This window comes from Hahnella aquatica (SeqCode) (genome assembly GCF_965194505.1).
Lineage (GTDB): Bacteria > Pseudomonadota > Gammaproteobacteria > Burkholderiales > Burkholderiaceae_A > Hahnella > Hahnella aquatica.
The window spans coordinates 559196-665616 of record NZ_OZ239144.1; the positions used below are offsets into that span (position 1 = coordinate 559196).

General features: G+C 59.0%; 123 protein-coding genes, 2 tRNA genes and 1 pseudogene (1 of these 126 cut by a window edge). 78 read left to right on the forward strand and 48 right to left on the reverse strand.

Annotated elements, in window-relative coordinates; translation table 11 throughout:
* Positions 1-257: 257 nt before the first annotated feature.
* The 3 genes from AC8GDA_RS02815 to AC8GDA_RS02825 are packed head-to-tail and all read right to left on the reverse strand — an operon-like array spanning position 258 to position 1823.
* A complete protein-coding gene (locus AC8GDA_RS02815) occupies positions 258-608 on the reverse strand; it encodes a DUF6488 family protein (protein ID WP_506556790.1) in 351 nt (116 codons plus the stop codon).
* A gap of 18 nt (positions 609-626) precedes the next feature.
* A complete protein-coding gene (locus tag AC8GDA_RS02820) occupies positions 627-1412 on the reverse strand; it encodes a HupE/UreJ family protein (protein WP_506556791.1) in 786 nt (261 codons plus the stop codon).
* Between the two features lie 60 nt (positions 1413-1472).
* A complete protein-coding gene (locus AC8GDA_RS02825; RefSeq protein ID WP_506556792.1) occupies positions 1473-1823 on the reverse strand; it encodes a hypothetical protein in 351 nt (116 codons plus the stop codon).
* Between the two features lie 402 nt (positions 1824-2225).
* Here AC8GDA_RS02825 and AC8GDA_RS02830 point away from each other — a divergent pair, with 402 nt between their 5' ends.
* The 4 genes from AC8GDA_RS02830 to AC8GDA_RS02845 all read left to right on the forward strand — a co-directional run bounded on the left by AC8GDA_RS02830 (position 2226) and on the right by AC8GDA_RS02845 (position 3687).
* Positions 2226-2516 (forward strand): nucleotidyltransferase family protein, encoded by a 291-nt coding sequence (locus AC8GDA_RS02830; RefSeq protein ID WP_506556793.1) that lies wholly within the window; start codon positions 2226-2228, stop codon positions 2514-2516.
* A 192-nt stretch (positions 2517-2708) separates the two neighbouring features.
* Positions 2709-2909, forward strand: a complete 201-nt coding sequence (locus tag AC8GDA_RS02835) for a DUF2283 domain-containing protein (RefSeq protein WP_506556794.1) — start codon at positions 2709-2711, stop codon at positions 2907-2909.
* 70 nt (positions 2910-2979) lie between these two features.
* Complete coding sequence (locus AC8GDA_RS02840) at positions 2980-3186, forward strand: type II toxin-antitoxin system HicB family antitoxin (RefSeq protein ID WP_506556795.1); 207 nt, start codon at positions 2980-2982, stop codon at positions 3184-3186.
* A gap of 276 nt (positions 3187-3462) precedes the next feature.
* Positions 3463-3687 carry a DUF433 domain-containing protein gene (locus AC8GDA_RS02845; RefSeq protein ID WP_506557185.1) on the forward strand — a complete coding sequence of 75 codons (225 nt, stop codon included), beginning with the start codon at positions 3463-3465 and terminating at the stop codon, positions 3685-3687.
* Between the two features lie 136 nt (positions 3688-3823).
* Here the strand turns inward: AC8GDA_RS02845 and AC8GDA_RS02850 are convergent, their stop codons facing one another.
* Positions 3824-4045 carry a DUF433 domain-containing protein gene (locus AC8GDA_RS02850; RefSeq protein ID WP_506556796.1) on the reverse strand — a complete coding sequence of 74 codons (222 nt, stop codon included), beginning with the start codon at positions 4043-4045 and terminating at the stop codon, positions 3824-3826.
* Positions 4046-4264: 219 nt separating this feature from the next.
* Here AC8GDA_RS02850 and AC8GDA_RS02855 point away from each other — a divergent pair, with 219 nt between their 5' ends.
* Both AC8GDA_RS02855 and AC8GDA_RS02860 read left to right on the forward strand, forming a co-directional pair.
* Entirely contained in the window at positions 4265-4543 is a 279-nt protein-coding gene (locus tag AC8GDA_RS02855) for a type II toxin-antitoxin system RelE/ParE family toxin (RefSeq protein WP_506556797.1), read from the forward strand.
* A 55-nt stretch (positions 4544-4598) separates the two neighbouring features.
* Positions 4599-4853, forward strand: coding sequence for a HigA family addiction module antitoxin (locus tag AC8GDA_RS02860; RefSeq protein ID WP_506556798.1), 255 nt, complete (start codon positions 4599-4601; stop codon positions 4851-4853).
* Between the two features lie 123 nt (positions 4854-4976).
* Here AC8GDA_RS02860 and AC8GDA_RS02865 read toward each other — a convergent pair whose 3' ends face one another.
* From AC8GDA_RS02865 to AC8GDA_RS02905, 9 genes are all read right to left on the reverse strand, one after another.
* The gene (locus AC8GDA_RS02865) at positions 4977-5939 is read right to left on the reverse strand and encodes a sulfite exporter TauE/SafE family protein (RefSeq protein ID WP_506556799.1); all 963 of its coding nucleotides are present in this window, start codon (positions 5937-5939) and stop codon (positions 4977-4979) included.
* Positions 5936-7237 carry a sulfate adenylyltransferase subunit 1 gene (locus tag AC8GDA_RS02870; RefSeq protein ID WP_506556800.1) on the reverse strand — a complete coding sequence of 434 codons (1302 nt, stop codon included), beginning with the start codon at positions 7235-7237 and terminating at the stop codon, positions 5936-5938. Before AC8GDA_RS02870 ends, AC8GDA_RS02865 begins: the two co-directional genes overlap by 4 nt.
* Entirely contained in the window at positions 7237-8160 is a 924-nt protein-coding gene (cysD, locus tag AC8GDA_RS02875) for a sulfate adenylyltransferase subunit CysD (protein ID WP_506556801.1), read from the reverse strand. The genes AC8GDA_RS02870 and cysD overlap by 1 nt, the downstream gene beginning before the upstream one ends.
* Positions 8144-8851: a phosphoadenylyl-sulfate reductase gene (locus AC8GDA_RS02880; protein ID WP_506556802.1), complete on the reverse strand. Its 708-nt coding sequence runs from the start codon at positions 8849-8851 to the stop codon at positions 8144-8146. Before AC8GDA_RS02880 ends, cysD begins: the two co-directional genes overlap by 17 nt.
* A complete protein-coding gene (locus AC8GDA_RS02885) occupies positions 8844-9455 on the reverse strand; it encodes a sirohydrochlorin chelatase (RefSeq protein ID WP_506556803.1) in 612 nt (203 codons plus the stop codon). The genes AC8GDA_RS02880 and AC8GDA_RS02885 overlap by 8 nt, the downstream gene beginning before the upstream one ends.
* Positions 9448-10317, reverse strand: a complete 870-nt coding sequence (cobA, locus tag AC8GDA_RS02890) for a uroporphyrinogen-III C-methyltransferase (RefSeq protein ID WP_506556804.1) — start codon at positions 10315-10317, stop codon at positions 9448-9450. The genes AC8GDA_RS02885 and cobA overlap by 8 nt, the downstream gene beginning before the upstream one ends.
* Positions 10314-10823 (reverse strand): DUF934 domain-containing protein, encoded by a 510-nt coding sequence (locus tag AC8GDA_RS02895; RefSeq protein ID WP_506556805.1) that lies wholly within the window; start codon positions 10821-10823, stop codon positions 10314-10316. The genes cobA and AC8GDA_RS02895 overlap by 4 nt, the downstream gene beginning before the upstream one ends.
* A complete protein-coding gene (locus AC8GDA_RS02900; protein ID WP_506556806.1) occupies positions 10820-12508 on the reverse strand; it encodes a nitrite/sulfite reductase in 1689 nt (562 codons plus the stop codon). Before AC8GDA_RS02900 ends, AC8GDA_RS02895 begins: the two co-directional genes overlap by 4 nt.
* 104 nt (positions 12509-12612) lie before the next feature.
* Positions 12613-13389 carry a ferredoxin--NADP reductase gene (locus AC8GDA_RS02905; RefSeq protein ID WP_506556807.1) on the reverse strand — a complete coding sequence of 259 codons (777 nt, stop codon included), beginning with the start codon at positions 13387-13389 and terminating at the stop codon, positions 12613-12615.
* Positions 13390-13551: 162 nt separating this feature from the next.
* Between AC8GDA_RS02905 and AC8GDA_RS02910 the strand changes: the two genes are divergently transcribed.
* On the forward strand, positions 13552-14529 hold the full coding sequence (locus AC8GDA_RS02910) for a sulfurtransferase (protein ID WP_506556808.1): 978 nt from the start codon (positions 13552-13554) through the stop codon (positions 14527-14529).
* 60 nt (positions 14530-14589) lie between these two features.
* On the opposite strand, the gene AC8GDA_RS02915 is transcribed toward AC8GDA_RS02910, so the two are convergent.
* Together AC8GDA_RS02915 and AC8GDA_RS02920 are read right to left on the reverse strand one after the other, a co-directional pair.
* A complete protein-coding gene (locus tag AC8GDA_RS02915; RefSeq protein WP_506556809.1) occupies positions 14590-15225 on the reverse strand; it encodes a DUF1109 domain-containing protein in 636 nt (211 codons plus the stop codon).
* Between the two features lie 5 nt (positions 15226-15230).
* Positions 15231-15806, reverse strand: a complete 576-nt coding sequence (locus AC8GDA_RS02920) for a sigma-70 family RNA polymerase sigma factor (protein ID WP_506556810.1) — start codon at positions 15804-15806, stop codon at positions 15231-15233.
* Positions 15807-15929: 123 nt separating this feature from the next.
* Here AC8GDA_RS02920 and AC8GDA_RS02925 point away from each other — a divergent pair, with 123 nt between their 5' ends.
* The 3 genes from AC8GDA_RS02925 to AC8GDA_RS02935 are packed head-to-tail and all read left to right on the forward strand — an operon-like array spanning position 15930 to position 17467.
* The gene (locus tag AC8GDA_RS02925; RefSeq protein WP_506556811.1) at positions 15930-16331 is read left to right on the forward strand and encodes a thioredoxin family protein; all 402 of its coding nucleotides are present in this window, start codon (positions 15930-15932) and stop codon (positions 16329-16331) included.
* Positions 16332-16362: 31 nt separating this feature from the next.
* The gene (locus AC8GDA_RS02930; RefSeq protein WP_506556812.1) at positions 16363-16740 is read left to right on the forward strand and encodes a DoxX family protein; all 378 of its coding nucleotides are present in this window, start codon (positions 16363-16365) and stop codon (positions 16738-16740) included.
* Position 16741: 1 nt separating this feature from the next.
* A complete protein-coding gene (locus tag AC8GDA_RS02935; RefSeq protein WP_506556813.1) occupies positions 16742-17467 on the forward strand; it encodes a cytochrome c biogenesis CcdA family protein in 726 nt (241 codons plus the stop codon).
* A gap of 37 nt (positions 17468-17504) precedes the next feature.
* Here AC8GDA_RS02935 and AC8GDA_RS02940 read toward each other — a convergent pair whose 3' ends face one another.
* The gene (locus tag AC8GDA_RS02940) at positions 17505-17948 is read right to left on the reverse strand and encodes a DsrE family protein (RefSeq protein WP_506556814.1); all 444 of its coding nucleotides are present in this window, start codon (positions 17946-17948) and stop codon (positions 17505-17507) included.
* A gap of 137 nt (positions 17949-18085) precedes the next feature.
* Complete coding sequence (locus AC8GDA_RS02945; RefSeq protein ID WP_506556815.1) at positions 18086-18622, reverse strand: peroxiredoxin-like family protein; 537 nt, start codon at positions 18620-18622, stop codon at positions 18086-18088.
* Between the two features lie 87 nt (positions 18623-18709).
* Between AC8GDA_RS02945 and AC8GDA_RS02950 the strand changes: the two genes are divergently transcribed.
* Positions 18710-19531 (forward strand): cupin domain-containing protein, encoded by an 822-nt coding sequence (locus AC8GDA_RS02950; protein WP_506556816.1) that lies wholly within the window; start codon positions 18710-18712, stop codon positions 19529-19531.
* 16 nt (positions 19532-19547) lie between these two features.
* Here AC8GDA_RS02950 and AC8GDA_RS02955 read toward each other — a convergent pair whose 3' ends face one another.
* Genes AC8GDA_RS02955 through AC8GDA_RS02965 form a run of 3 tightly spaced genes read right to left on the reverse strand, consistent with a single transcriptional unit; the run spans position 19548 to position 21274 of the window.
* Complete coding sequence (locus tag AC8GDA_RS02955) at positions 19548-20330, reverse strand: acetolactate decarboxylase (RefSeq protein ID WP_506556817.1); 783 nt, start codon at positions 20328-20330, stop codon at positions 19548-19550.
* Entirely contained in the window at positions 20327-20953 is a 627-nt protein-coding gene (locus AC8GDA_RS02960) for a class I SAM-dependent methyltransferase (protein ID WP_506556818.1), read from the reverse strand. Before AC8GDA_RS02960 ends, AC8GDA_RS02955 begins: the two co-directional genes overlap by 4 nt.
* A gap of 39 nt (positions 20954-20992) precedes the next feature.
* Complete coding sequence (locus tag AC8GDA_RS02965; RefSeq protein WP_506556819.1) at positions 20993-21274, reverse strand: hypothetical protein; 282 nt, start codon at positions 21272-21274, stop codon at positions 20993-20995.
* A 229-nt stretch (positions 21275-21503) separates the two neighbouring features.
* Between AC8GDA_RS02965 and AC8GDA_RS02970 the strand changes: the two genes are divergently transcribed.
* Genes AC8GDA_RS02970 through AC8GDA_RS02990 form a run of 5 tightly spaced genes read left to right on the forward strand, consistent with a single transcriptional unit; the run spans position 21504 to position 27690 of the window.
* A complete protein-coding gene (locus AC8GDA_RS02970; protein ID WP_506556820.1) occupies positions 21504-22175 on the forward strand; it encodes an ArsR/SmtB family transcription factor in 672 nt (223 codons plus the stop codon).
* Positions 22172-23125 (forward strand): AAA family ATPase, encoded by a 954-nt coding sequence (locus AC8GDA_RS02975; RefSeq protein ID WP_506556821.1) that lies wholly within the window; start codon positions 22172-22174, stop codon positions 23123-23125. The genes AC8GDA_RS02970 and AC8GDA_RS02975 overlap by 4 nt, the downstream gene beginning before the upstream one ends.
* A gap of 7 nt (positions 23126-23132) precedes the next feature.
* Positions 23133-24056 (forward strand): DUF58 domain-containing protein, encoded by a 924-nt coding sequence (locus tag AC8GDA_RS02980; RefSeq protein WP_506556822.1) that lies wholly within the window; start codon positions 23133-23135, stop codon positions 24054-24056.
* On the forward strand, positions 24053-26476 hold the full coding sequence (locus tag AC8GDA_RS02985) for a VWA domain-containing protein (protein ID WP_506556823.1): 2424 nt from the start codon (positions 24053-24055) through the stop codon (positions 26474-26476). The genes AC8GDA_RS02980 and AC8GDA_RS02985 overlap by 4 nt, the downstream gene beginning before the upstream one ends.
* Before the next feature lie 35 nt (positions 26477-26511).
* A complete protein-coding gene (locus tag AC8GDA_RS02990) occupies positions 26512-27690 on the forward strand; it encodes a hypothetical protein (protein WP_506556824.1) in 1179 nt (392 codons plus the stop codon).
* 72 nt (positions 27691-27762) lie between these two features.
* Here the strand turns inward: AC8GDA_RS02990 and AC8GDA_RS02995 are convergent, their stop codons facing one another.
* The 4 genes from AC8GDA_RS02995 to AC8GDA_RS03010 all read right to left on the reverse strand — a co-directional run bounded on the left by AC8GDA_RS02995 (position 27763) and on the right by AC8GDA_RS03010 (position 29949).
* A complete protein-coding gene (locus AC8GDA_RS02995; RefSeq protein ID WP_506556825.1) occupies positions 27763-28188 on the reverse strand; it encodes a PAS domain-containing protein in 426 nt (141 codons plus the stop codon).
* A gap of 14 nt (positions 28189-28202) precedes the next feature.
* A complete protein-coding gene (locus AC8GDA_RS03000) occupies positions 28203-28838 on the reverse strand; it encodes a trimeric intracellular cation channel family protein (RefSeq protein WP_506556826.1) in 636 nt (211 codons plus the stop codon).
* Between the two features lie 439 nt (positions 28839-29277).
* Positions 29278-29436, reverse strand: coding sequence for a hypothetical protein (locus AC8GDA_RS03005; protein ID WP_506556827.1), 159 nt, complete (start codon positions 29434-29436; stop codon positions 29278-29280).
* A 72-nt stretch (positions 29437-29508) separates the two neighbouring features.
* A complete protein-coding gene (locus tag AC8GDA_RS03010) occupies positions 29509-29949 on the reverse strand; it encodes a DUF6641 family protein (RefSeq protein ID WP_506556828.1) in 441 nt (146 codons plus the stop codon).
* Between the two features lie 72 nt (positions 29950-30021).
* Here AC8GDA_RS03010 and AC8GDA_RS03015 point away from each other — a divergent pair, with 72 nt between their 5' ends.
* The gene (locus AC8GDA_RS03015; RefSeq protein ID WP_506556829.1) at positions 30022-30462 is read left to right on the forward strand and encodes a hypothetical protein; all 441 of its coding nucleotides are present in this window, start codon (positions 30022-30024) and stop codon (positions 30460-30462) included.
* 390 nt (positions 30463-30852) lie between these two features.
* Here the strand turns inward: AC8GDA_RS03015 and AC8GDA_RS03020 are convergent, their stop codons facing one another.
* Positions 30853-31062, reverse strand: a complete 210-nt coding sequence (locus AC8GDA_RS03020; protein WP_506556830.1) for a hypothetical protein — start codon at positions 31060-31062, stop codon at positions 30853-30855.
* Complete coding sequence (locus AC8GDA_RS03025; protein ID WP_506556831.1) at positions 31059-31523, reverse strand: hypothetical protein; 465 nt, start codon at positions 31521-31523, stop codon at positions 31059-31061. The genes AC8GDA_RS03020 and AC8GDA_RS03025 overlap by 4 nt, the downstream gene beginning before the upstream one ends.
* 134 nt (positions 31524-31657) lie before the next feature.
* Between AC8GDA_RS03025 and AC8GDA_RS03030 the strand changes: the two genes are divergently transcribed.
* The 6 genes and pseudogenes from AC8GDA_RS03030 to AC8GDA_RS03055 all read left to right on the forward strand — a co-directional run.
* Positions 31658-31939 (forward strand): type II toxin-antitoxin system RelE/ParE family toxin, encoded by a 282-nt coding sequence (locus tag AC8GDA_RS03030; RefSeq protein ID WP_506556832.1) that lies wholly within the window; start codon positions 31658-31660, stop codon positions 31937-31939.
* Positions 31940-31953: 14 nt separating this feature from the next.
* Positions 31954-32253, forward strand: coding sequence for a HigA family addiction module antitoxin (locus tag AC8GDA_RS03035; protein WP_506556833.1), 300 nt, complete (start codon positions 31954-31956; stop codon positions 32251-32253).
* Between the two features lie 142 nt (positions 32254-32395).
* Positions 32396-32662, forward strand: a complete 267-nt coding sequence (locus AC8GDA_RS03040; RefSeq protein ID WP_506556834.1) for a nucleotidyltransferase family protein — start codon at positions 32396-32398, stop codon at positions 32660-32662.
* A 168-nt stretch (positions 32663-32830) separates the two neighbouring features.
* A complete protein-coding gene (locus AC8GDA_RS03045) occupies positions 32831-33139 on the forward strand; it encodes a type II toxin-antitoxin system RelE/ParE family toxin (protein ID WP_506556835.1) in 309 nt (102 codons plus the stop codon).
* Entirely contained in the window at positions 33136-33486 is a 351-nt protein-coding gene (locus AC8GDA_RS03050) for an addiction module antidote protein (RefSeq protein WP_506556836.1), read from the forward strand. The genes AC8GDA_RS03045 and AC8GDA_RS03050 overlap by 4 nt, the downstream gene beginning before the upstream one ends.
* A gap of 141 nt (positions 33487-33627) precedes the next feature.
* Positions 33628-33801: pseudogene (locus AC8GDA_RS03055) on the forward strand (transposase); the annotation flags it as partial.
* Here AC8GDA_RS03055 and AC8GDA_RS03060 read toward each other — a convergent pair.
* Both AC8GDA_RS03060 and AC8GDA_RS03065 read right to left on the reverse strand, forming a co-directional pair.
* The gene (locus tag AC8GDA_RS03060) at positions 33785-34309 is read right to left on the reverse strand and encodes a hypothetical protein (protein ID WP_506556837.1); all 525 of its coding nucleotides are present in this window, start codon (positions 34307-34309) and stop codon (positions 33785-33787) included. The pseudogene AC8GDA_RS03055 and the gene AC8GDA_RS03060 sit on opposite strands and share 17 nt — an antisense overlap.
* Before the next feature lie 692 nt (positions 34310-35001).
* Positions 35002-35076: transfer RNA gene (locus tag AC8GDA_RS03065), tRNA-Val, on the reverse strand.
* A gap of 39 nt (positions 35077-35115) precedes the next feature.
* Here AC8GDA_RS03065 and gltX point away from each other — a divergent pair.
* From gltX to AC8GDA_RS03150, 17 genes are read left to right on the forward strand one after another with little or no spacing between them, the layout of a single operon-like run.
* The gene (gltX, locus tag AC8GDA_RS03070) at positions 35116-36516 is read left to right on the forward strand and encodes a glutamate--tRNA ligase (RefSeq protein WP_506556838.1); all 1401 of its coding nucleotides are present in this window, start codon (positions 35116-35118) and stop codon (positions 36514-36516) included.
* A 31-nt stretch (positions 36517-36547) separates the two neighbouring features.
* Positions 36548-37648, forward strand: a complete 1101-nt coding sequence (gene aroC / locus AC8GDA_RS03075) for a chorismate synthase (protein ID WP_506556839.1) — start codon at positions 36548-36550, stop codon at positions 37646-37648.
* Positions 37645-38784: an MFS transporter gene (locus tag AC8GDA_RS03080; RefSeq protein ID WP_506556840.1), complete on the forward strand. Its 1140-nt coding sequence runs from the start codon at positions 37645-37647 to the stop codon at positions 38782-38784. Before aroC ends, AC8GDA_RS03080 begins: the two co-directional genes overlap by 4 nt.
* Before the next feature lie 27 nt (positions 38785-38811).
* Positions 38812-40209, forward strand: coding sequence for a 3-isopropylmalate dehydratase large subunit (leuC, locus tag AC8GDA_RS03085; RefSeq protein ID WP_506556841.1), 1398 nt, complete (start codon positions 38812-38814; stop codon positions 40207-40209).
* 1 nt (position 40210) lies between these two features.
* Positions 40211-40873, forward strand: a complete 663-nt coding sequence (leuD, locus tag AC8GDA_RS03090; RefSeq protein ID WP_506556842.1) for a 3-isopropylmalate dehydratase small subunit — start codon at positions 40211-40213, stop codon at positions 40871-40873.
* 2 nt (positions 40874-40875) lie between these two features.
* Positions 40876-41958 (forward strand): 3-isopropylmalate dehydrogenase, encoded by a 1083-nt coding sequence (gene leuB / locus AC8GDA_RS03095; protein ID WP_506556843.1) that lies wholly within the window; start codon positions 40876-40878, stop codon positions 41956-41958.
* Positions 41959-41960: 2 nt separating this feature from the next.
* A complete protein-coding gene (gene asd, locus AC8GDA_RS03100) occupies positions 41961-43082 on the forward strand; it encodes an aspartate-semialdehyde dehydrogenase (RefSeq protein WP_506556844.1) in 1122 nt (373 codons plus the stop codon).
* 21 nt (positions 43083-43103) lie between these two features.
* Complete coding sequence (gene truA / locus AC8GDA_RS03105) at positions 43104-43874, forward strand: tRNA pseudouridine(38-40) synthase TruA (RefSeq protein WP_506556845.1); 771 nt, start codon at positions 43104-43106, stop codon at positions 43872-43874.
* Positions 43871-44542 (forward strand): phosphoribosylanthranilate isomerase, encoded by a 672-nt coding sequence (locus AC8GDA_RS03110; protein WP_506556846.1) that lies wholly within the window; start codon positions 43871-43873, stop codon positions 44540-44542. The genes truA and AC8GDA_RS03110 overlap by 4 nt, the downstream gene beginning before the upstream one ends.
* A complete protein-coding gene (gene trpB, locus AC8GDA_RS03115) occupies positions 44539-45750 on the forward strand; it encodes a tryptophan synthase subunit beta (protein ID WP_506556847.1) in 1212 nt (403 codons plus the stop codon). Before AC8GDA_RS03110 ends, trpB begins: the two co-directional genes overlap by 4 nt.
* Before the next feature lie 2 nt (positions 45751-45752).
* Entirely contained in the window at positions 45753-46580 is an 828-nt protein-coding gene (gene trpA, locus AC8GDA_RS03120) for a tryptophan synthase subunit alpha (protein ID WP_506556848.1), read from the forward strand.
* The gene (accD, locus tag AC8GDA_RS03125) at positions 46577-47437 is read left to right on the forward strand and encodes an acetyl-CoA carboxylase, carboxyltransferase subunit beta (RefSeq protein ID WP_506556849.1); all 861 of its coding nucleotides are present in this window, start codon (positions 46577-46579) and stop codon (positions 47435-47437) included. The genes trpA and accD overlap by 4 nt, the downstream gene beginning before the upstream one ends.
* A gap of 11 nt (positions 47438-47448) precedes the next feature.
* Positions 47449-48858 carry a bifunctional folylpolyglutamate synthase/dihydrofolate synthase gene (locus AC8GDA_RS03130; protein WP_506556850.1) on the forward strand — a complete coding sequence of 470 codons (1410 nt, stop codon included), beginning with the start codon at positions 47449-47451 and terminating at the stop codon, positions 48856-48858.
* Positions 48848-49465 carry an SPOR domain-containing protein gene (locus AC8GDA_RS03135; RefSeq protein WP_506556851.1) on the forward strand — a complete coding sequence of 206 codons (618 nt, stop codon included), beginning with the start codon at positions 48848-48850 and terminating at the stop codon, positions 49463-49465. Before AC8GDA_RS03130 ends, AC8GDA_RS03135 begins: the two co-directional genes overlap by 11 nt.
* Positions 49458-49973 (forward strand): CvpA family protein, encoded by a 516-nt coding sequence (locus AC8GDA_RS03140; protein ID WP_506556852.1) that lies wholly within the window; start codon positions 49458-49460, stop codon positions 49971-49973. Before AC8GDA_RS03135 ends, AC8GDA_RS03140 begins: the two co-directional genes overlap by 8 nt.
* 2 nt (positions 49974-49975) lie before the next feature.
* Positions 49976-51433: an amidophosphoribosyltransferase gene (gene purF, locus AC8GDA_RS03145; protein ID WP_506556853.1), complete on the forward strand. Its 1458-nt coding sequence runs from the start codon at positions 49976-49978 to the stop codon at positions 51431-51433.
* On the forward strand, positions 51426-52661 hold the full coding sequence (locus tag AC8GDA_RS03150; protein WP_506556854.1) for an O-succinylhomoserine sulfhydrylase: 1236 nt from the start codon (positions 51426-51428) through the stop codon (positions 52659-52661). Before purF ends, AC8GDA_RS03150 begins: the two co-directional genes overlap by 8 nt.
* A gap of 6 nt (positions 52662-52667) precedes the next feature.
* On the opposite strand, the gene AC8GDA_RS03155 is transcribed toward AC8GDA_RS03150, so the two are convergent.
* From AC8GDA_RS03155 to lexA, 5 genes are all read right to left on the reverse strand, one after another.
* Positions 52668-53213, reverse strand: a complete 546-nt coding sequence (locus AC8GDA_RS03155) for an NlpC/P60 family protein (RefSeq protein ID WP_506556855.1) — start codon at positions 53211-53213, stop codon at positions 52668-52670.
* Between the two features lie 128 nt (positions 53214-53341).
* Positions 53342-56572, reverse strand: a complete 3231-nt coding sequence (locus tag AC8GDA_RS03160; protein ID WP_506556856.1) for an error-prone DNA polymerase — start codon at positions 56570-56572, stop codon at positions 53342-53344.
* A 14-nt stretch (positions 56573-56586) separates the two neighbouring features.
* Complete coding sequence (locus tag AC8GDA_RS03165; RefSeq protein WP_506556857.1) at positions 56587-57891, reverse strand: Y-family DNA polymerase; 1305 nt, start codon at positions 57889-57891, stop codon at positions 56587-56589.
* A complete protein-coding gene (gene imuA / locus AC8GDA_RS03170) occupies positions 57806-58555 on the reverse strand; it encodes a translesion DNA synthesis-associated protein ImuA (RefSeq protein WP_506556858.1) in 750 nt (249 codons plus the stop codon). The genes AC8GDA_RS03165 and imuA overlap by 86 nt, the downstream gene beginning before the upstream one ends.
* Positions 58556-59266, reverse strand: coding sequence for a transcriptional repressor LexA (gene lexA, locus AC8GDA_RS03175; RefSeq protein WP_506556859.1), 711 nt, complete (start codon positions 59264-59266; stop codon positions 58556-58558). It lies immediately after the preceding gene.
* Between the two features lie 62 nt (positions 59267-59328).
* Here lexA and AC8GDA_RS03180 point away from each other — a divergent pair, with 62 nt between their 5' ends.
* Positions 59329-60321 (forward strand): SLAC1 anion channel family protein, encoded by a 993-nt coding sequence (locus AC8GDA_RS03180; protein WP_506556860.1) that lies wholly within the window; start codon positions 59329-59331, stop codon positions 60319-60321.
* Between the two features lie 6 nt (positions 60322-60327).
* On the opposite strand, the gene AC8GDA_RS03185 is transcribed toward AC8GDA_RS03180, so the two are convergent.
* Positions 60328-61992, reverse strand: a complete 1665-nt coding sequence (locus AC8GDA_RS03185; RefSeq protein WP_506556861.1) for an electron transfer flavoprotein-ubiquinone oxidoreductase — start codon at positions 61990-61992, stop codon at positions 60328-60330.
* Between the two features lie 45 nt (positions 61993-62037).
* Between AC8GDA_RS03185 and AC8GDA_RS03190 the strand changes: the two genes are divergently transcribed.
* The 6 genes from AC8GDA_RS03190 (at position 62038) to AC8GDA_RS03215 (ending at position 67655) form a co-directional block, all read left to right on the forward strand.
* Positions 62038-62736: a CoA transferase subunit A gene (locus AC8GDA_RS03190; protein WP_506556862.1), complete on the forward strand. Its 699-nt coding sequence runs from the start codon at positions 62038-62040 to the stop codon at positions 62734-62736.
* A gap of 26 nt (positions 62737-62762) precedes the next feature.
* Entirely contained in the window at positions 62763-63404 is a 642-nt protein-coding gene (locus AC8GDA_RS03195) for a 3-oxoacid CoA-transferase subunit B (RefSeq protein ID WP_506556863.1), read from the forward strand.
* A gap of 70 nt (positions 63405-63474) precedes the next feature.
* Positions 63475-65127 (forward strand): CTP synthase, encoded by a 1653-nt coding sequence (gene pyrG / locus AC8GDA_RS03200; RefSeq protein WP_506556864.1) that lies wholly within the window; start codon positions 63475-63477, stop codon positions 65125-65127.
* Positions 65124-65978: a 3-deoxy-8-phosphooctulonate synthase gene (gene kdsA, locus AC8GDA_RS03205; RefSeq protein ID WP_506556865.1), complete on the forward strand. Its 855-nt coding sequence runs from the start codon at positions 65124-65126 to the stop codon at positions 65976-65978. Before pyrG ends, kdsA begins: the two co-directional genes overlap by 4 nt.
* Positions 65979-65993: 15 nt before the next feature.
* Positions 65994-67286, forward strand: coding sequence for a phosphopyruvate hydratase (gene eno, locus AC8GDA_RS03210; protein WP_506556866.1), 1293 nt, complete (start codon positions 65994-65996; stop codon positions 67284-67286).
* 6 nt (positions 67287-67292) lie between these two features.
* Positions 67293-67655: a septum formation initiator family protein gene (locus AC8GDA_RS03215; RefSeq protein ID WP_506556867.1), complete on the forward strand. Its 363-nt coding sequence runs from the start codon at positions 67293-67295 to the stop codon at positions 67653-67655.
* Here the strand turns inward: AC8GDA_RS03215 and hslO are convergent.
* Positions 67597-68547, reverse strand: coding sequence for an Hsp33 family molecular chaperone HslO (hslO, locus tag AC8GDA_RS03220; RefSeq protein WP_506556868.1), 951 nt, complete (start codon positions 68545-68547; stop codon positions 67597-67599). The two genes, AC8GDA_RS03215 and hslO, sit on opposite strands and share 59 nt — an antisense overlap.
* The gene (locus AC8GDA_RS03225) at positions 68544-69071 is read right to left on the reverse strand and encodes a gamma carbonic anhydrase family protein (RefSeq protein WP_506556869.1); all 528 of its coding nucleotides are present in this window, start codon (positions 69069-69071) and stop codon (positions 68544-68546) included. Before AC8GDA_RS03225 ends, hslO begins: the two co-directional genes overlap by 4 nt.
* A gap of 47 nt (positions 69072-69118) precedes the next feature.
* Between AC8GDA_RS03225 and AC8GDA_RS03230 the strand changes: the two genes are divergently transcribed.
* Genes AC8GDA_RS03230 through AC8GDA_RS03250 form a run of 5 tightly spaced genes read left to right on the forward strand, consistent with a single transcriptional unit; the run spans position 69119 to position 73979 of the window.
* Positions 69119-69967, forward strand: coding sequence for a PHP domain-containing protein (locus AC8GDA_RS03230; protein WP_506556870.1), 849 nt, complete (start codon positions 69119-69121; stop codon positions 69965-69967).
* A gap of 15 nt (positions 69968-69982) precedes the next feature.
* Positions 69983-71185 carry a tryptophan--tRNA ligase gene (locus AC8GDA_RS03235; protein WP_506556871.1) on the forward strand — a complete coding sequence of 401 codons (1203 nt, stop codon included), beginning with the start codon at positions 69983-69985 and terminating at the stop codon, positions 71183-71185.
* Positions 71186-71206: 21 nt separating this feature from the next.
* On the forward strand, positions 71207-72091 hold the full coding sequence (dapA, locus tag AC8GDA_RS03240) for a 4-hydroxy-tetrahydrodipicolinate synthase (RefSeq protein WP_506556872.1): 885 nt from the start codon (positions 71207-71209) through the stop codon (positions 72089-72091).
* Positions 72088-73194: an NlpB/DapX family lipoprotein gene (gene bamC / locus AC8GDA_RS03245; protein ID WP_506556873.1), complete on the forward strand. Its 1107-nt coding sequence runs from the start codon at positions 72088-72090 to the stop codon at positions 73192-73194. Before dapA ends, bamC begins: the two co-directional genes overlap by 4 nt.
* Before the next feature lie 5 nt (positions 73195-73199).
* Positions 73200-73979 carry an MBL fold metallo-hydrolase gene (locus tag AC8GDA_RS03250; protein ID WP_506556874.1) on the forward strand — a complete coding sequence of 260 codons (780 nt, stop codon included), beginning with the start codon at positions 73200-73202 and terminating at the stop codon, positions 73977-73979.
* A 71-nt stretch (positions 73980-74050) separates the two neighbouring features.
* Here AC8GDA_RS03250 and AC8GDA_RS03255 read toward each other — a convergent pair whose 3' ends face one another.
* From AC8GDA_RS03255 to AC8GDA_RS03270, 4 genes are all read right to left on the reverse strand, one after another.
* Entirely contained in the window at positions 74051-74257 is a 207-nt protein-coding gene (locus AC8GDA_RS03255) for a hypothetical protein (protein WP_506556875.1), read from the reverse strand.
* A gap of 78 nt (positions 74258-74335) precedes the next feature.
* Positions 74336-75544 (reverse strand): JmjC domain-containing protein, encoded by a 1209-nt coding sequence (locus AC8GDA_RS03260; RefSeq protein WP_506556876.1) that lies wholly within the window; start codon positions 75542-75544, stop codon positions 74336-74338.
* On the reverse strand, positions 75541-77973 hold the full coding sequence (gene mutS, locus AC8GDA_RS03265; protein WP_506556877.1) for a DNA mismatch repair protein MutS: 2433 nt from the start codon (positions 77971-77973) through the stop codon (positions 75541-75543). The genes AC8GDA_RS03260 and mutS overlap by 4 nt, the downstream gene beginning before the upstream one ends.
* Positions 77970-78776 (reverse strand): inositol monophosphatase family protein, encoded by an 807-nt coding sequence (locus AC8GDA_RS03270; RefSeq protein ID WP_506556878.1) that lies wholly within the window; start codon positions 78774-78776, stop codon positions 77970-77972. Before AC8GDA_RS03270 ends, mutS begins: the two co-directional genes overlap by 4 nt.
* Positions 78777-78864: 88 nt before the next feature.
* Here AC8GDA_RS03270 and AC8GDA_RS03275 point away from each other — a divergent pair, with 88 nt between their 5' ends.
* Together AC8GDA_RS03275 and cysE are read left to right on the forward strand one after the other, a co-directional pair.
* Positions 78865-79641 carry an RNA methyltransferase gene (locus AC8GDA_RS03275; RefSeq protein ID WP_506556879.1) on the forward strand — a complete coding sequence of 259 codons (777 nt, stop codon included), beginning with the start codon at positions 78865-78867 and terminating at the stop codon, positions 79639-79641.
* A gap of 12 nt (positions 79642-79653) precedes the next feature.
* On the forward strand, positions 79654-80388 hold the full coding sequence (gene cysE, locus AC8GDA_RS03280) for a serine O-acetyltransferase (RefSeq protein ID WP_506556880.1): 735 nt from the start codon (positions 79654-79656) through the stop codon (positions 80386-80388).
* Here cysE and AC8GDA_RS03285 read toward each other — a convergent pair.
* Genes AC8GDA_RS03285 through AC8GDA_RS03295 form a run of 3 tightly spaced genes read right to left on the reverse strand, consistent with a single transcriptional unit; the run spans position 80326 to position 82275 of the window.
* A complete protein-coding gene (locus AC8GDA_RS03285; protein ID WP_506556881.1) occupies positions 80326-81102 on the reverse strand; it encodes a UDP-2,3-diacylglucosamine diphosphatase in 777 nt (258 codons plus the stop codon). The two genes, cysE and AC8GDA_RS03285, sit on opposite strands and share 63 nt — an antisense overlap.
* Before the next feature lie 25 nt (positions 81103-81127).
* Entirely contained in the window at positions 81128-81622 is a 495-nt protein-coding gene (locus tag AC8GDA_RS03290; protein ID WP_506556882.1) for a peptidylprolyl isomerase, read from the reverse strand.
* Positions 81623-81636: 14 nt separating this feature from the next.
* On the reverse strand, positions 81637-82275 hold the full coding sequence (locus AC8GDA_RS03295; protein WP_506556883.1) for a tetratricopeptide repeat protein: 639 nt from the start codon (positions 82273-82275) through the stop codon (positions 81637-81639).
* 98 nt (positions 82276-82373) lie between these two features.
* On the opposite strand from AC8GDA_RS03295, the gene cysS reads away from it, so the two are divergent.
* From cysS to AC8GDA_RS03335, 8 genes are all read left to right on the forward strand, one after another.
* A complete protein-coding gene (cysS, locus tag AC8GDA_RS03300) occupies positions 82374-83792 on the forward strand; it encodes a cysteine--tRNA ligase (protein ID WP_506556884.1) in 1419 nt (472 codons plus the stop codon).
* A gap of 12 nt (positions 83793-83804) precedes the next feature.
* Complete coding sequence (locus tag AC8GDA_RS03305) at positions 83805-84767, forward strand: acetyl-CoA carboxylase carboxyltransferase subunit alpha (protein WP_506556885.1); 963 nt, start codon at positions 83805-83807, stop codon at positions 84765-84767.
* A gap of 67 nt (positions 84768-84834) precedes the next feature.
* Positions 84835-85764, forward strand: a complete 930-nt coding sequence (gene tilS / locus AC8GDA_RS03310; protein ID WP_506556886.1) for a tRNA lysidine(34) synthetase TilS — start codon at positions 84835-84837, stop codon at positions 85762-85764.
* A gap of 2 nt (positions 85765-85766) precedes the next feature.
* Positions 85767-87023, forward strand: coding sequence for an aspartate kinase (locus tag AC8GDA_RS03315; RefSeq protein ID WP_506556887.1), 1257 nt, complete (start codon positions 85767-85769; stop codon positions 87021-87023).
* A gap of 34 nt (positions 87024-87057) precedes the next feature.
* Positions 87058-87148: transfer RNA gene (locus AC8GDA_RS03320), tRNA-Ser, on the forward strand.
* 301 nt (positions 87149-87449) lie between these two features.
* Complete coding sequence (locus AC8GDA_RS03325) at positions 87450-88124, forward strand: hypothetical protein (RefSeq protein WP_506556888.1); 675 nt, start codon at positions 87450-87452, stop codon at positions 88122-88124.
* A gap of 135 nt (positions 88125-88259) precedes the next feature.
* Complete coding sequence (locus tag AC8GDA_RS03330) at positions 88260-89969, forward strand: hypothetical protein (protein ID WP_506556889.1); 1710 nt, start codon at positions 88260-88262, stop codon at positions 89967-89969.
* A gap of 163 nt (positions 89970-90132) precedes the next feature.
* Positions 90133-90990 carry a 4Fe-4S binding protein gene (locus AC8GDA_RS03335; protein WP_506556890.1) on the forward strand — a complete coding sequence of 286 codons (858 nt, stop codon included), beginning with the start codon at positions 90133-90135 and terminating at the stop codon, positions 90988-90990.
* A 51-nt stretch (positions 90991-91041) separates the two neighbouring features.
* Here AC8GDA_RS03335 and AC8GDA_RS03340 read toward each other — a convergent pair whose 3' ends face one another.
* Positions 91042-91860, reverse strand: a complete 819-nt coding sequence (locus AC8GDA_RS03340) for a DNA-methyltransferase (protein ID WP_506556891.1) — start codon at positions 91858-91860, stop codon at positions 91042-91044.
* Positions 91832-92842 (reverse strand): TRM11 family SAM-dependent methyltransferase, encoded by a 1011-nt coding sequence (locus AC8GDA_RS03345; RefSeq protein ID WP_506556892.1) that lies wholly within the window; start codon positions 92840-92842, stop codon positions 91832-91834. The genes AC8GDA_RS03340 and AC8GDA_RS03345 overlap by 29 nt, the downstream gene beginning before the upstream one ends.
* A gap of 741 nt (positions 92843-93583) precedes the next feature.
* On the opposite strand from AC8GDA_RS03345, the gene AC8GDA_RS03350 reads away from it, so the two are divergent.
* From AC8GDA_RS03350 to AC8GDA_RS03375, 6 genes are all read left to right on the forward strand, one after another.
* Entirely contained in the window at positions 93584-94858 is a 1275-nt protein-coding gene (locus tag AC8GDA_RS03350; RefSeq protein ID WP_506556893.1) for an AmpG family muropeptide MFS transporter, read from the forward strand.
* A 157-nt stretch (positions 94859-95015) separates the two neighbouring features.
* Positions 95016-95600, forward strand: a complete 585-nt coding sequence (locus AC8GDA_RS03355; RefSeq protein ID WP_506556894.1) for a hypothetical protein — start codon at positions 95016-95018, stop codon at positions 95598-95600.
* A gap of 157 nt (positions 95601-95757) precedes the next feature.
* Complete coding sequence (locus AC8GDA_RS03360; RefSeq protein WP_506556895.1) at positions 95758-96201, forward strand: hypothetical protein; 444 nt, start codon at positions 95758-95760, stop codon at positions 96199-96201.
* 11 nt (positions 96202-96212) lie between these two features.
* Positions 96213-96506 carry a DUF4236 domain-containing protein gene (locus AC8GDA_RS03365; protein ID WP_506556896.1) on the forward strand — a complete coding sequence of 98 codons (294 nt, stop codon included), beginning with the start codon at positions 96213-96215 and terminating at the stop codon, positions 96504-96506.
* Entirely contained in the window at positions 96503-96952 is a 450-nt protein-coding gene (locus AC8GDA_RS03370; RefSeq protein WP_506556897.1) for a surface-adhesin E family protein, read from the forward strand. Before AC8GDA_RS03365 ends, AC8GDA_RS03370 begins: the two co-directional genes overlap by 4 nt.
* Before the next feature lie 82 nt (positions 96953-97034).
* A complete protein-coding gene (locus tag AC8GDA_RS03375) occupies positions 97035-97193 on the forward strand; it encodes a hypothetical protein (RefSeq protein ID WP_506556898.1) in 159 nt (52 codons plus the stop codon).
* 97 nt (positions 97194-97290) lie between these two features.
* Here AC8GDA_RS03375 and AC8GDA_RS03380 read toward each other — a convergent pair whose 3' ends face one another.
* Genes AC8GDA_RS03380 through AC8GDA_RS03390 form a run of 3 tightly spaced genes read right to left on the reverse strand, consistent with a single transcriptional unit; the run spans position 97291 to position 99502 of the window.
* Complete coding sequence (locus AC8GDA_RS03380; RefSeq protein WP_506556899.1) at positions 97291-97701, reverse strand: hypothetical protein; 411 nt, start codon at positions 97699-97701, stop codon at positions 97291-97293.
* Positions 97698-99056 carry a recombinase family protein gene (locus AC8GDA_RS03385; protein ID WP_506556900.1) on the reverse strand — a complete coding sequence of 453 codons (1359 nt, stop codon included), beginning with the start codon at positions 99054-99056 and terminating at the stop codon, positions 97698-97700. The genes AC8GDA_RS03380 and AC8GDA_RS03385 overlap by 4 nt, the downstream gene beginning before the upstream one ends.
* Positions 99056-99502, reverse strand: coding sequence for a DUF2924 domain-containing protein (locus AC8GDA_RS03390; RefSeq protein WP_506556901.1), 447 nt, complete (start codon positions 99500-99502; stop codon positions 99056-99058). The genes AC8GDA_RS03385 and AC8GDA_RS03390 overlap by 1 nt, the downstream gene beginning before the upstream one ends.
* A gap of 290 nt (positions 99503-99792) precedes the next feature.
* On the opposite strand from AC8GDA_RS03390, the gene AC8GDA_RS03395 reads away from it, so the two are divergent.
* The 10 genes from AC8GDA_RS03395 to AC8GDA_RS03440 all read left to right on the forward strand — a co-directional run.
* Positions 99793-100074 carry a helix-turn-helix domain-containing protein gene (locus AC8GDA_RS03395; protein ID WP_506556902.1) on the forward strand — a complete coding sequence of 94 codons (282 nt, stop codon included), beginning with the start codon at positions 99793-99795 and terminating at the stop codon, positions 100072-100074.
* An 8-nt stretch (positions 100075-100082) separates the two neighbouring features.
* Complete coding sequence (locus tag AC8GDA_RS03400) at positions 100083-100898, forward strand: ImmA/IrrE family metallo-endopeptidase (RefSeq protein ID WP_506556903.1); 816 nt, start codon at positions 100083-100085, stop codon at positions 100896-100898.
* Positions 100899-100983: 85 nt separating this feature from the next.
* Positions 100984-101562: a hypothetical protein gene (locus AC8GDA_RS03405; RefSeq protein ID WP_506556904.1), complete on the forward strand. Its 579-nt coding sequence runs from the start codon at positions 100984-100986 to the stop codon at positions 101560-101562.
* 81 nt (positions 101563-101643) lie between these two features.
* On the forward strand, positions 101644-102057 hold the full coding sequence (locus tag AC8GDA_RS03410) for a hypothetical protein (protein ID WP_506556905.1): 414 nt from the start codon (positions 101644-101646) through the stop codon (positions 102055-102057).
* A 12-nt stretch (positions 102058-102069) separates the two neighbouring features.
* On the forward strand, positions 102070-102594 hold the full coding sequence (locus AC8GDA_RS03415) for a hypothetical protein (protein WP_506556906.1): 525 nt from the start codon (positions 102070-102072) through the stop codon (positions 102592-102594).
* Positions 102594-103379, forward strand: a complete 786-nt coding sequence (locus AC8GDA_RS03420; RefSeq protein WP_506556907.1) for an ATP-binding protein — start codon at positions 102594-102596, stop codon at positions 103377-103379. The genes AC8GDA_RS03415 and AC8GDA_RS03420 overlap by 1 nt, the downstream gene beginning before the upstream one ends.
* Before the next feature lie 21 nt (positions 103380-103400).
* The gene (locus tag AC8GDA_RS03425; protein WP_506556908.1) at positions 103401-103916 is read left to right on the forward strand and encodes a DUF669 domain-containing protein; all 516 of its coding nucleotides are present in this window, start codon (positions 103401-103403) and stop codon (positions 103914-103916) included.
* 15 nt (positions 103917-103931) lie between these two features.
* Positions 103932-104318, forward strand: a complete 387-nt coding sequence (locus AC8GDA_RS03430) for a hypothetical protein (RefSeq protein WP_506556909.1) — start codon at positions 103932-103934, stop codon at positions 104316-104318.
* Positions 104311-105282, forward strand: a complete 972-nt coding sequence (locus AC8GDA_RS03435) for a PD-(D/E)XK nuclease family protein (RefSeq protein WP_506556910.1) — start codon at positions 104311-104313, stop codon at positions 105280-105282. The genes AC8GDA_RS03430 and AC8GDA_RS03435 overlap by 8 nt, the downstream gene beginning before the upstream one ends.
* Positions 105279-106421, forward strand: the 5' portion of a protein-coding gene (locus tag AC8GDA_RS03440) for a DEAD/DEAH box helicase (protein ID WP_506556911.1). Its footprint extends 435 nt past the window's final position; 1143 of the gene's 1578 nt are visible here — the first part of the coding sequence; its start codon is at positions 105279-105281; the stop codon falls past the right edge of the window. Before AC8GDA_RS03435 ends, AC8GDA_RS03440 begins: the two co-directional genes overlap by 4 nt.

Sequence of the window (106421 nt, forward strand, 5' to 3'; positions counted from 1 at the left end):
AGTCATCACATACGTTGTGCTTGTTGCACTCTTTGTGCTGATCTTTGGGGGGCTGTCGCTCTTGAGCCTTTTCCTTGATAACGTGAAACTCTGATCGCGCGGGCATCCGCTCGAGGGATGATTAAGGAACGCCATCGCCTGTTGCTCAGGCCAGCCGTAATCAGAACCTTGTGACGATTCAAGCCATGTAGAGCTCCCAGCCGGAGCCTAAAAGGCCCCGGCCTGTGAGGTTGAGACGTTACTTGGTCATTTGGAGATCACTGACCAGTATGATTTGCAGCAATAAAATTGCCCACCGGGGTGAAAAACATAAAAAGACCGGTCTTGGCTTTGTCCGTCGCTGCTGAGTTCTTGTAAGTCACTCGCCATTCCTTCCCCTTTTTACCGTCAATCATTGATATGGACTCATGTTTGACGGCAGACCAACTTGCCTCGAGCTTTCCGCCCTTGACAAGGCCCTCCTTGCGTTGATCGGCACACCTGATCACGACGGCCTCTGCTGCGGGCTTCGAGCCATGGAAATGACATCCATCGCCAGGGCCCGCTAGGGCGGGATTGGCGAGGGTGGCGGCAATCGACAAACCAATGGTTATGAATAATTTTTTCATGATGAATCCTTTGAATGATTAAAGTGAATTACGGCTCTTGTCGGTGGTGTTTTCGATGTCCATGTCCTCATGGATATGGCGGTGCTCCTCAAAGGGAAAGCGGAAGGTTTCACCGTTGACATCGTGCTGATAACCATGCAGCTGGGCAAAGAGCAGGTAGACACCGGCTGCGATCAAGCCAAGGTTTGCCGTGTAACTGAACCTCGCAAAGGAATCCCTTTTGCGCCAGATTGAAAGCACACCGACCATCACGACTAGCGCAGCGATCTGTCCTAACTCCACCCCTACATTGAAGCTCAGAATTCGCATCAGCATCTGCCAGGAGTCGTCTCCAAGCGGGAGTTGCTGCAGCCGGGTGGATAAGCCGAAACCATGAAGAAGCCCGAAGATAAAGACCATCTTCACTAGGTTCGGCGAGGGCATATTGAAATGCTTCTGAAACCCTCCGTTATTATCAAAGCCCTTGTAAATCACGCTGATTGCGATGATTGCGTCAACAAGCCAGTAGTTCCAGATGATCTTGAAGAACGTGGCAAAGATCAACGTAATACAGTGGCCGATCGTGAAGATCGTGACAAACTTCACAACATCTCGGAAGGTGGTTAGGAAGAACACCACCCCGAACAGAAAGAGCAGGTGGTCGTATCCAGTCAGCATGTGACTTGCACCCAAGCCAACGTACTGAAGGTAACCCCCGTCAAGCATACGCTGCTTGTCCTCTTCGCTGATGCCGTGTGCGAGCGCAACCAGAGGGAAAGCGACAAGCAAAAATAGCCCCAATTTCTGGGGAAGGCTGAATTTCATAAAGACTCCTTTGAAAACGAATAAACGTCGCTCCTTCTCAAAGGAGCGACTACTCCGAGATCAAAGAAGTATCTGCGGCGGGCGCAACAATCCCTCGAGGAAGATGTCTGGTGGTTGCGCAATGAGCAGCACCGGCTGCTTGTGGCTCGCAAATCCGTTCAGTTTTGCGCCCTCACCGTCGAGCAGGCCGACTGATTGAAAGCTGTCCCCACTGTGGGCATGTGTTCCCGCAGCATCATAGTGCCCGACATGCACTGCGAAATCGTCGTGATGGTGATGGTCCAGCATCAATTCGTGTGCTGTGGCCACGTGAAGCGTGTTGTGAGCGGAAACCCCCAAGCCTGCTGCTGATCCAATGACCAGCTGCAAGCAGACAAGAACGAGCACAAAGGGATTTTTTGAACAGATCACGACCGTAGTTTAGCTCGGCACAGTGCTGAGAGAACAAGCACTCCCCGCGCCAACTTCGTGTTCCCGAAGATTTGGAGTGGTGGACGGCACAGGGTTCGAACCTGTGACCCCTGCCGTGTGAAGACGCCAGCCAGTTTTTATTCTCAATAAAAATCAATGGCTTATAAGAATTCTGAGCCGCTGTAGTTAAAAAGTAATTAACTCACGGGCACGGGTTCTGCTCAGAACCAGGGTCTGCTCACAAGCAGGGCCTGCTCATGAAGTGTCCGGAAACAGGACAGAAAAAGAGCAGAGCCTGTTCTGGGACACACGAGATCGGTTCCATTCTGGGCTCCGATCATCTTGCTCAAAAGTAGCGTAGACGCTTTAATAGGGAACTAGACACCATTAACGAACGTCGTGATGAGACCCTCCGAGGCATTGGCTGCGCACCGAAATGAGATTCGTGAGATTGTTCGATCCCATCGAACGCTAAACGCACGGGTTTTTGGATCTGTGCTGAACGAATCAGACACAGAGGAGAGTGACCTCGACATCCTCGTCGACACCACGGAGGAAACCACTCTGTTTGATTTAGGTGCCATCCGTTTCAAGCTTCGTCACTTGTTGGGTGTCCGAGTTGATGTACTCACGCCCGATGGGCTTCCTGACAAATTCCGCCAAGCAGTAATTGCTGAGGCACGTCCGGTATGAGTCGCCACTGGCTCAGAGTTGCGGACGACTTGGAGGTTGACGCAATGGGCGACATCTCGTCCTAAACGAAACTCACAAGGTTCGCAGGTTGAAACTCATATCCGACATTTCCGTGACGGAGGAGGGACAGTTGGTGGTGATGGTGATTACCGTCGTAGCAACCAGTAAGTTTGAAGAGTATGGAGTTTCACCATGAAGACTGAATACGATCGGCATGCAGACGCCATTTACATCCGTTTGCTTGCGGCCACTGTGGTTGAGAGCAATGAGGTCCGTCCCGGCGTGGTGTTGGACGTTGATGCCGATGGCAAAGTACTTGGCATTGAAATGTTGGATGTAAGCGAGCGCACCCATAACCCCCGAGAATTGGCCATGGAGTTGATGGGTGAGTGATCGGCTCAGAGATGCTCATCACTCGGCGTCCTATGAGTATTCCGGGTTAGGGCCTGATGAGGGAGAACCTATGAAATACGCAGTTGTTATGGAGCGTGCGGAACATAATTTTTCGGCATTCGTTCCAGATCTGCCCGGGTGCATTGCCACCGCGGGCTCTATCATCGAGCTTGAGCAGGAGATTAAGAAGGCCATATCCTTCCATATCGACGGACTCAGGGAGGATGGAATGACAGTGCCTGAGCCGAATTGTTCAGTTGAATACGTCGAAGTCTAGATCTGGTTAACGATCTGTCTCGTCGCGACTTTTTTCAGATCCCATATCTCCGACACTTGAGGGTCGAGGCAGTGATTACCGCGGCTGAGGAGGGTGGATTTATCGCTCACGATCCGAGGACAGGGACGACCACTAAAGGTGAGAGCGTCGAGGAGGCCTCTGCGAACCTGCTTGAGGATGTTCAACTATTTCTTGAGACGTCTCCAGAAAAAAACACTTGAGGCCTTAGTGGACCAAATGCCCAGCTTTGATCGCATCACCCAGGAGCCGGGCAAGATGGGCGGGCGGGCGTGTATTCGACGCTTGCGTGTGACCGTAAGCATGATCGTTGGCCAGATTGGCGCGGGTCGCACAAGCGCTGAGATACTTGCCGACTACCCTTACTTAGAGGCTGAGGATTTGAGCCAGGCCTTGAGATATGCAGCTTGTCGAGCCGGTGAGGTTGAGATTACGTCAGGGGAATTTTCACGCAGATTGGTATCGGACGTAACGAAAACCTGAAAGCCTCCGGCCTCAGCCATCGCCAGCAGTTCACCATTTCTAAGCGTTGACCACCCAAGCTCGTAGGCTGTTGAGACCTCATGGCCAGATAAAAACTCTCTGAGAGGCACAGGCGTGCCTTGGTCAAACAGAACCTTCACGCAGCAGTGAACGAGTGCTTGGCCGCGAACTCCAGAACTGCCCTTGCCTGGGCAAGCCTTACACCCGGAAAGAGCTCGGTGAATTCCTTTACCGACACACCATCCTCAAGATTCTCTAACAGCGCTGCAAGGGGTACCCGAGAGCCAACAAAAACCCAAGCGCCACTGACTCTATCTGCAGAGCTTTCGACTTCGGGGCAATTTGACCAATCAATCATTCAAAGATGCTAGCACCTGAAAGTCGCTTCGTCATGCCTTCGTCTTCAAACGCACGCTGAAGTACGCGGCTTACACCCAACACTTCCTGCAAAAATCAATTTTTTGACCGCAGGTACCGCAGTCGCGTCGGAGCTTTGCGAGAGGAAAATGATGAGACACTTCTAAGTGGTGCAATCTTATAGATTGCATAAAGTACGTGCGCACACTACACTTTATGAGTGATCAAACATTTTCAGCACAAAGGCCTTGAGCGCTTCTTTCGCCGTGGCGAAACCAAGGGTATCCAGGCGCAGCATCAACAGAGGATTCAACGGATCTTGGATTTACTCGACGATGCCAGCAAACCGCCAGAGTTAGCAATTCCTGGCATGTTCTTGCACCCGCTCAAGGGTCACAGGAAAGGCCAATGGGCTATGACTGTCTCGGGAAACTGGCGCATCACATTCGCTTTCGATGGTGAAGATGTCATCGTCGTCAACCTAGAGGACTATCACTAATATGGCTACTCAATCACTACGTAATCCCAATCGTCGGCCAACTCATCCTGGTGCCGTGCTGCGTGAAGATGTCCTGCCTGCGCTCAAGATGACCCAGAAAGACTTTGCCGATTGGATCGGTGTGTCCCGCCTTAGCGTCTCTGAACTCGTAAATGAAAAACGCACGGTGACACCGGACATGGCCATGCGTTTAGGTAAGGCACTAGGTAACGGACCGCAGATTTGGTTGCGTATGCAACAAACTTTGGACCTCTGGGACTTGGACCAGCGCGACACCTATCGCTCCATCAAGACGCTGGAACTTGTCTAGACACGGCATTTGTTCAGGGTTCTCCAGGACCGCACCTGCATGATACTTTTTAAGCCACTCAAGGGTTGGTTTTCGTAGATCTATGACAGGTACCTTGTTTAAACTCCGCAAACAGGGCGAGGTTCAAAAGATCAGGTTCCACAGACTCAGCGCGACGATCAGTCCACCAACCCCAGCCATCAAGACCCGAGGCCGGACAAATCGGCAGACTATTGCGGCCAGGGGCGCAGCAAGAAGACCCCCGGCCACCAGACCGGCGATAGTAAGCCAAGGGCTGCTCGTAATCACCAGCGAGAAACTTGCTGCTGTGACCAGGGTGAGGAAAAACTCTGCCAAGTTCACCGATCCGATGGTTGTCCGAGGGTCGTGTCCAGCGCCTATGAGACTAGTAGTGACCACGGGACCCCAGCCCCCCCCGCCGGAGGAGTCGACAAAGCCGCCGACAAAGGCAAGCTTCCCAACATGTCGCATCGCCTGCTGAATGACGAGCTGACCCCAGATCGCCCGGCAGAAAATGTAGATGCCCATGATCATTAGATAGACCACGATTACCTGCCTCAGCCATTCTGAGTCAAGCTGGGTGACGACCAGCACCCCCAGTAGCGAACCCAGCGTACCAGGCAAGAGCAGTCGCACGAAGAGGATCCATCGCACATTCCCAAATCGGATATGAGAAATGCCAGACAGCCCGGTCGTAAAGACCTCAGCAATGTGCACACTGGCACTGGCCACGGCTGGACTCGCACCGGTGCTCAAGAGAAAACTGGTTGCCGAGAGGCCGTAGGCCATTCCGAGCGCACCATCAATTAGCTGCGCCGCAAATCCGACTGCAACCGCTACCCAAAAGGTCTCGCTCTGGAGGCTCTCGGTGAGTACCGTGCCAGACTCATCGCCATTGGCAATCATGAAGCGGATGGCCAGATACAGCGTGATGCCCAGCAGCATGAGGCCCGTGAACCAGACTGCCCAGACCAGCCGGGGATGGGTCTGCTCTTCCCGCACGAAACGATCGAGCGGCGGCAGGCCCGCAGCCTGATGCGCTCGGTTGAGCTGAGTCACGGAGAGGTCAGGATCGCGAATTTTCACTCGCGAATCATCCCCGCGGCGACCGTCTGATTAGAGGCCTCATCAATCAAAATGAAGGCCCCCGTGCTGGGCTGTAGGCGATACTCATCGGGCAAGACGGGAGAGGCGAGTCGGACCGATACCCGACCGATCTCGTTCACCGAGAGCACCTGCGCATCGACTCGGCCAAGGGCCTCTAAGTCGAGACGGTCTATGACCTCTAACCGTGCCAGCGTCTCCCGTGTGGCCTGCCTCAGCAGATAACGCCGGTCAGCAGAGAGCGGGTGAACATCTAGCCAAGCAAGGTCTGCCTCTAGTTGACGCCTTGGGGAAGGTGCTTGGTCACTCGGGACGAGAACATCTCCCCGCGCGAGATCTAGGTCTCGATCGAGTGAGACCAAGACCGATTGGCCTGCAAAAGCCTGCTGTCGGACCTCGCCAGCGACCACGATCTGGCTGACCTGAGCCGACTGTCCAGAGGGAAAGAGCGAGACCGTCTCGCCGACCTCAAGCCGACCAGACTCCAGCCGACCCGCATAGGCCCGTTGGTCTGACCGGGTGTGGCCATCCCATCGGAGAACAAGCTGAATGGGCAGTCTGAGGGGCGACCCAGGATGCACAACCTGCTCGAGAGACTCGAGTAAGGACAGAAGGGTCGGCCCCCGATACCAGGCCATCTGGTCTGAGGGCGTCACCACGTTATCCCCCTTCAAGGCAGAGATCGGGATGTAATGTGTCGCCTGAGGCTCGAGCCGACTGAGCAGGTCCCGATGCGCCCGAACAATTCGGTCGAAGGTCTGCTGATCGAAATCAACGAGGTCCATCTTATTGACCGCGACAACGAGATGGCGAATCCCCAGCAGATTAGCCAGTGCAGTATGCCGACGGGTCTGCAGCAGGAGGGAGTCGCCCTCGACCTGGGAGGCATCAATGAGGATGATGACTGCATCAGCGGTCGAGGCGCCCGTCACCATGTTCCGGGTGTACTGCTCATGGCCGGGGCAGTCGGCGATGATGAATTTTTTTCGGGCCGTTGAAAAGTAACGGTAGGCGACATCGATGGTGATACCCTGCTCCCGCTCAGACTCGAGGCCATCGGTCAGGAAGGAAAGGTCAATCTCGCCCTCGCTGACTCGCTTGTTTCTCGCAGACGAGAGGGCGAGAAGTTGGTCAGAGAGAATGGCCCGGGAGTCGAAGAGCAGGCGCCCGATGAGCGTACTTTTCCCATCATCGACACTCCCCGCCGTGATAAACCGGATCAGTCCGGTGGACTGGGGACCGGCATCGGTCCCCATGGGTGGCTGAAACATTGGCTTCATCAGAAATAGCCCTCTTTCTTGCGCCTTTCCATAGAGGCCTCGTTGGTCTGATCGTCCAGCCTCGTGGCCCCTCGCTCACTCAACTCTGCAGACGCCGTCTCTGCAAGAATCTCGACCGGACTATTCGCCACGCTCTCGACCGGGCATGTGCAGGTGATGTCCCCAACGGTTCTAAAGCGGACCGACAGGCTCTCGACATGGTCGCCCTCTCGGGGTGGCGTCAGGTGGGTGACAGGCTGCAGCAGACTGCCCCGACGAACGACCGAACGAATGTGGGCGAAATAGATCCTGGGCAGTGCCAGCTGCTCACGCTCTATGTATTGCCAGATGTCGAACTCTGTCCAGTTTGAAATCGGGAAGACTCGCATGTGTTCGCCCTTGGCCACACGTGCGTTGTAGAGGCTCCAGAGTTCTGGTCGCTGACTCTTCGGATTCCACTGACCAAACTCATCTCGAAACGAAAAAATCCGCTCCTTGGCCCGAGCTTTTTCCTCATCTCGGCGGGCGCCCCCCAGCAGTGCATCGAACTGAAATTCTTCTATGGCCTCGAGCAGTGTGATCGATTGGGCGGCGTTCCGAGAGTCGTGCTCGCCTCTCAGCCGCACCGTGCCCCGACCTATTGACTCCTCAACAGATCGAACAATCAGCCGCTCACCGAGTTCCTCGGTTCGACGATCTCGGCATTCAATGACCTCCGGAAAATTGTGGCCCGTATCAATGTGCAGGAGCGGGAAGGGAAAGCCTGTCGGACGGAAGGCCTTTTCTGCGATCCGAAGCATGACAAGACTGTCTTTCCCACCAGAAAAAAGCAGCGCCGGTCGGGCCGAGCAGGCAGCGACCTCTCGCATGATGTAGATGGCCTCGCTCTCCAGGGCATCTAGGTGGGCTGCCTGTAGGCCGCTTTGACTAACTCTGTCTGACATGTAAACCGCACTCCTTCTTCTCATCGTTTTCCCACCACCAGCGACCCGCTCGAATGTCCTCACCCGGCCCGATGGCCCGTGTGCAGGGCGCACAGCCGATGCTCGGATAGCCCCGCCCGTGCAGCGGATTGGTCGGGATGCCGTAGGCTCGCAGATAGGCCCAGACATCGTCTTCGGTCCATGCTGCAAGGGGGTTGGCCTTCACAAGTCCCCAGGTTGAATCCATCTCAAGCTCAACGACCTCTGAGCGGCCAACGGACTGTCCTCGACGAAGGCCGGTGATCCAGGCCGTCCTGCCTTGGAGCGCCCGACGCAGGGGTTCTAACTTTCGAATGTCGCAGCAGCTCAAGCGCTGGGACCGACTCTCGAAGAAGCCATTGATGCCATTGACTCGAACGTAGTCCTCCACCTCGACCTGATTGGGGAAGTAGACCTGAATGCGACGCTGAAAATGGACCTCGGTCTCGGCGAGCAAGGCATGGGTCTCGGGATGAAGTCGGCCTGTGTCCAGAGTAAAGACTTCAACTGTGAGGCCAGACCTCGAAATGAGGTCGAGCAGTACCTGGTCCTCTGCCCCGAGACTGGTTGAGAAGGCTGGGGCCGGACCGGCTGCGACCGCCTCCCGGAGAATGTCGAGAGATCGGTCCAATCTGACCCGGAGTGAGTCTAAAATCTCAGGGAAATCAGGCATGTTTTTTCTCGATGAATCGATCCGGCAGAGCAGAGGTAATCCCCCTCAGGCGCTGAAGAAGCAGGGCTCGTGCAGAGGACTGGGCGCAGCCAAGAACAACTGCATCCTCGAGTAGATCCAGAAAGACCTGCTCTAACTCGACGAGCCCTTCCTCGAGCACCTTTAGCTTTTCAAGGCATGCAATCGGCTCTCCAGACGGCGAACGCCAGGCAGTGCCTTGATGCTGACTACGAGTAGCCCGCTCAAGAATCGCACCCCGAATCTCTGGATCCTCCATAAGGACTGGCGCCGCTGTGAACTGAATCGTGGGCCGGCGCAGACCCAGCGCCTCGAGGCGTTCTGGAAGATCCTGCTGGACATGAAATCCCGCTGCGAGTAACAGCGGCTCAACCTGAAACTGGTCAACCCCTTGCTCTGCGAGTGTCTCCACGACTTCCTCCAGACTTGGGGATGCATGCTCGAAGAAGGCCAGCTTGGCTGGACCAAAGGGCCAGCGTTGCAGGGCCTCTGTTTCGAGCTGATCGAAGGGCAGTCTCCAGTCGGCAGACTTCGAGCCGTGGGCCAACAAAATGAGTGCTCGGACGGGATTGGGATGCTTAGGCATGAAGTCCTCCAGAAGTGTCAGCCACAACCCATACCGGTGCGTTCATCCTCGATGCATCGACCTCCGATGCACCAACGCTCACCAGGTCGGCCTGCAACGCGGGGCTGACCATCTCACCCACCACATCACCCAGAATCAGGCAGACAGGTCCAGAGAGAGGCCTGGGGGTCGCGACTGCCAACTCCTGGAGCGTGAGCCGCTCTCTCTCACCAGTACCGCCTGCATTCTCGACAAGCGCCACTGGACGCTCTGGAGGCAGGCCGGCCGCCAAGAGCTGACGAGCAATGGCCTGGCGATGGTGCCCTCCCATGTAGATGACCGCGGTATCGGCTGCCAAGGCCGCAGCAACCCAGTTGCGACCGGGATCGGTTCCACGCCCAGTTGCGGGCGTGAGAAAGACGATCGAGCGGGCGAGACCTCTTGCCGAGAGGCTGATGCCCAAGGTGGCAGCCGATGCGCTGGCGGCGGTAACACCCGGCAGAATTTCAAAAGGTATTCCCGCACGGCGCACAGCCTCGACCTCCTCGGTCAGTCGACCAAAGATCGAGGGGTCGCCACCCTTGAGTCGAACCACCCGACGGCCCCGTGCAGCATGGTTGACCAGTTGACGCCCGATGAAGGCTTGTTCGGTCGATGGGCGGCCCGAGCGCTTGCCCACAAAAATCCATTCCGCTTCCGGTGAGGCCTCTCTAAATCCAGTCTCGTCGAGGAGAGCATCAAACAAGACGACGTCTGCGGTCTCGAGCGCCCGCCAGGCCGCCCGCGTGACCTGATCAGTACCTCCTGGCCCTGCGCCCACAAACTGGACCATCCCAAGCGCTGGTGCATCCGTCAAGGACTTGCGACCAGTGGTCGGCCTCATGATGTCTCTCCGGTCGGTGAATCGACGGCCTGTGACTGTTGAGCGCTGCCAATGAGGCCCGGTCGTCCGTCGGCTGCGGTCTGGTAATGCCCGCCGAAGGGCTTCAAAAGTTGGGCTGCCTGCTCTCGAACAAGGGCCTCCACCGAGGCTGGATCTCGGCCGGCGACGTGCGCAACATCAAAGCCCGAACGCCTGAGAAAGTAAAAGAGGTCAGGATGAATGGTTCCGACCGCATGCAGACGGATCGGAAGACCGCGCTCTCGAATTCGGGCTGCAAGCGTGAATCCGCGACCGTCTGTTGGCTTGTCGAATCGAATGTTGACTTCCCCCTCGCCCATGGTCTGTGCGAGCTGCTCTCGATGGTCCCGACTCGGATCAAGCGTTAGTGAGACGGGCTTGATGCCGAGGGGATTTCCGGTTTGAAGGCAGATGGCGAAAGAAGCAGAGCCTGGGGCCTCTGCTGCTGTCTCTGCCTGGGTCTGCGGCAGTGAGGGAAGAGCGCTCATGCGACGATCTCCTCGGCAGGCCTTCGTCTCACGGTGTTTGCGGCCTCGACGAAGGGCTCATGACCGAGCCGGATGAGCGCCTCTCGAAACGACTCACCCGGCTCGCGTGACTCCAGGTACTGGTCGAGAACCGCCTCGATCGCATCGGCGATTTCGTCCTCGGAAAAGGCCTTCCCTACAATCTTTCCGAGGGCAGCTGGTGCACCATGGCCAGAGTGCCCCCCCAACAGCAGTTGATAGAAGGCAGCTCCATCCTTATCAACGCCCAGAATACCCAAGTGGCCGATGTGATGGTGACCGCAGCTGTTGATGCAGCCAGAGATGCGCAGGTCAATCGGCCCAAGGTCCTCCTGCTCCTCGATCTGGCGGTAGCGTGCGGCGATCTCCTCTGCGATGGGAATCGACCGAGCATTGGCCAAGGAGCAGAAGTCCCCACCCGGGCAGCAGACCATGTCCCCGATCAGCCCACCCACGGGCATTGCTAGCTTGAGTTCGTCGAGGGCATTGAAAAGGCTAGAGAGGTCTTGCTCCCGAACGGCCGGAAGCACGAGGTCCTGAGTATGCGTCACCCGGAGGAAACCCTGGCTAAATTGATCTGCCAAGTCGGCGAGCCGGTCCATTTCATGGCTAAAGAGGTCGCCCGGAGCGCGCCCGACTCCCTTAATGCTGATAAGAATAGCTGCCATGCCCTCAACTCGATGGGGCAGGCGATTGCGAGTTACCCACCGAGTGAAGCGGTCAGGATCAATCGGCTCGCTGCTGACCGTCTCCTTGGGTGTCCTTTCTGCAGCCGACCAGTCAGGGTCGATGAAGGAAGCCTCGACTCGCGCAAGGTCAGATGCTGTCAGCCGATCGGGTCCACCTCTCAGGCCCCCGAACTCTACCTCGACAAGACGCTCGAAGGCCTCCAGACCCACAGACCGAACCAGAATCTTGATACGTGCCTTCGTGAGATTGTCTCGACGGCCGAGCTCGTTGTAGACCCTCATGACCGCGTGGGTGTAGGAGAGAAGATCACGCCACTCCAGTCGTTCCCGGATGACCGGACCCAAGATGGGAGTCCGGCCCAGGCCGCCGCCCACCCGCACCCGGAATATTGCCTCTGGATGGGCCTCGACCACCTCGAACGCAAGGTCGTGGACCTGCACCAGGGCCCTGTCCTCTACCGTACCGGTAAAGGCGACCTTGAATTTTCTCGGCAGAAAACTGAGCTCTGGATGAAAGCTACTCCACTGGCGAAGCATCTCGGCATAGGGCCGCGGATCCAGAATCTCATCGGGAGCAATGCCAGCCAGTGCATCGCTCGTGATATTGCGCAGGCAGTTCCCGCTCGATTGAATGCCATGGAGCCCGACCTCCGCCAGGTCTGCCAAAGCCTGGGGAACATCCTCTACCGCAATCCAGTTGAGCTGGAGGTTCTGCCGAGTGGTGAGGTGACCATAGCCCCTGTCGTAGTCTCGGGCCACCTTGGCGAGACACCTCAGTTGGGGGCTGCGAAGCATGCCGTAGGCGATGGCGATGCGCAGCATGGGCGCATGCCGCTGGAGATAGAGGCCATTTTGAAGCCTCAGCGGCCGAAACTCGTCATCGCTCAGATGCCCTGACTGATGCCGAGCGAGTTGTCCCTTGAACTGCAGGGCCCGCTCCCGAAGGCGGGCGGTATCAAATGGTGTTGGCTGGTACACAAGACACTCCTCTAGGAAGGTCACCAGCCTAACGGTGCTCTACATCATTGAGAAATAACTCTTCGCACTTTGCTTATGTGGGAAAGAAATATGAGGTCCCTTTCCTAGCGTTCGACAAATGCCCGCTCAATCACATAGTCGCCCGGCTGGCCCAGACCAGCCGACACTTGAAAGCCTCGGGCATCGAGCATTTCTGCCGTCTCCCTGAGCATGGCGGGGCTTCCGCAGATCATGCCCCGATCGACTGCCGGGTCCAGCGGGGGGAGGCCGATGTCCTCAAAGAGATTGCCGGTCTCGATGGCAGTGGTGAGTCGCCCTGTGTGTGTGAAGGCTTCTCGGCTGACGGTCGGGTAGTAGATGAGCTGTTGACTCACCATCTCACCCAAAAACTCATGCCGAGGCAACACCTCGCGAAGGTAGTCGGCATACGCTAACTCGCTCACAGTCCGAACGCCATGAATGAGCACCACCTTCTCGAACCGTTCGTAGGTGTCTGGGTCTCGGATGATGCTCATGAAAGGGGCCAGGCCAGTGCCAGTGGAGAAGAGATAGAGGTGCTTACCGGGGCGCAGGTCATCGATGACCAGCGTACCCGTAGCCTTCTCGCCGACATGGATGTCGTCCCCCACCTGAATGTGCTGAAGGCGAGAGGTGAGCGGACCACTCGGCACTTTGATGGAGAGAAACTCTAGTTCTTCCTCGTAGTTTGGGCTCACCACACTGTAGGCCCGCAACAGCGGCTTGTCTTCTACCTCGAGGCCAATCATCACAAAGTGACCGTTGCGAAAACGGAAACTCTGGTCGCGGGTGGTCTTGAAGGAAAAGAGAGTGTCGTTCCAGTGGGTGACAGAGGTCACCGCCTCGATGCGAGTCTTGGCCATGATTGATATTGAGGATAGGAAATGAGCCCGGATTGTCTCAGCTTGCTAGAGCGTGCTCATTGATTAGGACTAAACAAATAGTCATGAGCTTATTCGGTTTTTTCGCTTGTAACGGGATGGCCTCTGTTTCATTCTTTGCTGCTCACCAACATGGAGCGAAACATGACAATCACTTTTTATAAGAGGGCTAAGCAGCTGTTCCGAGCTGTAGCCGTTGTACTGGGCCTTGTCTCAGCAACCCAAGCTTCGGCGTTTGGACCAATCATCACGCCCCAGGACCTTCAGAGCTTGGTTGCCCAAGGAAATGTGCGCATCCTTGATATTCGAGAGCCCAAAGGAACCCCTGATGCACCCAACTTTGATGCTGGACACATCCCAGGTTCTGTATCTACCCCTTACTCAAGCTTTCGGGGGGATAAATCAAATCCCGGTCGGCCCGTTGCTGAGGCGAAGCTAGCCGCGCTCTTGGGGGCTGTCGGGGTTACACCTGACACCAAGCTGGTTGTGACAAATCGCGGCACCGATGCAACCGACTTTGGAGCAGCGGCCCGTGTCTATTGGACTCTCAAGGTTGCAGGCCTTCGCAACGTTGCGATCCTTGATGGTGGATTAAAGGGCTGGACCGCTGCGGGTCAGGCGCTGAGCACAGAGAAGCCATCGGGTAAGCCCACCACGCTTAGTCTGAAGTACGACGAGGCTGCGATTGTGACCATCGATGAGTTAACCCAAGGAATCAGCTCAACAGATTCAAGAATCAAACTCCTCGATGCAAGACCTGCGAGTTTTTTTAAGGGTGAGGTGCGTCATGATGCTGCCAATCGGTACGGTACCCTGCCTGGCGCTCAGAACGTTGGTCATGACCAGTGGTTCTTACCAAAGACGGGAATCTTAAAGCCCAGAGGCGAGATTGAAGATCTAGCGAAGCGGGCCGGACTTATCTCCGATCAGGAGACGGTTTCTTTCTGCAACACCGGACATTGGGCAGCCACCAACTGGTTCATTCTTTCAGAGGTTTTAGGCCAGAAAGGGGTGAAGATGTATCCAGAGTCGGTCGTGGCGTGGTCAAAGACTGACCTTCCTCTGGACAACGAACCTGGTCGTGTTGGAACGCTGTGGCGGGACCTCAAAAGGATTTTTTAATCAAAAACGATCGTAAATTAATCCCCAGTTCCGCGTACTCTGGAACTGGGGCTCGGTTGTTTACCAACGCAACGCCATTGGCGCAATCAGGCGCCCAATAAGCCCGGTTAGGAATATCCCAAGCGTGTACCAGATGGCGACAAAGGTGGGCGAAGATTCTGGGCAGGCCAAGGCGTAACCCAATGCACCGAGCCCTCCGGCCAAGAACCCGCTGGCCCAGCCAGCCTGCTCGAGTCGGGTAGGTGCAAGTGTTCTGAGCGCGATGAGTATGCCAAGCAGGGCTGGCAAGGAGAACGCCAAGAGTGTCCACGAGCATGATTTCCATGTTTGACCAAACACAGCCGCACTTTTCTCGTTGCCGGGTACAAGCGCAAAAGATACAAGCCCAATAAGAAGCATTGCTACTACAACGGCCAAAAGCAGCTTGCTTGGACGATCAAGCCTTGAGACCGGTTTGGCGAGAGCAGCGGTTAGAAGTCCCGCAGCAATTGCCAGGGCGAAGGCATAGCCAAGCTTGACCCAGGTGATAAGCAGCGTGAAGCTCTCAGCAGACAAAAGACCAATAAGACTTGCCGACAACAAAACACTGGCCAGAAACCCGGCCGCCGAGACTGGGATGAGTCGGCTGGGCACGGAAGACGCTGGCGCAGGGCCCGCCCCACGGGATAAAACCGAAATCAGCTGGTTTGTGTCCATCGTAATTACTCCTTCACCAATTCAGAGAGCCGCTTGAGCCCTCGGTGCACCAAAACCTTGATCGAGGATTCCGACAGACCGGTGCGGTTTGACGCCTCTGCAATCGATAATCCTTCAAGTTTTGTAAGTTCAATGGCCTGCCGCTGGGAAACTGGAAGCGCCTGTAAGAGCAGGGAAAGATCGCGAGAGGCGTGCACGTCAGCTTGCTCCCCCGCCATAGGCAATACATCGAGATCGTCCACATCATCGTGCAGATTTTCCCTGCGACCGCGGCGGCGCCACAGATCCACGAGCTTGTACCTTGCAATGGCCAGAAGCCAAGCGGTAACCGGGTAGTTCGCATCGTAGGTTCCTCGCTGCAAGTGCACTGCAAGTAATGTCTCCTGTACCAGATCCTCTGCATCGTTGGCCAAAAAGGGCATGCGCCTTCGAAAATATGCCCGGAGCTGTCCCGCCATTAAGAGAAGAGACTCCGCATAGGCCTGTTCGTCACCAGACTGCGCTGCAAGCCAGAGCGGCTTGAGACGGATTTCGATGCTGTGGGGTGCTCTCTCTTGGGTCATTTCGCTTGGAGGTGCCATTTGGTTACACGCTAGCCGAAATTAAAAAATGTCGATCCCCCTGTAACCAAAACGTGAGCCACAGCGAATTCATGGCTGGTGGCTGAATGCCAGCCCTTTCTGAACCCTTACGTGGAGAACGACATGAATCAGCATAATCTTAAGATCAGTATCAAGGCGGGCCTTGTGGCCGGCCTCCTCGCCATGACCACATGGGTACATGCCCTGGAACTCAAGCCATACAGCGCGTCGGCGCTGGGCGCAATGCAGCAGGGAGGAAAGCCGGTGGTTGTTCATTTCCATGCGGACTGGTGCTCCACCTGCGTTGCTCAGGCCAAATCACTCGAAACCCTGAAGTCTGACCCCCAGCTGAAGGCCATGACAGTGCTCATTGCCGACTACGACAAGGAAAAGGAACTTCGCAAGAGTATGAATATTCGCTCGCAGTCGGTCATGGTGGTCTTCAAAGGCCCTCAGGAGGTCACCCGTCTGGCAGGGCAGTCTCAGGCGACTGACATCAAAGCTGCGTTTCTCAAAGCGCTGTAAGCAAGTCGTTGCCACCACTTAGGAGTTGCGTATGAAAACCAAGGTACTGTCGATACTGCTGGCACTGATCTTCCTGGCCTCTGGCCTTGCGAAGCTCGCGAGCTTGGAATTTGAGCTTGTGGCCTTCGAGAGATGGGGTTATCCGATTTGGTTCATGTATTTGATCGGGGTCGTTGAAGTGGCTGGCGGAGTGGGCCTCATCATCCAGCGCTTCTCGGCTGCTGCTGCCGCGGCACTGGCACTCATGATGATTGGGGGGATTGGAACGCACGTGATGCATTCCGAATGGGGCATGCTGGCAGCAGCAAGTCTCATCTTTCTAATGTCTACCGTTCGCGCCTACCTCGGCTGGGAGGATCTGCGCGTGCTCATTAGCGGCCTGATCAAAACCAAGGAATCCAGCCAGTAGCATGCCGAGTCCCACCGAACTTGGTCTGGCATGGGTGGCTGGTAGCCTCACCACGCTCAATCCATGCGTTTTCCCGCTGCTCCCGGTCGTTCTTGGCGGTGCGTTACAGGCCAGTCGGTGGGCGCCAATTGCCATGGGCGCTGGCATGGTGGCCATGTTTGCGATGCTTGGCCTACTGATTGGCGTCGCGGGGGAGGCGCTCGGCATTGATACCGACCTCATTCGAATTTTGGGAGCCTGGCTGCTGATTGGATTTGGCTTGGTGATGCTGATACCCATGCTGAACACAGCCTTCACCCGACTGATGTCACCGTTGGCAAGTGGTGCTTACTCAGCCACCACCCGGGTCGACAGCGGCTCGCTATTGGGAGCCTTTGCAACCGGCAGTCTGTTGGGAATGGTCTGGAGCCCATGCTCGGGACCTATGCTTGCGAGTGCGCTCACAATGGTTGCGACCGAAGGAGGTGCTGCACGCGGTACTCTGATACTGGGCATGTTCGGACTCGGAGCAGCTTCGATACTTGTTGCTGCAGCCTATGCCTCGCGCAGCGGATTTGGGCAAGTACGTGGCTGGGTGCTGACGCACATGGAGAAAGTGAAGAAAGGGTTCGGTCTTTTTGTTCTGTTGCTCGGAATCGCAATCATGACCGGCGGTGATAAGTGGCTAGAGGCAAAACTGGTGGGTGTATTGCCTGAAGGGTGGATCAACCTTACGACGCGCTTCTGATAGGCGCCTCGGAGGCTGATCTTTTTGGTCCGCTCCCCTAGGGCTTCAAATACGCAAAGCCTTCACGAATCTGTAATTGAGTTACGCGGGCCACACCTGAAGGCGTGAATTCTGCTTCAAGACTGAACTGATCACGCTTGAGATTTCTGTTCTTGAGAGTAATCTCGCAGACTTCGAACCGCACGCCTCGAGCCTTGAGAGCAGAGACCAAAGCTCCGTAGTCAACGTTGGGATTCTTAGGGTCCTTCGCGCCATCAAAGAGGAAGTCGACTCCTTCTGCGTGTGTAACCACCACGACCTTGGTGCTAGGAGCGGTATCTAGATGGTTGCGGATGTTCCTCAGTGCTTTGGTGGCCTGAACGGCTGCGTTATCGATGTGATAGACCGCCTTTTCGCTGTCTGCTGCAGAGACACCGAGGCCAGAGAGGCCCAGGCAGAGGGACAGCGCCAGACTGCTTAGCCAACGATTGCTTGTCTTCATTTCGCTACTCCTGTGATGAATGTGAACTTCTTCTTGGTTCAGATCTTCGGCCCATATTCGGGAACAATCAAGGCCGAGTCTAGAGTCTCCCGGCGACCGATGGTTATAAGGAAAACTCATTAACAAGTAACCAGCGGTCAGACTTCTCCGGTGTACTCGCCGCGAGCAGGGTAGTTCTTGTCGATCGCAAAATCGATTGCTGCCAGCAACTCATCAAAATGCGGTCGAGCAAATGGCATGGTCTGCACGGCGCCGTAGTAGAGCGTGCCGTCAGGGCGAACAAGGAAGACACCGGGTTCAGAGAACAGTGCGGGCTCTTCAATTCCGATCGAGGTCGTTCCCCGAGACGTCGAAAGGTAGAGGCCCCAGGCTCTCGCGTCCGATAGCGCCAGACCGTACCCAAACGGAAGATCAGGCGAATTCACCTTTTTCGCCATTTCCTGTGCGCGAGCTTCTTCATCACTGCTGATGGCGATGACTCGGACCCCCCGCTTTTCGAACTCTGGCTGAAGGCTGCCCAACTCAAGCAGGTACTTTGCGCAGATGGGGCAATGTAAGCCACGGTAAAAGGAGATCAACGTGAATTGGGTGGGTGAATCCACCGAGAGATCGAAGTCACCGTGTGCAAGCGTGGGGACTTTTAGTGCTGGAACGGCATGACGGGGTATCAACATTTGAATGACTCCTAGTAGGGATGAGATTCGGATTATCGAGTACGATTGGGACCACAAAGTCTACTTAACACAACAAATCGTCTAAAAATGGATCGACTCACGCCCATCCTCGAACGTTTCCCGCCCAAGGTCCGCCTTTTGTTCTCAGGAGATACCCAAGGCGCCGTTTCCATGGAGAAGACCCCGATACTGGGCCATCTGCACTGGATTGAGGCGGGTCGAGTACACCTGGAGGACGGCAATCAAGAATGCGTGAAGATTGATGCGCCGAGCATTGTGTTCTCGCCGCATGGCGAGCCTCACAGACTCATCCCACATCCACAGGCCCGAATCGTCTCGGCCGAGTTTGATTTCGGCCAGCGTTACCAGAACCCACTCACGCTCATCGATCCCAAGATCTTGACCATTCCAATCGCTGAGGGCTCCGCCTTGAGATCAGCGAGCAGCCTCATTCTCGAGGAGGCCTTCGCGGATCGATGTGGGAGGGGATTCGCGACCAGCCAACTTCTCCAGTACTTTTTACTCGTCCTCTTTCGTCATCTCATCGCGACTGGAGCGCTGCCGATGGGTGTGACCAAGGCGCTGGGTGACGATCGGCTCCTGAAATCAGTTACCGCGATTCATCGAGAGCCTCAGAAGAACTGGTCGCTCGAACACTTGGCACAGGTCGCAGGAATGTCCCGAGCGAGCTTCGCGGCCCAGTTCAAGGCAGCAATTGGAACAACGCCCCTTGGCTACCTCACAGACTGGCGGATATCACTCGCCCAATCACTGATTGCACAGGGCGTTGGACTCAAGTCAGTCGCGAGTCAGGTGGGTTATCAGAGCGCAGCCGCCCTGAGCCGAGTATTCACAAAGCATCAAGGGATCAGCCCGAGGAGATGGCGAGAGGAGGCCCTCATGGGCTAGAGCCTATTGAGACTAGCTAACGAGCGGGCAACCAGAGCGAGGCACCGCCGCGAACGTTGTATTGATCAACGTGCCCCGACACAGTCTTTGCATCGTCAATGTAATGAACATGAAAGCGCTCGCCCGGATGGGACACAATTCCCTCGAGCTTGCTGCCGCTGTAGATGGCCACCAGTTGACCCTCTACGGTGGGATTGCGAAAGACTCTCATTCCGGAGCGCTTGTTGGCATGGCCCCCTCCGTGTCCAGCTCCATGCGCATGTCCATGGCCAGCGCCGCCTGCTCCAGGCTCTCCCTTCTCGCCTGTCAGGACATGCCATATCAGATGTGAATACGCACCGGTAACCCGAAAAATGAATGGTTGGTTCAAATCCAACTTGCTCCCCGCAGCCTGCTCGGTAACGAACTTCTCGAACTGCGCCTGGCTCATGTCAGTGGGGACTGAGATCTGCTTCCACTGGGAGACGTTGTCACTTGCCCAGAGAACCGCCGAGTCGTTGATGGCGGGCGCTTGAACCTTCCCGTTGGGATCCGTCCCCGAACTGACCAACAGTCGGCCATCGACTTGAATGATCTCGCCTTTGAGGCCGGCCAGTGCCCCCACGCCCCAGACACCGGCCGATTGATTGAGCTTGGATAGCTCAATCTGGCCTGAGGTATCGCCTGTGTGCATCATGCGCTTGAAGCTTCCGAAGTGCGAAAAGCCCTCTGACTGGGTTGATTGAGCTGCCAAAGGCGCTGCAAGCGGCACGACCAGCAAGCTGCAGATGGCTGCAAATACTCTCATCGACTTTTTCATTTAGGGTGCCTCTTGGTGAGTACAAAATAATTGTATGGCTGCTGCCCACCCGAGGGAGTGATGTGTATTTGTCTCTCGCTGTGGGCCAATTCAAAGTATGTGGAGAAAATCTCCTCAATGTCCTGCGGGCCGTAGCGACTCACCGAAAGGTTGTTGCACATCGTTGGTCCGTCGGGGGCAAATGTTCCAAGAACAATGATTCCATCATGGTGTAACGACTGTGAGGCTCGCTGGACATATGTTTCTTGATCTGCTCTCTGGGTCAGAAAATGAAATACGGCTCGATCGTGCCAGACGTCATATCCGGGCCTACGCAGCATGGCGGTGGTGAGAACATCACCAACAAGCTTGGTAACGGCCTCGTCCTTGTTGAGTCGTTTCAGGGTTACATCGAGTGCATCCTCTGAGAGATCGAGCAGCGTGATGTCGACGCAGCCATCAGCAATCATTTGGTCAGCAAAAACGGAGGCGCCCGCACCAACGTCAATCACTGCTGCATCACTTATGTCGCGCTTGAGATACGCACTTACCAAACGGCGAGATGTTGGAAGAGAATCCGCATACCACCCCAGCGTCTCGACAGGCCGAGACCTGTAAGCGGATTTCCACTGTTCTGCGGACAAGGTGTTTGGCTCGCTTTCGAGCTATTGGCGAACTTTCTGTTATTGCCCAGTTTTAATCACGTCTTTGAGTTGCTCAAAGCCCGGACGAACGCTGGTGTTGAACAGTTTTCCCGCTTTGCCGTGCTTGGGTGCACCATCCATCTCCAACTGATCCGAAACAATGGTGTAAGACACCATGCCATTGTGCTGAGCACCCGATGCAGCGACCACCTGTCCACCGTACCAAACCGAAGGCGCTGGGGTGAACTTGGGTACTGAATGCTGGGGCATGAGCACCACGGGCACTTGGTAGACATTCATGATCTCTGCGGCAATCTGCATGTTGGTGTTGCACCTTGTGCCCGGAGGATCTTGTTGTATGAAAACCAGAGCCTTTTGGCCATTGACCTCTGCGGGTACAGGAGTAGCCGTCGATTGGGCGGCTACAACGCCCGTGAAAACTGTCAGCCCAGTCGCTAGACTTGCTTTCAGAAATAGATTCATTGTTTTTTCTCCGGAACTGGTTATTATTCAATTGTTTTGTTGAATATTTGAGGATTAGAAGCTGTCGATGAGCCAAAGTCAAGCCTTCAAGCCCCAGTTGTTTGAGCAGTTCGCCCGTATCGGCCAAGCTCTTGCCTCCGGTCCTCGATTGGAGATCTTGGAGCTCCTCATTCAAAGCCCGCGTAGCGTCGACTCCATTGCCAAGGTCATGGGGCTTCCGATTGCCAATGTCTCTCAGCACCTGCAGACGCTCAAGCAGGCAGGGCTGGTAACGGCTGTGCGAGACGGTCGCTCCATGGTCTACAGCATCACTGGGTCTGATGTGATCGAGTTGCTGCTGCTCCTTCAGAAGATTGCGAAGGATCGATTTGCCGAGATTGATCGGCTTGTGGACACCTACCTCAACAGTAGAGATGAGCTCGAGCCCTTGTCCGTTGCGGAGGTGCTCTCCAAGGCCAGAAAAGGCGAGGTGGTCATTCTGGATGTTCGTCCGAGTGAAGAGTACGCCGCCGGGCACTTGAAGGGTGCAATCAACCTAACCCTTGAGGAACTCGAAGAGCGCTTGGAAGCTCTGCCGAAGGATAAAACCATTGTGGCGTACTGCCGTGGTACCTACTGCATATTGTCTTTTGACGCAGTAAAGACGCTTCGTGATCGAGGATACAAGGCACATCGCGTCTCGGAGGGCATTCCAAATTGGATTGTCAACAGTGTGCGGCTGGTTCAGGATACAAAATGACCGAGCCCACCCACCAAAAGATTGAGCGACTCAAGTCGCAACTCCAGCTCACCATCGTTGGCCAAGAGCGGCTGCTCAATCGGCTTATCGTGGCGCTCATCTCCGGTGGCCATGTGCTTGTCGAAGGGCTTCCCGGTCTGGCGAAAACCACTGCCATTAAGGCCCTGGCGGAGGCAGTGGCTGCTCGTTTCAAACGAATTCAGTTCACACCAGACTTGCTCCCCGGCGACATCACCGGAACCGATGTCTACGAGGTCAAGACTGGAGACTTTCGCTTTATCGAGGGCCCACTGTTTAACGACATTGTTCTGGCCGATGAGATCAACCGCGCGCCAGCCAAGGTGCAGAGTGCTCTGCTCGAGGCCATGCAGGAGCGGCAGATCACCGCAGGTGGTGAGACGCGTGCGCTCTCGAAAATCTTTCTCGTCATGGCCACTCAGAATCCGGTGGAGCAGTCGGGCACCTACCGGCTACCCGAGGCCCAGCTTGATCGCTTCATGTTCCAAGTGCTTCTCACTTACCCCACAGAGGAACAGGAGCTCGAGGTACTGCGTAGAAGTCAGGCCAGCTTGAACCGCCAGAATGCGGCGCTATCCATTCCCGATCTTCTTAAAATGCGGGATGAGGCCGCTGCGGTTCACCTCTCAGATGCTGTAGCGGAGTACATTGTGCGACTTGTTCGCGCCACCCGAGAGATCGATCGCTGGGTGCCCAGTCGCTCGGGCACAATCGATGTCGGTGCAAGTCCGAGGGCTGTCCTTTCCATGGCAGCCGCAGCAAAGGCCTACGCGCTTGTCTGTGCCAGAGACCATGTACTGCCCGATGACGTCCAGGCGTTGGCCCCGGATATCTTGCGGCATCGAGTTTCACTCAGTCTTCAGGCAAGTGTTCAGAAGCTTGAGAAAGATCAACTCATCTCAGAGTTGTTGAAGGCTGTTCCCAGTCCCTGAGCCGGCCATGCCTCCGAGCACGCGCAGAGATGCACTGGCCGAGCCGCTGCTCGATCCGCCAGAGATTCTCAAGCTCATGACACTGGCGCTGGCTGCTTCAAACGCGCCTCGGCCCCATGAGGTGCATGGGCACAGGGCTGGCGACTGGCCAGGCGCTCAGATCGGTCAGGGGCTGGACTTCGAGGAGTCCCGACCCTACGCGCCAAGCGACTCCATGCGCGACATGGACTGGCGAAGCACTGCCCGGCTCGGTCATGCGTATGTCAAGACATACCGAGAGGAACGCCAGCCAATCTGGGTCATTGTGGTTGACCGCGGTGCCTTGATGCGTTTTGGCACTCAAAAACGACTGAAGGTGACGCAGGCTGCACGGGTTGCGATCTGGCTTGGCACTCAGGCCATGGGAAGTGCTGCAGCAGTTTCCGTCGTGCTGTGGAACGCCGAGCAAGACGATTGGCTTGGCCCATTTCATCACCGAGACCAGTGGCTCGATGCGATCGACCATGTCGTTGCGCCCACGCCGCCCACTGAACTCGGTGCGCTCGAGCCAGAAATGGACAAGATAAGGCTGCGCCAGTTGCTTGAGCGCAACCCACCCGGGTGCCGCGTTTTCTTGCTGTCGGATTTTCTCTGGCACGAGACGAGCTACAGCCTTGCAATTGCTGCCCTGGCCGAGACCAACTCGCTCTGTTGCATTCGCATCAGCGACCCCGTCGAGCGAGAGATCATCAACACTTCGGGCACATGGCTCTCATCGCCCCGCTCCGGATTGAGCGTTGCCCTGGGGTCGGGGGCCTTGCAATGGACCCAGAGGGCTAACGAGGCGGTTGCGAATCAACGAGAGGCGCAGCGTGTATCGATTGAGCGTCTTGGTGGCCGTCTTCTCGACCTTTGCAGCACTCGAGAGTCATTCGAGGGCCTGTTCGAATGATGGTTTTTGAGTTGGGGGCGCCTTGGCTGCTGTTTCTGATGACCGTCCCATTGGTCTATGGCTTGGTGGTTTGGCGCTGCCGCATGCGACTGCAGAGCAACACCCCGAAGCTTCTTTTACCAAGCATGGTTCTTCTCGAGAACAGCCTCGATCGTGAACCGCGCATCCCAAGGGCGATTCGTTTACGAGTGGCAATGCGTGCCTTTGCTCTAGTGGCTGTTGTTTTATCGGTCTGCGATGTTCATCAGGTGGGTGAGTTCGAGCCTCCCAGACAGCAAGGCCGGCCGATCATGTTTGTCATCGATAGCTCACTGACCATGAGCCTTGAAGACATGGGCGCCTCCAGTGGGCTGAGCCGAATGGAGGCCACGCAACAGGTTCTGCATAAGTGGATGGAGACACGTCCACAGAACGCCTATGGCCTTGTGGTGTTTGGGTCGAGTGCCTCTGTATTGAGTCGCCCTACGGCCGACACCGCATTTGCAAGAGCGCAACTTCGACGTGTTCAGGTCGGGACATTGGGTGACAACACCGCGCTGGGCGATGCCATGGCGCTGGCCATTCGAGAATTAGAGCAGTCGCGAACCGAAGCCAATTTAGTGCCAAGTATCGTGCTGATTAGCGATGGGGAAGACAGTAATAGCGGAAGCATGAGCCCATTGGAATCCGCGGCCATCGCCATGGCACGCGGATACCCCATCCACAGCCTACAGTTTGGTCGACCCACACGGTTACCTGAACTCCACCCAAGCCTCGCTGAGGTCTCGGCACTCACCGGTGGGCGACACTGGTTGGTTCAGAGCGTAGAGCAATTGGAGTCTATTGTTAATACGCTGGATGCCATCACACCTCTTGTCCAAATGCCCCCACTGCAATCAAGGGGTTTCTGGTGGAGCCCATGGCTTGCGCTCATTGGTGTGCTCCTGGCCTTGGTGAGTCTCGTGCTTGGGCGCAGCCGCTCCCATGGCCTTGTTGATCCGAAACTGCGCGCTTGGGCAATAAGGGCTCCGAGTCAGGGGCCACTCGAGCGCCTGCGTGAACCCCTACTGACTGCGTTGGGGGCAGCTGTGTTGTCGCTTGTCGTTGCGCTGCTGTGGTCGAACCATGCGGTAATAGACTCCGCAAATTCGCAGGGAACGCCTACGCGGATTGTTGCGGTGGTGGACCTTCTGGGCGCCGATGCCAGCCGCGTCGAAGTACAACGCCTCTCGGTGCTGGGCCTGGCTGGCCAATATCCAAGGGCTGCGCTAGCCGTTGTGGCCGCAGGCCCAAGCAGTGGCTTGGTCTTGCCCTTTACCCATGATCGCGCCGCTCTGACCCGCATCCTCGATCAGTTGGTTGCCCATCGTGAAGCGCTCATCGCCGGCCCGGGTGGCTCAGAGGAATCACCCGATCAACAACGCAACGCGGCAATTGGCAATGCGCAGTCCTACCTAGAGCGGCATACTAATGCGCAAGAGAGGGGGGCGGTGGTCTTGGCGAGCAACTCTCGTCACGTGAACCAACTTATGCAGGCCGCCCCGACAGCATCGGCAAAGCAATCCCACGCCAGAGCGTTCACGCCCTTGAATACTTGGCAGGCCATGCTGTTGGCTGCGCTTGTTGTCTTGCTGCTTGGATGGCTGCCACTGGGCGGATTGTCTTGGTCTGTGCCTGTGGCGAGGGCGGCTTCGGGCGTTACAGCACTTGGCGTTGTGTCGATGTTGTTCGTTGCGTTGCCTTCTGGGAGTAAGGCTGCATCGCTCAGCCCCCCAATGTCTTTGGCCACGGAATCGACTTCGGCCTCTGATCCTTTTGCGTCGGTTTTCGAGCGCCACTTCTCCGAAGGCTTGGATCGTCTCCAAAAGGCCCAGAATCAGGCGGCGGTTGAGTCCTTTTCGAATTCCTTGGCCTTGGGCGTGGTGTCGGGGCAGCGAGCCGCGCTCTTTAACCTTGGCCTTTCACTGTCCCGTCAGGGGGCATTCTCTCAGGCCCTGTTACTTTGGAATGCGTATCTTGAGAAGTATCCTGATGATGCTGAGGCCCGTGGAAATCTAGACTTTGTGCAAAAGCGGCTCGCAGCAATGCAAGCTGCCAAAGGGCGGCAAACGGATTTGAAGGGCCGGCGTGGTCAGGCGGCTTTGGGGGAAATTCAAACCGACGGTTCAGGTAGCGATCCAAACGATCTAGATTCACCAAGCAGACCTTCCGAGCAAGGGCCGCGCGCAGCCGGTAATCGCCTGCTCGATTCTCAGGCTGCCATCGCAAGCGGTGGCCGGGGAGTTACGCTGCGTGCCTGGCCCATAGGACCGGAGACGGCCAGCAGCGCTCAGTACAAAGTGGATCGCACTCAAGATGAGTCGGCGAGCCTGCTCAAGGGATTGATTCGCCAGTCTGATTGGTCCCGCCCGCCGGCGTCCGCCTCCGACACCACGAGATGAGTCCTCTGCGAAGGGCTCCTCTCTACACACAGCTGGTGCTGTCTGTCACGGCGCTGGTTTGTTCGGCCTCCATGGCCCAGGACCCCACAACCCCAAAGCACTTTTGGTCGGTTGCGCCTCAGGAACTTGCCGTCGGCAACAGTGCGCTGCTTCACCTCGAGATCTGCGATCGCCGCCAGTTTCAGTGGGCTCCCATGGTGCTGCCAACGAATCCGGCACTGCTCGCTCAGTTCGTGAGTGAAATTGCCATTCGGAATGCAACCAGTGGGCAAGCTTGCGAAGGCACTCGATGGACATGGACCGTTTTGCCCACGCAGCCTGGTGAGATTGCACTTGGCGATATGGTGGTTCGTTACAGCGAGTTTGGTCGGGAGGTCTCGCTGCGCCTTGCGGGGCCGAGTATGCGAGTGCGGGGCCGACCCGAATGGCTGCCGAGGCTTATCGCGAACGAAGCCCCAAGAATTTTTCGGTGGGAGCCAGCAGTCGAAGAAAGTCAGCGTGATGACGCTTTCGTTCAACGCTCGGTCTTGATACAGAGCAGCCTGAGCCGCAAAGAAATTGAGCAATGGGTGGCACTCATGCTCGCGTCCCAGCTTGCATGGGCGGAGTTGCCGGCATTGATTCGGCCCGTCGGCGAAGGTCTTGGCGATACTTTTCTAATCACCCTCTATGCACCAAAGGTGCCGCCACAGGTCTCTCCTTTGACACTTCGGCTTGGCTTTTACAATGCTCGCACCAATGGTATCGAGCACAGGGTAATCACTGTTCCTGCGCAGGAGGTTCAAGGGGGATCTGACTCATACGGCAGCAATATTGTTGGTAGCTGGACGCGCGTCTACGCTTGGGGCTTAGAAAATACGCCTTGGATAGCCTCTGTAGTTGTGCTTTTGCTGTTGCTGCACTGGATACTGCGGCGTCATGTATGGCGGCTTTATCGGCTATTGCTTTTGTGGCGCATTGCCAGAGCTGGTGACGCGCAGGAGGTTTGGTCGGTGCTGAAGCGCAGTCCCTGGCCTGTCACCGCTGGTCTAGCCAGCACACCTGCGCAGTGGTTAAGGCTCGTTGCTCAGAAGAGCTGTGGAGGTGAATCGATGGCCGATTTACGCAACGCGATTGATGCACTGGAGATGGCGCTATTTTCCAACCGCTTTTCGTTGCGCACCTCGGGTGTCAAATTGCTACTGAAAAACTCGATCAGGGTTCTCATGGCCTGAGCAGGGGCGATTTGTCGTGCACTGTCTGGAAATAGAGCAGCAAGAGAGTGGCTGCCGCTACTCCAAAACACGCTACGTGGAGAACGGGCAGCTGTTCTCTGTCGTGGCCTGCCTCTCCTCGGATTCTTTTCGGCTTTGGTCCGGACGTGCAACAGCCACAGACCCAATGACGGCCCCCTCTGCGTCGTGTGCCATGGCAAAGCTCATTTCTACGTAGATGACGCCGCCATCGCGGGAAAGAGCCTTTGTTCGCGCTGGACGTCTTCCCGGGAGGGTATCTCCACGCTCTACCGCTTCAAAAAAACCTCTCCAGTGCGCCTTTCGTAAACGCTCGGGAATGATGATGTCGAGACTCTTGCCAATAGCCTCGTCGGATGAAAACCCGAACATCCGCTCACAGCCTGGGTTCCAAAATCGAATGATTCCGGAACAATCAGCAAACAAAATAGATTCATAGGTTGCGTTGAGCAAATCTGCGTAATGGCTATGGATGTTCATTTGGTGTCCTCACGTCAGTCTGGCCGCCATGCCGGCAATCGAATTTCAAAGTGGATGACGGCGACCCTTAATCCGAATCCTGTTAGGGCGCCTACGAGGAGCGTGGCCCACTCATTAAGGCCGAGGACGTTACAGGCCACGACAGCCCACCCTGCGAGGAACGCACAGATTGCATAGGGCTGATGATCCTTGAAGACCTTGGGTAGATCGTTGCAGAAAATGTCCCTGAGAACGCCGCCAAACACGGCCGTAATCACTCCCAAGATGACCGCAACCAGGAAGGGCATGCCCACAGCCAGAGACAGTTGTGTGCCGCTGGCCGCAAACAATCCCAGTCCCACAGCGTCGGGAATGCGAAAGAACCGCTCCGTTGGCTCGAGATGTCGACGGCGCATGAAGGAGAGGGCCAGCACAGCGGCGACCAGAACCAGCACCAAGAGCTCTGAGTGCGCAACCCAGAAAAAGGGGCGGCGATCGAGCAGGATGTCTCTGAGGGTTCCGCCTCCAAACGCGGCTAGGCAGGCTGCAACACAGACACCCACAACATCGAGTCGCTTTCGTGCTGCTTCAAGTACCCCAGTTAGCGCAAAAACCAGGGTTGCGACAACTTCAACTGAATACTGAGCCAGCGTGAAATTAATGGTGGTCATGATGCATTTTAATCGCTGCAGGGCCAATGAGAGCGGGCGGGTTTTGACTGCACCACCCCCCACCCACAAACTGTCCGGAAACAGGACAGCAAAAAAGTGGGGCCTGCTCCGGGACCATTTCCGCTATGCCTCTCATCCCCGTGACCAGGGTTGGAGAAATCCTGCTTTCACCCCAGCAAACCCAGCTCTCTAGGCCGGTTTAGGGGAGTTTAGGGCAGCCTGGGCCTTCCTGGCCCGCTCCGTTTCACGCTGCCTGCGCTGGAATTCTTGCTCTCTTTTCAGAGCATCTTTGCTGGCCTTCACCCGGGTCTTGAGCGCATGTATGCGACTTTGGGCGGGGGTCAGTGGCCCCCTGGGGGCCTTGACGACTACCTCGCTGATCTTCATCTCTGGGGGTCTCCTGTTTTTTGTATTTAGCCTCAACCACCCCCACCGGGGGCTAGACCCGGTTGGGGGTACCCAGCACCGACCCCCGCCCATATTGCTGCTCCAGCAGCAGCTTGGCTCGGTAGGGGTCCTGGGCTTGTATGCGGGTCTTGACCAATAGGGTGGTGCCCGATGGCGAGGCCACTTTGATCTGGGCTTCGAAGGTGTACATAGAGTTCTCCTGGGTCGTGGATCTGAGGGGAGGGTGTGAGACGTGGGTTGCCTATCCCACACCCTCTGGGCACTACTTTTGGAAACCCTCACTGAGGCTTTGGCTAGCTGCCCCAATTTGGCCGTCCAATTCCCCAGCCTCTACGGCCGTCTTGATGGTCTCTAGGGTTTTGATCAGCTCCTCAGGCCCTGCAACCTCGATAGCACTCTTGCCTTTGGCCAGCTCCAAGACCTTGGCACCGTATTTGACGCTGAGGCAGACCTTGCCGTTGTCAGCGACAAACCACCAGGGCTTGACCCGCTTCGGCACCTCGACATCCTTGCGCAGTCCTGTCTCCGGATCCCGCACCGAACGCATGCGGGTGGGCAAGAACGTCTCTCCAGACTTCTGGGCACGGGCGAGCTGCACCTGCTCCCAGAGCTTGTTGCTGAGTTTGTTGCGACGCTGCACCACGGGGGGCTGCTTGGCAGGCTTCTTTGCTGCGACCAGCTTTAAGTTTGTAAGTACGCTCATTGAAGATTCCTTTCTGTTGTTGAACGAGCGTTTACTAAGTTATGGCCGATCGCCGGATCTGGTCGACCGAAAATGGCGATCAACCCGCCAGATCTCCAGTGGTCAATGGCGCAGACCAAACGAAATCACTTTTTTCGCGGATTTCTCGTGGTCTTGCTAAATAACTTTATGAAAAGAGATCAAACGGAATTGTGGCTAAAGGACAACGGGCTGCGCAGCGCTTATTTCGCACGCATACCGCTTCTACAGGCGCAGGCAGTCACAGCAGCACACAACCTGCTCAAACAGCGTGTAGGGCTTCTAAGCGCGGAGCAGACGCTGGTGCTTGAGCAGTTCTGTCGTGCCAATCGATCTGCAGCTAAACGGGCCCGCATCACAGAGGCCCAGTGCTTTGAGATCCTAAAGATCGCTAAGCAGGCCAATCGATCATTGTTCAAACAGCACAGGCAACTAAAGAAAGAAACGAAGAGGGAAGAGCGGAATAGGCAAGAGCGGCAGGTACCGCAGAGATAAGCCACTCTCAAACAGGGCAAAAACTCGGGGGGTAATAAGGAAACGGCTAATGACCCCGGACATCGCGCAAGTAGGCCTTAGACCAAAGCGCATCAAGATGTGGGCCGCGAGATTCCTGCAAGGCAAACCAATGCCGAAGCGGGTTGAGAGTTCTAATACATACGTCTCTCGGAAATCTCTCTAAGGTCGTTGCATGGCGTACTGAATCAGTCAGTCGATCAAGCAGCGAAGGCGACGGAAATAGCAGCACTTTTTTACGATGCTGCTATAGCCGTCGTTTGGCCCCAGAATCAGTCAAACACCTCTCACACATCTCTCACACACGATCAGACGAAGAAAGCTGTGATGAGCGACGAGCGACATCACAGGTGAGCGCAGCTCGCCTACCAATCAAAGCGCAACCCGTTCAATCACCCTGAGTTTCTGCTCCAATGTATAGCCAACTGAGCCGTAGGTATCAAAGTCGGATGTAGCTCTTCCATGGCCAGTAATCGACTCAGCAAGCTTGGTTGGAATGTCACCACAGGCCTTTAGTCGGTCAATGAAAGCATGCCGGAACATATGACTGCGCCATTTATGTTCTTTAAGGTTCTTGTTCATGATTGCTGAGCAGGAGCCGTTGCCGTTGTACTTGGCATACAGGGGCACAAGCCATTTGCTGCGCATAGATTTCGAGTCTTCATTGAGAATCTTCGCTGCCTGAAGGGATACTCCCACGAGCGGTATCGCTCTGATGCTGCTCCGAGTCTTTCGGTCACTAAGCTCATTTGGGCGAATCCATAGGTGGGGAATCTCGTGATCCGGGCAAGAAAGTAGTTGTAGTAACGGGTCGTGTCATCCGAGAACTTCCTGCGCCTTGCGGCGCCGCTCTCCTGTAGGTAGATCGTGTATGCCGTTGTGATAGTGGGCCTGATGCCACCAGCCTGCTTAGTGAAATGGTCTCTGAGAAGGTCGCAAAGGAATGCCTCGTCAAACTCCGCTCCTCCCACGTTGACCCGTTTGCGGTCAATGAGCTCGAACTCCGGGCTAGGCTCCTCGTACTGCATGATGTTGTATTGCATGTGTGCTCCTTGGTTGTTGGGCACATGCAAATTTATGATCGAGATCGAGAAAAGGTCTACGGATCTGTCGATCAGACTACTTCAAAAAAGTTAACGCTTGACATGTATATACGCGATACGTAAGTATCTAGACTGTGACAATAAAATCGTTCAAGTGTGCGGATACCCAGAAACTATTCTCCGGCTATTCAGTAAAGCGTTGGGTACCACTTGAGCGGCAGGCCCTGAGGAAGCTCGAACAGTTGGAGCTGTCGGATAGGTTAGAAGATCTGAGGGTGCCCCCTGGCAATCGACTGGAGGGCCTCAAGGGCAAGAGGAAGGGTCAGTACAGCATTCGGATCAATGACCAGTGGCGTTTATGTTTTCGTTGGAATGTTGATGGGGCTTACGACGTTGAAATAGTGGATTACCACTGAAGCGAGGACTAAGAATGAGACGAGTCAATCCTGTTTCCCCCGGTGAAATGCTGGAGGAAGAGTTCCTAAAGCCGCTGGGCCTCACAAAGTACAGGCTTGCAAAGGAAATTGGTGTGCCCCCGGGTCGCATCAGCGAAATCGTTGCAGGTCGTCGTGCCATAACGGCAGACACCGATCTACGGCTATGCAAGTACTTTGGCCTCAGTGAGGGATGGTGGCTGCGCGGTCAGGTTCGTTTTGACACAGAGATTGCCAAGCGAACCATGCAGAAAGAGCTAGCGAAGATCAAACAGTGCCCACTGCTGGCTGCCTGAGCGTTGGCTCGTTACGTCTAACGATTTGACCGCTTGTTGCTGGTGCCGCAAGGGGTAAGGCGAGAGTAGAGCGGAAGTCTTGCTCGGTTGCGTATTCGGTCTCAGACCCCGGAGCGATATGAAAAGAGCCCAAGTCCTGGCCATGTTGCGAGAAGAGAAGCCAGGTCTCCAACGAGAGTTTGGTGTGCGCACGCTCGGTCTTTTCGGCTTGGCCGCCAGGGATGAACTTCTGCCCGATAGCGATATTGACATCCTTGTGGAGTTTGAGGGGGTAGGTACCTCGAGGAGTTACTTCGGTACTCAGTATCGACTGGAAGAGGTTTTCGGCCGCCCGGTAGATCTGGTGACGCGTCGTGCGTTACGTCAAGAGATTCGGCAGTATGTCGAGCGAGACCTAATCAGTGTCTGAACAAAGCGACAAGGCTTTGAGACGGGTCGTTAGCGGCCCATGGTGGTCAAAAATCACCAGGCTGAAAAGATAAGTACTTCTCCGCCATTTTTCGTAACTCCGGATTCGACAAGCTGAGAGCTCCAGAAGAGTATTGTCCATCTGTATCCGAACGTATACACTCTCACAATGTTCACGCTCGTAAAGTCCGAGGTATTCGACAGGTGGCTCGATGGCCTTAAAGACAGGCGAGCAATTGCTCGAATCACCGCAAGGATTCGCTCCTTTGAACTCGGCAACATTGGTGATTGCAGGCCAATCAGAGGTGGCGTGTGGGAGCTCAGGGTTCATTACGGTGCTGGCTATCGGATTTATTACACGCAGCAAGGGCAGTTGACGTACTTCTTGTTGATTGGTGGTTCGAAATCAGCTCAGCAGAGGGACATTAAAGCCGCCTTGGCGATGGCAAACGAGATCACAAAGGAGTCGAGACCATGAAGGGCTACACCACTTTTGATGCAGCGGATTACCTAAAAGATGAAGAGGTCATTGCTGAGTACCTTACAGCGGCCCTTGAGGATCCAAACCCGGAGGTCTTCCTTTTAGCGGTGCGTGATGTTGCTCGAGCACGCGGTATGGCAGAGCTAGCGAGCAATATCGGCGTTGGGCGCGAGAGTCTGTACAAGGCTCTGGCACCCGGGGCAAAGCCGCGCTACGACACCGTACTCAAGGTGATGAGGGGATTTGGGGTCCAACTCTCTGCCAGCCCAAGGACCAGCAGTCCAAAGGTGCGTGCTGCCAAGGCTGTGAGTGGCAAGAGAAAGAGTGTGAGAGCGGCAGCTTAAGGGTCCTCATAGGCTGTATCTATGGGTCCTTTGGGGCCTGTGGATAACCATGGCATTCCGTGGCAGAAGAGCCACAAAAAACCAAACAAAATACGCTTTTGTCGTGATTCTGAGGGTTCTGCGGCGCTTGCAAAACTCAATTTTGAGCCCCAGCTGATCCCCAAGCACCAGACCCGCTGGTCGGGCTTTGATGACAAGATTTTGTCTCTCTACGCCCGTGGCATGACGGTGCGTGAGATTCAAAGCCACCTTGAGGAGATGTACGGCACGGAGGTCTCGCCGACCCTTATTTCGTCGGTCACTGATGCGGTGATGTGTCTTTTTTACTAAGTCTTTTGGAGGTGTGGGCCCAATTCAGTTCAGCGATCGCTGGTAATTTCATTTCCAGCATCAGAATTCGACCCTCTTCCTCAAGATGTGACTCTATGGACAATGGGTAATCCTTCAGGCCGTAGTCGACACTGGCGACTGCATACTTTGCAAACAACTCAATCCCCTCTTTTGAGTCGAGGTCTAGTCGTGCCTCCAGGGTCTTCGCCTGAATCTGATCGTCAAGAATGGACGTGAGGTATTTCCTCTCCAGCTCGGATCGACGTTCGATAGCTTGTTGGTGGAGTCTTCGGGTCTCAGCTTGGATGCTCTCGAGGATTTTTCGCCCATCTGCTATTGCTAGCCGTAATTTTTCGGTGGTTTGCTCAGCGTCAAAGTCAATATCGTTTTTTCTTCTGAGAGCATCTTTGTATTTGAGGATCTCGTCCTTAAACGAGGATCTCACCGCTGGGTTGAGGAAGGAAAGCCACCCGGTATGGAGCGGCAGGAACAAGTGTGGGCTCCTCCACTGGAGTTGGGGCTGGAACATCCTCGGGGCGCTGCGAGGTGGGGAATCCGTGTATGTCCTTCGGATTAAATGTCAGATCCGCATAAGGTGTAACCGCCGGCCGCTGCGAGATTTCAAGAAGATCTTCGATTGGGGGGACGGCTGAGGGGGAGAGCAGGTTCGGTATCGTTCCCTCGTGGACGGTAATTGGTGCACCCTCCTCTTGGCGGCATCGGTCCTCAACTCTCTCTACGAATGGAAGGATGACCGCCTCGTATGGTCGCTCCGCCTGAAAGATCGGTATTTTGGGCGAGGGGGGGTGCTGGATCCAGCGACGTATGGCTTGAATCAGTTGCTCATTTGGGTCGGGAGAGTGCTCGAAGGTTCCTCGCCCTCGCCCCCGCTCCCTGAGAACCTCCGGGATATGAAGTTCGCAGCCTTTTCTTGCATTTCCGAGAAGTCGGAGTAAGCCCGAAGACAGTGCCTCGAGAATCTGCAAAACAGCGCCAGAAATCCTAGCAATTACGAAGAGCCCAAGCCCAAATAAGACGAGGCCAGCTATCCACGACATGGATCTCTCCCCTGGAAAAATCGTGACGCATGACGAGATGCTTTTCGAGGTTGTTTCGTACGGCTTGCGTACGGCGGCAATCTCTATTCCGCTGACTTTTATAACTCACTGACTTCAATCAGGGTTTTGGTGGACGGCACAGGGTTCGAACCTGTGACCCCTGCCGTGTGAAGGCAGTGCTCTACCACTGAGCTAGCCGTCCAACGCCAAGATTATGGCATGCCTAGACTAGAATCCGCGCATGACCCGAACTGTCCGAACGCGCTTTGCGCCCAGCCCAACCGGTTTTCTCCACGTGGGCGGTGCACGAACCGCCCTGTACTGCTGGGCCTTTGCTCGGCGGCATGGCGGCGCGTTCATCCTGCGCATTGAAGACACAGACCTGGAGCGGTCCACCCCAGAGGCGGTCAAGGCCATCCTCGATGGCATGGCCTGGCTGGGGCTCAACCCCGATGAAGGGCCGTTCTATCAGATGCAACGGATGGATCGTTATCGAGAGGTCATTGCCAAGCTCATTGAGGCGGGGCAGGCCTACCACTGTTACGCCAGCCCATCAGAGCTCGAGGCGATGCGCGAGGCCCAGCGCGCAGCTGGCCAGAAGCCGCGCTACGACGGTCGGTGGCGCCCAGACTTGGCCGCCGCGGCAGGCCTAACGGCGCCGGCCGGCGTGTCCCCCGTGGTTCGGTTCCGGAACCCAGACGCAGGCTTTGTCACCTGGGAAGACGGGGTCAAGGGTCGCATCAGCATCTCCAATGAAGAGCTAGACGACCTGATCATTGCCCGCGGCGACGGCACCCCGACCTACAACTTCTGTGTGGTGGTCGATGACTGGGACATGAACATCAGCCATGTCATTCGCGGCGACGATCACATCAACAACACGCCCCGCCAGATCAACATTTTGAAAGCCCTGGGGGCAGAGATCCCGAATTACGCCCACCTGCCCATGATTCACGGGCCCGATGGCGAAAAGCTCTCCAAGCGGCACGGTGCGGTGTCGGTCATGCAGTACGAAGAAGACGGCTACCTGCCCGAGGCGCTCCTCAATTACCTGGCCCGCCTGGGCTGGAGCCATGGAGACGATGAGATTTTCTCCATGGCGCAACTCACCGAGTGGTTCAGCCTCGATCATTGCAGCAAGTCTGCCGCCCAGTTCGACTTCGACAAGCTTAAGTGGCTCAACAACCATTACCTTCGGGCGCGCGCCGGAGCAGACCTCGCCTTACTCATTGCACCGCGCATGCGGGCCGAAGGCTTTGTCCCTGGGGTTGGGCCGGCGTTGGATCAGGTCTGCGAGTTGCTGAAGGATCGGGCCGCCACCCTGACAGACCTCGCCGAAGAGGCCTCCGTGTTTTACCTCGAGCCCCAGCCCGATGCGGCCGCCCTGGCCGAGCGGCTCTTGGGCTCTGTGCCCGCAGCCCTCAAAGGCTTGGCCGAATCCTTGCCGGAGGAGCTCGACGCTGCCCAGGCCTCTGCGCTCATCAAGGCGCAGTTGGCGGCCCACGGGCTCAAGATGCCGCAATTGGCCATGGCCTTGCGGCTCGTCTTGCTGGGCCGGTCCGAGACACCGTCGATCGACAAGGTCATGGCCGTGCTGGGTCGCGAGAAAATCCAAAGCCGCATTTCGGCCTTGGTGCCCTGAGGCCCCCGCCGCCCGCGATACACTGCATCCCATGTCTGGAAACACGTTCGGCCACCTCTTTTCGGTGACCTCCTTTGGAGAGTCGCACGGTCCAGCCATTGGCTGCGTGGTGGATGGCTGCCCACCGGGCCTTGCGCTCGAGGCCGCTGACATCCAGCTCGAGCTCGATCGGCGGCGGCCCGGCACCTCACGCCATGTCACCCAGCGCCAAGAGCCAGACACCGTGGAGATTTTGTCAGGAGTCTACGAGGGCCTCACCACGGGCACGCCCATTGCGCTGCTGATCCGCAACCAAGACCAGCGCAGCAAAGACTACGCCGACATCGCCCAGACCTTCCGACCAGGGCATGCCGATTACACCTACTGGCACAAGTACGGCATTCGTGATCCGCGTGGTGGGGGACGATCCTCCGCCCGTGAGACCGCAGTTCGAGTGGCCGCAGGAGCCATCGCCAAGAAGTGGCTTGCCACACACCATGGCGTGCACATTCGGGGCTGCATGAGCCAGCTGGGCGAGCATGCCATTGCATTTGAGGACTGGTCTCATGTGGCCCACAACGCCTTCTTTGCGGCCAATGCATCTCAGATTCCGGCGCTCGAGGCCTACATGGATTCGCTTCGCAAGGCGGGCGACTCTTGTGGGGCCCGCATTTTTGTGGAGGCCACCGGCGTGCCGGTGGGCTGGGGCGAGCCGGTCTACGACCGTCTCGATGCCGACATTGCCCACGCCATGATGGGCATCAACGCTGTGAAGGCAGTGGAGATTGGTGCGGGCTTTGCCTCGGTGGCCCAGCGGGGCTCGGAGCACGGGGATGAACTCACCCCCGAGGGCTTTGTCACCAACCATGCGGGGGGTGTCCTGGGGGGCATCTCGACAGGGCAGCCCGTCGCGGTCTCGATTGCCATCAAGCCCACCTCCAGCATTCGCACGCCTCGGCGCTCCATCAACCTGGAGGGCGAGCCCACCGTGGTGGAGACCCATGGCCGCCACGACCCCTGCGTGGGAATCCGCGCAACCCCAATTGCAGAGGCCATGCTGGCCTTGGTGCTCATCGATCACGCCCTGCGTCACCGTGCTCAGAACGCCGATGTCTCGGTGAGCACACCCAAGATTCCCGGTCAGGCCAGTTGAACCCCGCAGGCCGTCGGGTGGCTGCGTTTTTTGGCAGCTATTTCGCCTATGTGGGGCTCTTCTCGCCGTACCTCTCTTTGTGGCTCAACGGCCGTGGCTTCACGCCCACGGAGATCGGCATTCTGGTCTCCCCCATGCAATGGGCCCGGGTCTTTGGCCCGCCGGCCTGGGGCTGGCTGGCTGATCACGTTCAACCGTCGCGCGTGCCGCGGGTGGTGCAGCTTGCGGCCTTGGCCGCACTGATGAGCGCGGCGCTTCTGCTCCTGGACTGGTCCTTCTGGGGCCTCTTTGCTGTGCTCTGTCTCATGAGCTTTTTCTTAAGTGGGCAGGTGCCAATTGCGGAGTCCCTCGCCATGCAGTCGAGCAAGGGCGACATGGGTGCCTACGGACGCATGCGCGTCTGGGGGTCGATTGGCTTTATTGCTGCCGTGATGCTGGGGGGGCTCTGGTTTGACGCCTTCGGCATGGCCACGCTGCCCGCCGTATTGATGCTGAGCCTGGCGCTCATTGCATTGGTGGCGCTGGTGCTGCCGCCCAGCGAGCCCGTGGCCATTGCACCGAAGGCCGGAGCCATGAAGGCTGCGCTGGCCGAGCCACGTGTGCGGCTCTTTTTGTTGTCGTCCTTCCTCATGCTGGTGGCCCATGCGCCGCTCTACACCTTGTTCTCCCTCTGGCTGGAGCAAAAGGGTTACAGCCGAACCGAGATCGGGATGCTCTGGACGCTCGGCGTGCTGGCAGAGATTGTCCTCTTTCAGTTTCAGCGGCCCATCTTCGAGCGGCTTGGCCTGCACCGCTGTTGGGTGGGCAGCTATTGGGTGACGGCCCTGCGGTTCGGACTCATTGCGGTGTCTGGCGGGGGCATTCTGATCTTGCTCGTGGCCCAGGTGCTGCATGCTGTGACCTTCGGCGTTCACCACAGCGCCTCCATGGCCTTGGTGCGCGAGTGGTTCCCCGCCCAGGCCCAGGCCCGGGGGCAGGCCCTCTACACCATGGCCTCGTATGGAGTGGGTGGGTCCTTGGGGGGCATCGCCTCAGGGTGGATCTGGGAGGCCTTGTCGCCAGAGGCCACATTCGCCATTGCAGCAGGCTTTGCGGCCCTCGGTGCACTGGTGGCTGGGAGGGCTGCAAAGGCATAATGTGGGTTTTTCGCCCGCGAGAACGCCATGCCCACGCTCTACGACAAGCTCTGGAATGAGCACGTGGTCCATCAGCAAGACGATGGCACCTGCCTGCTCTACATCGACCGCCATCTGGTGCACGAGGTCACGAGCCCACAGGCCTTTGAAGGCCTTGCACTGGCCAATCGCAGCCTGTGGCGAAATGCGGCCAACCTCGCGGTGGTCGACCACAACGTTCCCACAACCGACCGTAGCAAAGGCATTTCAGACCCCATCTCTCGCCTGCAGGTGGAAACACTGGATGCCAATGCTGCCGCCCACAAGATCACCTACTTCGGCCTGCGAGACCATCGCCAGGGCATCGTGCATGTCATTGGTCCAGAGCAGGGCGCCACACTGCCGGGCATGACGGTGGTGTGCGGCGACTCGCACACCAGCACCCACGGTGCGCTGGCCTGCCTGGCCTTTGGCATTGGCACCTCCGAGGTTGAGCATGTCATGGCCACCCAGTGCCTTCTGATGAACAAGGCCAAGTCGATGCTGATCTCCGTCGATGGTGAACTGCGCCCTGGTGTCACGGCCAAGGATGTCGTGCTGGCCATCATCGGCAAGATCGGCACGGCCGGCGGCACCGGCTATGCCATTGAGTTCGGTGGCAGTGCCATTCGTGGTCTCTCGGTGGAAGGCCGCATGAGCATCTGCAACATGGCCATTGAAGCGGGCGCCCGAGCGGGCATGGTGGCCTTCGATGACAAGACCCTGGAATTCGTGCGTGGCAAGCCCCTTGCGCCAACCGGTGCCGAGTGGGATCAGGCCGTGGCCTATTGGCGCAGCCTGCACTCCGACCCAGATGCCGTCTTCGATCGTGTTGTAAACCTGGTGGCCGAAGAGATCGAGCCTCAGGTGACCTGGGGCACTTCGCCCGAGATGGTGCTGCCCGTCGGTGCCAGCGTGCCGGATCCCGCCAAGGAGGCCGACGCCACCCGGCGAGAGGGCATGGAGCGGGCGCTGGCCTACATGGGCTTGTCGCCCAACACACCCCTCACCCAGATCGAGGTCGACAAGGTCTTCATTGGCTCGTGCACCAACTCCCGCATCGAGGACATCCGTGCGGCAGCCGCGGTGGTCAAGGGCCGCAAGAAGTCGGATCGAGTCAAGCTCGCGCTCGTGGTGCCAGGCTCGGGCCTGGTCAAGGCGCAGGCCGAGGCCGAGGGTCTGCACCAGGTGTTTATCGATGCGGGCTTCGAGTGGCGCGAGCCAGGCTGCTCCATGTGCCTGGCGATGAACGCAGATCGGTTGGAGCCGGGCGAGCGCTGTGCCTCGACCAGCAACCGGAACTTTGAGGGCCGGCAGGGTGCAGGCGGACGCACGCACCTGGTCTCGCCAGCCATGGCGGCTGCAGCCGGCGTGGCCGGTCATTTTGTCGACGTGAGGACTTTCTAACATGACCCCCTTGAACCTTCATGAGGGCCTGGTCCTTCCCATGGACCGCGCCAATGTCGACACCGACGCCATCATCCCCAAGCAGTTTCTGAAGTCGATCAAGCGGGCGGGCTTTGGCCCGTATCTGTTCGATGCCTGGCGCTATGCCGATGAGGGCCAGCCCGGCATGGACTGCGCCGCGCGGCCCCTGCGGCCAGAGTTTGTGCTCAACCAGCCACGCTTCAAGGGCGCAAGCATTCTGCTGGCGCGGCAGAACTTTGGCTGCGGCTCCTCTCGTGAGCATGCGCCATGGGCCCTGGAAGACTACGGCTTTCGAGTGCTGATTGCCCCCTCGTTTGCAGACATCTTCTTCAACAACTGCCAGAAGAACGGCATCCTGCCCATCGTGCTGGCCGAGGCTGATGTCGAGCAACTCTTTCAGATGACAGCATCTCAAGAGGGCTTTCGACTGCGGGTCGATCTGGCTGCGCAGCAACTGAGTTCCCTCGATGGCCAGTTCACCCGCGGCTTTGAGGTCGATGCCTTTCGCAAGTACTGCCTCATGAATGGCCTGGACGACATCGGGCTCACCCTGCAGAAGGCCGACATCATCAAGGCCTTTGAGGCCAAACGCCTGGTGAGCAAGCCCTGGCTGGCCAGAGACTTACACGCAACCTTGGGATGACCATGAAACACCTTCACATTGCGGTCTTGCCCGGAGACGGCATTGGGCCAGAGATCACTGCACAGGCCGTGGCCGTGCTCGAGCGCATGGCCGAGCAAGGCCGCTTTGGGCTCACCCTGGAGCATGCGCCGGTGGGCGGTGCGGGCTATCACGCGAGTGGCCATCCGCTGCCGCCGGCCACCCTGGCTCTGTGCCAGAAGGCCGATGCCATTTTGTTCGGTGCGGTGGGCGACTTCGCGCTCGACCATTTGCCGCGCGAGCTGCGTCCCGAGCAGGCCATTCTTGGCCTGCGCAAGGCGCTCAACCTCTTTGCCAACCTGCGGCCCGCCATGATCTACCCCGAGCTTGCCGAGGCCTCCAGCCTCAAGCCAGAGGTCGTCTCGGGCCTGGACCTCCTCATTCTTCGGGAGCTCACGGGCGACATTTATTTTGGCCAGCCCCGCGGCATTCGTGTGCTTGAGAACGGCGAGCGCGAAGGCTTTGACACCATGGTCTATCGCGAGAGCGAGATCGAGCGCATCGGTCGGGTGGCCTTCGAGGCGGCCCGCAAGCGTGGCCACAAGCTGTGTTCGGTGGACAAGGCCAATGTCTTGGAGACCACCCAACTCTGGCGCGATGTCATGACCAAGCTCGGAGAGTCCTATCCAGACGTGGCCCTGAGCCACATGTATGTCGACAATGCCGCCATGCAGCTCTTGAAGAACCCCAAGCAGTTCGATGTCATGGTCACGGGCAATATGTTTGGTGACATTTTGTCGGATGAGGCCTCGATGCTCACGGGCTCGATTGGCATGCTGCCCTCGGCCTCACTCGACGCCAACAACAAGGGCCTTTACGAGCCGATCCACGGTTCTGCGCCAGACATCGCAGGCCAGGACAAGGCCAACCCTTTGGCCACGATTCTCTCGGCCGCCATGATGCTGCGCTACAGCTTTGGCCTGCTCGAAGAGGCCACGGCCATCGAGACGGCCGTGCGCAAGGTGCTCGCCGATGGTCTGGCCACCGGCGACATCGCCAGGGCTGGGTGCCGCATGGTGGGCACCTGTGAGATGGGCGCAGCCGTGGTGGCTGCATTGGAGAATTGAGCATGAAGCGACTCGGACTGGTGGGGTGGCGGGGCATGGTGGGCTCCGTGCTGATGCAGCGCATGCAGGAAGAGGGCGATTTCGACCACGTCGAGCCCACCTTCTTTTCCACCTCCAATGCAGGTGGCCAGGCTCCCGTGGTGGGCGGCCGCTCGGGTGTGCTGGCAGCGGCCGACAACCTGGAGGCGCTTGCGGCACAAGAGATCATCATCAGCTGCCAGGGCGGCGACTACACCAACGACATCTACCCCCGGCTGCGCGCCATGGGCTGGTCTGGTCATTGGATCGATGCGGCCTCGGCCTTGCGCATGAAGGACGATGCGGTGCTCATCCTCGATCCGGTGAATCGTCCGGTCATTGATGCAGCACTCAACAAGGGTGCACGCACCTGGGTCGGTGGCAACTGCACGGTGAGCCTGATGCTCATGGCCATGGGCGGGCTGTTTCGTGCTGGACTTGTGGACTGGATGTCGGTCATGAGCTACCAGGCGGCCTCGGGCGCGGGCGCCCAGAACATGCGTGAACTGCTCGAGCAAATGGGTGCCCTGCGCGACAGCGTGGCCCAGGAGCTTGCAGACCCTCAGAGCGCCATTCTGGAGATCGATCGCAAGGTCACGCAGACCCTGCGCAGTCCGGGCTTGCCGGTCTCCAATTTCCGGGGTGTGCCCCTGGCGGGAAGCCTCATTCCCTGGATCGATGTGCCGGTGGAGCACGGCCAGACCAAAGAGGAGTGGAAGGGTGGTGCCGAGGCCAACAAGATTCTGGGCCACCCACCCTTTCGAACCCCTGGCTCGGTGCCCATTGATGGCCTGTGTGTTCGGGTGGGCGCCATGCGTTGTCACTCTCAGGCGCTCACCGTCAAGCTCAAGAAGGACGTGCCGCTCTCCGAGGTGGAGTCACTCATTCAGGGCGCAAACGACTGGGTGCGGCTCGTGCCCAACGACCGTGAGCAGACCGAGAGAGACCTCACGCCTGCGGCGGTGAGCGGCCAGATGCATGTGCCGGTGGGGCGGGTTCGCAAGATGGCCATGGGCCCGGAATTCTTGGCGGCCTTCACCTGTGGCGACCAGTTGCTCTGGGGCGCAGCCGAGCCCTTGCGCCGCATGCTGCGCATCCTGCTCTAGCCCCAGGCCGCGAGTCCCGTCATGCGCATTGCCCTGGGCCTGGCCTACGATGGCACCGGCCTTCAGGGCTATCAGACCCAGCCGGGTGGAGCCACGGTGCAGGATCAGCTCGAGGCTGCGCTGGCACGCTTCTGCGAGACGGCGGTGCCCACGGTGGCAGCCGGTCGTACCGATGCCGGTGTTCATGCCCAGGGGCAGGTCGTGCACCTGGATGCGCCCTGCGAGCGCCCGCTCTGGAGCTGGGTGCGCGGCGTCAACACTTTTCTGTCTGCATCCATTCGCGTGCGATGGGCCGCGCCAGTGCCCGACGACTTTCATGCCCGCTTTTCGGCCCGGTCACGCACCTACCGCTATCGCATTCACAACGAGCCGGTGGACTGCCCCCTGCGGGCGCGCTTTTCCACCTGGGTGTTCCAGCCCCTGATGCTCGAGCCCATGCGGGCCGCCGCCCAGCGGGTGATTGGCGAGCATGACTTCACCAGCTTTCGGGCGGCAGAGTGCCAGGCCAGCAGTCCCATTCGCAGGCTTGATCGCTTCGAGGTCCATCAGCATGGCACCGACATCTGGGTGGAGGTGGAGGCCAACGCCTTTCTGCACCACATGGTTCGCAACCTGGTGGGCAGCATCATCGAGGTGGGCCGTGGCGCCCAGCCGGTGGGCTGGCTTCGAAGTCTCTTGGAAGCCAAGGATCGAACCGCCGCAGCCCGCACCTTTCCCGCCCAAGGCCTTTGCCTGTGGTCGGTGGCGTACGATCACATCTTTGTTGCAGAGCCCCCAATTCCCCTCCCATGAGAACCCGCATCAAGATCTGTGGCATCACCCGTGTCGAGGACGCGCAGGCTGCTGCGGCCTTGGGCGCGGATGCCATTGGCCTGGTCTTCTATCCGAAGAGCCCACGGGCCGTGGGGCTGGAGCAGGCCCAATGCCTGGCCAAGGCAGTGGCTCCTTGGATGTCGGTGGTGGGCCTCTTCGTGAATGCAGCGCGTGCGCAGGTGCTCGAGACGGCCAAGGCCGTGGGCCTCTCGCACATTCAATTGCACGGCGATGAAGACCCGGCAGCCTGCCAAGACCTGGGTCGTCCCGTGGTGAAAGCCCTTCGTGTCTCTGCCGCCACCACCGCGGAGGGACTGATAACATTGGTCAATCAGTTCCAGGACGACGCCACCCTGCTGTTTGATGCAGATTCCAGCGGGTTTGGTGGCAGCGGAATGGCATTCGATTGGCAGATTTTGAAAGATGTTGGGCCACATTTGCCGACAAATTGGGTCCTCAGCGGGGGGTTGGAGGCTGGCTCGGTGGCACAGGCCATCGCCACGCTGGCCCCGCCCGCGGTCGATGTGTCGAGTGGCGTGGAACAACTTTTGGGTGGCGCACCGGTGAAGGGTGTGAAGGATGTGGATCGAATGAAGGCATTTGTGAACGCCGTGGCGAGAGCCGATGGCCCAAGGAGCAATGAGTGAAACCGAACGACCTGCCTTACAACCTGCCCGATGCTGCGGGACATTTCGGCCCCTACGGTGGCAGCTTCGTCTCCGAGACGCTCAGCCATGCGCTGGAAGAACTTCGCCGTGTCTATGCAGAAACCCAGCACGACGAGGCCTTCCAGGCCGAGTTCCACCGGGAGCTCAAACATTTTGTGGGCCGCCCCAGCCCGATCTATCACGCCAAGCGCTGGTCCCAGGACCTTGGCGGGGCGCAGATCTATTTCAAGCGGGAAGACTTAAACCACACGGGTGCCCACAAGGTGAACAACACCATTGGCCAGGCCCTGGTGGCCCGGCGCATGGGCAAGCCCAGGGTCATTGCCGAGACAGGTGCCGGTCAGCATGGCGTGGCCACCGCCACCGTGGCCGCTCGGTTTGGCATGCGCTGCACCGTCTACATGGGGTCTACCGATGTGGCCCGCCAGGCAGCAAACGTCTATCGCATGAAGCTACTGGGTGCCGAGGTGGTGCCTGTTGAGAGCGGCTCCAAGACACTGAAAGATGCGCTCAATGAGGCCATGCGCGACTGGGTCACGAATGTCGAAGACACCTTCTACATCATTGGCACCGTGGCGGGCCCGCACCCCTACCCGATGATGGTGCGCGATTTCAATTCGGTGGTGGGCAAGGAGTGCCTCTGGCAGATGCCCGAGATGGTGGGCCGGCAGCCCGACATGGTCGTGGCCTGCGTGGGCGGTGGCAGCAATGCCATGGGCATTTTCTACGACTACATCAATGAGCCCAATGTGGCCCTGATCGGGGTCGAGGCTGGTGGCCATGGAGTGAACTCCGGCCACCATGCTGCCTCGCTCTCGGCCGGCACGCCGGGCGTGCTGCATGGCAACCGCACCTATCTGCTCCAAGATGCCAATGGCCAGATTCAAGAGACGCATTCGGTCTCTGCGGGCCTGGACTACCCTGGCGTGGGGCCCGAGCATGCCTGGCTCAAGGATTCCGGCCGTGCGCAGTACGTGCCCATCAATGATGACGAAGCCCTGGCGGCCTTTCACACGTGTTGCCGCACCGAGGGCATCATCCCCGCGCTCGAGACCAGCCATGCGCTGGCCTATGCCGCCAAGGTGGCCCCGAGCCTGCCCAAGGACAAGGTCATTCTGGTGAACTTGTCTGGCCGCGGCGACAAAGACATGCACACGGTGGCCCAGGCCAGCGGCCTCGCACTCTGAGCATGGGCCGTCTGTCGATTGTTTTTCAGGAGTTGGCGCAGGCCGGTCGCACGGCGCTCATTCCGTACTTCACGGCTGGCGATCCATCTCGGGAGCAGACCCTCGAGGTCATGCATGCGCTGGTCGAGGGCGGGGCCGATGTCATCGAGCTTGGCGTGCCGTTTTCCGACCCCATGGCCGATGGTCCTGTCATTCAGCGCTCCAGCGAGCGCGCGCTCGCCCGGGGGGTGCGTCTGCAAGACTGCCTCGATTGGGTGGCCGCATTTCGCAAGACCAATCAGAAAACGCCGGTGGTGCTCATGGGCTATGCCAACCCGGTGGAGCAATACGGAACGGCTGCCTTTGTGAAGGCGGCGGTGGCCTCGGGTGTGGATGGCGTGCTGGTGGTGGATTACCCCCCTGAGGAGTGCGAGGCCTTCAGCCAGGCCTGTCATGAGGGCGGGCTCGATGTCATTTTTCTGTTGGCGCCCACGTCCACCGAAACACGGATGGACCAGGTCGCGCGCCTGGGATCGGGCTACCTTTACTACGTGTCGCTCAAGGGGGTGACGGGCGCCGCAACCCTGGACACCCAGGCGGTGGCCGACCGTGTGGCCGTGATCCGCAGGCACACCACCATGCCCATTGGCGTGGGCTTTGGCATCTCCGATGCGGCCTCGGCCAAGGCCGTGGCCCAGCATGCCGATGCCGTGGTCATTGGCAGTGCGCTCATCAAGACGATGGAGGCATCGGTGGCACGGGCTGCCAACCCGGTGGCCGATCTTCGAGCATTCATGACGGACATTCGCAGTGCACTGGATGAACACTCAAAACTGGGGCAGGCCGCATGAGCTGGATTGAAAAGATCCTGCCGCCCCGCATCCAGCCCACGGAGGGCCGCCGCCGCAGTGTGCCCGAGGGCGTCTGGCTCAAGTGCCCCTCCTGCGATGCCGTGCTCTACCGGGACGACCTCGAGAAGAACCTCCAGGTCTGCCCCTCGTGCGCCCATCACATGCGGATCAAGGCGCGCACCCGGCTCGACCAGCTCCTCGATGCCGAGGGCCGTGAAGAGATTGGCCAGGAGGTGCTGCCCCTCGACAGCCTGAAGTTTAAAGACAGTCGCAAGTATCCCGAGCGCCTCTCGGAGGCGCAGTCGGAGACCGGTGAGACCGATGCAATGGTGGTCATGTCAGGCACGGTGCGCGGGGTACCCGTGGTGGTAGCCTGCTTTGAGTTTGAGTTCATGGGCGGCTCCATGGGCTCGGTGGTGGGCGAGCGTTTTGTTCGCGGCGTGGAGCGCGCCATGGCCACCGGTGCAGCCTTTGTCTCGATCAGTGCCAGCGGTGGTGCACGCATGCAGGAGGGCTTGCTCTCGCTCATGCAGATGGCCAAGACCACTGCAGCCCTTCAACAATTGGCCCAGGCACGGCTGCCATATGTCTCGGTCCTCACCGATCCCACCATGGGAGGTGTGTCGGCCAGCTTCGCATTCGTGGCCGACATCGTCATTGCGGAGCCCAAGGCACTCATCGGATTCGCTGGCCCGCGTGTGATCGAGCAGACCGTTCGAGAGAAGCTCCCGGAGGGCTTCCAGCGCGCAGAGTTCTTGCTGCAAAAGGGTGCCATCGACCGCATCGTGGATCGTCGCAAGCTGCCAGATGAACTGGCCGAGATGATCTCTCTGTTGATGCAGCCCGCACGCGCGTAACGCGTATGCCCATGGGCGATGCCACGGCCGCTTCCCTGGCCTTGGCCCAATGGCTTCAAAGACTCGAGTCCGCCTCCATGCCTGGCGTGTCGAGGCCCGGCATGCGCATGGCCTTGGACGATGTTCGCGCAGTGGCCCAGGCCATGTCCTTCGACTTCGATGCCACGGGCCTTCGGCTCGCCTGTCGTGTGATTGTGGTGGGCGGCACAAACGGAAAGGGCTCGACCTGCGCCTTTCTCGAGGCCATGGCCAGTCAGGCAGGCTACCGAACGGCGGTCTATTCATCCCCACACCTGTTGCGCTTTGAGGAGCGGCTGCGGCTTCAAGGCCAGGACAGCGAGGCCTCGGACTGGGTAGTCGCCTTCGAGGCGGTGGGCCGGGCCACCGAGAAGGCCGGCGCATCGCTCACCTACTTTGAGTGGGTGACCCTGGCCGCCTTCGACATGGTGCGCCGACAGCCCTTGGACTTGGCCATCTTTGAGATTGGCATGGGCGGCCGACTCGATGCCGTGAACTTGCTGGCCAATGACGTGGCTGTGCTCACCTCGATCGACCTCGACCACCAGGCCTTTCTTGGCGGAACCCGAGAGCAAATTGGATGGGAGAAGGCCCACATTGCCCGGCCTGGCCGGCCCCTGATCGTGGGCGACCCCGTACCCCCGCCCACGGTTGCAGTGGTGGCGCAGACCATTGGGGCAGACCTGTGGCAGTTCGGGGTGGACTTCAACTACCAGGGCGATCGGCAACAGTGGAGCTGGCGCGGCCGCGGACAGGCCCGCCATGCCATGGCCTATCCGGCGCTTCGGGGCATGAACCAGTTGCTCAATGCATCGGCTGCACTGGCTGCGCTGGCGGCACTGCAGGAGCAGCTGCCCGTCAACCAGGGGGCGGTGCGCGCGGGCCTGGGGCTCGTGTCACTGCCCGGCCGATTCCAGGTGCTGCCCGGTCAGCCCGCGGTGGTCCTCGATGTGGGCCACAACCCCCATGCGGCCGGTGTGCTCGCGAGCAATTTGGATCAGATGGGATTCTTTCCGAAGACCTTGGCCGTGGTGGGCATGCTCGCCGACAAGGATGCCCCGGGCGTGTTTGCGCCATTGGTCTCCAAGGTGGACGCCTGGTTTTTGGCGAGCCTCGAGGGGGAAGGCTTGGGCGCGCGAGCCCAGAGGGCCCAGGCCTTGGCCGAGCAACTCGCCCCGCTGCTGATCCCTGTGCAGGCTGCAAGGGTCAAGGATGGGCTCCCCGCCGTCGCGGTGCATTGTCTGGATTCACCAGTGCAGGCCTTTGCCGCAGCGGCAGGGCAGGCCGACCCGAGTGATAGACTCGTGGTGTTTGGGTCCTTTGTCACCGTCGCAGCTGTATGGCCCGCGGCACAACAGATAGGTCAGGCTCCTCACGCCCCTCGCGCCCCCGATGCCCGCTGATTTCGCCGACCCCATGGCAGAGCACAAGCGCCGAGCCCGCTGGCGGCTCCTTGGCGCCGTTCTGTTCTCCACCGCCACCGCGGCCGTGGTCTTGATGCTCTTTGAGGACACGCCGCGCAGCCTGCAGCAAGACTTCATTCTGAAGTGGCCTGCACCGTCAGCCGCACCAACGGTTTCGACGCCCACGGAAACGTCTGCGCCCGAGCAGAGCCCGCCTGAGCCCGCGACCAACAAAACTGCTGAGGCTGCTGCACCAGCGTCGGCCGTGGCTGAGTCCTCTGCAACCCCCGCGCCGGCTCCCCCGACAACCCCGGCGGCATCGTCACCCACGCCCGCTGCACCCAAGTCTGCCAACGCGAAGACCAAGCCTTACTTTTTGCAGTTGGGCGCCTACTCCCAGAAGTCGTCTGCAGAGGCCGCCCGCAAGAAGCTCGAGGCACCTGGTCGGCGTCTTATGGTCGTGACCCTTTCAGAGCAGTCTGGGCCGCGCCACCGCCTTCGGATGGGCCCGTTTGCATCCGAGCGCGAGGCCGATGCGGCCCGCGCACGCTTGAAGCTCGAGGGTGTTGAGGCCACACTGATACGCCCAGAGGCCCCGCGTGACTGAGGCCACGAGCTGGATCGACATCGTCTGCGCCGTGGTGGTGGTGGCCTCGGTGCTGCTCTCCATGCTCCGGGGCCTGGTGCAGGAGGTGGCGTCTCTGGCCGTGTGGATCCTGGCCCTGGTGGGGGCCAGCCGCCTTGCGATTTACGGTGCCGAGCCTCTGCAGGAGTGGCTCCCACCCGCCATGGCCATGACTGTGGCCTTTGCCCTCATCTTCGTGCTGATCTTGTTATTGGGCCGCCTGCTCACGCTCGCCCTCAAGGAATTGGTTCAGGCCGTGGGCGGCGGCTTTCTGGATCGCCTGATGGGTGTGGCCTTTGGCCTGGCCCGCGGATGGGTGATTCTCACGGTCTTGGCGGTGCTCGCCGCCATGACCCCGCTCATTGGTCAGCCGGCTTGGCAGACTGCAGACAGCCGTCCCGTTCTGGAGTGGTCCATTCGTGTGGCTGCACCGTGGCTTCCAGATGCCGTGTCGTCCCGCGTTCAACTCGATTCTTTGAAAAGGCCCTAGCCATGTGTGGTGTCGTTGGAATTGTTGCAGCCCATCCGGTGAATCAGTCGCTCTACGATGCGCTGCTGCTGATGCAGCATCGTGGCCAGGATGCGGCGGGCATCGCCACGGCCCAGGGCAAGCGCATTCATTTGTCGAGGGGCACGGGCCTGGTGCGCGATGTCTTTCGCACCCGTGACATGCGCAACCTCTACGGCAACATGGGCATCGGACATGTTCGGTACCCGACGGCCGGCAGTGCCATGAGTGCTGAGGAGGCCCAGCCCTTCTATGTGAATGCGCCCTTTGGCATTGTGCTCGGTCACAACGGCAACCTCACCAACGCGGGTGAACTCCAAGACGACATGTACCGCCGTGATCGGCGTCACATCAACACCGAGTCGGACTCCGAGGTGCTGCTCAATGTCTTTGCCCATGAACTGCAGCAGGCCGTCAGTGGCCTCACGCTCGACCCAGATGCGGTCTTTGCAGCGGTGAGTGTTCTGCAGCGCAGGGCCAAGGGGGCCTACGCCTGCGTGACCATGATTCCACGCTTTGGCGTCATCGGTTTCCGTGACCCATACGGCATTCGTCCGCTGGTCTTGGGCGAGCGCGATGAAGGCACGGGAAAGGATTACATCCTCGCCTCGGAGTCGGTGGCCTTGGAGGGCCTGGGCTTTCGTCTGGTGCGTGACATCGCCCCGGGCGAGTGCATTGTGATCACGGAGGACCGAGAGGTCTTCTCCAAGCAGTGCGGCCAGCATTCAAGCCTGAACCCCTGTGTGTTCGAGTTCGTCTATTTCGCGCGGCCCGACTCACAGATCGATGGCATCTCCGTGTACGACGCCCGACTCAAGATGGGTGAGACCCTGGCCGCCCAGGTGGCCAAGGCCTTTCCAGGTGGCGACATCGATGTGGTCATGCCCATTCCCGATTCCAGCCGGCCTGCGGCCCTTCAGTTGGCCATGCACCTCAACGTGCCCTATCGAGAGGGCTTCATCAAGAACCGTTACGTGGGCCGCACCTTCATCATGCCCGGCCAGGAGGTGCGCAAGCGGTCGGTTCGGCAAAAGCTCAACGCCATGGCCTCGGAGTTCAGAGGCAAGCGGGTGCTCATCGTCGATGACTCCATTGTTCGCGGAACCACGAGTCGAGAGATTGTGAGCATGGCCCGAGAGTCGGGTGCGCGGGGCGTGGTCTTTGCCTCGGCGGCCCCGCCCGTGCGCTTTCCGAATGTCTATGGCATTGACATGCCCACCCGTCGCGAACTCATTGCCCATGGCCGCAGCGATGATGAGATCTGCGAGGCCATTGGGGCCGATGCGCTCGTCTACCAGGGGATCGATGCCATGAAGGCCGATGTGAGAGGCTTCAATCCGGCCGTCACCGGGCTGGAGGCATCGTGCTTTGATGGCCACTACATCACGGGCGATGTCACCGCCGCCTGGCTAGACCAGCTTGAGGAGCAACGACATGGCTGATTCCAAAGGTGTGAACCCGCCGAAGGCCGAGGGTCACGAGGGGCTTGAGGGCATGGGCTTTGGCACCCGGGCGGTGAGGGCGGGCACGGCCCGGTCTCAGTTTGGCGAGCACTCCGAGGCCATGTACCTGACCTCGAGCTTTGTCTTTGAGGATGCCGAGCAGGCCGCGCGCCGTTTTCAGAACCAGGAGCCAGGGCCGGTCTACTCGCGGTTTACCAACCCGTCTGTTCAGATGTTCGAAGAGCGACTGGCGTCGCTCGAAGGGGCCGAGGACTGCGTGGCCACGGCCACTGGCATGTCGGCCATTCTCTCGGTCTGCCTGGGCCTGCTCAAGGCCGGCGATGAGATCGTGACCACGGGAAGCCTCTTTGGTGCCACCATCCAGCTCTTTGACAACTTCATCAAGAAGTTTGGTGTGGGTGTGCGCTATGTCTCGCTCACCGATCCGTCGGCTTGGAAGGCGGCCATCACACCACAGACCAGGCTCTTCTACCTGGAGACGCCGTCGAATCCGCTCACCGAGATTGCAGACCTTGAGGCCATTGGCAAGATTGCGCGTGAGGCGGGCGTGATCACGGTGGTGGACAACTGCTTCTGCACCCCCGCCCTGCAGCAGCCCCTTCGTTACCCCATCGACCTGGTGCTGCACTCGGCCACGAAGTACATCGATGGTCAGGGCCGTGTGCTCGGTGGTGCGGTGGCTGGGCCCAGCAAGCTTGTGCACGAGGTGCGCCAGGTGGTGCGCACCTGTGGGCCCTCGCTCTCACCCTTCAATGCCTGGGTGCTGCACAAGTCACTCGAGACCCTGCAGATTCGCATGCGCGCCCACTCCGAGAATGCCCTGGCCCTGGCCACCTGGCTCTCCACGCAGCCCGCCGTGGGCCGTGTTTTGTATCCCGGCCTATCGTCGCACCCCCAGCATGCACTGGCCACGCGTCAGCAGTCGGCGGGCGGCGCCATTGTCTCCTTTGAGCTCAAGGGTGACTCCGCACAGGCCATGCAACAAAAGGCTTTTGGGCTGGTCAATGCGGTGAAGGTCTTCTCGCGCACAGGCAACCTGGGTGACACGCGCAGCATCATCACCCACCCGGGCTCCACCACGCATGGCCGCATCAGTGAAGAGGCTCGTCAGCGGGCGGGCATCACCCAAGGGCTCATTCGCCTGGCGGTGGGCCTGGAGGATGTGGCAGACCTGCAGCGCGACCTGGCGCAGGGCCTGGACGGTTAGTCGACATCAGCCGTGAATGCGCCGAAAGCCGGTGATCCTCGGGCCCCAATAACTGCTTACGAGGCTCTCGAGCCGAACCGTTCCCCCCTCGGTGGGCGCATGCACAAAGCGGTTTTGACCAATGTAAATGCCGACATGGGAATACTCCTTGCCGGTGGTGTTGAAGAAGACCAGGTCTCCCGGGAGTCGGTCCTCGGCGGGCACCTCGCGGCCAGCTGACCACATTTTCTCCACCGTGCGCGGCAGCGTCTTGCCTGTGGCGCGGCGCATCACGTAGACCACCAGGCCACTGCAATCGAACCCACCCGCAGGCGTGTTGCCTCCCCATCGGTAGGGAATGCCCACCAACGAGAAGGCATGCAGTGCGGGCTCGGCAAAGCCCTTCTCCGTGGCCTCCAGGCGCGCGGGTGGAAGGGCACTGCGGCGCGTTCCAGACACCGGGGCCGCACCCGAGCCGGTGGCCCCCCAAAGCCCCGCACAGCCGGAGAGAAGTAACGGGGAGGACGCCGCGATGAGCAGGAGCAGTCGACGTCGCTTAACGGTAGATGTCATATCGAATTGTCTCGGGAAGTCGTATTGCGAGCGTGGTCGAACCTCTTTTATGAACATGTGACCGCCATACATAGATAGCTTTGACTCTATCAGCCGCCTCAGAGAATCGCGGCCCTCTTGTCGCTCCGCTAACGAAAATCCCTCGACTCGCTGGCCAGGCGGCCCAGGGCCTCAGCCAGCAGGTGTGTGTGGTCTTCCACCCGAAGGGCCAAGAGGTTCAAGACCTGGCCGGGTGCATCAGTGGGAATATTTTCATCGCGCTGCCAACGGCCATAGGTGGTGATGAGCTGGCCATGCAGGGTGGCATCTCGATGCCGCTCGAGCACATCGGGCCAGACCACCACATTGATGCGGCCGGTTTCATCTTCGAGAGTGAGGAACAGGATGCCCTTGGCGGTGCTCGGCCGCTGACGATGGGTCACCAGCCCGCTGGCCCGCGCAAGCCGCCCGTGGGGATGGTGTCTGAGCTCTGAGAAGGGCCTGCTCTGAAAGCGCGCCGCCAGAACGGGCCGCAGGAACGCCACGGGGTGACGACCCAGGCTCAGCCCCATGCTGGCGTAGTCGTGTGCCACATCGTCGGCCTCGGTGGGTGGCAGCAGCAGACCTTCGTTCAGGCTGGGCTCGGCCACCTGGGCCGGGGCCAGGAATGCAGTGGGCCGCTCATGGCCTGCGGCCTGCCAGGCAGCCTCGTGCCGGTGGGCGGACAACGATCGAAGGGCCTGTGCGGCGGCCAAGGCCTGAAGGTCGGATCGCGTCAGGCCTGCGCGTTGTGCGAGCGCTTGAATGGATTCAAACGGGCCTTGCTGACGGGCCAGCACGATTCGCCTGGCAGCATCGGCAGGAAGCTGCCCCACCATCTGAAGGCCAAGCCGCACAGGCCGGTACGGCTGCTTGGGGTCGTTACCGGCCTCGAGCATGGCGCCCACGCCACTGGCCTGAACATCCACCGGACGCACGGTGACGCCATGGTCTTGTGCATCTCGCACGAGCTGGGCTGGTGCATAAAAGCCCATGGGCTGGGCATTGAGCAGGGCCACCAGAAAGGCATCGGGATGGTGGCACTTGAGCCAGCAGCTCACATAAACAAGCAGCGCAAAACTGGCGGCATGTGACTCCGGAAAGCCGTACTCACCAAAGCCTTCAATCTGGGCAAAGACCCGTTGGGCAAACTCACGGGTGTAGCCGCGCATGAGCATGCCGTTGATGACCTTGTCGTGGAATGGCCCCAGGCTGCCACGCCGTCGCCAGGCGGCCATGGCCCGCCGGAGCTGATCGGCCTCGCCCGGTGTGAAGCCTGCAGCCAGAATGGCCAGCTGCATGACCTGCTCTTGAAAGATGGGCACACCCAGGGTTCGTGCAAGGGCCGTCTTCACGGCTGGGCTTGGATAGTCGATGGGCTCCAAGCCCTGGCGTCGCCGCAGGTAGGGATGCACCATGCCCCCCTGAATGGGCCCGGGCCGAACAATCGCCACCTCGATGACGAGGTCGTAAAAGCAGGCGGGCTTGAGCCGCGGCAGCATGCTCATCTGAGCACGCGACTCGATCTGAAACACGCCAATGGTGTCGGCCGCCTGAATCATGCGGTAGGTGCTGGCATCTTCGGCAGGCACCTCTTGCATCCAGAGGGAACGGGGCTGGCCTTGGTCGTCGCGCAGGCCTAGTTTCTGGCCCACGCAGGCCAGGGCCTGCCGAATGGCGCTCAGCATGCCCAGGGCCAGCACGTCCACCTTGAGCAGGCCCAGGGCATCGATGTCGTCCTTGTCCCACTGCAGCACCGTGCGATCGGCCATGGCCGCGTTCTCCACTGGCACGAGATCGCTGAGCTGGTGGCGTGCAATCACAAAGCCGCCCACATGCTGAGAGAGATGGCGCGGAAAGCCCACGAGGTCGGTGGCCAGTTGGGCCCACCGGCCCAGCAGCTTGTCGGGGGGCATGGAGGGCAGCGGAGACTCCAGCGGCAGGGCGGCGCGGCGTGCAAGGCCCTGGCCGATGGTCTCAGACAGGCCCTCGGTGGAGATGGCCTTGCCATCCCACCAGCTGTGGCCCTTGGCGGCTGCATCGATCAGGATGGGGTCGATGCCCAAGGCCTTGCCAGTGTCTCGGAGGGCGGACCGTGGTCGGTACCGAATGATGGCCGCCGCCAGGGCCGCACGGTGGCGGCCGTACTTGGTGTAGATGTACTGGATGATCTCTTCGCGGCGTTGGTGTTCGAAGTCGACATCGATGTCGGGTGGTTCATTGCGCTCCTTGGAGATGAAACGCTCAAAGAGCATGCTCATGCGAGAGGGATCGACCTCGGTGATGCCCAGGCAATAGCAGACCGCGGAGTTGGCTGCAGAGCCACGGCCTTGGCAGAGAATGCCCTGGGCCCGTGCGAAGGCCACGATGTCGTAGACCGTGAGGAAGTAAGGCTCGTAGTGCAGCTCATGAATGAGCTGGAGCTCATGCTCGATCTGTTGCCGAACACTGGCGGGCATGCCCTCTGGGTACTGGCCCAGTGGAAAGCGTCTGCGGGCGCCTTCCTCGGTGAGGTGGCGCAGCCACTGCGTGGGGTTGAGGCCCTCGGGCACGATTTCGTCGGGGTACTCATAGCGCAGTTCATCGAGTGAGAATCGGCAGCGCTCTGCAATCCACAGGCTGTTGTGCATGAGCGATGCAGGGTAGAGGCGTGCGAGCCGCAGCCGTGGCCGCAGGTAGGCCTCGGCGTTGGCCAGCAGGTGCTGGCCACAGTCTGGCAGTGGCTGGCCATGGCCGATGGCCGCGACCAGGTCGGCCAGGGGCTTGTCTCGGCGACGGGCCATTCGCACATCGCCCACGGCCACCAGGCCCACGCGCAAGAGGCCACCCAGGGCCAGCAGCTGTTGCAGCCAGGCGCGGTCGTCTGCTCGAAGCTGCAGGCTCACGCCCATCCAGAGGCGATCGCCCAGGCAGGCCTTGAGCCATTGCCCGGTGGCATGCAGGCTGGTCTCGGGGCCAGTGGGGCTGGGCAGCCAAATGGCCCAGCAGTTCTCAAGCGGCTGGTGGGTGAGGTCGTCTTGGCAGACCTGGTAGTGGCCCTTGCCCACCCGGCGTCGGCCCAGTGTGATGAACCGACACAGCTGCTGCCAGCCCTGTTTGTTCTGGGCCAAGAAGGCCAGGCGCGGGCCTTGTTCGAGCACGAACTGCGCGCCATGAATGATGGGCAGGCCGGTGGCCTGGCCAGCCAGGTGGGCCCGAACGCTGCCCGAGACACTGGCTTCATCGGTGAGGGCCAGTGCGGCATAGCCCAAGGCCTTGGCACGTGCCACCAGGTCTTCGGGGTGGGAGGCTCCCGACTGAAAGGAAAAATTACTCGCGCAGATGAGCTCGGCGTAGTCCATGGGGGTGGATGTGCTCAGCCAAAGAGGCCGTGCAGAAACCACTCGTGGGCCGGGGTGCGAAAGACCCAGACCAGTCGGTGGTCCTGGGTCTCGGCCACGAAGTAATCGCGTGCGATGGGGCTCGACCACCATTCGGCCTCAATGCGCTCGGGGCCTGCCCGCAGGCGCAAGGGGCCTTCGTAGAGGGGACGATCCTTCGAGAGCCCCAAGGCCAAGGGGGCCTGCAAGAGCCAGACTGGCCGAGGGGGTAGGGCCGCCATGGGCACCGATGACGGCAATGCCTTGGATGCAGACGGCCGCTGGGCAGACCAGTCTTCCAAGCTGCTGGCCGATTCGGGGCGGTGGCTGTTGCAGACCACCAGCCGTGAGACCTGGTGGTTGCCCAGCCGTGCAGAGAGCCTTTCGCACAAGGCCTGCAGCCCCTCGTGTGTCTCGGTGGGGTGTGTCTGGGGGAAGAGATCGGGTGTTGGGTTCTCAAGCGGCACAGGAGTGTCGAGCAGCAGGGCCACCCCACTGACCGGTGCGGCCAGGCTGGTCTGGCCAAGCCGTTCAGACAACAGCCGCCCAATGCGTTCATGGTCTCGGCTTGCGCCCGAGAGCCGAATGAGAAGGTCTTGGTGGCGCCGACGCCCTTGGTGGAAACGAAAGCAGAGTGACTCCACGCCAGAGTGTTTGGCAGCCAGCCAGGCCAGCCCCGCTTCCAGCAGCCGCTGGCAGGCAGACTCCAAGATGGCCTTGGCGTCGGTGGGCAGCGCAAATTCGAGGCCTTCTTCAAATGTGGCTGGTGGCTCGATGGGCAGGCGGGGGTCGGGCCGTTCCCCCAGGGCGGCTTCTAACGCTTCGACAAAAGCCTTTCCAAATCGCCGGCGCAGCCCTGCACGGGGCAGGCTGAGCAGGGCCCCCAGTGTGCTGAGCCCCATCTGGGAGAAGCGTTCTTGGTGGGCCATGGCCTCGGGCACCACAGAGAGCGGGAGGTCTTGGAGTGGCCGGCCGGGTGCACACACATGCCATTCGGCCAGCCGCGGGGTGGGGGCCTGGGCCAGTTGTAGGCTGGGCCAGCCCAGGCGGGTGGCACCGGTTTCGAGTGCCTGCAGCAGGCGGCCGCAGCCACCCCACAGGCGAAGGCTGGGGGCAACCTCGAGCAGGATGACATCGGGCCATTGGCCCAAACAGACGTCTGGCGTGAACTGCAATGCCCACTGGGCCATGCGCATGCGCACGGCCGAAAACGACTCAGTGGGATGCAGGCGAACGCAGGCTGGTGGTGTGAGGCCGCAGGAGGGGCTGGCGTTCGGGAATTGGCAGGCGATCCAGAGCATGGGCCTCTTCCAGGGGGCGAAGGGCTCGGCTGGCCATGGGCACATTCACCAAGATGGGCTCGGCCGAAACAGGGCCCCGACGCTTGAGCAGTTGAACGGCCAGGCCCGGGTAATGGCGGGGCAGCAGGGCCAGCCGCAGGGGTGCGGGCGAGGGCTGTTCCTGGGCTTCAAAGGGCCGAAACAGGAAGACCGGTCCCTGGGCCGCGCGGGCTGCGAGTTGAAAACGACGCAGGGCCTCTGGCTTGGTGGTGGCATCGAGCCAGGCCACCAGGGCGCCGAACCGGTTGCTGCGCAGGCTTTGCTCCAGGGCCCAGAGGCGGTCTGCGGCATGGCGGGCCCGCACGACCAGGAATTGTTCGGTGGGCAGGCCCAGCGCCGCCAAGGCAGGGGCATAAGGAATGTGGGGCGGTGCCAGCAAAAGAATGTGCCGGCCTGTTTGGGCCAGGCGCTGCAGGGCCGGTGCCAAGAGCCGCCATTCACCCACGCCCAGGGCGCGGACCATGAGTTCGGTGAGGCAGCCCGGTGGCCAGCCCCCGCCGGGGAGTTGGGCATCGAGCCGTGCATGCCCGCTGGGAACAGAGGCGGGGCCTTGGTGCGGCACATGGCCAGCCGCCCGCCACAGGCTTGGGTGGCGTTGCACGAGGTCTTCCACAATGGGGTTCATTTAAACGCTCCGAATGATACCGACCCCGAGGCCTTCGATGGCCAGGGCCTGGTGACGGGTGTCGACCACGATGGGCTGGAAATCGGGGTTGTCTGGCAGCAGTTCGACCATGTGCCCCTTGTGCTGGAACCACTTCACGGTGACCTCGTCTTCCAGGCGGGCGACCACCAACTGGCCATTGCGAACCTGGCCCATGCCCCCTTGAAGCCGCTTCACGGCAAGGAGGTCGCCATCGAGGATGCCGGCGTCTCGCATGCTCATGCCGCGCACCTTCAGAAGATAGTCTGGGCGCTGTTTGAACAGGGAGGGGTCGAGGCTGTGGTGGGATTCGATATGCTCGGTGGCCAGGATGGGCGCGCCCGCGGCCACTCGGCCCACCAAGGGGAGGCTGAGGGACTCGAGGAGCTGACGGGCCACCGAGCTGGCCGCACCCATGGCAGACCCGGTGCTGGATTTGGTGGTGGGCCTGGTGGTGGACCCTGGGCTGGGCTGGCCATGGTCTTGGAGCAGCCGAATGCTTCGAGAGGCCCCGGCCACCATGGAGATGGCCCCCTTGCGTACCAAGGCCTTCAGGTGTTCTTCGGCGGCATTGGGCGAACGAAAGCCAAGGGCCTGGCAGATCTCGGCCCGGGTGGGCGGGTAGCCGGTTTGGGCAATGTGGGCCTCGATGAATGAGAGAATCTCTTGCTGCCGATCGGTGAGGTGCTTCATGGCCTTCCTTTGCAATACCTGAATATTTATACAGTACTCTTGTCTTTCAAAAGGTTCAAGCCATGCCTCTGTTTGCCTCCCCATTGCTCGTGCATTTGCCGGTGTCGTCGTTTGCGATGGTGATGGGCCTCTCGGGCCTGGCCTTGGTCTGGGGGCGGGTCTCGGTCATGGGCTGGCTGCCCAATGTGGCCCCGGCCATGGCCAGTGGGCTGGGCCTGCTGGCGGGGGTGGTGTTTCTGTTGCTGCTGGTTCGCTACCTCTCTCGCTGGGTCACCGATGCCGAGCAGATTCGGGCCGAGTGGCACCATCCAGTGAAGTCGGCATTCTTTGCCGCGGTCTCGGTGTCCTTTGCCCTCATGGGCACGGTGGCCCTGGCCCTCTTTGCGCCCCTGGCCTTGCCGCTCTGGGCGGTGGGGGCGGTCTTGCAGGTGGTGGTGATGGTCATGGTGCTCAATGCCTGGGTGCACCGAGAGGGCCTGCAGCCTTGGCATGCCAATCCGGCCTGGTTCATTCCTGCGGTGGCCAATGTGGTCATGCCCTTGGGGGGTGTTCGGCTGGGCCTGTTGGAGGTCTCTTGGTGGTTCTTTGCCGTGGGCCTGCTCTTTTGGGTGGTCATGCTCACCCTGGTCATGGGCCGACTGCTCTTTGTGCAGCCCCCGTTGCCCGAGCGACTCGTGCCCACCCTGTGCATTTTCTTGGCCCCGCCGGCCGTGGGCTTCTTGTCGTGGATGCTTCTCACCGGCCAGCATGCCGATGGCCGCAGCATCGACTGGATGGGCCATGCCCTCTTTGGCCTGGCACTCTTTTTTGCGCTGTTCCTGGTCTCGCAGGTGCCGCGCTTCCTTCGGCTGCCGTTCTATCTGTCTTGGTGGGCCTTCTCATTTCCCGTGGCGGCCTTCGCCGCGGCCTGCCTCGTTTATAGCGACTTCGTGCCCCTGCCCATCATTCAGGGCCTGGCCGTGTTCATGGTGGTCTTCTCCACGGCCCTCATTCTCTGGCTCTTGGTGCGCACGGTGGTGGCTGTGGTTCGCCATGAGCCACAGCTCATTGATTAGGTTTTTTTAAAGGCCGTTGTAGTTCGGCCCACCACCGCCCTCGGGGGCCACCCAGACGATGTTTTGGGTGGGGTCTTTGATGTCACAGGTCTTGCAGTGAATGCAGTTCTGGGCATTGATCTGAAGCTGCGCACCGGGCACGGGCGTGGTCACCGGATGGCCTTGGGCATCGAGGTATTCATACACGCCGGCTGGGCAATACCGCGCCTCTGGCCCGGCGTAGCGGGCCAGGTTCACCGACATCGGCACTGTGGCGTCTTTCAGGGTGAGGTGGCAGGGCTGCCCGTCGGCATGGGCCGTGCCCGTGAGAAAGACCGATGAGGGCCGATCAAAACTGATCTTTCCATCGGGCTTGGGGTAGGCCACGGGTGCATGGTCACTGGCCGGCTCTAGTTTGGTGTGGTCTGGCGCGCGTTGGTGCAGGGTGATGGGTGCGCGACCGCGAAAGAGGGTCTGATCGATGCCAAAGAGCAGGCTGCCCAGCCACAGGCCTTTGGCCATGGCGGGCTTGAAGTTGCGCCCGCGGTGGAGTTCATCGTGCAGCCAAGATGCTCGAAAGGCCTTGGGGTAGGCCTCGAGCAGGGCAGGCGGGCTTGGCTGTGCCAAGGCTTCAAGGCAGGCATCTGCGGCGAGCATGCCGCTGTGAATGGCCGCATGGCTGCCCTTGATGCGTGCTGGGTTGAGGAAGCCCGCCTCGCAGCCAATCAGGGCGCCGCCTGGAAAGCAGAGTTCGGGCAGGCTATTGAGGCCACCGGCCGTGATGCTGCGAGCCCCATAGCCAATGCGCTCGCCGCCCTCAAAGAGCGGCCGCAGTGAGGGGTGGTGCTTGAGCCGCTGGAGCTCTTCAAAGGGGGAGAGCCAGGGGTTCCGATAGCCCAGGCCCACCACCATGCCAATGGCCACCTGGTGCTGATCTAGGTGGTAGACAAAGGCGCCCCCGTAGGTCTGAGCATCGAGTGGCCAGCCTGCGGTGTGCAGCACGCGGCCGGGCCGAGAGACCTCTGGGCGGACCGACCAGACTTCCTTGAGGCCAATGCCGTAGGTCTGAGGGTCGGCCTTTGCATCAAGGCCAAAGCGCGCAATGAGTTCGCGGCCCAGTTGGCCCCGAGAGCCTTCGGCAAACAGGGTGTACTGGCCGTGCAGTTCCATGCCGGGCTGGTGCGATGCCGTGGGCTGGCCTTGGGCATCCAGGCCCATGTCGCCCGTGGCCACACCCGTGACGCGGCCTGTGTTGTCGTAGAGCAGCTCGGTGGCTGCAAAGCCGGGATAGACCTCCACGCCCAGTGCCTCGGCCTGCTCGCCCAGCCAGGCCACCACGGCAGACAGCCGCACCACATGGTTGCCATGGTTCTTGAAACAGGCGGGCAGCAGCCACTGTGGCACCTCACGGTGTGCCTGGGCCGACAAAAACCAGAACTGATCCTCCGAGACGGGCACGCCCATGGGGGCACCGCGGGCCTGCCAGTCGGGCAGCAACGCGGTGAGGGCGCGCGGGTCCATGACTGCGCCCGAGAGGGTATGGCCACCGATGCTGGCCGATTTGTCGATCACGCAGACCGAGGGCTCCCGGCCTTGGGCGAGTCCCGCCTGCTTGAGACGAATGGCCGCCGCGAGACCCGCAGGGCCCGCGCCAACGATCACCACATCAAACGACATGGACTCGCGGGTCATGAGGAGGCTGATACTCTAAGCACGACCACATTTTATGGGCGAACGATGAACAAGATTTATCCGGATGCGAGAGCAGCCCTACAAGATGTACTGGCAGACGGCATGACCTTGGCCATGGGCGGCTTTGGCATCTGCGGCATTCCGGAGGCCCTCATTGCTGCGGTTCGAGACCTCGGCGCCAAAGACCTCACGGTCATTTGTGGCACCGCGGGCACCGATGACCGTGGGCTGGGCCAGCTCCTGCAGACCCGCCAGGTGCGCAGGCTGGCCTCGTCCTACGTGGGCGAGAACAAGATCCTTGAGCAGCAGTTTCTGGCCGGTGAACTGGAGATTGAATTCACCCCGCAGGGCACATTGGCCGAGAAGCTGCGCGCGGGTGGTGCCGGCATTCCGGCCTTCTATACAAAGACTGGCGTGGGCACCGTGGTCTCCGAAGGCAAGGAGGTGCGCGAGTTCGATGGGCAGTCGTATGTGATGGAGCGCAGCCTCTTTGCAGACATTTCCCTGGTGAAGGCCTGGAAGGCCGACCGCGCAGGCAACCTGGTCTATCGGCTCACGGCACGCAACTTCAATCCGAATGTGGCCATGGCCAGTCACATGACCATCGCAGAGGTCGAGGAGATTGTGGAGAACGGCATGCTCGACCCCGATGAGATTCATACCCCGGGCATTTTCGTGAAGCGGGTGGTCTGCAATCCGCAGCCCGAGAAGGCCATCGAGCAACGCACCACACGCCCAGCCTGACCACCCCACACGAGAGACGCAAGACCATGCCTTGGACCCGAGATCAGATGGCCGCCCGTGCGGCCCAGGAATTGCAAGACGGCTTTTATGTGAACCTGGGCATTGGCATTCCCACCATGGTGGCCAACCATGTGCCACCAGGCATCGAGGTCTGGCTGCAGTCGGAGAACGGGCTGCTGGGCATTGGCCCCTATCCCCGCGATCATGAGGTCGATGCCGACCTAATCAATGCCAGCAAGCAGACCGTCACCACCTTGCCGGGTTCGGCCATTTTCTCGAGCGCCGACTCCTTTGCCATGATTCGTGGCGGGCACATCAACCTGGCCATCCTGGGCGCCATGCAGGTCTCGGCCCGGGGCGACCTTGCCAACTGGATGATCCCGGGCAAGATGGTCAAGGGCATGGGCGGGGCCATGGACCTGGTGGCCGGCGTGCCCAAGGTCATCGTGCTCATGGAGCACACGGCCAAACGCAAGGATGGCGGCGAAGACATCAAAATCCTCGAGTCGTGCACATTGCCGGTCACGGCCGTGCAGGCTGTGGACCTCATCATCACCGACTTGGCCGTGATGGCGGTGAGCGCAGAGGGCCTTCGCGTCCTGGAGCGTGCCCCCGATGTGTCGGTGTCAGTGCTCCAAGAGAAGACGGGCTGCACGCTGATTCACTGACGAGGCGCGCGTTGCGGGTTGTCGGTGGTCGCCATCGGTATAATCTGGCTTTCCACTCTCGGATGTACTGATGCCCAAGTTTGTTTTTGTCACTGGAGGTGTGGTGTCCTCACTGGGCAAGGGCATCGCCGCTGCATCCATGGGCGCGCTGCTGGAATCTCGTGGCCTGTCGGTCACCATCATCAAGATGGACCCCTACCTCAACGTCGACCCGGGCACCATGAGCCCCTTCCAGCACGGCGAGGTCTTTGTCACGGAAGATGGCGCGGAGACCGACCTCGACCTCGGCCACTACGAGCGCTTCACCGACTCCCGCACCCGCAAGCACAACAACTTCACCACGGGCCAAATCTACGACACGGTGCTGCGCAAGGAGCGCCGGGGTGAGTACCTCGGCAAGACCGTGCAGGTCATTCCGCACATCACCAACGAGATCCAGTCCTTCATTCTCAAGGGCGCCCGTGTGGATGCCCCCGATGCGCCCGATGTGGCCATTGTGGAGGTTGGCGGCACGGTGGGCGACATCGAGTCGCTGCCCTTCCTCGAGGCCATTCGTCAGCTCAGTCTTCGGCAGGGCCGCAACAGCAGTTGCTTCGTGCACCTCACCCTGGTGCCCTATATTCCGTCGGCCGGTGAACTCAAGACCAAGCCCACCCAGCACTCGGTTCAGAAGCTGCGCGAAATTGGCATCAGCCCGAACCTGCTCTTCTGTCGTGCCGACCGCTCGATCCCGGACGATGAGCGCGACAAGATCTCGCTCTTTTCCAATGTGCCCACCGAGGCCGTGATCTCCGTGGCCGATGTCGACAGCATCTATCGCATTCCACGCATGCTCTTTGAGCAGGGTGTGGACGATCAGATCTGCGAGATGCTCGGCCTGCAGGCCCGCCCGCCCGATCTCTCGGTCTGGGACGACCTCGTCGAGCGCCTGGACAATCCGCTGAAAACGGTTCGCGTGGCGATGGTGGGCAAGTATGTCGACCTCACCGAGTCTTACAAGTCACTCACCGAGGCCCTGCACCATGCCGGCCTGCACACCCGCTCCAAGGTCCAGATCGAGTACATCGACTCCGAGTCGATCGAGCAGCAGGGCACGGCGCTGCTGGAGGGCTTCGATGCCATCCTGGTGCCCGGCGGCTTTGGCAAGCGTGGGGTGGAGGGAAAGATCAAGGCCATTGAGTTTGCGCGGGTGAACAAGGTGCCGTATCTCGGCATTTGCCTGGGCATGCAGCTTGCGGTGGTGGAGTACGCCCGGCATGTGGCGGGCCTGGCGCAGGCCAATTCCACCGAGTTCGCGCCCGACACGCCCCATCCCGTGATTGCACTCATCACCGAGTGGGTCTCGGCCGATGGCAGCACCCAGAGCCGATCAGAGGCCTCCGACCTCGGCGGCACCATGCGCCTGGGCGCGCAACGCTGCGCCATTCGGCCGGGCACGAAGGCCCATCAAATTTATGGCCCCGAGGTCTTTGAGCGGCATCGCCACCGCTACGAGGTGAACAATGCACTCAAGCCCCAGATTGCGCAGGCGGGCCTGGTCATCAGTTCCGAAACGCCGCATGAATCTCTGGTGGAGATGGTGGAGTTGCCCGAATCGGTGCACCCTTGGTTTGTGGCGGTTCAGTTCCACCCCGAGTTCACGTCCACACCGCGCCATGGTCACCCGCTCTTTCGGTCTTACATCGAGGCGGCCCTGGCCAAACAATCCGGAGGTGCAGCATGAAACTGGTTGGCGTCGAGGTGGGCCTCGCCCATCCCTTCTTCCTGATTTCAGGGCCCTGTGTGGTGGAGTCGGAGGCCCTTCAGATCGAGACGGCCGGCCGTCTCCAGGAGATCTGCAAGCCCCTGGGCATTCACCTCATCTTCAAGTCGAGCTACGACAAGGCCAACCGCTCCTCGGGCAAGTCCTTTCGAGGCCCCGGCATGGCCGAGGGCCTGCGCATTCTGCAGACCGTGAAAGACCAGCTCGGCCTGCCCATCCTCACCGATGTGCATGCCATTGAAGAACTGCCAGAGGCCTGTGCAGTGGCCGATGTCATCCAGACCCCAGCCTTCTTGTGCCGGCAGACGGATTTCATTCGCGCCGTGGCCCAGGCGGGCCGGCCGGTGAACATCAAGAAGGGCCAGTTCCTCGCACCCCATGACATGAAGAATGTCATCGACAAGGCCCGTGAGGCCGCCGCCGAGGCTGGGCAAGAGACCGATAAATTTTTGGCCTGCGAGCGTGGTGTGAGCTTTGGCTACAACAACCTCGTGAGCGACATGCGAAGCCTCTCGATCATGCGTGAGACCGACTGCCCGGTGGTCTTCGATGCCACCCACTCCGTGCAGCTGCCTGGGGGGCAGGGCACGAGCAGCGGTGGCCAGCGGGAGTTTGTTCCGGTCCTGGCCCGTGCGGCCGTGGGCGTCGGGGTGGCGGGCCTCTTCATGGAGACCCACCCCAACCCGGCCAAGGCCCTGTCGGATGGCCCCAATGCCGTGCCGCTTCACCTCATGCAGCCGCTGCTCGAGCAGTTGGTGGAGATCGATCGACTGGTGAAGTCCAGGCCCTTTCTTGAAGCCCAGTTTTCCTAACCCGGAGGTGATGCCGTGAGTGCGATTGTTGATCTGATTGGCCGCGAGGTGCTCGACAGCCGAGGCAACCCGACCGTGGAATGCGATGTGCTGCTGGAGTCGGGCGTGATGGGCCGCGCCATTGTGCCCAGCGGGGCCTCCACCGGATCCCGCGAGGCCATCGAACTGCGAGACGGCGACAAGTCGCGCTACCTGGGCAAGGGCGTGCTCAAGGCCGTGGGCCACATCAACACCGAAATCGGCGAGGCGCTCATGGGCCTGGATGCCGCCGAGCAGGCCTTCATCGACAAGACCCTCATCGACCTCGATGGCACGGAGAACAAGTCGCGCCTTGGGGCCAATGCCCTGCTGGCTGTTTCGATGGCCACGGCCCGGGCTGCGGCCGAGGAGACGGGGCTGCCCTTGTACCGCTACTTTGGTGGCTCCGGTCCCATGGCATTGCCCGTGCCCATGATGAATGTCATCAATGGCGGGGCCCATGCCAACAACAACCTCGACCTTCAAGAGCTCATGATCATCCCCGTGGGCGCCCCAAGTTTTCGGGAGGCCCTGCGTTACGGTGCCGAGGTCTTTCATGCCTTGAAAGCTCTTCTTCACGACCAGGGCATGTCCACCGCCGTGGGCGATGAGGGCGGCTTTGCCCCCAGCGTGAAGGACCACGAGGCCGCCATTCAGCTCATCTTGAAGGCCATCGAGAAGGCCGGCTACGAGCCTGGCCGCCAGATTGCCCTTGGCCTGGACTGCGCGAGCTCGGAGTTCTTCAAGAATGGCAAGTACGAGCTGGGTGCAGAGGGCTTGTCGCTGCCAGCCGAGGGCTTTGTGGATGTCCTGGCCACTTGGTGTGACAAGTACCCCATCCTGTCGATCGAGGATGGCTGTGCCGAGGATGACTGGGCGGGCTGGGCCAGGCTCACCGAGGTGCTGGGCAAGAAGGTTCAGCTCGTGGGCGACGACCTCTTTGTCACCAACACCAAGATCCTCAGGCGGGGCATCGACGAGGGCATTGCCAATTCCATCCTGATCAAGATCAACCAGATCGGCACCCTGAGCGAGACCTTCGCAGCCATCGAGATGGCCAAGCGTGCGGGCTACACCGCCGTGGTCTCTCACCGGTCGGGCGAGTCGGAAGACGCCACCATTGCCGACATCGCCGTGGGCACGAATGCCCTGCAGATTAAAACAGGCTCCTTGTCCCGCTCCGATCGCATGGCCAAGTACAACCAGCTGCTGCGCATCGAGGAAGACCTTGGCGATGCAGCCAGCTATCCCGGCCGAGAGGCCTTCTACCAGCTGCGTTCGCGGGGCTGATCACCAATGATCAAACTGCCCCGTGGCCTGCGTTGGCCAAGCGTGTCGGGCTGGTTGTTCTTGGGGGTGTTGTCCCTGCAGTTCCCCTTGTGGTTTGGGCAGGGTGGTTGGATTCAGGTCTGGAAGATGCAGGCCGACCATGACGAGCGGCTTGAGCGCATTGCGGCCCAGCGGTCAGAGATTCAGGAGTTGGAGGCCGAGGTGCGAGACCTTCAGTCGGGTCTGGTCGCTGCCGAGGAGCGCGCCCGCTATGAGATGGGCCTGATGCGCCCCGGAGAGCGCTTCGTGCAGGTCTCGGACCGCCTGGCGACTACTGCGGGGTCTGCGGCCCCGGCCGCGTCGACTGCTCCGCCGGCAAAGGATCGTTAAAGAGCCTCGCGCAGTCCACTGCGTCGAACTGGTAGGGCGTGTTGCAGAAGTCGCAGGTGACGGTCACCGAGGGCTGCTCCGAGAGAATGGAGGCAACCTCCTCGGTGCCGAGCGTGGTGAGCATGCGTCCCACGCGGGCCCGGTTACAGGGGCATTCGAATCGAGGTTGCCGCTCCTCGAGCAGCCTGGCCGATTCATCCCAAAAGAGCCTGTGCATGACCGTGAGCAGGTCTTCCTGAATCAGTTCCTCGGCACGCAAGGTGTCGGCCAGCAGACCCAGTCGCCGCCAGGCCTCGTCCCGGTCGGATGCCGCCCCGGCGCCACTGCCCCCCTCTTGGGGCATCTGCTGCAAAAGCAGGCCGGCCACTCCGTCTACCTGTGCAAAAAGCCAGAGCCGAGAGGGCAGTTGTTCCGACTGCATCATGTACGACTCCATGGCCGCCGAGAGGGACTCACCCACAAAAGACACAATGCCTTGATAGGGCTGCTGGTGCGGCTGCATCGGGTCGAGGATGAGGCTGAAGCGGCCCAGCCCCGACTGGTTGATGAGTTCCCGCAGCGAGGCCGAGGCCCCGATGGCTGCATCGCTCGCAAGCTTCACGGTGCTTCGAAGGCCCATGCCGGCGTTGCACTCGGCCACTGCGAGCCGCACGGGCCCATCTCCGTGAATTTGCAGGGTGACCGAGCCCTCGTACTTCAGCGAGGCGCTGAGCAGCGCGCTGGCCGCCGTCATCTCACCGAGCAGTGCAAGCACGGGCGCCTTCTCCTGCGGATGCCGAACACAGATGTCACGCCAACTGTGGTGAAGCCGAACCGCATGCACGCGGGCGTTGGCCGCGGGGATCAGCAGGCGCACCAGCTGGTCGTGCTCAGGGCCTGGTGTGCTGGTCATGGGGAGATCTCCTCGCAGGCCGATCGGAATCGTTCGCCGCGTTCGACATAGCTCCTCGCAATGGCTTGAATCATCTCGATTTCATCCGGGCGCAGGCTGCGCACGACCTTGCCAGGGCTGCCCAGGACCATGCTGCCGGGCGGAATCACAGTGCCAGCCGTGATGAGTGCACCCGCCCCGATGATGCAGTGGGCACCGATCTGGGCGCCGTTGAGGATGATGGCCTGGATGCCAATGAGGCTCTCATCCTCGATGGTGCAGCCGTGGACCATGGCCTGGTGGCCAATCGTGACACGCTCACCCACCGTGATGGGAAATCCGGGGTCGGCATGCAGAACCGCGCCATCTTGAATGTTGGTGCCCGCACCAATCTGCAGCAGATCGTTGTCTCCGCGCAGCACGGCGTTGAACCAGATGGTGGTGTTGGCCGCGAGGGCCACACGGCCCACGACCTGGGCGCCCGGCGCAATGTAGGCGGTTTCGTGAATCTGGGGGCGGTCTGCCCCGAGGCAGTGAATGGGCATGATGAATCGCCTTAGACGATGGGGGCGGAATCCGAGACAATAGCAAGATGGTTCCCCACGATATCAATGTCGATCTCCACATGCACTCCACCGCCTCCGACGGTGTGGTGGCACCCTCCGAACTGGCCGCCCGCGGGCGGGCCAATGGCCTGAGCCTCATGGCGCTCACCGACCACGACACCTTGGATGGCCTGGCCGAGGCCAAGGCCTCTGCGCTCGACCATGGCATTGGCTTTGTCTCGGGGGTGGAAATCTCCGTCACCTGGGGTGGCGAGACCCTCCACCTGGTGGGCCTGGGCTTTGATGAAACCCATCCGGCCCTGGCTGGAAACCTGCGTGCCATGCAGGACACCCGCTTTGAGCGGGCCCAGCGCATGGATGCTGGCCTTGTGGCCAAGGGCATCCCCTCGGTGCTCGAGGACGCGCTGGCCCTGGCGGGAAAGCCGAACCTGCTGAGCCGCGCACATTTCGCCCGGGCCTTGGTGGCCCGTGGGGTCTGCACCCACATGCAGGATGTCTTCGACCGCTACCTCACCCCCAACAAGCCGGGCTATGTGCCTCACCAGTGGGCCAGCCTGGGCGATGCCATGGGCTGGATACAGGCTGCAGGGGGAACGCCGGTGCTCGCGCACCCGGCGCGCTACAAACTCTCGGCCACCGCCCACTGGGCCCTCATGCAGGAATTCATTGGCCTGGGCGGGCAGGCCATCGAGGTGGCCACAGGCAGCCATGGCCAGGAGGAGATCCGTCGCTACCAGCGGCTGTCGATCGAACTGGGCCTGAAGGCCTCGCGTGGCAGCGACTTTCACTGCCCCACCGAGAGTCGGTGCGATGTCGGCCGTGCACCAGCCCTGCCAGACGGCACCGCGCCGCTCTGGGCAGACTGGCTGCCCTGATAGAATCGGGGCTCTATGTATCCCCAACGCGTCCTCTCGGGCATGAGGCCCACAGGTGCCCTTCACCTGGGTCACTACCATGGGGTGTTGAAGAATTGGGTTCGGCTGCAGGCCGAGTACGAATGCCTGTTTTTCGTGGCCGACTGGCATGCCCTCACCACCCACTATGAAGACCCATCCATCATTGGCGAGAGTGTCTGGGAGATGGTCATCGACTGGCTGGCCGCCGGGGTGGATCCATCCCAGTCCACGCTCTTTATCCAGTCGCGCGTGCCCGAGCATGCCGAGCTGCATCTCTTGCTCTCGATGTGCACCCCCTTGGGATGGCTCGAGCGTGTGCCCACCTACAAAGACCAGCAGGAACGCCTCTCGGAGAAAGACCTCTCCACCTATGGCTTTCTGGGCTACCCGCTGCTGCAGTCGGCCGACATCCTGATCTACCGCGCAGGCCAGGTGCCCGTGGGTGAAGACCAGGTCCCCCACATCGAACTCACCCGAGAGGTGGCCCGGCGCTTTAACCACCTCTATGGCCGCGAGCCAGGCTTTGAGGAAAAGGCCGAGCAGGCCGCCAAGAAGCTCGGGGGCAAGCGGGCCAAGCTGCTGCTCGAGCTTCGAACCCGTTTCCAGGAGCAGGGCGATGAAGAAGCATTGGCCCAGGCACGCTCCATTCTGCAAGACACCCAGAACCTCACGGTCGATGATCGTGAGCGCCTGTTTGGCTACCTCGAGGGGGCGCGGCGTCTCATTCTGGTGGAGCCGCAGGCGTTGCTCACCGAGGCCTCGCGCATGCCTGGCCTCGATGGCCAAAAGATGTCCAAGAGCTACGGCAACACCATTGCCATGCGGGAGGACCCAGACCAGGTCGTCAAGCGCATTCGCACCATGCCCACCGACCCGGCACGGGTTCGTCGGCACGACCCTGGTCAGCCCGACCGCTGCCCGGTCTGGGCCTTTCATCAGGTCTACTCCGATGAAGATCAACAGAAATGGGTACGCGAGGGCTGCGAGTCTGCAGGCATTGGCTGCCTCGACTGCAAGCAGCCCCTCATCGATGCCGTGCTCAAGGAGCAGGCCATTTTTCTGGCACGGGCCAAGCCCTATGAGGAAGACCTCGACCTGGTGAAGAATATTGTTGCGGATGGCTGCGAGCGGGCACGAGACCTGGCCCGCCAGACCATGCGAGATGTCCGTGAGGCCATGGGCCTCGATTTTTCATAGCGTGCAAGGAGTGCGTGTCTCATGAACCCCATCGTCGGAAGCCTGGTGGCCATCGTGACCCCGATGAAGGCCGATGGAAGCCTTGATCTGGCTGCCTTTCGGGCCCTGATCGATTGGCATGTGGCCAGCGGTACGCATGGCATTGTGGCCGTGGGCACGACGGGCGAGTCTCCCACGGTGGATGTCGACGAACACCTGCAGCTCATTCAGGTGGCCGTGGAGCAGGCTGCGGGTCGCATTCCTGTCATTGCGGGCACGGGGGCCAATGCCACCGCCGAAGCCATCGAACTCACTCGAGAGGCTCATCGCCTTGGGGCGCAAGCCTCCCTGCAGGTGGTGCCTTACTACAACAAGCCCACCCAGGAAGGTCTCTACCAGCACTTCCGAGCAGTGGCCGAGGCCGTGCCGATGCCACACATTCTCTACAACGTGCCCGGCCGCACGGTGGCCGATCTCTCCCACGAGACCACCATTCGGCTGGCCCAGATTCCCAACATCGTGGGCATCAAGGACGCCACGGGCAATCTCGAGCGGGGCCAGTGGCTCATCCGTGAGGCCCCCGCGCATTTCAGTGTCTACAGTGGAGACGATCCCACCGCACCGCTGCTCATGCTCATGGGAGGCAAGGGCAACATCTCGGTCACGGCCAATGTGCTGCCCAAAGAAATGGCCACGCTCTGTGAGGCGGCCTTGGCCGGCGATGCACGTGCCGTTGCAAAACAGAATCTCGCCCTCATGCCCGTGCACCGGGCCATGTTCTGTGAGGCCAACCCCATCCCCGTGAAGTGGGCCCTGCATCGCATGGGCCGCATGGAGGCGGGGGTTCGTCTGCCCTTGGTGGCTCCATCCGCGGGCGCCCAAGAAATCATTTTGTCAGCGCTGCGCGCGCATGGAGTTTGTTCATGAATCGTTTTCGTCTGTCGGTTGTGTCGTTCTGCAGCCTTGCTCTGCTGACGGGCTGCGGTGTGCTCGGTGGCAAAGACATGGATTACCAGTCCGCTGCCAAGCGAGAGACGCCCCTCGAGGTGCCGCCCGATCTCGTGCGGCCTGCCAAGGATGAACGCTTCGCGCTTCCGGCCTCGGGCGTGGCGAGCCGCGCGGAGTTCGAGCGCCAACAAAGTGGTGGCCCTCGCCCGGTTGCAGCCGCACCGGTGCTCCCGGCCGTGAGCGGCATGCGCATTGAGCGCATGGGCGAGCAGCGCGTGCTCATCGTGAACCAGGCCCCTGAGAAGCTCTGGCCGGTGCTTCGCCAGTTCTGGCTCGACGCCGGCTTTGCGATCGCCACCGAGAGCCCCGAGACGGGCCTGCTCGAAACGGACTGGGCCGAAGATCGTGCCAAGATTCCTGAGGACTTCCTTCGGCGAACGCTGGGCAAGGTCTTTGATCGCCTCTACGACACCGGAGAGCGAGACAAATTTCGCATGCGGGTAGACCGCCTCTCCAACGGGGAATCCGAGATTTCGGTGAGCCACCGTGGCCTGTTGGAGATTGCGAGCACCTCGGCGAGCGACAGCAAGACCACCTGGACAAACCGACCCTCCGACCGTCAGCTCGAGGCAGACTTCCTGCGGCGAATCATGCTGAGGCTCGGTGCCGACGAGAGTCGCGCCAAGAGCCTGTTGGCCGAGGCGGCTCCTGCCTTGGCAGCAGCCAACATTTCGAAAACAGCCGCAGGCAGTCAGATCGACCTGGCGGAATCCTTCGATCGCGCCTGGCGACGTGTGGGTGTGGCCATCGATCGACTTGGCTTTACGGTGGAAGATCGAGACCGTGCCAAGGGCATCTTCTATGTTCGCTACCGAGACCCCACCGCCCAGGTGGAAGACAAGAAGGGCTTTTTTGGACGCCTCTTTTCCTCCAGCGCATCGACCGATCCCGTTCAGTATCAGGTCTCTGTGACCGGTCAGGCCAATCAGTCTGTCATTCGGGTGCTGAACAAGACCGGCCAGCCCATCAACGACGCCAATGCCCAGCGGGTGCTCACGGTTCTGTTCGAGCAGTTGAAGTAGGCCGCGTGCGTTTCTGCAGCCTGAGCAGCGGCAGTGAGGGCAATGCCCTGCTGGTGGAGGCGCAGGCCAGTGGTGCTGCAACGGTGCGATTTCTCGTCGACTGCGGGCTGGGTCTTCGGGAGGCAGAGGCAAGGCTCGCACAACGCGGTCTCTCGCCTGCTGCGATCGATTTCATTTACGTGACCCATGAGCATGGCGACCACATTGGCGGGGTCGCCAAATTGGCGCGGGCCCACAACATTCCTGTCTTGGCCACGCATGGCACCGTGACCGCCGCGGGCCCCGACTTTTGGTCGGGTGTATCGGTGGCCTGTGTGTCCTCGCATCGGTCTTTGCAGGTCGACGGCATCTCGATCAATCCCATTCCCGTTCCGCACGACGCAAGAGAGCCTGTGGCCTTGGTGCTGGAGGATGCGCAGCACCGCATGGCCATCGTGACCGATCTCGGCCATCAAACGCCACACCTCACGGCAGCCCTGGAGGGCCTCGATGCCATCTTCTTGGAATTTAATTACGACGAGACCCTGTTGCGGGAGGGCAACTATCCTGCGAGCCTCAAGAGTCGCATCGATGGGCCTTACGGGCATTTGTCGAATCGGGCCTCTGCCGAGGTCTTGTCAGCGGTCTGCTCGCCCCGCCTGCAGCATGTCATTGCTGCCCACCTCAGTCGACAGAACAACAGCCCGGAGCTGGTGATCGAGAGCGTGACGGGGCTCGACCTGCTGCAGGCGCACTTTCGGTGCGCGTCTCAGCATGAAGGGCTCGACTGGGTGGCGCTGTGTTAGTCGGGCACCGACTCGATCAGGCAACAAAAAAGGCAAGGTCACCCTTGCCTTTTTTGTTGTACAACGCTGAATTACTTGGCTGGGGCAGCAGCAGGAGCAGCAGTGGGAGCGGCAGCAGGTGCAGCGGCGGGCGCAGCAGCATCAGCAGGCTTCTGCTCGGTGGCTGCTGGGGCAGCAGCAGGAGCAGCAGCGGGAGCGGGAGCAGCAGCTTGTTCTTTCTTGCCACATGCGGCCAGGCCAACAGCAAACAGAGCGGCCACGAGGATTGACTTGGTCATTTTTATTTCCTTGAATCAGTGAGTGAGGTTATGAACAATGGTGTTGCACAACAGCATATCTGCAATCACCGACCCACATCATAGCGCGTCTACTGACCTCTTGGGGGCTGATCGCCGGCGAAATTCGATCGTTCCGTCGAGAAATAACGGCAAAAATATTTGAGCAATTGTTTCGGTCTCGCTTATTGCGAGGCAGCAATCAGGGTTTAGTTCACGGCCATTGGCCAGCGCAATGAGCTGCTGACGGGCAACGGTTCGTGCCGCCTTGTCCAGCGCATCGAGCGCAAGAAGCTCGCCGTTGGCCGCAGCCTGGCGCTTCCAGACCAGCAGTCGGGCACCGGGCCGAAGCGCGAGCCGCTGTCCACTGGCCAGTCGCTTGCGGAATGTTGTCAGGCTGATGGGTCGCGGAGGAGCCCAGAACACCTCGGGGTGGGGCTCCGAGAGCTTGATGAGCAGGGCCCGTTGAAGGTCCGAGCGGGTGGGCAGTTGCGCCTGCGCCTGCGCCAGCAGGCTCTCCATCAGAGCCTCCGGGATCTCGCCTGGCCGACTGGTGGCCTTGAGCCACGGGTCTGGTGCGGCGGCAGACGATGCGCTGGACTGCACATCGGCCCGCTGGGCAAAGGCTTCATCGGCCACCTGCAGCGGATCCACGGTGCGAAAGCCAACCGAGTAGGTCATGCACCCGGGTGTGCGCGCGGTGCCCCGATGGGCAACACCGGGCGGCAGGTAGAGCAAGTCGCCGGGCTCACAGGCCCATGACTGCTCCGCCTCGAAGTGTTGAAGCACGCGCATGCTTGCAGATGGGTCGAGTGCGGGGTCGAATGCGCGGGCGATCTCCCATTGTCGAATGCCTTGGGCCTGGATCAGGAAGACATCGTAGGAATCCACATGAGCTCCAATGCCGCCCCCCTCAGAGGCCAGGCTGATCATCAGGTCATCGAGCCGCGCCTCTGGAACGAATCGGAAGGCGTTGAGAAACTCGTCTGCGGCCTGGTCGGCCGTGTTGATCTGCTGCACGAGAACCGTCCAATGGCGTCGCGAGGGTTTGGGTAGGCGGCTGGCGGGCAAGGGCCCATGCAGCAGTCGGCCATCGGGCAAGAGCAGACGGCTGGGAAGCAAGCCCTCATCAAAGAGCTCGAGCAGTCGGTCTGCGCTAACGGGTGGTGGCTCGGTGCGCCAGCGTGGGAATGCAGCCTTGACAAACAAGGGCTTGCGCTGCCAGTGCCTTCGCATGAATTCGCTGGCGGTGAGGCCGCCCAGCCATGGCAGGGGGCGGTGAATCTTCAAAAGAGCCCCAGCTGCGAGGGCTGGTTCTGAAGTTGTTTGGCCCGACGAATCACAGTCTCGGGCAGGCCGGCCAGGCGGGCCACCTCCAGTCCGAAGCTCTGGCTTGCTGGGCCTGCTTCGATGCGGTGAAGAAAGATGATCTTGTCCTCGTGTTCCATGGCACGCACATGCAGGTTTACAGCGCCCTGCACCTGCTGGGGCAGGCCTGTGAGTTCAAAATAATGGGTGGCGAATAGGCACAGGCAGCGGTTGTCCTTGGCCAGGCTTGTGGCAATGGCATGTGCCAGGGCCAGGCCATCGACGGTGGAGGTGCCACGCCCGATTTCATCCATGAGCACCAGGCTGTTTGGGCCAGAGCGGTGCAGGATGAGTGCGGCCTCGGTCATCTCCACCATGAAGGTGGAGCGGCCACCGGCCAGGTCGTCTGCAGCCCCAATGCGCGTGAAGATGCGATCGATCTGGCCAATGCGTGCCTGGCTGGCGGGAATGGGTGCACCCATGCGGGCGAGGATCACCGCGAGGGCCGTCTGCCGCATGTAGGTCGATTTCCCACCCATGTTCGGTCCGGTGATCAGCAGCAGGCGTCGCTCGGCCGAGAGCGTGGTGTCGTTGGCCACAAAGTCGGACATGCGCTGGCAGAGCACGGGGTGACGTCCGGCATGAATCTCGACCTCTGCCCCTTCTGTGAGGGTGGGAAGCACCCAGTGGAGGTCGTGCATGAGCATGGCCGTGCTGGCCAGGGCATCGAGTGTTGCAGTGGCCTGGGCCACGGCTTGTAGGTCTGCAACCGAGGGCACCAGTTCATCGAGCAGCCGCTCATAGAGCAGTTTCTCCATGGCCAGTGCCCGCTCTTGGGCGGAGAGTGCCTTGTCCTCATAAGCCTTGAGCGCCGGCGTGATGAAACGCTCGGCGTTCTTGAGGGTCTGTCGTCTTTGAAAGTGAGCGGGTACCTTTTCCAGCTGACCAGCAGTCACCTCGAAGTAATAGCCGTGCACACTGGAAAATCCCACCCGAAGGTTGGCAATCCCGCTCTGCGCTCGCTCCTGGGCCTCAAGGGCCAGCAGCTGGCTGCTGCCATCGGTCTGAATGGCCCGAAGGCCATCGAGTTCTGCATCCACGCCCGCACGAATGACGCCACCGTCTCGCAGTTGCACCGAGGGGCTATCGGCCAGCGTGGCCTCGATGGAGGCCGCCGTGGCTGCTGCGGTGGTGCTGCTGAGCTGCGATGCCAGCTGGCCCAGCAGGCCCGATGAGGTGCCTGAGAGCGCACGGGCCAGCGGTGTCAGGCCGCGCAGTGATTGGGCCAGGCTGGTGAGGTCTCTCGGCTTGGCCTGGCGAAGGGCAATGCGGGCGGCGAGTCGTCCGATGTCAAAGATGGGCCGCAGATGGGTTCGCACGGCTTCGAGTGGTGCTGGGGCCGATTGCTCAGCCTGCCCTGGGGTCTCACCGCAGAGCCAGCGCAGGGCCTCTTGTCGCGTCATGAGCAGTGCATTGTCTCGGCTCGGGGCCAGCAGCCATTCACGCAATTGACGGCCACCGGCCGAGGTCAAGGTCTTGTCAATGGCCGCCAGCAGGCTTGCATCCTCGCCCGACGAGATCACGGTCTGGGTGAGCTCGAGGGTGCGCCTGGCCACGCTGTCGAGTTCAACCTGAGAGGATGGCGATTCGCGCCTGGGGGCCTGCAGGTGCAGCAGTGGCCGGCCCAGACTGCGCTCTGCATAGCCCAGCACGGCGCCCATGCAGGCCAGGGCCTGGGGGTGGGCGTCGAGTTCAAAGGCATGAAGCGAGCGCACGGCCAGCCGCCGCATGAGCAGTTGTCGACCCATCTCGGCATCAAAAAGCCATGGGGGATGCTCGCGGGCCGCCCAGCGCGTGAAGAGTGGTTGATGACGTGGCCCCCGATCGGGGAGCAGCAGCTCCACGGGCTCGAGCCGATCGAGCAGTTCGTCGCGGTTGGAATCGTTGACCAGCGCCCAGTGCAGCGCGCCAGTGGAGACATCGAACCAGACCAGGGCACCGCCGCAGGGGGAGATGCCCGCAAGCCATGCTGTGGAGCGCTCGGGCAACAGCCCCTCTTCGGAGAGGGTGCCTGGTGTGGCGATTCGCACCACTTCCCGTGCGACAGGCCCTTTTCCGCTGCCGACCTCGCCCACCTGCTCGCAGATGGCCACGGTGTGCCCGGCCTTGAGCAACTTGGCCAGATAGGCCTCAGAGGCATGCACCGGGACACCGGCCATCACCACCGGCTGGCCTGCGCTCTGGCCGCGCTGGGTCAGCGTGATGCCCAGCAGTCGTGCAGCCTGTTCGGCATCCTCGAAAAAGAGCTCGTAGAAGTCGCCCATCCGATAGAAGAGGAGGGCATCGGGCACCGTGGCCTTGATGCGCAGGAACTGCTGCATCATCGGCGTGTGGCCGCTGAGGTCTGTCATGTTGTCCGGTAGGCGGACAGGATGGAGACCAAGGCTGCGAAGACCTTCGGATTGGCCGCGATGATGTTTTCGTTAAAGAGGAAGTCGCCCTCGCCCTGGAAATTTCCAACGTAGCCGCCGGCCTCGGTGACCAGCAGGCTGCCTGCTGCAGCATCCCAGGGCATGAGTCCCATCTCAAAGAAGCCGTCGTAACGGCCGGCCGCCACATAGGCCAGGTCGATGGCGGCAGCCCCCGGCCTGCGTAGGCCCGCAGCCCTGCTGCTGACTTGCTTGAACATGGACAAGTAGGCATCGATCTGCTCTTGTCGTTTGAATGGGAATCCAGTGCCAATCAGAGACTCATCGAGCCGGTCACGCTTGGAGACCCGCAGGCGACGATCGTTGAGGTAGGCGCCTTTGCCTTTGGAGGCCACGAAGAGTTCATCGCGGCTTGGGTCGTAGACCACCGCCTGGGTGATCTGCTCTTTTTGCATGAGGGCGATGGACACCCCATAGACCGGCATGCCATGAATGAAGTTGGTGGTGCCGTCGAGGGGGTCGATGATCCAGAGGTTGTCGGGCCGATCCTCGATGGGCTTGCCACCGAGGGTGAGACCGGTCTCCTCACCCAGAAAGCCGTGGCCCGGGTAGGCGGTCGAGAGGATCTCGATGATGGCGGCCTCGCAGGCCTGGTCGACCTCGGTGACGAAATCGTTTTGGTCTTTTCGAGACACCCGCAGACGGTCGATGTCGAGACTGGCGCGGTTGATGATCGCGCCGGCGCGACGAGCGGCCTTGACCGCGGTGTTGAGCATCGGATGCATGACAATAGGCTGTAGAAAGAGCAGCCCACTAGTTTACTGCCTGCGTCCCCCCTTCTCGGAGTCCTTTGCCGTGAATTTGACTGCATCCTTGCCTGATCCACTCGAAGGCCTTCTGGGCCGCGTGCGTGTCACCCTTGTCTCGCCCACCCACCCCGGCAATGTGGGTGCGAGTCTTCGGGCCCTGGCCACCATGGGTTTTGCCCATTGTCAGGTGGCCGACCCCGTGGCCGCGGACATGCACCTCGACCCGCAGGCCGTGGCGATGGCTGCTGGAGCGGATGCGGTGATGCAGCCCGTGGTCTACGCGCCCTTTGACGAGCTTCAGTCGGACGTGCGCTGGAGCCTGGCACTCACCGCGCGGCCGCGCGAGTTTGAGCCCCCGCGTGTCACCCTCGATCAGGGCATCGAAGAGATGCTGGCATGGCTTGCAGCCCATCCCACGGAATCGGCCAGCCTCGTCTTTGGCCCGGAGCGCTCTGGGCTCTCCAATGCCCATGTGCTCAAGTGCCAGCGTGTGTGCAGCCTGGATGTGAGCCCACGGTTTGGCTCGCTCAATCTGTCGCAGGCGGTGCAGGTGGTGGCCCATGCGGTGCGCCGTGCAGCCCGTGCTCAATTGAATCTTCCGCTGGGCCTGCCCACCACCCCGGGCGCGGGCCGTCCCACGGCCATTGCCGCCTCGCAGGGTGCGGTGGAAGGGCTGCATGCGCATCTCATGTCGGTGGCCGAGCGTGTGGGCACCTTGTCGCCCACAGCCCCGGGGCGCATGGATGAGCGGCTGCGCCGCCTCTTTGCGCGGGCAGGCCTGCTCGAGGACGAGGTGCAGATGCTCCGAGGCCTGTGCTCAGACCTCGAGAAGAACCTCTGATAGTCTTGCCCGATGCCCTTTCAACGATTCTCTGAAGACATCGAGGCCATCCTCAGCCGAGACCCGGCCGCGCGCACGTGGTTCGAGGTGCTCACCTGTTATCCCGGCTTACATGCCATTTGGTTTCATCGGCTCTCTCATGGCCTCTGGCAGAGCAACCTGGGCCCCTTCCGTTGGCTGGCCCGATTCTTGGCCATGCTCTCGCGCTGGATCACGGGCATTGAGATTCATCCCGGTGCGCGAATCGGTCGGCGGGTCTTCATCGACCATGGCATGGGCGTGGTCATTGGTGAGACGGCAGAACTGGGTGATGACTGCACCATTTATCAGGGCGTGACCCTCGGCGGCACCTCGCTCACCAAGGGAGAGAAGCGTCACCCGACCCTGGGCCCGCGCGTGGTGGTTGGTGCCGGCGCAAAGGTACTGGGCCCGTTTACCGTTGGGGAAGGTGCGAAGGTGGGCTCAAACTCGGTTGTCGTGGCTGCAGTGCCCGAAGGCGCCACGGTGGTGGGCATTCCAGCGCGCCCGGTGGGAGACGGCAAGGCCGACTCACTCAGTGAGCAACGCGTTGGAAGCCGTGCCTTTGCCGCCTATGGCGTCACAGAAGACGCGCAGGACCCGCGCGATGCACAGTTGGCCATGCTCGCCCATGCTGTGGCCGAGCAGCAGCGCCTGATTGCAGCTCTAGAAAAGCGGCTGAACAACAACGCCGCGACGGTCGATCAGGAGCCCTCCACCCCGTCCTGAGGGTGGCGCGGACCAGTCGGGCAGCACCCAACGGGTTCGGCCATCGGGCAGGGCATCGCAGCCGGGTCGGTGCGTATGGCCATGAATTAGCAGATCGCAGGCGTGCGCGTCCAGGGCGGCCATGGCCGCCTGCGGCTGGATGTCCATGATCTCGGGCTGTTTGAGTTGCTTCTCGTGCTCACTCTGCGATCGCAACGCCCGGGCCTGCGCCATGCGGTCCTCCAGGCTTCTTGAGAGAAACGCCTGTTGCCAATCCTTGGCCCGCACGAGGCTGCGAAAGGCCTGGTAGTCGGTGTCATCCAGACAGAGTTGGTCGCCATGGCAGAGCAGGGCCGTGCCGATGCTGGGGTGCTCTGCTCGCACCCAGTCGCCCAGCAATTGAGCCCCGAGGCTTTGGGCTGCGAGCTCGCCCATGAGGAAATCTCGGTTGCCCACCACCAGGCCAATCTGGGTGCCCTGGGCTGCGTGCCGATGCAAGGCTTCTGCAAGGCTCGCCCAGAGTTGGCCCTCGGGCCCGACCACATGCATCTGGTCGTCACCGACCCAGGCATCCATGAGGTCGCCCATCAGAATGAGCCAATCTGGCCGAAGTGACTGGGCGGTTTCCAGCCACTGAAGGAAGCAGGCCGTGAGGTCTGGTTGCTCCGAGGACAGATGAATGTCTGAGGCCAAGAGCGCCCGACCCTCTTGCGACAGGCTCAGGGTGTGGGCCATGGGGCCTGGGCCTGCCTGCCTGGCCTTAGTCGATGACCGTGGCCTTTTCGATCAGCACGGGCTCGACCGGCACATCTTGATGAAAGCCACTGTTGCTGGTCTTCACGGCCTTGATCTGATCGACGACATCCTTGCCGTCGACCACTTCGCCAAAGACGGCGTAACCCCAGCCATTGCCGGTGGGTGCCTTAAAGTTGAGGAATTCGTTGTCGGCCACGTTGATGAAGAACTGTGCGCTGGCCGAATGGGGCTCGCTCGTGCGGGCCATGGCAATGGTGTAGGCCTTGTTCTGCAGGCCATTGTCGGCCTCGTTCTCAATGGTGTCGCGGGTGGGCTTCTGGACCATCTTGGCATCAAAGCCACCGCCTTGGATCATGAAGCCATTGATCACCCGATGAAAAATGGTGCCGTCGAAGTGGCCATCCTTCACGTAGGTGACGAAGTTCTCAACGGTCTTGGGGGCCTTCTTGGCATCGAGCCGAAGGGTGATGCGACCCATGCTGGTCTGGAGTTCAACCATGCTGATTCCTTTGCTTAATTGGCGGGGGAGGACGGGCGGGCGCCCGCGGGTGGTCTGGTCTGAAGCCCAAGCGGTGCGGGTGAAGGCAGCTCGAGCAGGTGTCGCCGTTTGGCAGACAAAAAAGGGGAGGGGCCACGGGCCTTGAGCCCTTTTTGGTAGGCGTCTAGGGCGAGCTTGGCATGCAGATCGCCAAGGTTCTCGTAGGCCAGCGCATAGCCGGGCCGGTTCAGGATAGCCCGTTCCAGGGCCTGCTGGGCCCGAAGCGGCTCATTGCAACGCAGGTAGAGCACGGCCAGGTTGTTATAGGGCTCGGCCAGTTCCGGGAACTCTTCTGTGAGGGCCTCGAAGGCATCAATGGCCTCGCGGTCCTGGTTGGTCTCGCTCAACAGCACGGCCTCGAGAAAGCGCCATTGGGCATCTCGTGGCTTGGACGACAGCGCATTGTTGATCTTCTCGCGGGCCTCATCGAACCGGCGAAGTTCAATGAACTCGATGGTTCGGGTGAGGTCGGGCGCGACCGCGGGAGCTGTTCGGGGCGGGTTGCCACTCGTGGTGTTCGAGAGGGTCTGGGCGATGGCCATCGGGGACACCAGCAGCAACGAGATCAGAAGGTGCCGAAGGATTTGATGCGCCACGTGAGGAGGGTTGGCCATAGAATGCGGAGTCTCTGACATAACTTTCGGCAGTCTAGCACGGTGAATTCTTGAAGATTTTCAACACCTTAACACGTAGCAAGGTCGACTTTGAGCCCATGGAACCGGGCCATGTGCGCATGTATGTCTGCGGCATGACGGTCTACGACTTTTGCCACATTGGCCATGCGCGTGTGCTGGTGGTCTTCGACCTGGTGCGCCGGTGGCTTGAGGCCACGGGCCATCGGGTCACCTACGTGCGCAACGTCACCGACATCGACGACAAGATCATTGCCCGGGCCGTTGAGAATAACGAGACCATGGCCAGTCTCACCGGGCGGTTCACGCAGGCCATGCAGGCGGATGCGGCCGCCCTCGGGGTGCTGCCGCCCACCCATGAGCCCCGCGCCACGGCCCACGTACACGACATGCTCAGCATGATCGATGCCCTCACCCAGCGCGGACTGGCCTACCAGGACCCCATGCCCGATGGCAGCCCGGGTGATGTGCATTTTGCGGTTCGGTCGTTTCCCCGCTATGGCCGGCTCTCTGGGAAGTCTCTTGATGAGCTGCGCGCCGGTGAGCGGGTGTCTGTGGCCGATGGCAAGCGCGACCCGCTCGACTTTGTGCTCTGGAAGCGGGCCAAGGCCAACGAGCCAGAGGAGGCGGTCTGGGCATCGGCTTACGGCCCTGGCCGGCCGGGCTGGCACATCGAGTGCTCCGCCATGAGCTGCCGTTTGTTGGGCGAGCATTTCGACATTCACGGTGGTGGCGCAGACCTTCAGTTTCCGCACCACGAGAACGAGATTGCCCAGTCGGAGGGGGCCATGGGTGCAGACGAGTCGAACCCAATGGCCCGTGTCTGGATGCACAACGGCTTTGTTCGAATCGATGACGAGAAGATGTCGAAGTCCTTGGGCAACTTCTTCACGATCCGGGAGGTACTGGCCCGCTACCACCCCGAGGTGCTCCGATTTTTCATTCTTCGGGCCCACTACCGCAGCCCACTGAACTACTCGGATGCGGCCTTGGACGAGGCACGCGCCGGACTGATTCGGCTCTACACGGCACTCGAGTTGGCCTGCGACCCAGACGACCTGGCCCGCTGGCGGACCGAGCCGGCTGATGGCTTGCTGTCGGGTGTGCTGTCGGCGAACCACCCGCTGGTCGAGGCCCATGGTGACGCCATGTCGGATGACTTCAATTCGCCCGAGGCCATTGCCGCCTTGTTTGGTCTGGCCACCGAGGTCAACCGTCAGGTTCAGGAGGGTGGCCGTGCTGCAGCCCAGGGTTTGGGGCAAGTCTTGTTTGGGCTGGGAAGGGTCATGGGCTTCTTTGATGCGTCTGCCCGTGCGATTCGCGAGGTTGGTGCAGCAGCCGGGCCAGACGAGGCCTGGATTCAAGCGCAGATTGCCGAGCGGGCCGCAGCCAAGGCCGCCCGAGATTTCACCAAGGCCGATGCCATTCGTCGGGCGCTCACCGACCAGGGCATCGTCCTGGAGGATGGCCCCGAGGGAACGAGCTGGCGTCATTTGTAGGACAATCTCGGCATGGCATTGACCTACCTAGACTTCGAGCAGTCGGTTGCAGAGCTCGAGGCGAAAATTGAAGAGCTTCGGTTTGTTCAGAGCGACACCGCCATGGACATCTCCGATGAAGTGGCCCGCCTGAAGGAGAAGGCAGACGCCCAGATTCGCGAGATCTACACCAAGCTCACCCCCTGGCAGATCTCCCAGGTGGCCCGGCATCCGCAGCGCCCCTACACCCTCGATTTCATTCAGATGCTCTGCACCGATTTCCACGAGCTGCATGGCGATCGTAGCTTCGGAGACGACCCCGCCATTGTGGCCGGGCTGGCTCGATTCAATGGCCAGTCGGTCATGGTCATGGGCCATCAGAAGGGGCGGGACCTCAAAGAGCGCACCCACCGAAATTTCGGCATGCCACGCCCCGAGGGCTATCGCAAGGCAGAGCGCCTGATGCTGCTGGCCGAAAAGTTCAACCTTCCGATCCTGAGTTTCATCGACACACCGGGTGCCTACCCTGGCATTGGGGCAGAAGAGCGCGGTCAGTCAGAGGCCATTGGCCGAAACCTGTTTGTCATGGCGGGCCTCAAGGTGCCCTTCATTGCCACGGTGATTGGTGAGGGCGGCTCCGGCGGCGCCCTGGCCATTGCGGTGGCCGACCAGGTTCTGATGCTGCAGTTCGCCACCTACTCGGTGATCTCGCCAGAGGGCTGTGCCTCGATTCTTTGGAAGAGTGCGAGCAAGGCCCCCGATGCTGCCGAGACCCTCGGCATCACCGCGCAGCGGCTCAAGACACTCGGCCTCATCGACCGCATCGTCATGGAGCCCCATGGCGGCGCCCACCGCGCACCTCAAGACATGGCCGAGACGCTGCGCAAGGCCATTGCCGACGGCCTGGCCACGGTCGGTGCCATGTCAACCGAGGACATGCTGGCTCAGCGCCAGGCTCGGCTGCGGGCCTATGGTCGATTTAAAGAATCCGCCTAAGCTTCCCTCGCAGATCCCCCCAAGGCTGCTCGTGGCCTTCTCTGGGGGGCTTGATTCCACTGTCCTGTTGAAATGGCTCCAGAGCTGGCGTCAGGACCCCGATGCGTCGGCGGACTGGGCCGGTGTCGAGATCGAAGCGGTTCATCTTCACCACGGTCTGCAGCCTGCCGCCGATGTCTTTGAGGCGCACTGTCGCCGCATCTGCGAGGCCTGGCAGGTGCCGCTGGTGGTGGAGCATGCCAAGCCGGATGATCAGGCCTGCAAAGAACTCGGCATCGAGGCGGCCGCCAGAACAGTGCGATGGGCGTCCTTGACGGCCTTGGCGCGCGGCAAGGGGGCTGCGCTGGTGCTCGCACATCATCTTGACGACCAGATCGAGACAGCGCTACTGCAGTGGATGCGCGGCGCCGGACTGGAGGGGTTATCGGCCATGCCAGCCCTTCATCGCATGGGCCAGGATGACCAGGCGGTCTGGGTCTGGCGACCCCTACTGGGGGTGAGCAAGGAGACGCTTCGTGACTGGGCCGTCTCGGTGGGGCTGCGTTGGGTCGAGGACCCCACCAATCTGAGCGACCGTCACGATCGCAACCGGCTTCGTCGGGAAGTGATCCCGGTGCTCAAGGAGATGCGCGCGGGGGTGCTTGAGGCCATGGCTCGCAGTGTCGAGCATGTGCAGCGCGCGCAGCACCTGCTCTCGGAGCAGGCCGAGGCAGATCTGTTGGCTGTGGCTGTTACAAATGGTGCGATCGAACTGGCCCCCCTTCAGCGGCTTTCGAGCCCGCGTCGAATGGCGGTGATGAGGGCCTGGCTGCGCAGGGCGGGCCTTCGCATGCCACCGTATCGCCGCCTGGAGGAGTTCGATCGGCAGCTCGAGCAGGCTGGCCCTGAGAGCCGCGCCACGCTTGAAGTCTCTGACACGTCGTTTGCCGGCGGGGCGCCCTTTCGGGTATGTTTGCGGGCTCACACGCTCCAGATTGAGCGTCTCTCACAAGACTAATCATGGCCCTCATTGTTCACAAGTACGGCGGCACCTCCATGGGTTCCACCGAACGCATTCAAAACGTCGCCCGTCGCATTGCCAAGTGGCATCGCGCTGGTCATCAGATGGTGGTGGTGCCCTCGGCCATGTCTGGCGAGACCAATCGCTTGCTGGGCCTGGCCAAGGAAATCACCGACCGGCCAGACCCGCGTGAATTGGACCAGATCGCAGCCACGGGCGAGCAGGTCTCGGTGGGCCTGCTGGCACTGGCGCTCCAGAATCAAGGCGTGCGGGCGAAGAGTTATGCGGGATGGCAGGTGCCCATCCGAACCGATTCGGCCCACACCAAGGCGCGGATCGAGTCGATTGATGACGCCCGCGTTCGCGCGGACCTCGATGCGGGCTGTGTGGTGGTGATCACCGGCTTTCAGGGCATCGATGGCGAAGGCTCCATCACCACGCTGGGACGCGGCGGATCCGACACGTCGGCCGTAGCGGTTGCGGCGGCCTTAAAGGCGGAGGAGTGCCTCATTTACACCGATGTGGACGGTGTCTACACGACCGATCCTCGAATCGTGGCCGAGGCCCGCAGGCTTGAGCGAATCACCTTCGAGGAGATGCTTGAGATGGCCAGCCTGGGCTCGAAGGTCTTGCAGATTCGGTCGGTGGAGTTTGCCGGCAAATACAAGGTCAAGACCCGAGTGCTCTCGAGCTTGACCAACCCCGAGATGGACCTCGCCACCGAGGCCCAGTCTGGAACACTGATCACCTACGAGGAAGACGAGACCATGGAGCAGGCTGTTATTTCAGGCATTGCCTTTAATCGCGACGAGGCCAAGATCACCATTGCTGGCGTGCCCGACAAGCCCGGCATTGCATACAAGATTCTTGGGCCTGTGGCCGAGGCCAACATCGATGTAGACATGATCATTCAGAATGCCAGCCACGATGGCCTGACCGATTTTTCATTCACCGTGCATCGCAACGAGCTGGCCAAGGCCCTGGAGGTGATTGAGTCTAAGGTGCAGCCACAGATTCAGGCACGTGAGATCACCAGCGACAACCAGATCTGCAAGGTGAGTGTGGTGGGCATTGGCATGCGTTCACATGTGGGCGTGGCGAGCGACATGTTTCAAACTCTCTCGGCCGAGGGCATCAACATTCAGATGATCTCCACCAGCGAGATCAAGATCTCGGTGGTGATTGCCGACAAATACATGGAGCTTGCCGTTCGAGCCCTTCACAAGGCTTTTGGGCTGGAAGGGCGGGCGGCCTGATTCTGGCCAGATGGTGGGATAGAATCGCAATAACGGAGACGTGACCGAGAGGCCGAAGGTGCTCCCCTGCTAAGGGAGTATGTGCCAAAAGCGCATCGTGGGTTCGAATCCCACCGTCTCCGCCAAAATTACCTGCACTAACTTGCTCATGGCCACATGAGCTAGCACTGAGCCCCGCACCACGCGGGGCTTTTTGTTTTTGGCTGTTGACCTCGCCCCGCCGAAAATGCCGCCAAAACCGTGCTCAAACCGCTTTCTGCTCAAAACCTGTTGACCTGAGCAAGGCTAGGTACGCCTCTCAAAAATGGCGTGTTCTGGGGCGTACTGATTGAACGGGGGTTAGTTTTGGAGTGGTTTTGGTAGTCAATAAAGATGTGTATGGCCATGATGGTCCTAGAATCACAGAAACGTAGCTGACTTCCCTATATGCCCGATACGCTCAATTTAAATCTCAAAGCGCTGCTCGATTTTTATGATGATCGAGTTCCGGAGAGTGTTGGTCATGCATCCGCAATCAATGCGGTGCTGGGAGAAGATCTCGCAATTGGACTTGTGACCGACTATTTCCGGCGGCAGGGGTCGAAAGCAAGGCTGGTGAGTAGGACATGCACTCAGGGCACTCAAAAGGGTGTGCGGCTTGATGCATGGTTGGAGATCACTTCAACTGAGGGTGTTTTTCATTACCAAACAGAAATAAAGAATTGGTCTGCACATGCGATCGGCGGTCGGGTCGCCCCCAAAGACCAGAGCGAGACCGAGATGCAGGCTTATCGCATAAACCGGTGGCTTAACCAGTTTGACCCCAAGCTGAGGACTTTGAAACAGGCGAAGGCGCAAAAGGTCCTTACTCCGATGAAACCGGAAGAAAGTGATTGGGTTGTGCGGCCGTTAATCATTTTCTGGGATTCGATGCACCCCGCAGGAGAAAACATCCCGCTTTTTGATGTCGAGATTTCAAATTCAGATTTCGATCGCTTGTGGGTGTTCTCGATGTCCTCCTATGTTCGCAATTTGATGGAGCGGGGTATCTCTACGGTTGAGCTCGAGATGACCGATTCAAAAATCCGTATTTCCTGGGTAAATCGAATAGTTCATCCATGAAAATTGACCACACAGGACACGTCCATAGGAGCAAAAACCTACGTTTGAACCCAACGTTTTGTTAACCGGCGGCAAGCCCCTCTAGCCCAACTTAAGCTTACCTGTTAGATTTAGTTCTTTTCTTCAGGGGCTTCTGTGCTTCGCTTCCCAAATCCCGGCTCGACTATTGAGAACTTCGTTAGTGTTTATTCATCGGCCTTTGAGCGCCTGAATGGACTCTGTGTAGACCTCGACGATATTGTTGAAGCAGTGGTGGAAGCTAACCTTGCAACATCCTCGGGATACATGGGTGATGAAGCCGTCGCAAGGTCTACAAGGGCTGACCGCAGTCGTGATCCGCTGTATAACCAGCTAAAGATGTATGCGGAGCTTTTTCGTACATTGGGGTGGCTCCATCCAACGGCTGAGAGCGCCTTGAAATTTCAATTTACGCTTCTTGGAGCGCAAGTAGTCGCTGCCGGACGGAATTTCGGTCCATTACTTGAGGAATCTGTGCTTGGAGTTGTATATCCCACACCAATACTCGCCGTAAAAGGCCAATTCGATCTTCGGCCGTTTGCGTTTATTCTGCGGGCTGCCGTGGCCAATGGTGGATATCTATCCCGTGACGAAATGATAATGGGACCATTATGTGCTCCCAGCGACAGGCAGGATAAAAGTCTCGACGCAACTACGCAAAAAATTCAAGAGGCGCGGTTAAGCCTCAAGAAATCTCAGGAGCTGATTGCCGAGATTTCAAAGTCTAGGGACATTCAAGTAAATACGCTTCAAAACTACACCAGATGGCCTATTGCGATCCTACGTGACTTGGGATGGGCAAAGCCCGATACGGCCAAATTTAGAGATGGCAAAAAGTATCGTTGTCTTTTTCTTACTGAGCGTGGCAAAGCAGTCGCTGGGCGTATTACGGATTCAATAGACCTCCGAGTTGATGATGTTGAATCATTTCCTCGCGACCAGCGTATTGCATTGGCAGTTCTTGCACATTTTCGAATGCTGGAACGCTCAGGATTTGATATCTCACCAGTAGAGTCTCGTTTAGTTAAGGCTGAGTTGGATTCGATGCCAGTCTTAAAGAAATTTGGTACGGATGGCACCAATCTGCTTTTTTCACCATTTCAGTCGTTATCACTAGAGGATATTTCTCTTGCTTTTCCATTAACCGTGCCCGTTGGGCGCTCGTCGGCTAGCTCTCGCGCTCAATTAGTGGGTGAAGTTCCTGAGGGTCGAGATGATCGCTCACATCTTTTCGTAGAGCCAAAAATAGTCGCAGCAAACCCATCAGAACTTAAGGGGCCTGAGCATCTTCGGGAAGAGTTGGCCGCTCTGCTTTCAGCTCACAAATCGCTGGAGTCGGCGGCTAAACGTTTCGCCGAGAATCATGCAAAAGATACGCAAGCGACCTTTTATCCGCTTGTGACGCATCTTTTTCAAATTCTAGGTTTCAAGAGTGACTACTCTAGGGCCGGGGTGAATTACCAGCGATGGGACGCGTGCGTGTGGGTGGGAGATTTTGCCCTTCCAGTCGAGATCAAGTCTCCGACCGAAGAAGCCGTTCTGTCTACTAAAGCGGTTCGCCAGGCACTCGAGAACAAAGTAGTGTTAATTTCAAGAGGTGGATTACAAATCCGAAGAGAGTTTGCCAGCTTAGTCGTCGGCAATCGAATCCCGAACGAGCGGGGTGAGATGTCTACTCTTATAGACGATGTTTTTAATACGTACGGGATGCGGCTAGGTGTTGTTGATCTGACGACGCTAGGGTACTTGGCGTTGAGGTCCGTTAGAGATGGTGTGACCATCGATGCAGCACAGTTGAGTGAGCTGAAAGGGTTCTTAAATGTCTGACGTCTTATCTTTCAAAGGGGGGCGTCTCCCAGGCACGTTTGCGCGCAAATATGGTGCAGAGGTAATAAAGCTTTGTTTCCAACCTGGGCAACGCACTATGGTCTATTTGTCTAACGGACGAAGCGGACCTGGAAGTTGTCTGGGTTGTGGAAGCCCACGCTGTATGGAAAAAGAAGAGAACGAATTTGCCCTTGACGGGGCCCTCAATTCATTTCCGGGGGATCCGAGTCTAGATGTTTGTCCTACCCGCGCAATTCAGTGGGACCTTGAGCAAACTGCTGTGACGATTAGTGAGGCGGATTGCATTGGTTGTGGGCTTTGTGTGACTCGATGCCCGTATGGTGCTTTAAGCCTGTTGAATGGGATGGTTGCAAGCGTTGAAATTTCTGATCCTCAGAATATAGTTACTGGCGAGTCAGGGGCCGGTTCACATCCACAAGTTGAGAAAATTGGAAGAATTGCAGAACTTGACGCACCAGCCGCGCTGTCATTACAAGAAAACGTGCTTTTGCTTGAGGATAGTCGTACAAACCTTTTTGTTAGAAACTTGCTGAACGAGGTAGGGCTTACCGCGCGAACAAGAAGGAGGGGCGACAGTAATCTCCGAATGGACGCTGTCGGTTTTTCCAGCCTCAGACGGCCGTTCGTAGCAGAAATTGAGATGGGTCCTGGGGTATTAGACTCGCCACGGGCGCTCTTGGAGGACGTTGCGGTTCTTCATTCACGATATGGCTACGCAACCGACATTATCGATCCGGTAAGCGTTATCCTCGCTTTTCCAAACGTGCGCTCAGAATACTATCAAGTGGTGCGTGATATTGAAAAAGTTTTGCGTCTGCGGTGTAGAACATTAACCGTTGGCATCTTGATTGCGCTGTTATGGAATCTCCGGAGGATTCGGGGTTTTGATGGGGATGCTTTTGCGATTGGCGAGGGAATGGTTGACCTCTCAGGCTTTATCGTTGACAAAGGTGAGCAATGGAAAGAACCTTATGCGGGCGCCTTTCGACCCGCAAAGTAGAATGCGGGGCTCCTCTTGGGGCTCTGCGCTCAGGCGACGCCCTAAGACTACTCAAACTTCTCCGTTAGATGGAATTTTCTCCTCCCGCAATAGTGAGCCAAACTTTGTCTGCTCGAGCCTTGATACAGCGATCTCAATATAGTTGGCATTGAGTTCGAACCCGAGAAAATGCCTTCCTAGTGATTTGGCGGCGACACATTCGGATCCGCTGCCGACGAACGGGACCACCACAAGTTCTCCTGGGCTGGAAAAATGATTCACAATTCGGTTCGATATTGAAAGCGGTTTTTGGGTTGGGTGGTCGACTTTTTCGGCAGCGAACCGTCGGCCTGCAAGTACCGGGAATTTCCAAACGTCCCCCGCTAAACGTCCCTCTGGATGAGGTTCCCATATTTTTCCGTTCTTGGTTATTTTGTGTTTCAGGCGCTCCGCGCTTTTGTAGGGTTCTCTAATCGGGTGATAGGTGTACGGTTTTCCCTTTGAAAACCAAAGTAATGGCTCGTAATGTGCCGCCAGTGATTTTGTGTAGCCAGCAAATCCATTTTCATAGTGCCAAATAATTTGACGGCGATAGTCTAAGCCTAGTGTGTACATGTGGCACTGAATCCAACATAAATGATGGTGAATGCCGTATACGAAGATATTACCTCCAGGCTTAAGCACCCGGTGGCACTCGTTAAGCCACTGTTTCGACCACTCTAACCATTCATTTTTTCGGGAAATTTCTTTCCACTCCCCAAAATCCTTGTCGAGGTTATAGGGTGGATCTGCAACTATTAAATCTGCGGTGTTCTCGGGTAACTGCCTCAGATGCTCGACGCAGTCTCCTATCAAAATCGTGTCAATTTCCGGTTTTAGATTTTTTTTCATTTGATACTGTTTTGGCATTTTGCAGGATCAGTATGTACTGATGATGGATGTTTGGTACGTATGCGTATGGGTAGCCATAGGGAAATACTCGCTTGTGACGTTGGTAGAGTACGGTTAAGCCCCTGAGCTCTATCTGATATTTCTCAAGCGCCTTTGCAAGGTCCGCATGAAACATTACAAAGCGTGACTTATCCCTAAAGTCACTGACGATTACTGCCATGTGTTTTTTTGGCTTTAGCGCTCGACCACAGCTGCCTAAAATTGCTGCTAAATCGTTAAGAAAATCCTCGTAATTGCTGATATTTCCTAGATCTCTCTTGTCATCGCTATATCGAGTGTCGAGAGCGTGATCTTTACGCTCTTGCTTTGCTTTGTGATCTTCTTTGTGAAGAATATTCCAATAAGGTGGGCTGGTTACTACGAAGTCGAGTGAGTTCTCTGGCACAGATTTTATTAGTTCCCTCGCGTCGCCAACACGAACATGTTGTTGTACAAGTGGTGAAGCGGTGTCCCGAACCTCTACGCGTAGTCTCTCTTCAGCGAGTTCGGCGTATCTCGGGTTTAGTTCAAAACCGAGCCCATTTCGCCCCTCGATAGCACAGGCCTTCAAGGTTGATCCTACACCCACAAATGGATCAAGCACTATTTCATTTCGCTTGGTAAAAAACTTTACAAGTCTGCTCACGTCTGTGAAGGAAAAGGGGGCTGGATGTTGTCTTTCGATTTGCGCATCAGGGTGGTTTGCGCCTAGCCCTTTCTGATTCCAAACAGATACGGTTTCTGGCAACCATTCTGTCGAGGTTAGTTCATTGAGGGCATTTCGAGGATCAACTGTTTTTACTACAGCTGACTCCTTCTTAGGTTCATCGGAGTTTTGGCTGGTGGACTCGTCGAGCACCTTTTTTTTTCGTCCGCGCTTTACCAAAAGCGGCCCTTGTTCAGAGTCGTATATCCGCTTCGTTTCATCTGGAGTTTGTGTCATGGTTTATCGAGTCTTTATGTTGGAAGCTTGGTTATTTCTCTTGGCGGGCGAGTTGAGCTTCACGCCAATTTTTCATTAGTTGTGAAATGGCCTCGTCGTCCAGCATGCACAAAAGGTCAAGGACGACTCGCATGCCTACGGGAGAGTTTGTTCCTCTTAAGTACTCGAGGTAGGTCCTTGAGGAGATTCCGAGTCGACTGGCCATTTCTGTTTGGCTTATCCGAGATCGCTCTTTTGTTTCGACTCGATGATGCAGCTCTTTCAAGATCCCGCTAAGTTGGATTTTGCGATTTTCTATCGGGTTCATACATGTTATATCAGTTTTTTGATATGATAATTCATTTTAACCTAGAAGCAAGCAAAAAAGCGAGTTATCTCTCCTGTTGTTCTCGTTGCTCCCCGGCACAACGACGATAGTGTCTACTATCTTGGGCCGTAAGAAGATGAGCTCATCTGATACTTGATCGCCGACGAGTGGTGGTTATCGATGAGGCCGATACTTTGCTTGGTAGCGCTGTTCAGTCGCTGCCGGAAATTGCGGCTGTGGCCAGTTGAAGGGGCAGCTAACTCAGTTTACAAACGAACGAGTAATGATTTTTGGTGAATGTTTACGTTGAGTTTATTCTGGGCGAGATAACGAGGATTAAAAAAATGCGAGCTCAAACGCACCGATCGTGCAAAACTCTCGTCAGTGGGGGCTCAAGTGGAACGTCTCAAATTAAATGTCATGAGCAGGTTTAAATGACATCCGTCCATAGATCAGATTCTCGAACGACAAATCCCACAAAGGGGCTTTTAACGCTCACCCTGATTTTAGGGTTTGCTAGTGGCCTGCCATTGGCCCTGTCATCGGGAACATTACAGGCTTGGCTCACTGTTGAGAATGTCGACCTCAAGACCCTGGGCTGGCTTACGCTGTTGGGGTTGCCCTACACCTACAAATTTGTTTGGGCCCCGATGCTTGATCGCTACCGGCTTCCATTGGGCGGCTTGGGCGGTCGTCGCAAAGGATGGCTAGTTTCACTTCTTTTGGCGATGGCAGTCGTGTTGTTTGGCATGTCCCAGCAAACACCTGGGGCGTTGGCTTCGAGCCTGTGGGGCGTGGCAGCGTTTGCGTTTGCACTCGTGCTGCTTTCGGCAAGTTTTGACATTGTTTTTGATGCTTGGCGGGCTGAGTCGCTCACCGAATCCCAGCGTGGCTTAGGCGCGGCCTGGTCGGTGGTGGGCTACCGGTTGGCCATGCTCACTTCCGGTGGTTTAGCCTTAATGCTTGCCGACTTATACCTGGGCTTTGGCGGTGTTTATGCCTTAATGGGCTTGTTTTGCGTGGTGCTTGCTGTGGTTGCAGCCTTCGTGCCTGAGCCATCGCAGGCGCCAGTACCGCGTTCGCTAGTGCGTGCGGTGGTGGATCCGTTTCGGGAATTTTTCAGTCGTAAGGGCGCGATCCTGATTTTGGTCACCATTGTTTTTTACAAGCTTGGGGATGCCTTTGCGGGTAGTTTGTCGACCGCCTTTTTAATTCGTGGTGCTGGTTTTACGCCGGCAGAAGTAGGCGCCGTAAATAAGGGAGTGGGCTTGATTGCTACCTTGGTGGGTGGTTTGGTTGGCGGATTGTTAATGTCGCGGATCAAGCTGTGGACAGCACTTTTAATTTTTGGTGTGCTGCAGGCGATTACCAACCTTGGGTTTTGGTATCTCGCGGCTTACCCCGCTACCTTGGTTGGTATGACGGTAGTGGTTTTGTTTGAAAACCTTGCCGGTGGAATGGGAACCGCCGCTTTTGTGGCTTTGCTTATGACGCTGTGCGATGCTCGGTTTACCGCGACGCAGTTTGCATTGCTCTCAGCTTTGGCTTCTATCGGTCGTGTGGTGGTGGGGCCGGTTGCCGGAGTTACCGCTTCTGATTGGGGTTGGGCGCCGTTTTTTCTGGTCTCAACCGTCGCGGCGGTTCCAGGCCTGATTCTCATTCCTGTCGCCCGCTCACATATTTTCATGCATGACCCAGAATCACGGTGACGAGTGTTTTTTTGTATCTTCTTAACGCGAGAGACTCATTAGTTGATACACCGCGACAGCACATGTGGGGGCGCAGCAAAGATGTTGAGGATGGAAATTGAGATACAGATCCGCGAAGTTGTTTGATAAAAGCCTCCCTTCCGAGAAAAAAATCAACTTGGCAGAGTCTGAACGGGCCATCTACATCGATTTCGAGGGTTACGTAAAAGAGGCTCCTGCCTTGATCGGTATTTTGATTGAGGATGACTTCGAGCAAATCGTCCTGGATGAGAAGTTTCGGGGGGCTGCAGCCTATAAAGATCCGATCGCCGTGATCCCAGGCGAAACAGTTATCTCAGATCTGTTGGTACGGTCAACTTCAGAGGATAGGAAAATTGTGGCTTTCAGCACTCTAGAGAAAGAGCAATGTATGCGTTGGTATGGGGTCGATATCAGCCAGCGCTATGTGAATGCTAAGAGTATTGCTGGCCGCTGGGCGCGTAAGGTCAACCCTGAGGTCCGCTGCCGCACGTTGAAGGACTTTGAAATCTTCACTGGCTTTCAACGCTCTCGCGATACCGGTTATCAAAAGAATACGAGTTGCCTCAACGCGGCTCTTCGCGATCTGGATAGCTACGGCGAGTTACGCAACCCTGCGCCAAAGAAGCACTGGACGAACCTGCGCAAACACAATCGTCAGGATGTCGAAGCCATGAAGCACATTTTGATGGCGACGTTTAGACCGGGTATCAGCACTAATTAACCAATACGCGCACGCGTGCGTGCACGCGTATGCATGCGCGTCATATTCACCGCTCGACAAAGTTTCAACAATTGGAGAAAGTATCTCCTTGACCCAGGTACAGCGGCATCCATAGCTTGAAAAAAGGCAATCCGCCGATTCTCAACATGGAGGCCGTATGGCTCGAGTTCCTTTTCCCATTCGTGAACGTAACTGGCTTGGTGGGCCAGTCGACATCAAAGACCCAAAGTGGGTGCATCAGAATCTTCAGATCTATGGCGAGGCAATTCCTACGATTGCAGCAGCCTTTGGAACTGACGATCCCTTTACTGAGCTGGGCTACCCGGAGGACCCGTTCATCCGTAGCATTGAGAAGTGGGCGGCTCGTCCCTGCCAGGTCGACGACTCCTACCTTATCTCGTATGAGACTTTCATGGAGCCAGCAACAGCCTTTTGCGACTTTTTGGCAAGCGTCTATGGGCTTCAGATCCGCTGCGAGTACATCCTGCCATTTAAGATCCGGGCGCGGTATCACTATGCAAACTGGAAGAAGGCTATCGTAACGTATGACGATCTCGGAAACCCAGTCCGGAATACTTCCTCAAGAAACAAAAAGTCTTGATAATCGCGACCATGGGACTGCGCTTTCAGAAAAGAATCAAGATCCTTCCTGGCTTGCGTCTTAATGTGAGCAAGACCGGCATCTCTTGGACCGTTGGTACGCGTGGAGCAAGCGTTACTGCTAGGGATGGAAAGCTGACGGGAAACGTCGGCGTGCCAGGCACTGGCCTGTCTTATAGAAAACGCCTAGATCTACCCGACGCTGAGCGAGAAGAACCAGCAGTGACAGAACCAGCCAACCGCACCGGTTGGCTGTTAATTATTGTTTTTGTCGTTGGTGTACTTGTCGGACTGGCGCTTAAATGAGTTGTAGGTGTTCTCAATTTACAGCGTCTTTCCTTGCACTAGCCTTGTCGCTAAACGCGAGTGCAGTGTTTGCGGAATGGGTTCACTTCGGAACGGTAGCGGAAGATAACGACATCTACATTGATCACTCAAGACACGAGAGAGCGGAAAATCCTCGAATCTGGGTAATGTTTGATTCCAAAGACCCGGATGAAGATGGATCGAAGTCAGTGGTGCAGAAATACGAAGCCGACTGTGCGGGCAATAAAGTTCGCACGCTTGAGTTTGCGTATTTCGCGGGAAACATGGGATCTGGTCGTCTGATCCGAAAAAGCCAATCTTCCGGCCCCTGGGAGGCACCTGTTCCGAGATCGACGCTAAGTGGCATCGTTGACATCATGTGCGACCGAGTCTTTAGCGACAAGTATGCCCGCACCCCCAGTTGTCTGGATCACACTCAGCTGTAAAAATTTTTGACACTCAGCCAACTGGCTGATTTGCAGGTGAATACCTTTGGTGGATCATCTGAACTCACTAAGGAGAGTAGAGATGATTAATGATTTGAGCGTAGCAATTACCGTAGACAGAGATGAGCGCTGGGACAAGGTTCTGGCGCGCTTCGCTGCAATCGAAACCCAGCTGCAAGAGCTTTACTGGGAGGTGCTTGACTGCATGGACCAGGACGCACAGCCTCGGTCAAACCAGTAGCGGCTGACCTCCTACGCCACCACTCCCTGGGTTGTGGTGGGTCTTTGTCGGCCCGCAAACCCGCAAATCGAGCAGGCAATTAAACAAAGAGGCTCCATCAATTCGGCCCGGGGAGATCCGACCATTTAATGGGGCGCGCACTTAAGAAAACCTGCTCCTGTAGCGCCCATTCGCTTGGGAATGGTTTGAATAAATCCTTCATCGTTAAGTGTGGCGGATGCCGGCCTTCGACGATAGCCTCAACAACTCGCGGTGAAAGGGTTGCTAGTCTTGAGATTCGGCTTACAAACGACGGGCAGATCTTTTCCTTCTCGGCTATGTCGTAGATCGTGTGGTAGACGCCATCAAGCATTAATCGCTGCCATCTAAAGCCTCTTGCAATCGCCTTCACCATACTGTTGTCGACTTTTGCCTCCTTGCGCTCGAGGACTCTGGAGCCATCAGGTTTGATGATGATCGTTTTGACGCCCCGGCGATAAAAGTTCATCGCAATGTTGGTGGTTGTCATGCGGCCTCCAGCAAGTTTTCTCTCGGTCTAATCGTCTGATTAATTAGGGTTGCAATCCCATCGGTGGCCCACTCAATTGCGGCGCCATCCGGGCGAATCGTGATGCGGTGAATTAGGTGTTGAACAATCCGAGCTTGCTCAGCTGGAAACAGTTCGTCCCAGACTGCGTCGATAGACCGAAGTGTTTCGATCGCTTCGTCCTCTTCGATGTCTGGTCTAAGCCGCGTAACCTCGGCTACAGCCGCCGCAGTAATTTCAGGCAGCCGCAGGATCTCTTTGATCTTCTCCACGATCACGGCTTCAATCTCACCTGCTGGCAGGCGTTGTACTTCGCACGCCGCTGACCCAAGCTTGATGGCATCGGTGTTGATGTAATACCTGTAGTAGCGCTGCTTCTTGATCGTGTAACCCGGCGTAAAGCAACGCCCCTCTGCGGAGTATAGAAGCCCTTTTAAGAGGCAAGGCGCCTTCGAGTCACGCTGCGAGCTAGCCGCCTTCTTTTGCTTTTTCTCCCGATCTCGGGTGAGCGCAGTGTGCGCCTGATCCCAGAGCGCCTGGTCAATGATTGCTGGATGCTGGCCTGGAAAGTGTTGCCCCTTATAGGCGGCGATACCCAGGTACACGGGATTATTCAGAATTTTATAGATGTAGCCCTTGTCGACGAGCTTGCCCTTTCGCTCAACGCCCTTTGCGGTCGTCCATGACTTGGAGGTCACGCCTTTGGCGCGCAGGTCTTTCACAAGTGCGGCCATCGATCCAACTAGTGCGAACCTGCGGAAAATCTCCTCCACTAGTTTGCTTTCTGTTGGGTTGGGGACAAGCTTTCGCTCAGACACGTCGTAGCCTAGCGGCGGCATCCCACCCATCCAGATCCCACGTTGACGTGAGGCGGCGATCTTGTCGCGAACGCGCTCACCGGCGAGTTCACGTTCAAACTGAGCAAACGAGAGCAGGATGTTGAGGGTCAGCCGACCCATGGAGGTGGTCGTGTTAAACGACTGCGTTACGGAGACGAACGTGACCTTGTGCTCGTCAAAGATCTCCACCAGTTTTGCAAAGTCGGCTAGCGATCGAGACAGACGATCGATCTTGTAGACAACGATGATGTCTACAGCCCCTTTTTTGATGTCGGCTATCAAATGCTGTAACCCAGGCCGGTCCATGTTGCCGCCCGAGTAGCCACCGTCGTCATACCTCTCAGGTAGCTGGAGCCACCCTTCAGCCTTCTGGCTCAGGATGTAGTTTTCACAGGCATCGCGCTGCGCATCGAGTGAGTTGAAGTCTTGTTCGAGCCCCTCGTCGGTTGATTTGCGGGTGTAGATCGCACAACACAGTTTGCGTTGGTTCGTTGCCATCAGCCACCCCTTGAGCTTTGAAGGCCAAAAAATGCCCAGCCGTTACGGTTGGTGCCGGTGATCTCTTTGGCGATGCTTGAGAGCGATTTGTAGGGCTTGCCTTGGTAGACAAAGTGCTCATCGGCAACAGTCACCTCATGGGTCACTCCCTTCCAATCCCGAATGAGCCGCGTACCGGCGACTGGGCGGTTGTCTAGGCGACGCTTGCGCACGTGCCTTTTCCCGCCGTCTAGCTCATCTCCGAGCCGCTCGAGGCGTCGTATGGTTTCCCGCTTGAGTCCGCCCAGGGCGAGCTCCTGTATGCGGTAGGCAAGCCTGCTCTCAAGAAACTGGCGATTGAACTGCGGTGCTGGCTTTTGAAACAGCTGTTCCCACATCCGCCGCAGGTCGCTAATCGGGGCAGACTTAAGGGCGGCCACGCGGGCCAAGGTACTACTGAGCGTCATGGAGGTCCTCCTGGGTGGTCAAAACACCTGTACTAACGCTCTGTTCGGTCCGTTCAGCAAGTCCTTTCTGGCGCTCGATAAGCCGGACCACTGCCTGCGCTAAGAGGGCCCCAGTCACGGCCAAGTCGAGCCCATAGGGGCGGGAATTTTGATCTTTCATGCCGATTCATACGGCATTGAGCGCGATTTTTCCCGAGGGGTTGCTTTCGCCGTCATGAGCGGTTAGAATTTAGCCGTTACGCAATCGCGCATTGACGGAACGCTTAACAAAATCGGAGAAAGAGATCAAAATGGAAGAGTCGTTTGGACAGTACGTCCGGGGCCTGCGTGAGAGGGCTGGTGTCAAGCTGAATGAGTTTGCCAAGCAGCTTGAAATCAGCCCTGCTTACTGGTCACGGATCGAGAATGACCGCGAGAACCCGCCTAAAGATGATCTGATCAGTAAGGCCGCAGAGTTGCTGAAAGCGTCAAAGGATGAGTTGTTTATTTATGCGAGGCGACTGCCGCCGGACATGCAGGGCAATGTCGGGGAGGTGGTAAGGCTGTATCGAGCAAAACACAAGAATAAGTAGGAAAACGCATGAACCACTTGAAACTGAACTATAGACACAACCGTAATCACGAGCCGCATTTCATTAGCAACCAAGAAATTCGGGAGCATGCTGCGGAAATTCGGCAGCAGATGAATCTTGGTGAACGTCGCGGTATCACGCTCGATGATTTCAAACGCATCGAACGTCTGAGTGTGAACCGTGTCGACTACGACCTTTGGACTGACTTTGAGCATCCTGTAAGGGGCGATGATGGATCGCCCGTGTTGGGTGTGTTCGAATACTCACCTGAGAGTTGCGCCGATTCAGTCAGCATCAGCGTGGCGCCACCAGAGACGGATTCAAGTGGTTTTTTGGTTCTCTCGACATTTGCGCATGAACTGGGCCACGCTGTGTATGACGGCCCGGCTCTTATCGTCCGACACCAAAACCCTCCTTTGCTCGGGTTGGATGCAGGGGGTACTGCAGCCCGTGCGTTTCGTACGGTTGTTGATTCACAGGATCATTTGGGGAAAGTGGCGCAATCGATGCCCAAACATATTCAGTTTGCCGAGAATCGGGCAAACGAATTCATGGGGGCTCTTTTGGTGCCGAAGGATTTGCTTATGGAGGCCATTCTCGAAGAGGCACCGAAGCACGCCCTAGAGGTCAAGTATGGTGAAGAACATTTGTTTGCTGAGAGCCTGGACGGGTCAGCAAAGATCATGTGGTGCGAGGCGACGTATGACATGAGCCTTTGGTCGATCACTCGCGCAGTCGCTCCACAGTTTGGGGTTTCACCGTTGTTCATCGAAGTGCGAATGTTGAAGTACGGCATCATTCCGGGGGAGGGGCGGCCGAACTAAGGCCTAGTTGCAGTTCCAGGTGGCACCTGTCGGTGCCTTTTTTCAGATTAACTTGTTTAGCATTGACTAAACGCGCAAATGCAAAATGGATATGAATTCGAACCTCACCTCAGATTACCTTGATGCAGCCAAGCGCGCTGCGGCAGTCCGTACAGCAGGCCTCGCAAGACGCATCGCTTTAACGCCATCGGAACGAGAGGATGTGCATCAGGAACTGCTGCTTGACCTGATTGCACGTGCAGATGCCTTTGACCCGTCAAGGGGTTGTGCAAATACCTACACAGGGATGGTTTCTGAGCACCGCGCAGCAGAGCTTCTTGACGTCATGGTTAAAGAGCGAATTCGAATGCAGAGCTTTCCCACAGACACGGAGGCGGCTAACGACGCGGACATGTGTTCAGGGATTGAGCAACTCGCCTTCGAGTTTGGCTCGCTCTGGGGGCAAGACGACGATTTGTTTGCATGCACTGACACCGTCCATGACCTTGAGCGGGCGCTTGCATGCATGAGCCAAGAGCAAATGAGCTTGTGGCAACTGCTCGAGGCTTGCCAGGACCTCGCAGAGGCCTGTGCCAGATCCGGCGTTCCCAAGACCTCCTTTTACCGCCGAGTTGAGGAACTTCAGATGCATCTGCGCATGTTCGGCCTAAAAGTCGCCGCTTGACCCCCCCGTGGGAAAAAACTCAGTCCGTTCCGTATGAATCACCAACAACCCTAAAAACCAGTAACCGCTCAGGAGAAGGTCTTGCTAGTGCTCAATAAACCAAACCATGCCGATAGCAACGAATCGGATGTCAGCCATGAGGTAGCAAGGGCTGGCATGCGTGGGGTTTATGTGCCAGCAGAGCCAATTACAGAGGCGAGCCTATGTGACTGGATTGCATCCGCGCTTGTCGGGCAAAGCATTCAATTCCATGTGGGTTTACTCATGGTGGACCGAGCCATGGGCGGTGGCTTAACGCTCCGAGAGCGTAATCGACTCCATGCGGTCGCAAGACGCGCCTGGATCGCCTGTGAACTAGGTCTTGTTCACCTGTTTAGCAAAAAGATTTCAGAGGGGCGCTATCGCTATCTGGCTATGCGCTCTAGCACTCATCTGACGCCACCTGAAATCAGGAGCCGTCTCAAAACCGCCACCCCCACCAACCACGCCAACTGAAAGCGAGCTCCCATGACACCTGAGTCTGACGTGCTGGATGAAATTGGGCAGTTGTATGTCGCAGAGCTTGAGGGCCTGCCACTGTCCGAGATTGACCAGCTATTGAAAAAAACAAATCACACCAAGGAGACAGCCCGTCACTACGAGCAACTCCTGCAGTCTGAACTCAACCGTCGATTTGCAGAGCGGGCGCACGCCTTGCGCAAGGACGAGGGCAAGGATACCGGCCGGGTTCGGTTTGAAAACGATGGATATGTCGTTATCGCTGATCTGCCCAAACGCACTGAGTACGACCAACTGAAACTCCGTGATGCTGTTGAAGCACTGCGCAAGTGGGGCGAGGACCCGAACAACTACGTTGGTATCGAGGTTACGGTCTCCGAGTCGAAATACAACGCCTGGCCGCCAGCAGTGCGCGCGCTTTTTGAGCCTGCACGAACGCTAAAGACCGGCAAGCCCAGTTATCGGTTGGAGCAAATCGACGTTAGCCGTATGCCCGCCGCAGCCAATGACCCCCACTACGAAGGAAACCACTAATGGCCGTCACACTCGCACAGCTCACCCGAGCAGCACAACCTAAACCGCCACGCATCTTGATCCACGGTGTGGCAGGTGTCGGTAAGACCACTTTTGCCTCTGAGGCAAACAACCCGGTATTTATTCAGACCGAAGATGGGCTGGGCACCTTACCGGCTACCCACTTCCCCCTGGCACGAACCTACGAAGAAGTCCTTGAATCGTTGGGCTCACTCTATACAGAGGACCACGATTTCAAGACGGTCGTGATCGATAGCGTGGACTGGCTTGAGCCGCTCGTGTGGGCAAAAGCCTGTCGCGATAACGGCTGGAACTCGATTGAGGACGCGGGCTACGGAAAAGGCTACGTGGCTTGCCTGGGCCTGTGGCGCCAATACGTAGACGGGCTTAACGCGCTAAGAGATGAGCGGGGTATGGCGGTTGTCCAGATTGCACACACGGACATCAAGCGCTTTGATTCGCCCGAACACGATCCGTACGACCGCTACGTCATCAAGCTGCATACCCGTGCGGCCGCTTTGTTGTTAGAGCATTCCGATGTGGTGCTCTTTGCCAACTACCGCATCAGTACGGTTAAGGCCGATGTTGGCTTTAACAAGAAAGTGAACCGTGCAATGGGCTCAGGCGAGCGTGTGATCCACACCGCAGAAAAGCCAGCCTTTCTTGCAAAGAACCGCTATGGACTGCCAGAGACCTTGCCCCTTGAATGGCAGGCGTTTGCGCAGGCCATGCCCCCGAGCGTTCAACACATGTTGATTTCTACCCACGCAACCCCCGCCAACTGAAACTGAAAAAGGAGTATCGAAATGGCATCTCTAGGACAAACCTTTGACGCATCTTCCATTGAACCCAGCAATGGCTACGAAATCTACCCACCCGGCAAGTACCTCGCCCAGATCACACACTCTGAGATGCGCGTGACCAAGGACGGCAACGGCCAGTATTTGTATCTTGAGCTCGACATTTTGGACGGCCAGTACGCAGGCCGAAAGCTTTTCGATCGGCTCAACCTTGTAAACGCCAACCCCGACACCGTTCAGATCGCGCAGCGCACGCTGTCATCGATCTGTCGTGCGGTGGGCAAGCTCCAGGTTAGTAACTCTGAGCAGCTGCACCTGATTCCTCTGATTGCAGATGTACGTGTGCGTCCGCCAAAGGGCATGTATGGCGAGTCAAACTCGATTCGCTATCTGCCGCGCAGTGGTGCGGCCCAGCCCGTTGGCACCCCCGCTGCCGCCCCAGCACCAGTGGCAAGAGCAGGCGTGGTGGCAACGCCCAACGCACCGGCTGCCAACGGCTTGCCTTGGAAACGCCAGGCGTAAATGGGGATGCTTCATATGGCAGATACCTTCCACACCCAGGACCAGATTCGTATTCCTGAGACGGCACAAGCCTGCAAGGAGAGGCTTGCCGCTCTGCAGGGCGAAATCTCATCCATACGGATTCAGATCGCCACGACCGACATTCGTCGGCAGGCAGAGAAGAAAACACTGGATGCGGGTTGGTATCACAGGGCAAAGACAGCGCTTCGCTTAAAGCAACAGGAGCAGGCGCTGATCAATGCCCGCCTGGCGCAATTCAATACTGGCTGCGACAAGCCCCGGGAGAAGTTAAAAGACGCCATCATCGAGGTGGTTCGCTCTGACTTTGATGATCAGCAGTGGGCAAACCTGGTTCAGCGCGCAAAGCAGCTGGCTGATACCCAAGGGGCCAGTCATGGCTGAGTTACCAATCAAGCTTTGCGCAACGCGTGAGGCCATCTTCTCCGCGTATGAGGCCGATAGCCGTGACGGCTTTCGCAGTCACCTCGGCGCCTCGCTGATCGGAAAGCCCTGTGAGCGGGCGCTCTTTTACGACTTTCGCTGGGTGACGCGTGCCAAGCACGAGGGCCGGTTATTACGGCTCTTTGAAACTGGACAGTTGGAAGAAGCTAGGCTCGTGCTGAATCTTCGTCGTGTCGGTGCCACGGTGCTCGAGGTCGACCCAGAGACAGGGCGGCAGTTTCGTGTGCAGGCCCATGGGGGACACTTCGGCGGATCTTTAGATGGCGTGGCCATCAACCTGCTTGAGGCACCCAAGACGTGGCATGTCCTGGAGTTTAAGACCCACTCCAACAAAAGCTTTAACGATCTCGTAGCTAAAACCGTGCGCGAGAGTAAACCCCAGCACTTCGCACAGATGCAGATTTATATGCATCTCATGGGAATGACGCGTGCGATGTACATGGCGGTCAACAAAGACAACGACGATCTTTACATCGAGCGTGTGGAGGTCGACACGGAATTCGCCAAGGGATTACTTGCAAAGGCCGAGCGGATCATCTTTGCCAAAGATGCGCCTGCCCGTATCTCAGAGGACCCCGCTTGGTATCAGTGCCGTATGTGTGATCACGCAGCGGTTTGTCATGGCTCAAGCGCGGCGCCTTCAGCGGCCGAAATTAACTGCCGCACTTGCTTGCATTCAAGCCCGGTTGAGGGCGGCTGGCAGTGCGAGCGCCACCAAAAAAAACTAAGCGAGATGGATCAGCGCCAGGCGTGTGAGCACCACCTCTTTTTGCCATCGCTAGTCTGCGGCATCCAGGTGGATGCTGGCAGTCAGTGGGTGGAGTACCAGATGGCCGACGGCCGCTTATGGCGAGACGTTGGTATTCATAAGCAAACGCAACCGACCATAGGAGCAACCGTATGACACTCACTTTACGCCCGTACCAAGACGCCGCCATCAATGGCATCTACAACTACTTTCACGAAAGCACCGGTAATCCGCTTGTTGTGATTCCGACCGCCGGTGGCAAGTCGCTGGTGATGGCCAAGTTTGTAGAGGGTGTCTTAAAGAACTATCCCGATCAACGCATTCTGATCGTGACCCATGTGCAAGAGCTCATCGAGCAGAATTACAAGGAACTCATGCGCTTGTGGCCCGACGCCCCGGCCGGAATCTACTCGGCAGGCCTTAAGCAACGCGATATCCATGCACGTATCTTGTTTGCGGGCATTCAGTCCATCTACAAACACGTTTATGAAGTGCAGCAGTGTGATCTGGTTTTAATTGATGAAGCGCATTTAATCCCCCGAACCTCCAACACCCGGTATTGCTCCTTCCTGGCTGGGCTCAAAAGACTCAACCCCGATCTCAAAGTCATTGGGCTCACGGCCACCCCGTATCGCCTTGACTCTGGTCTTTTGCATGAGGGCGACGATGCCGTGTTTACCGACATCGCCTATGAGGCGACTGTGCGGGAGTTAATTGATCAGGGCTATTTGGCACCGGTCGTTTCTAAGAAGATGAATACCGAGCTTGACGTTACCGGGGTTCGGACCCAAGGCGGTGAGTTTGTCGCCAAGGAGCTTGAGGCGGCTGTCGATAAGGACAGCATCACGCAGGCGGCGGTCGACGAGATCTTGGAGTACGGCAAGACACGCAAGAGCTGGATTGTGTTTTGCGCCGGAGTGAAGCACTCCCACCACGTTCGTGATGCGATTCGCACTCGAGGCATCAGCTGCGAGACGATTGTGGGGGATACGCCAAGCCATGAGCGTGAGCGCATCATCGCTGACTTTAAGGCGGGCAAGATTCGCTGCCTAACAAACGCCAATGTCTTGACGACAGGCTTTAACGCACCGGCAGTTGATCTGATTGCGATGCTTCGACCCACCAAGTCGGCAGGTCTTTATGTGCAGATCGTGGGCAGGGGTTGCAGGCTTGCACCAGGCAAGACCGATTGCTTGGTTTTGGACTTCGCGGGCAACATCGCGCGCCACGGCCCCATAGATGCTGTAAAGCCTAAGCGCCCTAAAGGTGGTGACGATGGTGTTGCGCCCACGAAA

What these genes read in the sequence shown, in the direction of transcription:
- cysS (WP_506556884.1), top strand. Translation starts at nt 82,374, where the DNA reads ATGGAACCGGGCCATGTGCGCATGTATGTCTGCGGCATGACGGTCTAC.
- AC8GDA_RS02995 (WP_506556825.1), bottom strand. Translation starts at nt 28,188, where the DNA reads ATGAACATCCATAGCCATTACGCAGATTTGCTCAACGCAACCTATGAA.
- mutS (WP_506556877.1), bottom strand. Translation starts at nt 77,973, where the DNA reads ATGACAGACCTCAGCGGCCACACGCCGATGATGCAGCAGTTCCTGCGC.
- AC8GDA_RS02840 (WP_506556795.1), top strand. Translation starts at nt 2,980, where the DNA reads ATGAAATACGCAGTTGTTATGGAGCGTGCGGAACATAATTTTTCGGCA.
- AC8GDA_RS02930 (WP_506556812.1), top strand. Translation starts at nt 16,363, where the DNA reads ATGAAAACCAAGGTACTGTCGATACTGCTGGCACTGATCTTCCTGGCC.
- lexA (WP_506556859.1), bottom strand. Translation starts at nt 59,266, where the DNA reads ATGAAGCACCTCACCGATCGGCAGCAAGAGATTCTCTCATTCATCGAG.
- AC8GDA_RS03370 (WP_506556897.1), top strand. Translation starts at nt 96,503, where the DNA reads ATGAGTTGTAGGTGTTCTCAATTTACAGCGTCTTTCCTTGCACTAGCC.
- AC8GDA_RS03160 (WP_506556856.1), bottom strand. Translation starts at nt 56,572, where the DNA reads ATGGACTACGCCGAGCTCATCTGCGCGAGTAATTTTTCCTTTCAGTCG.
- AC8GDA_RS02895 (WP_506556805.1), bottom strand. Translation starts at nt 10,823, where the DNA reads ATGAGCGCTCTTCCCTCACTGCCGCAGACCCAGGCAGAGACAGCAGCA.
- AC8GDA_RS03295 (WP_506556883.1), bottom strand. Translation starts at nt 82,275, where the DNA reads ATGGCCAACCCTCCTCACGTGGCGCATCAAATCCTTCGGCACCTTCTG.
- AC8GDA_RS03360 (WP_506556895.1), top strand. Translation starts at nt 95,758, where the DNA reads ATGGCTCGAGTTCCTTTTCCCATTCGTGAACGTAACTGGCTTGGTGGG.
- AC8GDA_RS03215 (WP_506556867.1), top strand. Translation starts at nt 67,293, where the DNA reads ATGATCAAACTGCCCCGTGGCCTGCGTTGGCCAAGCGTGTCGGGCTGG.
- AC8GDA_RS02820 (WP_506556791.1), bottom strand. Translation starts at nt 1,412, where the DNA reads ATGAAATTCAGCCTTCCCCAGAAATTGGGGCTATTTTTGCTTGTCGCT.
- AC8GDA_RS03155 (WP_506556855.1), bottom strand. Translation starts at nt 53,213, where the DNA reads ATGACATCTACCGTTAAGCGACGTCGACTGCTCCTGCTCATCGCGGCG.
- AC8GDA_RS03150 (WP_506556854.1), top strand. Translation starts at nt 51,426, where the DNA reads ATGGCTGATTCCAAAGGTGTGAACCCGCCGAAGGCCGAGGGTCACGAG.
- truA (WP_506556845.1), top strand. Translation starts at nt 43,104, where the DNA reads ATGCGCATTGCCCTGGGCCTGGCCTACGATGGCACCGGCCTTCAGGGC.
- trpA (WP_506556848.1), top strand. Translation starts at nt 45,753, where the DNA reads ATGGGCCGTCTGTCGATTGTTTTTCAGGAGTTGGCGCAGGCCGGTCGC.
- AC8GDA_RS03385 (WP_506556900.1), bottom strand. Translation starts at nt 99,056, where the DNA reads ATGGCAACGAACCAACGCAAACTGTGTTGTGCGATCTACACCCGCAAA.
- AC8GDA_RS03375 (WP_506556898.1), top strand. Translation starts at nt 97,035, where the DNA reads ATGATTAATGATTTGAGCGTAGCAATTACCGTAGACAGAGATGAGCGC.
- AC8GDA_RS03270 (WP_506556878.1), bottom strand. Translation starts at nt 78,776, where the DNA reads ATGCATCCGATGCTCAACACCGCGGTCAAGGCCGCTCGTCGCGCCGGC.
- AC8GDA_RS02980 (WP_506556822.1), top strand. Translation starts at nt 23,133, where the DNA reads ATGCCTCCGAGCACGCGCAGAGATGCACTGGCCGAGCCGCTGCTCGAT.
- AC8GDA_RS03040 (WP_506556834.1), top strand. Translation starts at nt 32,396, where the DNA reads ATGTTGCGAGAAGAGAAGCCAGGTCTCCAACGAGAGTTTGGTGTGCGC.
- AC8GDA_RS02885 (WP_506556803.1), bottom strand. Translation starts at nt 9,455, where the DNA reads ATGCCTAAGCATCCCAATCCCGTCCGAGCACTCATTTTGTTGGCCCAC.
- purF (WP_506556853.1), top strand. Translation starts at nt 49,976, where the DNA reads ATGTGTGGTGTCGTTGGAATTGTTGCAGCCCATCCGGTGAATCAGTCG.
- asd (WP_506556844.1), top strand. Translation starts at nt 41,961, where the DNA reads ATGAAGCGACTCGGACTGGTGGGGTGGCGGGGCATGGTGGGCTCCGTG.
- AC8GDA_RS03135 (WP_506556851.1), top strand. Translation starts at nt 48,848, where the DNA reads ATGCCCGCTGATTTCGCCGACCCCATGGCAGAGCACAAGCGCCGAGCC.
- leuB (WP_506556843.1), top strand. Translation starts at nt 40,876, where the DNA reads ATGAAACACCTTCACATTGCGGTCTTGCCCGGAGACGGCATTGGGCCA.
- AC8GDA_RS03195 (WP_506556863.1), top strand. Translation starts at nt 62,763, where the DNA reads ATGCCTTGGACCCGAGATCAGATGGCCGCCCGTGCGGCCCAGGAATTG.
- AC8GDA_RS02970 (WP_506556820.1), top strand. Translation starts at nt 21,504, where the DNA reads ATGAGCCAAAGTCAAGCCTTCAAGCCCCAGTTGTTTGAGCAGTTCGCC.
- AC8GDA_RS02815 (WP_506556790.1), bottom strand. Translation starts at nt 608, where the DNA reads ATGAAAAAATTATTCATAACCATTGGTTTGTCGATTGCCGCCACCCTC.
- AC8GDA_RS03230 (WP_506556870.1), top strand. Translation starts at nt 69,119, where the DNA reads ATGGTTCCCCACGATATCAATGTCGATCTCCACATGCACTCCACCGCC.
- AC8GDA_RS02920 (WP_506556810.1), bottom strand. Translation starts at nt 15,806, where the DNA reads ATGGCACCTCCAAGCGAAATGACCCAAGAGAGAGCACCCCACAGCATC.
- AC8GDA_RS03380 (WP_506556899.1), bottom strand. Translation starts at nt 97,701, where the DNA reads ATGACAACCACCAACATTGCGATGAACTTTTATCGCCGGGGCGTCAAA.
- AC8GDA_RS03400 (WP_506556903.1), top strand. Translation starts at nt 100,083, where the DNA reads ATGAACCACTTGAAACTGAACTATAGACACAACCGTAATCACGAGCCG.
- AC8GDA_RS03435 (WP_506556910.1), top strand. Translation starts at nt 104,311, where the DNA reads ATGGCTGAGTTACCAATCAAGCTTTGCGCAACGCGTGAGGCCATCTTC.
- dapA (WP_506556872.1), top strand. Translation starts at nt 71,207, where the DNA reads ATGAACCCCATCGTCGGAAGCCTGGTGGCCATCGTGACCCCGATGAAG.
- AC8GDA_RS02965 (WP_506556819.1), bottom strand. Translation starts at nt 21,274, where the DNA reads ATGCAGATTGCCGCAGAGATCATGAATGTCTACCAAGTGCCCGTGGTG.
- AC8GDA_RS03255 (WP_506556875.1), bottom strand. Translation starts at nt 74,257, where the DNA reads ATGACCAAGTCAATCCTCGTGGCCGCTCTGTTTGCTGTTGGCCTGGCC.
- AC8GDA_RS03315 (WP_506556887.1), top strand. Translation starts at nt 85,767, where the DNA reads ATGGCCCTCATTGTTCACAAGTACGGCGGCACCTCCATGGGTTCCACC.
- AC8GDA_RS02905 (WP_506556807.1), bottom strand. Translation starts at nt 13,389, where the DNA reads ATGGCCAAGACTCGCATCGAGGCGGTGACCTCTGTCACCCACTGGAAC.
- AC8GDA_RS02850 (WP_506556796.1), bottom strand. Translation starts at nt 4,045, where the DNA reads ATGATTGATTGGTCAAATTGCCCCGAAGTCGAAAGCTCTGCAGATAGA.
- AC8GDA_RS03235 (WP_506556871.1), top strand. Translation starts at nt 69,983, where the DNA reads ATGTATCCCCAACGCGTCCTCTCGGGCATGAGGCCCACAGGTGCCCTT.
- pyrG (WP_506556864.1), top strand. Translation starts at nt 63,475, where the DNA reads ATGCCCAAGTTTGTTTTTGTCACTGGAGGTGTGGTGTCCTCACTGGGC.
- AC8GDA_RS03415 (WP_506556906.1), top strand. Translation starts at nt 102,070, where the DNA reads ATGACACCTGAGTCTGACGTGCTGGATGAAATTGGGCAGTTGTATGTC.
- AC8GDA_RS03190 (WP_506556862.1), top strand. Translation starts at nt 62,038, where the DNA reads ATGAACAAGATTTATCCGGATGCGAGAGCAGCCCTACAAGATGTACTG.
- AC8GDA_RS02870 (WP_506556800.1), bottom strand. Translation starts at nt 7,237, where the DNA reads ATGAAGCCAATGTTTCAGCCACCCATGGGGACCGATGCCGGTCCCCAG.
- AC8GDA_RS03165 (WP_506556857.1), bottom strand. Translation starts at nt 57,891, where the DNA reads ATGCTCTGGATCGCCTGCCAATTCCCGAACGCCAGCCCCTCCTGCGGC.
- AC8GDA_RS02830 (WP_506556793.1), top strand. Translation starts at nt 2,226, where the DNA reads ATGAGACCCTCCGAGGCATTGGCTGCGCACCGAAATGAGATTCGTGAG.
- AC8GDA_RS02955 (WP_506556817.1), bottom strand. Translation starts at nt 20,330, where the DNA reads ATGAAAAAGTCGATGAGAGTATTTGCAGCCATCTGCAGCTTGCTGGTC.
- leuC (WP_506556841.1), top strand. Translation starts at nt 38,812, where the DNA reads ATGCCCACGCTCTACGACAAGCTCTGGAATGAGCACGTGGTCCATCAG.
- accD (WP_506556849.1), top strand. Translation starts at nt 46,577, where the DNA reads ATGAGCTGGATTGAAAAGATCCTGCCGCCCCGCATCCAGCCCACGGAG.
- cysD (WP_506556801.1), bottom strand. Translation starts at nt 8,160, where the DNA reads ATGTCAGACAGAGTTAGTCAAAGCGGCCTACAGGCAGCCCACCTAGAT.
- AC8GDA_RS02935 (WP_506556813.1), top strand. Translation starts at nt 16,742, where the DNA reads ATGCCGAGTCCCACCGAACTTGGTCTGGCATGGGTGGCTGGTAGCCTC.
- AC8GDA_RS03395 (WP_506556902.1), top strand. Translation starts at nt 99,793, where the DNA reads ATGGAAGAGTCGTTTGGACAGTACGTCCGGGGCCTGCGTGAGAGGGCT.
- AC8GDA_RS03020 (WP_506556830.1), bottom strand. Translation starts at nt 31,062, where the DNA reads ATGAACAAGAACCTTAAAGAACATAAATGGCGCAGTCATATGTTCCGG.
- AC8GDA_RS03425 (WP_506556908.1), top strand. Translation starts at nt 103,401, where the DNA reads ATGGCATCTCTAGGACAAACCTTTGACGCATCTTCCATTGAACCCAGC.
- imuA (WP_506556858.1), bottom strand. Translation starts at nt 58,555, where the DNA reads ATGAACCCCATTGTGGAAGACCTCGTGCAACGCCACCCAAGCCTGTGG.
- AC8GDA_RS03285 (WP_506556881.1), bottom strand. Translation starts at nt 81,102, where the DNA reads ATGGCCCACACCCTGAGCCTGTCGCAAGAGGGTCGGGCGCTCTTGGCC.
- AC8GDA_RS03390 (WP_506556901.1), bottom strand. Translation starts at nt 99,502, where the DNA reads ATGACGCTCAGTAGTACCTTGGCCCGCGTGGCCGCCCTTAAGTCTGCC.
- aroC (WP_506556839.1), top strand. Translation starts at nt 36,548, where the DNA reads ATGTCTGGAAACACGTTCGGCCACCTCTTTTCGGTGACCTCCTTTGGA.
- AC8GDA_RS03340 (WP_506556891.1), bottom strand. Translation starts at nt 91,860, where the DNA reads ATGAAAAAAAATCTAAAACCGGAAATTGACACGATTTTGATAGGAGAC.
- leuD (WP_506556842.1), top strand. Translation starts at nt 40,211, where the DNA reads ATGACCCCCTTGAACCTTCATGAGGGCCTGGTCCTTCCCATGGACCGC.
- AC8GDA_RS02985 (WP_506556823.1), top strand. Translation starts at nt 24,053, where the DNA reads ATGATGGTTTTTGAGTTGGGGGCGCCTTGGCTGCTGTTTCTGATGACC.
- AC8GDA_RS03110 (WP_506556846.1), top strand. Translation starts at nt 43,871, where the DNA reads ATGAGAACCCGCATCAAGATCTGTGGCATCACCCGTGTCGAGGACGCG.
- AC8GDA_RS03130 (WP_506556850.1), top strand. Translation starts at nt 47,449, where the DNA reads ATGGGCGATGCCACGGCCGCTTCCCTGGCCTTGGCCCAATGGCTTCAA.
- cysE (WP_506556880.1), top strand. Translation starts at nt 79,654, where the DNA reads ATGCCCTTTCAACGATTCTCTGAAGACATCGAGGCCATCCTCAGCCGA.
- AC8GDA_RS03050 (WP_506556836.1), top strand. Translation starts at nt 33,136, where the DNA reads ATGAAGGGCTACACCACTTTTGATGCAGCGGATTACCTAAAAGATGAA.
- AC8GDA_RS03335 (WP_506556890.1), top strand. Translation starts at nt 90,133, where the DNA reads ATGGAAAAAGAAGAGAACGAATTTGCCCTTGACGGGGCCCTCAATTCA.
- AC8GDA_RS03180 (WP_506556860.1), top strand. Translation starts at nt 59,329, where the DNA reads ATGCCTCTGTTTGCCTCCCCATTGCTCGTGCATTTGCCGGTGTCGTCG.
- AC8GDA_RS02835 (WP_506556794.1), top strand. Translation starts at nt 2,709, where the DNA reads ATGAAGACTGAATACGATCGGCATGCAGACGCCATTTACATCCGTTTG.
- AC8GDA_RS03430 (WP_506556909.1), top strand. Translation starts at nt 103,932, where the DNA reads ATGGCAGATACCTTCCACACCCAGGACCAGATTCGTATTCCTGAGACG.
- AC8GDA_RS02940 (WP_506556814.1), bottom strand. Translation starts at nt 17,948, where the DNA reads ATGAAGACAAGCAATCGTTGGCTAAGCAGTCTGGCGCTGTCCCTCTGC.
- AC8GDA_RS03365 (WP_506556896.1), top strand. Translation starts at nt 96,213, where the DNA reads ATGGGACTGCGCTTTCAGAAAAGAATCAAGATCCTTCCTGGCTTGCGT.
- AC8GDA_RS03005 (WP_506556827.1), bottom strand. Translation starts at nt 29,436, where the DNA reads ATGTACACCTTCGAAGCCCAGATCAAAGTGGCCTCGCCATCGGGCACC.
- AC8GDA_RS02950 (WP_506556816.1), top strand. Translation starts at nt 18,710, where the DNA reads ATGGATCGACTCACGCCCATCCTCGAACGTTTCCCGCCCAAGGTCCGC.
- AC8GDA_RS02975 (WP_506556821.1), top strand. Translation starts at nt 22,172, where the DNA reads ATGACCGAGCCCACCCACCAAAAGATTGAGCGACTCAAGTCGCAACTC.
- AC8GDA_RS03045 (WP_506556835.1), top strand. Translation starts at nt 32,831, where the DNA reads ATGTTCACGCTCGTAAAGTCCGAGGTATTCGACAGGTGGCTCGATGGC.
- bamC (WP_506556873.1), top strand. Translation starts at nt 72,088, where the DNA reads ATGAATCGTTTTCGTCTGTCGGTTGTGTCGTTCTGCAGCCTTGCTCTG.
- gltX (WP_506556838.1), top strand. Translation starts at nt 35,116, where the DNA reads ATGACCCGAACTGTCCGAACGCGCTTTGCGCCCAGCCCAACCGGTTTT.
- AC8GDA_RS03225 (WP_506556869.1), bottom strand. Translation starts at nt 69,071, where the DNA reads ATGCCCATTCACTGCCTCGGGGCAGACCGCCCCCAGATTCACGAAACC.
- AC8GDA_RS03305 (WP_506556885.1), top strand. Translation starts at nt 83,805, where the DNA reads ATGGCATTGACCTACCTAGACTTCGAGCAGTCGGTTGCAGAGCTCGAG.
- AC8GDA_RS03345 (WP_506556892.1), bottom strand. Translation starts at nt 92,842, where the DNA reads ATGACACAAACTCCAGATGAAACGAAGCGGATATACGACTCTGAACAA.
- AC8GDA_RS02845 (WP_506557185.1), top strand. Translation starts at nt 3,463, where the DNA reads ATGGGCGGGCGGGCGTGTATTCGACGCTTGCGTGTGACCGTAAGCATG.
- AC8GDA_RS03405 (WP_506556904.1), top strand. Translation starts at nt 100,984, where the DNA reads ATGGATATGAATTCGAACCTCACCTCAGATTACCTTGATGCAGCCAAG.
- AC8GDA_RS03025 (WP_506556831.1), bottom strand. Translation starts at nt 31,523, where the DNA reads ATGCAATACAACATCATGCAGTACGAGGAGCCTAGCCCGGAGTTCGAG.
- AC8GDA_RS03325 (WP_506556888.1), top strand. Translation starts at nt 87,450, where the DNA reads ATGCCCGATACGCTCAATTTAAATCTCAAAGCGCTGCTCGATTTTTAT.
- AC8GDA_RS02925 (WP_506556811.1), top strand. Translation starts at nt 15,930, where the DNA reads ATGAATCAGCATAATCTTAAGATCAGTATCAAGGCGGGCCTTGTGGCC.
- AC8GDA_RS03010 (WP_506556828.1), bottom strand. Translation starts at nt 29,949, where the DNA reads ATGAGCGTACTTACAAACTTAAAGCTGGTCGCAGCAAAGAAGCCTGCC.
- AC8GDA_RS03420 (WP_506556907.1), top strand. Translation starts at nt 102,594, where the DNA reads ATGGCCGTCACACTCGCACAGCTCACCCGAGCAGCACAACCTAAACCG.
- AC8GDA_RS03000 (WP_506556826.1), bottom strand. Translation starts at nt 28,838, where the DNA reads ATGACCACCATTAATTTCACGCTGGCTCAGTATTCAGTTGAAGTTGTC.
- kdsA (WP_506556865.1), top strand. Translation starts at nt 65,124, where the DNA reads ATGAAACTGGTTGGCGTCGAGGTGGGCCTCGCCCATCCCTTCTTCCTG.
- AC8GDA_RS03185 (WP_506556861.1), bottom strand. Translation starts at nt 61,992, where the DNA reads ATGACCCGCGAGTCCATGTCGTTTGATGTGGTGATCGTTGGCGCGGGC.
- AC8GDA_RS03290 (WP_506556882.1), bottom strand. Translation starts at nt 81,622, where the DNA reads ATGGTTGAACTCCAGACCAGCATGGGTCGCATCACCCTTCGGCTCGAT.
- AC8GDA_RS03035 (WP_506556833.1), top strand. Translation starts at nt 31,954, where the DNA reads ATGAGACGAGTCAATCCTGTTTCCCCCGGTGAAATGCTGGAGGAAGAG.
- AC8GDA_RS02880 (WP_506556802.1), bottom strand. Translation starts at nt 8,851, where the DNA reads ATGCCTGATTTCCCTGAGATTTTAGACTCACTCCGGGTCAGATTGGAC.
- AC8GDA_RS02910 (WP_506556808.1), top strand. Translation starts at nt 13,552, where the DNA reads ATGACAATCACTTTTTATAAGAGGGCTAAGCAGCTGTTCCGAGCTGTA.
- hslO (WP_506556868.1), bottom strand. Translation starts at nt 68,547, where the DNA reads ATGACCAGCACACCAGGCCCTGAGCACGACCAGCTGGTGCGCCTGCTG.
- AC8GDA_RS02945 (WP_506556815.1), bottom strand. Translation starts at nt 18,622, where the DNA reads ATGTTGATACCCCGTCATGCCGTTCCAGCACTAAAAGTCCCCACGCTT.
- AC8GDA_RS03350 (WP_506556893.1), top strand. Translation starts at nt 93,584, where the DNA reads ATGACATCCGTCCATAGATCAGATTCTCGAACGACAAATCCCACAAAG.
- AC8GDA_RS02915 (WP_506556809.1), bottom strand. Translation starts at nt 15,225, where the DNA reads ATGGACACAAACCAGCTGATTTCGGTTTTATCCCGTGGGGCGGGCCCT.
- AC8GDA_RS03015 (WP_506556829.1), top strand. Translation starts at nt 30,022, where the DNA reads ATGGCGATCAACCCGCCAGATCTCCAGTGGTCAATGGCGCAGACCAAA.
- cobA (WP_506556804.1), bottom strand. Translation starts at nt 10,317, where the DNA reads ATGAGGCCGACCACTGGTCGCAAGTCCTTGACGGATGCACCAGCGCTT.